The 98,389-nt window shown below is 60.6% G+C and carries 99 protein-coding genes, 1 tRNA gene, 5 pseudogenes and 1 riboswitch; of the genes and pseudogenes, 64 read left to right on the top strand and 41 right to left on the bottom strand.

Features of this window, described 5'->3' with window-relative positions:
* The first annotated feature begins 237 nt into the window (after positions 1-237).
* The 3 genes from M3P21_RS15335 (at position 238) to M3P21_RS15325 (ending at position 3,010) form a co-directional block, all read left to right on the top strand.
* On the top strand, positions 238-642 hold the full coding sequence (locus M3P21_RS15335) for a plasmid mobilization protein (protein ID WP_249711198.1): 405 nt from the start codon (positions 238-240) through the stop codon (positions 640-642).
* On the top strand, positions 639-1,928 hold the full coding sequence (locus M3P21_RS15330) for a carbohydrate kinase family protein (RefSeq protein ID WP_249711196.1): 1,290 nt from the start codon (positions 639-641) through the stop codon (positions 1,926-1,928). Before M3P21_RS15335 ends, M3P21_RS15330 begins: the two co-directional genes overlap by 4 nt.
* A gap of 332 nt (positions 1,929-2,260) precedes the next feature.
* Positions 2,261-3,010 carry a NotI family restriction endonuclease gene (locus M3P21_RS15325; protein WP_373320039.1) on the top strand — a complete coding sequence of 250 codons (750 nt, stop codon included), beginning with the start codon at positions 2,261-2,263 and terminating at the stop codon, positions 3,008-3,010.
* Between the two features lie 6 nt (positions 3,011-3,016).
* Here the strand turns inward: M3P21_RS15325 and M3P21_RS15320 are convergent, their stop codons facing one another.
* From M3P21_RS15320 to M3P21_RS22745, 3 genes are read right to left on the bottom strand one after another with little or no spacing between them, the layout of a single operon-like run.
* Positions 3,017-3,565, bottom strand: a complete 549-nt coding sequence (locus M3P21_RS15320) for a hypothetical protein (RefSeq protein ID WP_249711192.1) — start codon at positions 3,563-3,565, stop codon at positions 3,017-3,019.
* A gap of 4 nt (positions 3,566-3,569) precedes the next feature.
* The gene (locus tag M3P21_RS15315) at positions 3,570-4,700 is read right to left on the bottom strand and encodes a DNA cytosine methyltransferase (protein WP_249711190.1); all 1,131 of its coding nucleotides are present in this window, start codon (positions 4,698-4,700) and stop codon (positions 3,570-3,572) included.
* Positions 4,697-4,861 (bottom strand): ribbon-helix-helix protein, CopG family, encoded by a 165-nt coding sequence (locus M3P21_RS22745; protein ID WP_373320040.1) that lies wholly within the window; start codon positions 4,859-4,861, stop codon positions 4,697-4,699. The genes M3P21_RS15315 and M3P21_RS22745 overlap by 4 nt, the downstream gene beginning before the upstream one ends.
* A 308-nt stretch (positions 4,862-5,169) precedes the next feature.
* Between M3P21_RS22745 and M3P21_RS15310 the strand changes: the two genes are divergently transcribed.
* On the top strand, positions 5,170-7,377 hold the full coding sequence (locus M3P21_RS15310) for an AAA family ATPase (RefSeq protein ID WP_249711188.1): 2,208 nt from the start codon (positions 5,170-5,172) through the stop codon (positions 7,375-7,377).
* A gap of 388 nt (positions 7,378-7,765) precedes the next feature.
* Here the strand turns inward: M3P21_RS15310 and M3P21_RS15305 are convergent.
* Positions 7,766-7,841, bottom strand: a tRNA-Lys gene (locus M3P21_RS15305).
* Between the two features lie 218 nt (positions 7,842-8,059).
* On the opposite strand from M3P21_RS15305, the gene dapF reads away from it, so the two are divergent.
* Both dapF and mtaB read left to right on the top strand, forming a co-directional pair.
* Positions 8,060-8,893 carry a diaminopimelate epimerase gene (gene dapF / locus M3P21_RS15300; protein ID WP_373320038.1) on the top strand — a complete coding sequence of 278 codons (834 nt, stop codon included), beginning with the start codon at positions 8,060-8,062 and terminating at the stop codon, positions 8,891-8,893.
* Complete coding sequence (gene mtaB, locus M3P21_RS15295) at positions 8,890-10,143, top strand: tRNA (N(6)-L-threonylcarbamoyladenosine(37)-C(2))-methylthiotransferase MtaB (RefSeq protein ID WP_249711184.1); 1,254 nt, start codon at positions 8,890-8,892, stop codon at positions 10,141-10,143. The genes dapF and mtaB overlap by 4 nt, the downstream gene beginning before the upstream one ends.
* Positions 10,144-10,278: 135 nt before the next feature.
* On the opposite strand, the gene M3P21_RS15290 is transcribed toward mtaB, so the two are convergent.
* The 5 genes from M3P21_RS15290 to M3P21_RS15270 form a co-directional block, all read right to left on the bottom strand.
* A complete protein-coding gene (locus M3P21_RS15290; protein ID WP_249711181.1) occupies positions 10,279-11,094 on the bottom strand; it encodes a cytochrome c1 in 816 nt (271 codons plus the stop codon).
* A gap of 18 nt (positions 11,095-11,112) precedes the next feature.
* Entirely contained in the window at positions 11,113-12,459 is a 1,347-nt protein-coding gene (locus M3P21_RS15285; RefSeq protein WP_249711179.1) for a cytochrome b, read from the bottom strand.
* Between the two features lie 11 nt (positions 12,460-12,470).
* On the bottom strand, positions 12,471-13,031 hold the full coding sequence (gene petA / locus M3P21_RS15280) for a ubiquinol-cytochrome c reductase iron-sulfur subunit (RefSeq protein ID WP_249711177.1): 561 nt from the start codon (positions 13,029-13,031) through the stop codon (positions 12,471-12,473).
* Positions 13,032-13,227: 196 nt separating this feature from the next.
* Positions 13,228-13,842 (bottom strand): glutathione S-transferase, encoded by a 615-nt coding sequence (locus M3P21_RS15275; RefSeq protein ID WP_249711175.1) that lies wholly within the window; start codon positions 13,840-13,842, stop codon positions 13,228-13,230.
* Positions 13,843-13,921: 79 nt separating this feature from the next.
* Complete coding sequence (locus tag M3P21_RS15270) at positions 13,922-14,542, bottom strand: FMN-binding negative transcriptional regulator (RefSeq protein WP_249711173.1); 621 nt, start codon at positions 14,540-14,542, stop codon at positions 13,922-13,924.
* Positions 14,543-14,598: 56 nt separating this feature from the next.
* Positions 14,599-14,797, top strand: a riboswitch (FMN riboswitch).
* Between the two features lie 73 nt (positions 14,798-14,870).
* Between M3P21_RS15270 and M3P21_RS15265 the strand changes: the two genes are divergently transcribed.
* The 3 genes from M3P21_RS15265 to M3P21_RS15255 all read left to right on the top strand — a co-directional run bounded on the left by M3P21_RS15265 (position 14,871) and on the right by M3P21_RS15255 (position 17,130).
* Positions 14,871-15,311, top strand: coding sequence for a 6,7-dimethyl-8-ribityllumazine synthase (locus tag M3P21_RS15265; RefSeq protein WP_249711172.1), 441 nt, complete (start codon positions 14,871-14,873; stop codon positions 15,309-15,311).
* Positions 15,312-15,389: 78 nt separating this feature from the next.
* Complete coding sequence (gene aroC / locus M3P21_RS15260; protein WP_249711170.1) at positions 15,390-16,490, top strand: chorismate synthase; 1,101 nt, start codon at positions 15,390-15,392, stop codon at positions 16,488-16,490.
* Positions 16,474-17,130 (top strand): HD domain-containing protein, encoded by a 657-nt coding sequence (locus tag M3P21_RS15255; protein ID WP_249711169.1) that lies wholly within the window; start codon positions 16,474-16,476, stop codon positions 17,128-17,130. The genes aroC and M3P21_RS15255 overlap by 17 nt, the downstream gene beginning before the upstream one ends.
* On the opposite strand, the gene M3P21_RS15250 is transcribed toward M3P21_RS15255, so the two are convergent.
* Positions 17,127-18,458, bottom strand: coding sequence for a CoA transferase (locus M3P21_RS15250; protein ID WP_308445962.1), 1,332 nt, complete (start codon positions 18,456-18,458; stop codon positions 17,127-17,129). The two genes, M3P21_RS15255 and M3P21_RS15250, sit on opposite strands and share 4 nt — an antisense overlap.
* Positions 18,445-19,956: a malonate--CoA ligase gene (locus tag M3P21_RS15245; protein ID WP_249711167.1), complete on the bottom strand. Its 1,512-nt coding sequence runs from the start codon at positions 19,954-19,956 to the stop codon at positions 18,445-18,447. Before M3P21_RS15245 ends, M3P21_RS15250 begins: the two co-directional genes overlap by 14 nt.
* Before the next feature lie 97 nt (positions 19,957-20,053).
* Between M3P21_RS15245 and M3P21_RS15240 the strand changes: the two genes are divergently transcribed.
* From M3P21_RS15240 to M3P21_RS15230, 3 genes are read left to right on the top strand one after another with little or no spacing between them, the layout of a single operon-like run.
* Entirely contained in the window at positions 20,054-20,992 is a 939-nt protein-coding gene (locus M3P21_RS15240) for a DMT family transporter (RefSeq protein WP_249711165.1), read from the top strand.
* 58 nt (positions 20,993-21,050) lie between these two features.
* Complete coding sequence (cobO, locus tag M3P21_RS15235; protein ID WP_249711164.1) at positions 21,051-21,665, top strand: cob(I)yrinic acid a,c-diamide adenosyltransferase; 615 nt, start codon at positions 21,051-21,053, stop codon at positions 21,663-21,665.
* Positions 21,666-21,679: 14 nt separating this feature from the next.
* Complete coding sequence (locus M3P21_RS15230; protein WP_249711162.1) at positions 21,680-22,516, top strand: SDR family NAD(P)-dependent oxidoreductase; 837 nt, start codon at positions 21,680-21,682, stop codon at positions 22,514-22,516.
* A gap of 102 nt (positions 22,517-22,618) precedes the next feature.
* On the opposite strand, the gene M3P21_RS15225 is transcribed toward M3P21_RS15230, so the two are convergent.
* Entirely contained in the window at positions 22,619-23,485 is an 867-nt protein-coding gene (locus M3P21_RS15225) for a branched-chain amino acid aminotransferase (RefSeq protein ID WP_249711161.1), read from the bottom strand.
* 157 nt (positions 23,486-23,642) lie between these two features.
* Here M3P21_RS15225 and M3P21_RS15220 point away from each other — a divergent pair, with 157 nt between their 5' ends.
* The 6 genes from M3P21_RS15220 to dxs all read left to right on the top strand — a co-directional run bounded on the left by M3P21_RS15220 (position 23,643) and on the right by dxs (position 28,901).
* Positions 23,643-24,155, top strand: a complete 513-nt coding sequence (locus tag M3P21_RS15220; protein WP_249711159.1) for a MarR family winged helix-turn-helix transcriptional regulator — start codon at positions 23,643-23,645, stop codon at positions 24,153-24,155.
* Positions 24,152-24,853: a response regulator gene (locus tag M3P21_RS15215; protein WP_249711157.1), complete on the top strand. Its 702-nt coding sequence runs from the start codon at positions 24,152-24,154 to the stop codon at positions 24,851-24,853. Before M3P21_RS15220 ends, M3P21_RS15215 begins: the two co-directional genes overlap by 4 nt.
* 69 nt (positions 24,854-24,922) lie before the next feature.
* Positions 24,923-25,849, top strand: a complete 927-nt coding sequence (locus tag M3P21_RS15210; RefSeq protein ID WP_249711155.1) for a histone deacetylase family protein — start codon at positions 24,923-24,925, stop codon at positions 25,847-25,849.
* A complete protein-coding gene (locus M3P21_RS15205) occupies positions 25,846-26,088 on the top strand; it encodes an exodeoxyribonuclease VII small subunit (RefSeq protein WP_249711153.1) in 243 nt (80 codons plus the stop codon). The genes M3P21_RS15210 and M3P21_RS15205 overlap by 4 nt, the downstream gene beginning before the upstream one ends.
* Positions 26,088-26,954, top strand: a complete 867-nt coding sequence (locus tag M3P21_RS15200) for a polyprenyl synthetase family protein (RefSeq protein ID WP_249711151.1) — start codon at positions 26,088-26,090, stop codon at positions 26,952-26,954. The genes M3P21_RS15205 and M3P21_RS15200 overlap by 1 nt, the downstream gene beginning before the upstream one ends.
* Positions 26,955-26,972: 18 nt before the next feature.
* The gene (dxs, locus tag M3P21_RS15195) at positions 26,973-28,901 is read left to right on the top strand and encodes a 1-deoxy-D-xylulose-5-phosphate synthase (RefSeq protein ID WP_249711150.1); all 1,929 of its coding nucleotides are present in this window, start codon (positions 26,973-26,975) and stop codon (positions 28,899-28,901) included.
* Between the two features lie 195 nt (positions 28,902-29,096).
* Here the strand turns inward: dxs and M3P21_RS15190 are convergent.
* The 3 genes and pseudogenes from M3P21_RS15190 to M3P21_RS15185 all read right to left on the bottom strand — a co-directional run.
* Positions 29,097-29,406, bottom strand: a pseudogene (locus tag M3P21_RS15190) (IS5/IS1182 family transposase); the annotation flags it as partial.
* 67 nt (positions 29,407-29,473) lie between these two features.
* Entirely contained in the window at positions 29,474-29,878 is a 405-nt protein-coding gene (locus tag M3P21_RS22740; protein ID WP_373320035.1) for an IS110 family transposase, read from the bottom strand.
* 377 nt (positions 29,879-30,255) lie between these two features.
* Positions 30,256-31,431 (bottom strand): acetyl-CoA C-acyltransferase family protein, encoded by a 1,176-nt coding sequence (locus M3P21_RS15185; RefSeq protein WP_249711148.1) that lies wholly within the window; start codon positions 31,429-31,431, stop codon positions 30,256-30,258.
* A gap of 116 nt (positions 31,432-31,547) precedes the next feature.
* On the opposite strand from M3P21_RS15185, the gene M3P21_RS15180 reads away from it, so the two are divergent.
* The 3 genes from M3P21_RS15180 (at position 31,548) to tdh (ending at position 34,447) form a co-directional block, all read left to right on the top strand.
* A complete protein-coding gene (locus M3P21_RS15180) occupies positions 31,548-32,114 on the top strand; it encodes a helix-turn-helix domain-containing protein (protein WP_249711147.1) in 567 nt (188 codons plus the stop codon).
* A 99-nt stretch (positions 32,115-32,213) separates the two neighbouring features.
* The gene (locus M3P21_RS15175) at positions 32,214-33,398 is read left to right on the top strand and encodes a glycine C-acetyltransferase (RefSeq protein WP_249711146.1); all 1,185 of its coding nucleotides are present in this window, start codon (positions 32,214-32,216) and stop codon (positions 33,396-33,398) included.
* A gap of 14 nt (positions 33,399-33,412) precedes the next feature.
* Positions 33,413-34,447, top strand: a complete 1,035-nt coding sequence (tdh, locus tag M3P21_RS15170) for an L-threonine 3-dehydrogenase (protein WP_249711204.1) — start codon at positions 33,413-33,415, stop codon at positions 34,445-34,447.
* On the opposite strand, the gene M3P21_RS15165 is transcribed toward tdh, so the two are convergent.
* From M3P21_RS15165 to M3P21_RS15155, 3 genes are all read right to left on the bottom strand, one after another.
* Complete coding sequence (locus M3P21_RS15165) at positions 34,444-35,172, bottom strand: metallophosphoesterase family protein (RefSeq protein WP_249711145.1); 729 nt, start codon at positions 35,170-35,172, stop codon at positions 34,444-34,446. The genes tdh and M3P21_RS15165 overlap by 4 nt on opposite strands.
* Before the next feature lie 128 nt (positions 35,173-35,300).
* On the bottom strand, positions 35,301-36,896 hold the full coding sequence (serA, locus tag M3P21_RS15160; RefSeq protein WP_249711143.1) for a phosphoglycerate dehydrogenase: 1,596 nt from the start codon (positions 36,894-36,896) through the stop codon (positions 35,301-35,303).
* A 71-nt stretch (positions 36,897-36,967) separates the two neighbouring features.
* Positions 36,968-38,122, bottom strand: a complete 1,155-nt coding sequence (locus tag M3P21_RS15155; protein WP_249711140.1) for a phosphoserine transaminase — start codon at positions 38,120-38,122, stop codon at positions 36,968-36,970.
* Between the two features lie 159 nt (positions 38,123-38,281).
* Here M3P21_RS15155 and serB point away from each other — a divergent pair, with 159 nt between their 5' ends.
* Positions 38,282-39,157 carry a phosphoserine phosphatase SerB gene (gene serB / locus M3P21_RS15150; protein WP_249711138.1) on the top strand — a complete coding sequence of 292 codons (876 nt, stop codon included), beginning with the start codon at positions 38,282-38,284 and terminating at the stop codon, positions 39,155-39,157.
* Here the strand turns inward: serB and M3P21_RS15145 are convergent, their stop codons facing one another.
* Together M3P21_RS15145 and M3P21_RS15140 are read right to left on the bottom strand one after the other, a co-directional pair.
* On the bottom strand, positions 39,158-41,488 hold the full coding sequence (locus M3P21_RS15145; protein WP_249711136.1) for a caspase family protein: 2,331 nt from the start codon (positions 41,486-41,488) through the stop codon (positions 39,158-39,160). It abuts the gene before it with no gap.
* Between the two features lie 15 nt (positions 41,489-41,503).
* Positions 41,504-41,821, bottom strand: a complete 318-nt coding sequence (locus M3P21_RS15140) for a hypothetical protein (protein WP_249711134.1) — start codon at positions 41,819-41,821, stop codon at positions 41,504-41,506.
* A 170-nt stretch (positions 41,822-41,991) separates the two neighbouring features.
* Here M3P21_RS15140 and M3P21_RS15135 point away from each other — a divergent pair, with 170 nt between their 5' ends.
* The 3 genes from M3P21_RS15135 to M3P21_RS15125 are packed head-to-tail and all read left to right on the top strand — an operon-like array spanning position 41,992 to position 43,077.
* A complete protein-coding gene (locus tag M3P21_RS15135) occupies positions 41,992-42,315 on the top strand; it encodes an ArsR/SmtB family transcription factor (RefSeq protein WP_249711132.1) in 324 nt (107 codons plus the stop codon).
* Positions 42,312-42,740 (top strand): SRPBCC family protein, encoded by a 429-nt coding sequence (locus tag M3P21_RS15130; protein WP_249711130.1) that lies wholly within the window; start codon positions 42,312-42,314, stop codon positions 42,738-42,740. The genes M3P21_RS15135 and M3P21_RS15130 overlap by 4 nt, the downstream gene beginning before the upstream one ends.
* 22 nt (positions 42,741-42,762) lie before the next feature.
* Positions 42,763-43,077 (top strand): YciI family protein, encoded by a 315-nt coding sequence (locus M3P21_RS15125; RefSeq protein ID WP_249711129.1) that lies wholly within the window; start codon positions 42,763-42,765, stop codon positions 43,075-43,077.
* A gap of 24 nt (positions 43,078-43,101) precedes the next feature.
* On the opposite strand, the gene M3P21_RS15120 is transcribed toward M3P21_RS15125, so the two are convergent.
* The gene (locus M3P21_RS15120) at positions 43,102-44,097 is read right to left on the bottom strand and encodes an asparaginase (RefSeq protein WP_249711127.1); all 996 of its coding nucleotides are present in this window, start codon (positions 44,095-44,097) and stop codon (positions 43,102-43,104) included.
* Between the two features lie 174 nt (positions 44,098-44,271).
* Here M3P21_RS15120 and M3P21_RS15115 point away from each other — a divergent pair, with 174 nt between their 5' ends.
* The 4 genes from M3P21_RS15115 (at position 44,272) to M3P21_RS15100 (ending at position 46,955) form a co-directional block, all read left to right on the top strand.
* Positions 44,272-44,805: an invasion associated locus B family protein gene (locus M3P21_RS15115; RefSeq protein WP_249711125.1), complete on the top strand. Its 534-nt coding sequence runs from the start codon at positions 44,272-44,274 to the stop codon at positions 44,803-44,805.
* 146 nt (positions 44,806-44,951) lie between these two features.
* Positions 44,952-46,139, top strand: coding sequence for a dual-specificity RNA methyltransferase RlmN (rlmN, locus tag M3P21_RS15110; protein ID WP_249711123.1), 1,188 nt, complete (start codon positions 44,952-44,954; stop codon positions 46,137-46,139).
* A 90-nt stretch (positions 46,140-46,229) separates the two neighbouring features.
* Positions 46,230-46,619 (top strand): phage holin family protein, encoded by a 390-nt coding sequence (locus tag M3P21_RS15105; protein WP_249711121.1) that lies wholly within the window; start codon positions 46,230-46,232, stop codon positions 46,617-46,619.
* A 123-nt stretch (positions 46,620-46,742) separates the two neighbouring features.
* Positions 46,743-46,955 (top strand): hypothetical protein, encoded by a 213-nt coding sequence (locus tag M3P21_RS15100; protein WP_249711119.1) that lies wholly within the window; start codon positions 46,743-46,745, stop codon positions 46,953-46,955.
* 4 nt (positions 46,956-46,959) lie between these two features.
* Here the strand turns inward: M3P21_RS15100 and M3P21_RS15095 are convergent, their stop codons facing one another.
* From M3P21_RS15095 to hutI, 5 genes are all read right to left on the bottom strand, one after another.
* A complete protein-coding gene (locus M3P21_RS15095; RefSeq protein ID WP_249711118.1) occupies positions 46,960-47,247 on the bottom strand; it encodes a hypothetical protein in 288 nt (95 codons plus the stop codon).
* A gap of 115 nt (positions 47,248-47,362) precedes the next feature.
* Positions 47,363-49,042 (bottom strand): urocanate hydratase, encoded by a 1,680-nt coding sequence (hutU, locus tag M3P21_RS15090; protein ID WP_249711116.1) that lies wholly within the window; start codon positions 49,040-49,042, stop codon positions 47,363-47,365.
* Entirely contained in the window at positions 49,039-49,821 is a 783-nt protein-coding gene (hutG, locus tag M3P21_RS15085; protein ID WP_249711114.1) for an N-formylglutamate deformylase, read from the bottom strand. Before hutG ends, hutU begins: the two co-directional genes overlap by 4 nt.
* Positions 49,818-51,341, bottom strand: coding sequence for a histidine ammonia-lyase (gene hutH / locus M3P21_RS15080; protein ID WP_249711113.1), 1,524 nt, complete (start codon positions 51,339-51,341; stop codon positions 49,818-49,820). The genes hutG and hutH overlap by 4 nt, the downstream gene beginning before the upstream one ends.
* Entirely contained in the window at positions 51,338-52,504 is a 1,167-nt protein-coding gene (gene hutI, locus M3P21_RS15075; protein WP_249711202.1) for an imidazolonepropionase, read from the bottom strand. Before hutI ends, hutH begins: the two co-directional genes overlap by 4 nt.
* Before the next feature lie 119 nt (positions 52,505-52,623).
* Here hutI and M3P21_RS15070 point away from each other — a divergent pair, with 119 nt between their 5' ends.
* Together M3P21_RS15070 and hutC are read left to right on the top strand one after the other, a co-directional pair.
* Complete coding sequence (locus tag M3P21_RS15070; protein ID WP_249711111.1) at positions 52,624-53,988, top strand: formimidoylglutamate deiminase; 1,365 nt, start codon at positions 52,624-52,626, stop codon at positions 53,986-53,988.
* A gap of 79 nt (positions 53,989-54,067) precedes the next feature.
* Entirely contained in the window at positions 54,068-54,769 is a 702-nt protein-coding gene (gene hutC / locus M3P21_RS15065; protein ID WP_249711108.1) for a histidine utilization transcriptional repressor HutC, read from the top strand.
* A gap of 951 nt (positions 54,770-55,720) precedes the next feature.
* On the opposite strand, the gene M3P21_RS15060 is transcribed toward hutC, so the two are convergent.
* The 4 genes from M3P21_RS15060 to M3P21_RS15045 are packed head-to-tail and all read right to left on the bottom strand — an operon-like array spanning position 55,721 to position 61,990.
* On the bottom strand, positions 55,721-56,995 hold the full coding sequence (locus M3P21_RS15060) for a bifunctional folylpolyglutamate synthase/dihydrofolate synthase (protein WP_249711106.1): 1,275 nt from the start codon (positions 56,993-56,995) through the stop codon (positions 55,721-55,723).
* On the bottom strand, positions 56,992-57,927 hold the full coding sequence (gene accD / locus M3P21_RS15055; RefSeq protein WP_249711104.1) for an acetyl-CoA carboxylase, carboxyltransferase subunit beta: 936 nt from the start codon (positions 57,925-57,927) through the stop codon (positions 56,992-56,994). Before accD ends, M3P21_RS15060 begins: the two co-directional genes overlap by 4 nt.
* Before the next feature lie 60 nt (positions 57,928-57,987).
* On the bottom strand, positions 57,988-58,872 hold the full coding sequence (locus M3P21_RS15050; protein WP_249711103.1) for a CPBP family intramembrane glutamic endopeptidase: 885 nt from the start codon (positions 58,870-58,872) through the stop codon (positions 57,988-57,990).
* Positions 58,865-61,990, bottom strand: coding sequence for an ABC transporter transmembrane domain-containing protein (locus tag M3P21_RS15045; RefSeq protein WP_249711101.1), 3,126 nt, complete (start codon positions 61,988-61,990; stop codon positions 58,865-58,867). Before M3P21_RS15045 ends, M3P21_RS15050 begins: the two co-directional genes overlap by 8 nt.
* A 188-nt stretch (positions 61,991-62,178) precedes the next feature.
* Between M3P21_RS15045 and ilvD the strand changes: the two genes are divergently transcribed.
* The 4 genes from ilvD (at position 62,179) to M3P21_RS15025 (ending at position 65,739) form a co-directional block, all read left to right on the top strand.
* Positions 62,179-63,912 carry a dihydroxy-acid dehydratase gene (gene ilvD / locus M3P21_RS15040; RefSeq protein WP_249711099.1) on the top strand — a complete coding sequence of 578 codons (1,734 nt, stop codon included), beginning with the start codon at positions 62,179-62,181 and terminating at the stop codon, positions 63,910-63,912.
* Positions 63,893-64,486, top strand: coding sequence for a hypothetical protein (locus M3P21_RS15035; protein WP_249711097.1), 594 nt, complete (start codon positions 63,893-63,895; stop codon positions 64,484-64,486). The genes ilvD and M3P21_RS15035 overlap by 20 nt, the downstream gene beginning before the upstream one ends.
* A gap of 110 nt (positions 64,487-64,596) precedes the next feature.
* The gene (locus tag M3P21_RS15030; protein WP_249711095.1) at positions 64,597-65,358 is read left to right on the top strand and encodes a DUF6478 family protein; all 762 of its coding nucleotides are present in this window, start codon (positions 64,597-64,599) and stop codon (positions 65,356-65,358) included.
* A gap of 9 nt (positions 65,359-65,367) precedes the next feature.
* Positions 65,368-65,739 carry a hypothetical protein gene (locus M3P21_RS15025; RefSeq protein WP_249711093.1) on the top strand — a complete coding sequence of 124 codons (372 nt, stop codon included), beginning with the start codon at positions 65,368-65,370 and terminating at the stop codon, positions 65,737-65,739.
* 12 nt (positions 65,740-65,751) lie between these two features.
* Here M3P21_RS15025 and M3P21_RS15020 read toward each other — a convergent pair whose 3' ends face one another.
* Positions 65,752-66,474: an IclR family transcriptional regulator gene (locus tag M3P21_RS15020; protein WP_249711092.1), complete on the bottom strand. Its 723-nt coding sequence runs from the start codon at positions 66,472-66,474 to the stop codon at positions 65,752-65,754.
* A 58-nt stretch (positions 66,475-66,532) separates the two neighbouring features.
* Between M3P21_RS15020 and M3P21_RS15015 the strand changes: the two are divergent.
* The 3 genes and pseudogenes from M3P21_RS15015 to M3P21_RS15005 all read left to right on the top strand — a co-directional run.
* Positions 66,533-67,136: pseudogene (locus M3P21_RS15015) on the top strand (ABC transporter substrate-binding protein); the annotation flags it as partial.
* 130 nt (positions 67,137-67,266) lie between these two features.
* A complete protein-coding gene (locus M3P21_RS15010) occupies positions 67,267-68,073 on the top strand; it encodes an ATP-binding cassette domain-containing protein (RefSeq protein ID WP_249711090.1) in 807 nt (268 codons plus the stop codon).
* A complete protein-coding gene (locus M3P21_RS15005) occupies positions 68,070-69,338 on the top strand; it encodes an ABC transporter permease (RefSeq protein ID WP_249711088.1) in 1,269 nt (422 codons plus the stop codon). The genes M3P21_RS15010 and M3P21_RS15005 overlap by 4 nt, the downstream gene beginning before the upstream one ends.
* Before the next feature lie 83 nt (positions 69,339-69,421).
* Here M3P21_RS15005 and dalA read toward each other — a convergent pair whose 3' ends face one another.
* On the bottom strand, positions 69,422-69,913 hold the full coding sequence (gene dalA, locus M3P21_RS15000; RefSeq protein ID WP_249711087.1) for a divisome-associated lipoprotein DalA: 492 nt from the start codon (positions 69,911-69,913) through the stop codon (positions 69,422-69,424).
* A gap of 168 nt (positions 69,914-70,081) precedes the next feature.
* Between dalA and M3P21_RS14995 the strand changes: the two genes are divergently transcribed.
* Both M3P21_RS14995 and M3P21_RS14990 read left to right on the top strand, forming a co-directional pair.
* Entirely contained in the window at positions 70,082-70,681 is a 600-nt protein-coding gene (locus tag M3P21_RS14995) for a L,D-transpeptidase (RefSeq protein WP_249711085.1), read from the top strand.
* 139 nt (positions 70,682-70,820) lie between these two features.
* A complete protein-coding gene (locus M3P21_RS14990; RefSeq protein WP_249711082.1) occupies positions 70,821-71,003 on the top strand; it encodes a hypothetical protein in 183 nt (60 codons plus the stop codon).
* A 61-nt stretch (positions 71,004-71,064) separates the two neighbouring features.
* Here the strand turns inward: M3P21_RS14990 and hemH are convergent, their stop codons facing one another.
* Both hemH and M3P21_RS14980 read right to left on the bottom strand, forming a co-directional pair.
* The gene (gene hemH / locus M3P21_RS14985; protein WP_249711080.1) at positions 71,065-72,126 is read right to left on the bottom strand and encodes a ferrochelatase; all 1,062 of its coding nucleotides are present in this window, start codon (positions 72,124-72,126) and stop codon (positions 71,065-71,067) included.
* A 57-nt stretch (positions 72,127-72,183) separates the two neighbouring features.
* A complete protein-coding gene (locus M3P21_RS14980) occupies positions 72,184-73,014 on the bottom strand; it encodes a methyltransferase domain-containing protein (RefSeq protein ID WP_249711078.1) in 831 nt (276 codons plus the stop codon).
* A 16-nt stretch (positions 73,015-73,030) separates the two neighbouring features.
* On the opposite strand from M3P21_RS14980, the gene M3P21_RS14975 reads away from it, so the two are divergent.
* The 4 genes from M3P21_RS14975 to M3P21_RS14960 are packed head-to-tail and all read left to right on the top strand — an operon-like array spanning position 73,031 to position 75,337.
* The gene (locus M3P21_RS14975) at positions 73,031-73,759 is read left to right on the top strand and encodes a ComF family protein (RefSeq protein WP_249711076.1); all 729 of its coding nucleotides are present in this window, start codon (positions 73,031-73,033) and stop codon (positions 73,757-73,759) included.
* 37 nt (positions 73,760-73,796) lie between these two features.
* Complete coding sequence (gene grxC / locus M3P21_RS14970; RefSeq protein ID WP_249711074.1) at positions 73,797-74,054, top strand: glutaredoxin 3; 258 nt, start codon at positions 73,797-73,799, stop codon at positions 74,052-74,054.
* Positions 74,054-74,884 (top strand): carbon-nitrogen hydrolase family protein, encoded by an 831-nt coding sequence (locus M3P21_RS14965; RefSeq protein WP_249711072.1) that lies wholly within the window; start codon positions 74,054-74,056, stop codon positions 74,882-74,884. The genes grxC and M3P21_RS14965 overlap by 1 nt, the downstream gene beginning before the upstream one ends.
* Positions 74,885-74,896: 12 nt before the next feature.
* The gene (locus tag M3P21_RS14960) at positions 74,897-75,337 is read left to right on the top strand and encodes a MarR family winged helix-turn-helix transcriptional regulator (protein ID WP_249711070.1); all 441 of its coding nucleotides are present in this window, start codon (positions 74,897-74,899) and stop codon (positions 75,335-75,337) included.
* A gap of 2 nt (positions 75,338-75,339) precedes the next feature.
* Here M3P21_RS14960 and ubiG read toward each other — a convergent pair whose 3' ends face one another.
* The gene (gene ubiG / locus M3P21_RS14955) at positions 75,340-76,086 is read right to left on the bottom strand and encodes a bifunctional 2-polyprenyl-6-hydroxyphenol methylase/3-demethylubiquinol 3-O-methyltransferase UbiG (protein ID WP_249711068.1); all 747 of its coding nucleotides are present in this window, start codon (positions 76,084-76,086) and stop codon (positions 75,340-75,342) included.
* 49 nt (positions 76,087-76,135) lie between these two features.
* Between ubiG and pip the strand changes: the two genes are divergently transcribed.
* The 8 genes from pip (at position 76,136) to M3P21_RS14915 (ending at position 83,184) form a co-directional block, all read left to right on the top strand.
* Complete coding sequence (gene pip / locus M3P21_RS14950; protein ID WP_249711065.1) at positions 76,136-77,113, top strand: prolyl aminopeptidase; 978 nt, start codon at positions 76,136-76,138, stop codon at positions 77,111-77,113.
* Positions 77,110-77,949: an ABC transporter substrate-binding protein gene (locus M3P21_RS14945; protein ID WP_249711062.1), complete on the top strand. Its 840-nt coding sequence runs from the start codon at positions 77,110-77,112 to the stop codon at positions 77,947-77,949. The genes pip and M3P21_RS14945 overlap by 4 nt, the downstream gene beginning before the upstream one ends.
* Positions 77,950-78,142: 193 nt before the next feature.
* Positions 78,143-78,961 carry a TIM barrel protein gene (locus M3P21_RS14940; RefSeq protein WP_249711060.1) on the top strand — a complete coding sequence of 273 codons (819 nt, stop codon included), beginning with the start codon at positions 78,143-78,145 and terminating at the stop codon, positions 78,959-78,961.
* Between the two features lie 82 nt (positions 78,962-79,043).
* Entirely contained in the window at positions 79,044-79,988 is a 945-nt protein-coding gene (locus tag M3P21_RS14935; protein WP_249711058.1) for a sugar ABC transporter substrate-binding protein, read from the top strand.
* 93 nt (positions 79,989-80,081) lie between these two features.
* Entirely contained in the window at positions 80,082-81,167 is a 1,086-nt protein-coding gene (locus tag M3P21_RS14930) for an ABC transporter permease (protein WP_249711056.1), read from the top strand.
* A 36-nt stretch (positions 81,168-81,203) separates the two neighbouring features.
* Positions 81,204-81,983, top strand: a complete 780-nt coding sequence (locus tag M3P21_RS14925; protein WP_308445963.1) for an ATP-binding cassette domain-containing protein — start codon at positions 81,204-81,206, stop codon at positions 81,981-81,983.
* Positions 81,980-82,180, top strand: coding sequence for a hypothetical protein (locus M3P21_RS14920; RefSeq protein WP_249711050.1), 201 nt, complete (start codon positions 81,980-81,982; stop codon positions 82,178-82,180). The genes M3P21_RS14925 and M3P21_RS14920 overlap by 4 nt, the downstream gene beginning before the upstream one ends.
* A 5-nt stretch (positions 82,181-82,185) precedes the next feature.
* Entirely contained in the window at positions 82,186-83,184 is a 999-nt protein-coding gene (locus M3P21_RS14915; RefSeq protein WP_249711049.1) for a LacI family DNA-binding transcriptional regulator, read from the top strand.
* Here M3P21_RS14915 and fliP read toward each other — a convergent pair.
* The 4 genes from fliP to fliF are packed head-to-tail and all read right to left on the bottom strand — an operon-like array spanning position 83,181 to position 86,407.
* Complete coding sequence (fliP, locus tag M3P21_RS14910) at positions 83,181-83,918, bottom strand: flagellar type III secretion system pore protein FliP (protein ID WP_249711046.1); 738 nt, start codon at positions 83,916-83,918, stop codon at positions 83,181-83,183. The two genes, M3P21_RS14915 and fliP, sit on opposite strands and share 4 nt — an antisense overlap.
* Entirely contained in the window at positions 83,915-84,202 is a 288-nt protein-coding gene (locus M3P21_RS14905; RefSeq protein ID WP_249711044.1) for a FliM/FliN family flagellar motor switch protein, read from the bottom strand. Before M3P21_RS14905 ends, fliP begins: the two co-directional genes overlap by 4 nt.
* The gene (locus M3P21_RS14900; protein ID WP_249711042.1) at positions 84,195-84,794 is read right to left on the bottom strand and encodes a FliH/SctL family protein; all 600 of its coding nucleotides are present in this window, start codon (positions 84,792-84,794) and stop codon (positions 84,195-84,197) included. The genes M3P21_RS14905 and M3P21_RS14900 overlap by 8 nt, the downstream gene beginning before the upstream one ends.
* Positions 84,794-86,407, bottom strand: coding sequence for a flagellar basal-body MS-ring/collar protein FliF (fliF, locus tag M3P21_RS14895; RefSeq protein WP_249711040.1), 1,614 nt, complete (start codon positions 86,405-86,407; stop codon positions 84,794-84,796). Before fliF ends, M3P21_RS14900 begins: the two co-directional genes overlap by 1 nt.
* A gap of 119 nt (positions 86,408-86,526) precedes the next feature.
* Here fliF and M3P21_RS14890 point away from each other — a divergent pair, with 119 nt between their 5' ends.
* From M3P21_RS14890 to M3P21_RS14870, 5 genes are all read left to right on the top strand, one after another.
* A complete protein-coding gene (locus M3P21_RS14890) occupies positions 86,527-87,033 on the top strand; it encodes a flagellar basal body-associated FliL family protein (RefSeq protein WP_249711038.1) in 507 nt (168 codons plus the stop codon).
* Between the two features lie 9 nt (positions 87,034-87,042).
* Positions 87,043-87,447, top strand: a complete 405-nt coding sequence (locus tag M3P21_RS14885; protein WP_249711036.1) for a hypothetical protein — start codon at positions 87,043-87,045, stop codon at positions 87,445-87,447.
* 86 nt (positions 87,448-87,533) lie between these two features.
* A complete protein-coding gene (locus M3P21_RS14880) occupies positions 87,534-88,052 on the top strand; it encodes a MotE family protein (RefSeq protein WP_249711200.1) in 519 nt (172 codons plus the stop codon).
* A gap of 31 nt (positions 88,053-88,083) precedes the next feature.
* The gene (motA, locus tag M3P21_RS14875) at positions 88,084-88,953 is read left to right on the top strand and encodes a flagellar motor stator protein MotA (protein WP_249711034.1); all 870 of its coding nucleotides are present in this window, start codon (positions 88,084-88,086) and stop codon (positions 88,951-88,953) included.
* Complete coding sequence (locus tag M3P21_RS14870; RefSeq protein ID WP_249711032.1) at positions 88,950-91,103, top strand: hypothetical protein; 2,154 nt, start codon at positions 88,950-88,952, stop codon at positions 91,101-91,103. The genes motA and M3P21_RS14870 overlap by 4 nt, the downstream gene beginning before the upstream one ends.
* A gap of 2 nt (positions 91,104-91,105) precedes the next feature.
* Here the strand turns inward: M3P21_RS14870 and M3P21_RS14865 are convergent, their stop codons facing one another.
* The gene (locus M3P21_RS14865; protein WP_249711030.1) at positions 91,106-91,351 is read right to left on the bottom strand and encodes a hypothetical protein; all 246 of its coding nucleotides are present in this window, start codon (positions 91,349-91,351) and stop codon (positions 91,106-91,108) included.
* Here M3P21_RS14865 and M3P21_RS14860 point away from each other — a divergent pair.
* From M3P21_RS14860 to M3P21_RS14830, 7 genes and pseudogenes are all read left to right on the top strand, one after another.
* The gene (locus M3P21_RS14860; protein ID WP_249711027.1) at positions 91,350-91,895 is read left to right on the top strand and encodes a transglycosylase SLT domain-containing protein; all 546 of its coding nucleotides are present in this window, start codon (positions 91,350-91,352) and stop codon (positions 91,893-91,895) included. The genes M3P21_RS14865 and M3P21_RS14860 overlap by 2 nt on opposite strands.
* Before the next feature lie 10 nt (positions 91,896-91,905).
* Positions 91,906-93,993, top strand: coding sequence for a flagellar biosynthesis protein FlhA (gene flhA / locus M3P21_RS14855; RefSeq protein WP_249711024.1), 2,088 nt, complete (start codon positions 91,906-91,908; stop codon positions 93,991-93,993).
* Positions 93,993-94,760: a flagellar biosynthetic protein FliR gene (locus M3P21_RS14850; protein ID WP_249711021.1), complete on the top strand. Its 768-nt coding sequence runs from the start codon at positions 93,993-93,995 to the stop codon at positions 94,758-94,760. Before flhA ends, M3P21_RS14850 begins: the two co-directional genes overlap by 1 nt.
* Positions 94,757-95,845 (top strand): EscU/YscU/HrcU family type III secretion system export apparatus switch protein, encoded by a 1,089-nt coding sequence (locus M3P21_RS14845; RefSeq protein WP_249711018.1) that lies wholly within the window; start codon positions 94,757-94,759, stop codon positions 95,843-95,845. The genes M3P21_RS14850 and M3P21_RS14845 overlap by 4 nt, the downstream gene beginning before the upstream one ends.
* Positions 95,842-96,270 carry a hypothetical protein gene (locus M3P21_RS14840; RefSeq protein WP_249711016.1) on the top strand — a complete coding sequence of 143 codons (429 nt, stop codon included), beginning with the start codon at positions 95,842-95,844 and terminating at the stop codon, positions 96,268-96,270. Before M3P21_RS14845 ends, M3P21_RS14840 begins: the two co-directional genes overlap by 4 nt.
* Before the next feature lie 2 nt (positions 96,271-96,272).
* Positions 96,273-96,688, top strand: a pseudogene (tnpA, locus tag M3P21_RS14835) (IS200/IS605 family transposase).
* Between the two features lie 96 nt (positions 96,689-96,784).
* Positions 96,785-97,867: pseudogene (locus M3P21_RS14830) on the top strand (IS3 family transposase).
* A gap of 219 nt (positions 97,868-98,086) precedes the next feature.
* Here M3P21_RS14830 and M3P21_RS14825 read toward each other — a convergent pair.
* Positions 98,087-98,389: pseudogene (locus M3P21_RS14825) on the bottom strand (transposase); the annotation flags it as partial.

Here is a 98,389-nt window from a genome sequence, read left to right as displayed (position 1 = left end):
GGCCAAGCCGCCTTAGTTTATCAAATTTCGCCATTGACCCAGTTACCCCATTGGTCCCGCTATCTTACTGATGCATTTGCATTTTCAAGATTTCCGACAATTTAAAAATCAGTGCCCGTTTAAGAGGAAGCAAGTGAGATCGTTCTGGCCCAAAGGGCCATCCCGAACACTTGCAAAGGGGAGGCTACGCCATCCCCCTTGACCCCCTCAGCGCCCAGACAAAAAAGGATTTTTTTCATGGACCCAATTACACCTGAGACCCCAGTGGCCCCCGTTGCCCTGAAAACCAAAACGCTGAAAATTCACCTGACGCCTGCACAGGATGCGCGAGTGAAAACCATGGCGCACAAGCACGAGCTTTCTAAGTCCGAATTTGGACGACTTAGAATACTCGATGAGACTGATCACAGTTTGCCTGATGCCGGTAAACTCGAAGACATTGCACGCAAGCTGGCGGGCATCGCCAACAACATAAATCAAAACACCGCAGCAACGAACGCCGCCCAAAAATCGGGTACTCTCAACAGCAAGCAGTTCGCCGCAATGCACAAGGTTTTCACTGATGGCCTTGAGGCTTGGGCCGAGCCGCTGGCCGAGCTGAGAGCCGAGTTGCAAAAGTTCAAGAAGCCCGCCGCAAAATGATCATCAAAAGTAAAATGGTCTCGTCAGGGGGTGGCGTTCGAGCTGCGAGCTACCCCCTGAAACAGGGTGACAATGAACGAGTTGTCGTTCTTCAGGACAACGCTGATCAGCTCATTTTGGCTGATGAATTTGCCACGCTTAAAGGTCGCAAAAACGGCCTCATTCATTTCACCATCAATCCAGGCCAGGAACACATGAATCCCGATGATTGGGAAAGAGCCTTGGAGGCTTACAGGACTGAAAACGGATTCAATCCTAACGATCCTGAAACGCTTGTTTTTCATGAGAGCTACCGTTCTGACGGAACCTTGCAGCGACACCTGCACGGGGTACGAACCGCAGCCGACAGCGAGACAGGCAAAACCTACAAACGATTCCGAGACAAGCCCAAGGATGAGGCGGTTAGCCGGTTCATGGAATTGGAGCTAGGCCACAAGCTCATTTCTGGAAAATTCAACGATTTTGCCGCCATGAGAATGCGCGAAATGGGCCACCATGATTATGCTGATCAGATTGCAGCTCTGGACCCGCCAGAACCTGCCGCTTTCAACCACGACGAACACCAACAAGCTAAACGACAGAGTTTCGACTTGCCTGCCCTTCGGCAGCAGCTCAAAGCTCTGGCCGAGCTGCCACGCGATCAGCAGCCCCAGAAGCTGGCCGAACTGCTTGACCGTGACGGGCTTGAGTTGGCCGACGCCATCGAGGAAGGCCGAGGCCGTAGCCGGATCATGATCCAAACGCCCCAAGGCATGAAGGATCACAACGCGAACAGAACTTTAAAAATCAAAGCTGCCGAAGTTGCAGCTTTCATCGAGGCAGCAAAGGAGCATTTACATGACCTCAGATCCGACACCCCAGAACCAACATCAGATCTCGGAGCGGGATCTACTGATTCAGCTCGTCCAGAGCCAAAGCCAGATCATCCAGAACCAGACTCAAATAATCAGCGGTCAGGAACAGATGCACCAGACCAGCAGCGAGCTGGTGAAGCTCAACAAGGCACTTTTGGGAGTGCTGGGAGCAGTAGCGAAGATCGCTCAACAGAGCAGCTAGCCAACGCAGCGGCCGAGCTGGCGAAAGCTACGGCCAATCTCAAATCAGACACCCAGAAATTCGCCGCTAGCCGTGGCAATGATTTCACCGCCGCCGACCTCGATGCACCCCCAGATTTGTCCGATCCAAATCTGATGAAGAAACTGGCGGCAATGCTCAAGAAAAGCTTGGGCGGCGCAAAGCGCATCGCGGCTCAGGTTCTCACGCCAAATCAGGGAATGCCGGGATGACCTCAGGGCAGAGCGAATGAGCATACGCAGCTCAGCTTGTTGTAAGGAATTTAACTGAGGTGGTACGGAAAAGCATCAATTTTACCTGCAAATAAAGCCAGTTACAGTGGCTGATTAAAGATTGATACCTACGGCGCAACGTGTATCCATGACGCATGGCTCTCAAGATTACCGAATTCTTTGGCTTTGCGCCTCTCGACCCTGCCGCGCGAATTTACATAGATGAACGACTGTGTCCGTTCGTCGATGGCCCCTGCATTAAGCCCGAACACGGCGCTTGCTCGGCACAACCTTTGCAGCTGGGTGAGCCCGTAATGTGTTGCCCAAACCGAATGTACGGAGATGACTTTTTAGCACTGCGCGAACTGGCGCTGGAGACATTTGGCAATCAAAGCGTGATGATCCGCCCCAATGAAGCTCAGGATCGTATTCAGGGCCTGGGGAAACCTCTTTCAGGAAAAGAAGTTGTCATTTTTGGGCGCTATTGGGGAAAGGAGCTACCGTTGCCGCGACCAAAGGGCTCCGGGGCAAAAAAAGCAAGCACCTACTATGTGGACTGGGTATTAGCGAAATTAGCCGTCGACGGTTCGGTTGAGGAGATCATCGCAGTTGAAGTCCAGACAATCGACACAACAGGCAACTATCGAGATCAGGCTGAATGCTTCTTCGCAAATAAGCCCTATCTTGGCGGAACATCGAAGAGTCCTGACTACAGCGACGCTGGGATGAATTGGGAAAACGTCAACAAGCGTATTCTACCTCAGTTAATCTACAAGGGGCACGTGCTTCGTCGCGAGGATTTGTGTCGAAAGGGTCTTTTCTTTGTATGCCCTAAGCAAGTTTACGACCGCATTCGTGACCGCCTGGGTGGAACTTTGCACGACTATAAACCTGGGCAAGGGACGATAACCTTTCGAAGCTATGAATTGGATGAAAAAGGCGAAAGGGGCACGCAAAGACGTATGTCACTTCATGGACAGTTTACGACCACCGTGGATCAAGTTGCGCTTGCATTCACATCACCTATGAATTTGCCCGATGCCGATGTTTATGCCGATGCAATTAGGAAAGCCTTGGGGTAGATCAGTTTAGTATCCGATCACGCAAAGATCGAAGGGCATTTCAATTCGGGAATGGCCAAACAATGCTTCAGAAACCGCAATAGTATTGTCGTAGTCCCTGCTTATCGTTTCGCGGCCACCGGTTCTGTACTTGTAGTTCAAAGGTACCGCCAAAAAGAGGAAATCCATATCGACCATTACCAATGCTTGGATCAAATCTCTGTATATTGCGTTTCCCATCCAAGCACGGCCAGCTTCAACTTCCAGTCCTGACCTCCAGTCTGCATGCCAAGCGTCAACTTCGTATTGCAAGTCAGGAAGGGCGTTTTCGCCAAAGAAGACAGGTCTTTTAACTTTTTGATCGGCTCGTTTCCCTCTCTCTACGTCCCAACCTAGTTCCATTAGATCGTCTCTAAGGATCGACAATACCGCGTCGCTCGTCAGGCCCTTCTGAAGATCGATGGTGCCGATTTCCGAGTGGTGCTTCTCAAATACGCTCGTTACTGAGGCGACAAAGTCTCTTGGAGCTCTGGTGCGCGGAAAAGTAGAAAACCTGATCGGGGAAGCGAGCGACACATCACTAACCAGTTGCTATGTTCTCAACATTGCACCAGTCTTCAGCACTCCTCAGGGCTTCTCCGATTTTTCGCCCTAACATCGGTGGCACCGCATTCCCAACTTGAACGTACTGTTCCGTTCTGGGACCTTCAAAATGGAACCAGTCTGGGAACGACTGAATACGTGCTGCTTCGCGCACTGTAATGCTTCTCTCTTGCTCGGGATGGATGTAGGCGCCCCAATGCACATCGCACTTTGTCAGAATCGTGCAAGACAGTCCATTCCACTTCATGCGCCCATAGCGCTTTGTATGGTCGCTGCGCTTTGCACGTTTCATCCCAGCAGGTAAAAGCTCAAAAGGAATATCACGCCAGCTGCCACCTTGGGGAATATGTTTCATCCGTTCAATGTTTATTGCCCCAAGACGAGGAGCCGCATGATTGTGCACCGCATTGGACCCAGCACGCAGTTCTCGTTGATATTCAGACCGTGGCTCTGAACAATAAGTTGATACACCGCCATCTTCACCGTTCTCCAGGGCGGGAAGGTCTGAAAGAGCATCTTGAATCGTAGTAAAAGGTTGCAGACCATCGCCGTGCGTCTTTTTTGGCCATACAATCGGCATACCAATGCGGTTTCCAATAAACACCACTCTGCGCCGTTCTTGCGGAATTCCATAATCCTCTGCTCGCAAAATTTGCGCCTCAACGGCATAACCGAGCGATTTGATTCCAGCGAGCACAGCTTGAAAGGCTTCGCCCTCACCAGCTGACATAATGCCGGTAACATTCTCCATTACTAACCACTTGGGCATCAAACCTTCCACAATCCGCAGATATTCTCGGAAAAGGTGACTACGCTCGTCGTGCATGCCACGTTGATGGTTGTATACTGAATAGCCCTGACAAGGCGGGCCACCCGCCAAACAGTCCAGCTCGCCCTTTGCTAGCCCCGTAGCTTTCAAAAAGTCCTCGGCAGAGAGCTCGCGGATGGAGCCGTCCAAGAAGGAAGCTTCTCGGTGGGTTTTTGCAAATGTTTCTCCAGCGAATGTGTCGATGTCATTGCCAGCAAGGATAGAAAAACCGGCTTGGTTTAAGCCCTCTGAAAGACCTCCGGCACCACAAAACAGGTCAATAGCTGTTGGCTTGTTCATCTTTCGCCCTTCTGCGGTCTTGGCAACGGCAACCCCGGCTCATTTATTTTGTTTCGGTCTAAGTATTCGGACACTGCTTGCCGCACCACCCAAGACAACGACACATCGTTTGCTTCGGCGATCTGACTTAAGTGTTCATGGTCGCTTTCCTTAAACGACACTGTGACCCTAGACGTCTTTTGTACGGTAGCCAAGTAAATGTTCTCTTAATGTTCCTGCCCGTGTTTCTGCATCACAGTGCATCACTTTGATGCCGCTGTCATCAATTTTCTGCGTTTATTCACTTCGATAGATAAGCCCATAAAAGCGTGACGCCGGACGTCAGTTAGTTGGGAAGTTTCTTTGAGTGAGTAGTCGACCGGGGCAGAGAGTTTGGGCCCATGCGAAGGACGTGCTCTTGCCTTCGATGGAAAGACGGGGGCAAATGCAATACTCGTAATCTAGCCAGAAATTTCAACTGGAGAACACTGTGACCGACATACTTAAGCTGAACCTAAGATATTGTTATGGAATTGGAAAACTCGATACAGAACTAAAATTTAAGCACAAAGGTTTCGCCATTTATGCTCCAAACGGCGTTATGAAAACGTCTTTCGCGAAGACTATGGCGGATCTCTCAAACGGGAATGAACCTACGGACCTGCACTTTCCTGACCGCAAGCCCACCTGTGAAGTCACACTGAACGGCGATGTTCTCAAGAAAGAAGAAATTTTCGTTGTCAGGTCTTATGATGACAAATTTGCTTCAGATCAGGTTTCCACACTGTTGGCGAACGCCGAACTACGAGGAAAATACGAAGAAGTTCATCGATCAATTGGTGAAGCCAAGAAAGCCTTGGACAAAGCCCTCAAACGCAACGCTGGATTTGGCGACAGATCGCGAGAGAACCTTGACCCAATCGTTGAAGGCCTGTTTGGTGAAAGCTATTATGACGCTTTGCTTTCCATCGAAGACGAACTGAGCAATGCGCAACCATCAAGTCTTGCAGCGGCAGACTTTAAGATCTTGTACGACCCAAAGGTTCAACAATTTCTAGCCAACGAGGATGTGGCATCGGCAGTTGAGGGTTTCGCGCAAAAATACGATGAGATAACAGAGCAGTCTCCTTTTCTTAGGAGGAACTTTCAGTACCACAACGTGGCGCAAGTTCAGCAGCACCTGGAGTCGAACAATTTTTTCAACGCCGGACACAAAATCAGCTTGGCGGATGAAAACACCGATCAGATGGAAGAGGTTTCGTCCGATCAAACTCTCAAAGAGCGTATCGAAGAGGAAAAGCTTCGCATCCTAAATGACGACGAGGTGGCAAAGAAGTTTGACACGTTCAATGCCAAACTCAAGAACAAAGAGCTACAGAGCTTTCGTGATTATATTACTGAAAATAAACACCTTTTACCGTTTCTAGACGATCCGGAAGGCTTGAAGCGCGAGCTTTGGATTCAATATTTTCTGGCATCAATCGACGAATACAAAGCGCTCATTTCTGAGTATCGAACTGGCCAAGAGTCGTTGGCAGCGATCATCGCAGATGCAGAAAACAGTAGGGGCGATTGGGACGAAGTTGTTGCAGATTTCAACCGAAGATTCTTGTACCTTCCATTCGAGTTAGCCGTTGAGAACAAGGCTGATGCCATCCTAAAAGGCAGTGCTCCTTCCATCAGTTTCATAATCCGAGACGAAGGTCTTGAAAGACGCTACGCGCCTTCCGAAAAACGGGAACTGCTTCGAGCATTGAGCACGGGAGAAAGTCGAGCGCTCTACATATTGGATATTATGTACGAAGTCTTTGTTCGGTGGAAAAACCGCAGTAGAACGCTTTTTGTTTTCGATGATATCTCGGACTCTTTTGACTACAAAAACAAGTTTGCCATAGTCGACTTTCTGGAAGATGTCACAAAGCTAGAAGACACTAACTTCTTGGCAATAATCCTGACTCACAACTTCGACTTCTTGCGGACGGTCTCAAGCAGAAAGATCTGTCCGGCTCATCAGTGTAGGTTGGCCTTTCGCACCGCAGAAGGGATCAAGCTTGAGGCATTCAAACAATCCGACATCCAAAGCCCATTTCATAAGTGGCAAAATCGGTTAGGAGAGCCTCCAGTCTTGATCGCATACATTCCGTTCTTACGAAATGTCATCGAGTACACCTCCGGCGACAAGGACGCTGAAGGAAATGACAACGAAGACTACCTACATCTTACGAGGATGTTGCACTATAAAGACGAGACCGAAGCTCTTACCATACGTGACTACAAGACAGTTTTTGAAAGACATCTTGCCAATTGCGTTTTCCCTGAAGTGGCATTGGATCAAAGTATTATTGACCACATTTTTGCCACCGCAGACGCGTGCGTGAACGTAGATGAAGGCGTAAACCTTGAACACAAAATCGTATTGTCCATTGCGATTCGAGTTTGGTCAGAGCGCTTCATGATTGGGAAAATTCGAGGCAATGAGCCAGACTATGATGTTGCGCGGAAGCAAACCGGCGATCTATTCCAGGCCTTCAAAGAGCAATTTAACAATCAAGCCGAAGAAATTGGCATTCTTCGGCGCGTAAATCTAATCACGCCAGCAAATATCCACATTAACGCATTCATGTATGAGCCAATTCTGGACATGGGTATGGGAGAACTCGTCGCGCTGTATCAAGACGTCAAAGCGACTTTGCAGTAGAAATTCTTGTCTCACCCAAAAGACATCGAAGGAACCTTGGCCCTGCTCTTGGGCCAAGTACTCTCCTTAAAACATCACCAAACACCTTTCCGTCGTCGAAAAAATCTCAACAAATTGTCGTCCGAGGGAGCCTCTGAGTTTCGTAGAGTTGCCAAAACTCCATGTGGATCCTGTACAGAAGCGATACTAGTCCAATGGGCAACTAGTCTCGGGCTACTTTGGCTCCTGTCAAATTTGTCGGAGCATGAATGCCACATTGCGCGGAATCCATCGTCACGAGAAACCGTTCTCAAGAACCGGAAGAATCCGGACACAAGGCGGACACAGATAGACCTTGTGGCACCATCAATTATCGCACCACGGCAAGTCATTGTTTTTATTAAAAAAGTGGTGAGCCGTGCAGGATTCGAACCTGCGACCCACTGATTAAAAGTCAGTTGCTCTACCAACTGAGCTAACGGCCCACTCTTTGTATTGGGATAATCAAACCCCGCGCGACGTTTAGTCGTTTCACCCGTAAGGATCAAGACCGGTTTCGCCTCTCGTTCCGCCAGCAACCCGAAGGAACCACCGACCCGATAGGCGGCCTAATTATGAGGAGCTTACGGGGCGGTCAAGCCCTTTTTTGGGGAATCTTTGCCGAAGACTGGATTCACTAGCGCACCGGCGTTATATGCCCGCCATGACAGAAGAACACGATACCGGATTGCCCTTCATGAAGATGCACGGGCTGGGCAACGATTTTGTTGTTGTCGATGCACGTGCGCGGGAGGTGCCGGTATCGGCGCGGCTCGCACAGGCAGTGGCGCACCGCCATTTCGGTGTGGGGTTCGACCAACTCGCGGTCATCGAAGATGGCAAAGCGGATGCGCATCTGGTGTTCTACAACGCCGACGGCTCGACCTCGGCGGCCTGTGGCAATGCCACGCGCTGCATTGCGCGGCACTTGATGGATGAGAGCGGCAAGAGCGAGTTGCACCTGACAACCGATCGCGGCGATCTGTTGGCCCGCGACGCGGGCAGTGGGATGACATCGGTGAACATGGGCCAGCCGCAACTGGGTTGGGATGAGGTACCGCTAGCCGAAGAGGTGGACACGCTGGATCTGCCAATCGAGGGCGCCCCGGTTGCAACCGGCATGGGCAACCCGCATTGCACCTTCTTCGTCGAAGATGCAGAGGCGGTGCCGCTGGAGGTGTTCGGCGCGCGGTATGAGCATCACCCGCTCTATCCGCAGCGTACCAATGTGCAGGTGGCGCAGATCATCGGCACTGATCACATCCGCATGCGGGTCTGGGAACGCGGTGTGGGCATAACGCTGGCCTCAGGCTCTTCCTCCTGTGCGACCGCCGTGGCAGCGGCCCGGCGTGGGCTGACAGGGCGAGAGGTGCGCATCGATCTGGATGGCGGCACGCTGCACGTGGCCTGGCGTGAGGACGGCGTCTGGATGACCGGGTCAAGCATGCATGTCTTCTCAGGCGTTCTGACACCTGAATTTATGGAATCGCTGCGATGAGCGCGCCAAAATTCACCACACTGGGCTGCCGTCTGAACGCCTATGAGACCGAAGCGATGAAAGAGCTGTCGGCACAGGCCGGGATGCGCGACGCGGTGATCGTGAACACTTGCGCCGTGACCTCCGAAGCCGTCCGCAAGGCCCGGCAGGAAATCCGCCGCCTGCGGCGCGACAACCCCGATGCGCGCGTGATCGTCACCGGCTGCGCGGCCCAGACCGAGCCCGAAACCTTCGCCAAGATGGATGAGGTTGATGCGGTGATCGGCAACACCGAAAAGATGCAGCCCGCGACCTGGAAAGGGCTGGCCGCCGACTTCATCGGTGAAACCGAGACAGTGCAGGTCGATGACATCATGTCGGTGACCGAAACGGCGGGCCATCTGATCGACGGGTTCGGGACGCGGTCCCGTGCCTATGTGCAGGTTCAGAATGGCTGTGACCACCGCTGCACCTTCTGCATCATCCCCTATGGCCGCGGCAACTCACGCAGCGTCCCTGCGGGCGTGGTGGTGGACCAGATCAGACGGCTGGTGGACAAGGGTTATAACGAGGTTGTGCTGACCGGGGTCGACCTGACCTCCTGGGGGGCTGACCTGCCGGCAGAACCGAAATTGGGCGATCTGGTGATGCGGATTCTCAAGCTGGTACCGGATTTGCCGCGCCTGCGGATCAGCTCGATCGATTCCATCGAGGTGGATGAGAACCTGATGCAGGCCATCGCGATCGAGCCGCGCCTGATGCCGCATCTGCACCTGTCACTGCAACATGGCGACGATCTGATCCTGAAACGGATGAAGCGCCGCCACTTGCGTGATGACGCGATCCGGTTTGCAGAAGAGGCCCGCCGCCTGCGTCCCGAAATGACCTTTGGCGCCGACATCATCGCAGGCTTTCCCACCGAGACCGACGCGCATTTCGAGAACTCTCTGAAGCTGGTGGAAGAGTGCAATCTGACCTGGCTGCATGTCTTCCCCTATTCGCCCCGCCCCGGAACCCCCGCCGCGCGGATGCCGCAGGTGGATGGCCAGGTGATCAAACATCGCGCTGCCCGCCTGCGCGCCAGCGGCGCGTCACAGGTCGACAGCCACCTTCAGGCGCAGCTGGGCAAGACCCATCAGATCCTGATGGAAAACCCGCATATGGGCCGTACCGAGCAATTCACCGAGGTTGATTTCTCGACCCCGCAGCGCGAAGGCGTGATCGTCACCGCCGAGATCCTCGGTCAGAACGGCACCCGCCTGACCGCCTGATACGAACGCGCACTCATGTTGCGCTGATCTGCCCTTCATCTGGCCAAGAATTTCCGGCGGGGGCAGAGCCCCAAAAAGAAAACCCCCCACGTCGATGACGCGAGGGGTTTGGTAGATCTCATAGACCGAAAGGGATTAGTGCTTCTTGCCCTTATGCGGCGCCCAGAGGCGCTTGTTGGTGAGATAGAGCAGCGACGCCAGGATGGTCAGGAACAGCACGCCGACAAATCCGGCTTGCTTGCGGGCCATCATCTTGGGTTCGGCCGCCCACATCAGGAACGCGGCCACGTCCTCGGCCTCGTGATGCAGGTCGTTGGAGTGACCATCGGCGAATTCGACATCTTCACCGTAGAGCGGCGGTGCCATGGAAATCCAGCCGCCCGGGAAGGCGGTGTTCTCATAGAGAACCGAACCTGCTTCTTCTTTCTCTTCGCCGGTGTAGCCGATCAGCAAGGACGCGATGTATTCAGCGCCGCCAATACCTTTGAAGAGTTGGTTGATACCCAAACCATACGGCCCGTGGAACCCAGCGCGGGATTTGGCCATCAGGCTCAGATCCGGTGCGCCTGCTGTGTGGTTCGCCGGAAAATGATCGCTGGCGATCAAAGGCCGGAAAATGTCGTTTTCAGCGTCATAGAGATGACGGTTGGATTCTTCATCCAACACGGCAAATCCGGTCGCATAGGCGCGCACCTGATCCTCGGGCAGGCCCGGCCCACCCTCGTCGCCCAATGTGCGCAGCGGCACATATTGCAGCCCGTGGCAGGAGGCACAGACCTCGGTATAGACCTGAAGGCCGCGTTGCAGCTGGTTCTGGTCGTACTTGCCGAACGGGCCCTCGAACGAGAATGCGAAATCCTCGATATGCTGCTCTCCGCCACCCGCCGCGAAGGACGCGGCAGGGGCGAGTGCGAGGGCGAACGCGGCACCGATTGCTAGGTTCTTGAACATCTCAGTCGGTCCCTCTTCTTACTCGGCGGGCGTGGTTTCGGCGGCACCGGAACCATCAGCTTGCGTGCCGTAATGGGCGTTGAAGTCTTCTTCGATCGTCTCGGGCTGCGGCAGCGGTTTCTCGATCACACCCAGAATGGGCAGGATCACGAAGAAATAGCCGAACCAGTAGGCCGAAGCGATCAGCGAGAACGAGGCATAGGGCTCTTCCGCCGGCATCGCTCCCAGCCACATCAGGGCCATGAAGTCGACGATCAGCAGGTAGAACCACCATTTGAACATCGGTCGGTAGCGGCCCGAACGCACGGATGACGTGTCCAGCCAGGGCGCCAGCGCCATGGCCAGGATCGCTCCGAACATCGCGATCACGCCGAAGAACTTCGCATCCACGATGCCGCCGGTGATGAAGCTGGCGAACTGCACCACCCAGACTTCGCCGGTAAAGGCGCGCAGGATGGCGTAGAACGGCAGGAAGTACCATTCGGGCACGATGTGCGCGGGCGTCACCAGTGGGTTGGCCTCGATATAGTTGTCGGGATGGCCCAGGTAATTCGGCATGTAGCCCACGATCGCCCAGAAGATCACCATCACGATAGCCAGACCCACGAAGTCCTTGATCACGAAATAGGGCCAGAAGGGCAGCGTGTCTTTCTTCACTTCGTCTTTCGACGTGCGACGCACCTCGACACCGGTGGGGTTGTTGTTCCCGGTGGTGTGGAAGGCCCAGATATGCACCACGACCAGCGCGGCGATCACGAAGGGCAGCAGGTAATGCAGCGAGAAGAAGCGGTTCAGCGTGGCGTTGTCCACCGCCGGTCCGCCTAGCAACCAGGTCTGGATCGCGTCACCCACAAACGGGATCGCGCCAAACAACCCGGTGATCACGGTTGCGCCCCAAAACGACATCTGACCCCAGGGCAGAACATAGCCCATGAAAGCCGTGCCCATCATGCACAGATAGATGAGCATGCCGATGATCCAGGTGATCTCGCGCGGGGATTTGTAGGAGCCATAGAACAGGCCCCGGAAAATGTGGATGTAGACCGCCACAAAGAACAGCGAGGCACCGTTTGCGTGCAGGTAACGCAGCATATAGCCGCCATTCACGTTGCGCATGATGTGCTCGACGCTGGCAAAGGCCAGATCGACATTGGGCGTGTAGTGCATCACCAGAACGATGCCGGTGACGATCTGCAGCACCAGGCAGAAAGCCAGGACAATTCCCCAGATCCACCACCAGTTCAGGTTCTTCGGGGTGGGGATCATGAGCGTGTTATACAGAAGGCCAACAATCGGCAGGCGATCGTTCAGCCACTTTTCGCCGTTTGATTTCGGTTCGTAATGATCGTGCGGAATTCCGGACATGTCGCGTTTCCTTATCCCAGCTTGATGGTTGTTGGGTCGACGAATTCCGCGATCGGAACCGGCAGGTTTTCGGGCGCAGGGCCTTTGCGGATACGGCCCGACGTGTCGTAATGCGAGCCGTGGCAGGGGCAGAACCAGCCGTGGAAATCGCCCGCGCCGTCACCCAGAGGCACACAGCCCAGATGGGTACACACACCCATCATCACCAGCCATTCGCCCGCTTCATCCATCGAGCGGTTTTCGTCGGCGGCGTCCAGACCGGGCTTGTTGGCGTTGCGGTCGTTGTTGTCGGGCAGATCGGCCAGATCGACCGCGCGCGCCTCGTCGATCTCTTCGGGTGTGCGGCGGCGGATGAAAACCGGCTTGCCCAACCACTTGACGGTGATCTGCGTCCCTTCGGCGACGCCCGCCACGTCCACACGGATCGAGGACAGCGCCTGAACATCTGCGGACGGGTTCATCTGGTTCACCAGAGGCCAGACAGCGGCCCCCGTAACTACGACACCTGCGCCACCCGTGGCGTAATAGAGGAAATCTCTGCGGGTGCCTTCGTGGTCTTCTGCGTGGGACACGAGCCTTCTCCGATCTCAGCGCCCGCGAACGGGCAAACGTGCATATCCACCGCACGGAATGCAGTGACTTAACGCGGGTATCTATCGGGGAGAATTCGGTTCGTCCAGCGGTCATAGGCGCACAGGACGTTTCTTAGGTCGACATTTGGGAACAAAATTTCAACTGTGCGCGGAAAAACACGCAGAGCAGCGCCGATCAGATCATCCCCGGGGGCCGGGTGGCCTGCATGCTGGGGCGCGATTCGAAGGTGGAATACCACGCGGCCAGCGCTTCATTCCCGGTCCGCCAACCGCGCACCTCATGACGCAGGTCGAGATAGCCCAGCGCGCAGGTCACCGCGATCTGCCCCATGTCCAGCGGGCCGGACAGATGCGCCATCCAGCGCTGGTTCAGCGCGGCGCAGGCGCGCTCGATCTTGGACCATTGCGCGTCGGTCCAGCTGTCCCATTGCATGTCTTCGGGCCGCAGCCGGGATTCATAGGTCATCAGAAGCGCCGCATCGAGGATACCATCCGCCAGCGCCTCGAGTGTCAGAACCTCCCAGCGGCGCGTACCTTGCGGATAAAGCCCTGCCTGCGCCCGTGCATCGAGAAAGGCGCAGATCACCCGGCTGTCAAACAGCGTCGGCCCATCCGCACGTTCCAGAGCCGGAACCTTGGTCAACGGGTTCTTGCCCAGCAGAGGCTCGGCCGGTGACATGGGCGTTCCAGTTGCCGATGCGATCTCGACATCGGCCAATTGCCCGGTTTCATGCAGCAAAACCATGACCTTGCGCACATAGGGCGATGTCGGGCTGTGATAGAGTTTCATTCGGATCCTCCTGCGTTGTGACGAGCTTACAGGACAGGCGAGGAAACAAAAGCCGTCAGATCGCAGGGTCCGTGCAAGATCACTCCTTCGCGTCGCGCATCAGCGCGGACAGAGCCTGCGTCTCAGTCCCGAACCCATCTGTCGCGATCCGGTCGGACGCGCGCAGCCGCACCTCATCGGGTTTGTTCTGGTTCAGTTTCCATGTCCCGTCGATCATCTGCACCCGCATCCGGCAGGGCACGATCATCCGCATCATCCGGGCCAGCGCGTCAACGCTCATCTTTTCTGCCGTCCAGGGCGGTTTCGGCAGCAGCCGCGCCTCGCTGAAGGCCGATTGCCGGTCCAGCAGCGTGCGCAGTTCGGATTGCGGACGGGCTTCCAAAGTGCCGGTCAGATGCACGGCGACATAGTTCCATGTCGGCACCTGATCGGCGATTTCATACCAATCGGGAGAGACATAGCCATCCGGGCCAGATACCGCGAGCCGTGCCGCAACCGGGTCTTTCAGCAACCTCAGGATCGGGTTCGAGCGCACAAGGTGCAGGTCCGCAACGGCGCCGTCCTCGGATAACAGAAAAGGCACATGGCTCATCAGAGGCACTCCGTCCCCTGACACAGCCAGAATGCCAAAGCCCCGGTCGCGGGCGAAGCAGATGTTGCGGGCGGTTTCGACGCCGCGAAAGGCCGGGTTTGGGTGCATGGGCGCTCTCCTCAATCAGGGTCTTGCAGTGTGGGCTGCAACTTGGCAAGGTCTGCGGCGTTCTCAGGGCGGGGCGAAATTCCCCACCGGCGGTATGCGGGCATGGACCCGTGAGCCCGCGAGCGGCTTTGTCGCGTCCACGATCCGAAAAGTGGGAACCGGTTTTCGGGTAAATTGTGGAGCCGCAATAAAGCGTCAGCAGATCTGGTGAGACGCCAGGGCCGACGGTTACAGTCCGGATGAAAGAGAAACGTGCAGTACGCTGGTCATACGGCGTGGCTGCTCGTGATCGCCTTGGGTGACGTGTCTGTTACGAAAGGAGTTCACGATGACACACACCCGATATGCCTTTGTCAAAGCCAATTGGCATTCCGATATCGTCGACCGCGCGCTTGACGGGTTTCAGGGCCTGATCCCCGCAACGCAGATCGATGTCTATGATGTGCCCGGCGCGTTCGAGATGCCGCTGCTCGCCCGCGATCTGGCCCAGACCGGCCAATATGCCGCCATCGCCTGCGCCGCCTTTGTGGTGGATGGCGGGATCTATCGCCATGATTTCGTGGCGCAAGCCGTTGTCGACGGGTTGATGCGGGCCGGGATGGATAGCGGGGTGCCGGTGCTGTCGGTCTCGTTGACCCCGCATCACTATCAGGAAACCGATCACCATAACGCCATCTACCGCGCCCATTTCGTCGACAAGGGCCGCGAGGCGGCGCAAGCCGCGCTAGCGATTACCCAAGCCCGCGCAGCGCTCACTCAGGCGGCGTGATACCGCAGCGCCTCAGGGGGAATCCCCCTTGAGGCGCGCACGACACGCCGCTAAGCACGTCGCGCAAAGGAGCAGCTTATGTCGATGAACAGTTTTGGCCATCTCTTCCGCGTCTCGACCTGGGGCGAAAGCCACGGTCCGGCCCTGGGTGCCACCGTCGATGGCTGCCCGCCCGGCGTGCCAATAGACGAGGCGATGATCCAGCAGTGGCTGGACAAGCGCAAACCGGGCCAGAACAAGTTCACCACCCAGCGGCGCGAAGCGGATGAAGTGAAAATCCTGTCGGGCGTGTTCGAAGGCCAGACCACCGGCACCCCGGTGCAGCTGATGATCGAGAACACCGATCAGCGCTCGAAGGACTATGGCGACATCATGGACAAGTTCCGCCCGGGACACGCGGACATAACCTATTGGCAGAAATACGGCATCCGCGACTATCGCGGCGGCGGGCGCAGTTCCGCCCGCGAAACGGCGGCACGAGTGGCCGCAGGCGGATTGGCGCGTGAGGCGATCAAACAGCTTGCGCCGCATGTCCAGATCACCGGCTACATGGTGCAGATGGGCCCGCGCAAGATTGACCGGGACCGGTTTGACTGGGGCCAGATCGAACAAAATCCGTTCTGGACGCCCGATGCCACCGCCGCCGAGGATTGGGCAGTCTATCTGGACGAGTTGCGTAGGGACGGAAACTCGGTCGGCGCCGTTATCGAAGTGGTCGCCCGTGGCGTGCCACGCGGGCTGGGCGCACCGATTTATGCTAAGTTAGACACTGATCTGGCCGCCGCGATGATGTCGATCAACGCTGTCAAAGCCGTGGAAATCGGCGAGGGCATGGCCGCCGCCGAACTGACTGGCGAGGCCAATGCGGATGAGATCTTCATGGGTCCAGACGGCCCGGAATACAGCTCGAACCATGCGGGCGGCGTGCTGGGCGGCATCTCGACCGGGCAGGATGTTGTGGTGCGCTTTGCGGTCAAGCCGACCTCGTCGATCCTGACCACGCGCCGCACCATCACCCGCTCTGGCGAAGAGACCCAGATCATCACCAAAGGTCGCCACGACCCCTGCGTCGGCATTCGCGCGGTGCCGGTGGGCGAGGCGATGATGGCCTGCGTGATCCTGGATCATCTGCTGCTGCATCGCGGCCAGATCGGTGAGAACCGTGGCCATATCGGCTGACCTGCGCGCGCATCTGCGCGCGGTCACTGCCGAACGCATGGCGCAAGACCCGGCCCATGATGTGGCGCATCTGGATCGGGTATGGGCCAACGCTCAGGCCATCGACGACGGCAGCGCTGACCCGCGCATCTTGCTGGCCGCAAGCTATCTGCACGATCTGGTCAACCTGCCGAAGGACCATCCCGACCGGGCGCAGGCCTCGCGTATGTCTGCCAAGGCAGCGGAACCGATCCTGCGCGATTGTGGCTTCACCGCCGACCAGATCGCCGGAACGCGCCACGCGATTGAGGCCCACAGCTTTTCCGCAGGCATTCCGCCCGAGTCCCCCGAGGCCCGTATCCTGCGAGATGCCGACCGGCTGGATGCGCTGGGCGCTATTGGGATCGCGCGGGCCTTTTCCGTCGCCGGATCACTCCACCGGGCGCTTTACGAACCCGCCGACCCGTTCTGCAAGGATCGGGCCCCGGATGACAGCCAATTTGCACTCGACCATTGGCGCATCAAGCTCCTCGCTCTGCCAGATGACATGCTAACCACTGGCGGGCGTGCCTTGGCCGAGAAAAGAAAGGCTCTGATGCTGAGCTTTTTGCATGAACTCGCCGCTGAAATTGGCAGTGCAGTACCCGAAAACTGGGGCTAGCACCAAGCAGGTTCGGCACTGCCGAGGTCCGAGGCCGGACGGTCCCAGCGCATCGGCGCGCCCGCAACGCTGATCGCTGGGCGCAGCCGACTGGCCGGCCCCCATGGCGTGTGTTCGGTCTGGTCAGCGAAATCAGCCTGTCCCGACCCGGTCAGATCGGCGCCGCGCATCGGATCAAGCGAAGCCAGCAATTCAGCGGTGCGGGCGAGCGACAGATGCGCGGCTCCAACCTCGCTGTGTTCCAGCGCGTGCCGCAGGCTCGTGACTGCCGAGGCTGCCATCAGATACCCGGTCGCGTGATCCAGCGCCTGAACCGGCAGCGGATGCGGACGGTCGGATTTAGCCCAGCGCGCGCCCTTATCCGCTATCCCGCTGCTCATCTGCACCAGCGAATCGAACCCGCGCCGTCCGGCCCAGGGCCCGGTCCAGCCATAGGCATCCAGACAGACCTCGATCAGGTCAGGCGCGAGCGCCACACGCCGCGCGGGCGGCAGGATCGCGTCCAGCGCCCCGGGACGATAGCCATGCACAAGCACATCCGCCCTGGCGATCAGGGCTTCGAATCGTGACAGACCGTCAACGGATTTCAGGTCCAGCCGACTGCACCTTTTGCCCAGCGTCACATCCGGCACAACGCCGGGCTCTTGCCAGTCCGGCGGGTCCACGCGCAGCACGTTGGCACCGAATCCTGCCAGCGCCCGTGTTGCGATGGGACCGGCAAGCACCCGCGTGAGGTCGAGAACCCGCAACCCGGCCAATGGGCGGTCATTCGTGGGCTGCCAGTCGCGGCACTTCCCTGCGCGTCGCTCCCAGCACACCAGCGGTTCGGCGGCAACGGCCTTGCCCTGAGGATGCGCCACCCAATCGTCACGGCTGCGCATCGCGGCGGCAGCACCGCCTGCTGCCACGATCTCGGTTTCCAGAGTGTCCTTTGCCCATTCACGCACGGCCTCGGAAACCGCGTCTTTCTCGGGCTTGCATCCCAGAACCATTAGCGCCGCCGCCCGATGATGAGACGCGTTGGTGTGCAATCTGATCCAGCCATCCTGCGTCTGGTAGTCACCCGCTACCGGGTCCCAGAGCGGCGGGATAGACCAGCCCTGCGGCTGGATCGATCCTTGAAACCAGATCGAGGCCAGTCGCCGATCTACCGTCACCGCTGGCCTTGGTCCCAGACCAAGCACGGCGATCAGGTCCGCAACGGCCAAGCCCACGGCCCCCATCGACAGCACCGCCAATTCGCTGACAGCAAAACAAGACCGCCATGTCGCATCGCCGGAGACATCGAAGCCAAACGACCCGAAATCCGTTAGATCAGCCATTGTCATCGAACACGCCCTGATACTGTTCGCGCAGAGCTTTTTTCTGCACCTTGCCCATCGTGTTTCGCGGCAGGGCATCGGTGAGGATGACGCGCTTGGGTTGCTTGAACCTCGCCAGTCGGTCCGCCAGTGCAGATATGACAGCATCAGGCTCTAATTTTGGGTCTTCGCAGGCAACAACGGCAACAACTCCTTCCCCGAAATCGGGATGCGGGGCACCGATGACGGCGCTCTCCAGCACACCGGGCAGGTCGTCAATCAGGCTTTCCACCTCTTTGGGATAGACATTGAACCCACCCGTGATGATCAGGTCCTTTTCCCGGTCAACGATCGCGACATAGCCCTCCGCATCCATCCTGGCCAGATCGCCGGTGATGAACCAGCCGTCAGCGCGCAATTCTTCGGCGGTCTTTTCCGGCATCTGCCAATAGCCCTGGAACACGTTGGGGCCGCGCACCTCCAACACACCGATCTCTCTTGCGGGCACCGGCGCGCCGTCATTCATGATCCGCGCCTCAACCCCGGGCAGCGGGAAGCCGACCGTCCCGGCGCGGCGTTCGCCGTCATAGGGGTTCGAGGTGCTCATGTTGGTCTCGGTCATGCCATAGCGTTCCAGGATGCGATGGCCGGTGCGCGCTTCCCATTGTTCATGGGTATCGACCAGCAACGGCGCAGAGCCCGAGATAAAGAGCCGCATCTTTGCCGCCCGTTCTCGGGTCAGGCGCGGGTCTGCCAGCAGACGAGTGTAGAAGGTCGGCACGCCCATAAGGGCGGTCGCCTCGGGCATTGCATCGAGGATCGCGTCACCGTCGAAACCGGGCAGGAACACCACCTGCGCCCCGGCCAACAGGGCCACATTGGTGGCCACGAACAGCCCGTGGGTGTGAAAGATCGGCAGGGCGTGGATCAGCACATCCTCAGAGGTGAACCGCCAGTAATCACACAAAACCTCCGAGTTAGAGACGAGATTATCATGGCTCAGCATCGCCCCTTTGGACCGTCCGGTGGTGCCGGAGGTATAGAGGATCGCCGCCAGATCGTCGCTATCCCGAGGCACCGGCTCAAAGCCGTCCTGTTGGTTGGCACGGGCGCGCAATGTTCCCTGTCCTGCGGAATCCAAAGTCTCAACAGCCGCCGCCCCAGCGATGGAGCGGATCTCGGCCTGACGCGCGGGATCACAGACAATCAGCGCGGGGCTGGCGTCGTCAACAAAATAAGCGACCTCTGCCCCGGTATAGGCAGTGTTCAACGGCAGAAACACAGCGCCTGACATGACCGTGCCCAGATAAAGCTGGATCGCCTCAATCGTCTTGTCCACCTGCACCATGATCCGGTCACCGGGCTGAACCCCGAGCGCAACAAGCGCCGAGGCCATCCGCTCGGCCCCGGCAAAGAGCGCGCCGAAACTCACATTTTCGCCACCCGGAATAATCGCAAACACATCCCCTTCACGCCCCGTGCTTGCTGTGCGGAGGGCGGAAATCAGGTGGTTTTCAGCGCGCATGGCGGCCTCCTTTGGTGCTTCAGGCGCAGAGTGGCGGAAGCGGTCGGGAAAAATCAAGCAATTGATCTTTCCCACCCAAAGGCGCAGGTTCTGGCCTATGGCAACATCCTTAACATCGCATCGACCGCTGCTGGCGGTTGGTCTGAAAACCAGCGCGATCTTTCTGTTCACGCTACTGGCGGCGCTCATCAAGTCTCTGGACGGAGAGATTCCGACTGGTCAGGCGGTGTTCTTTCGGTCTTTCTGCGCGATCCCGGTGATTGTCGTCTGGCTGGTCCTGAAGGGCGAGCTGCGCCACGGGCTGATCGCCCGCAACCCGATGGGCCATTTCTGGCGCGGGGTGCTGGGTACGACAGCAATGGCTCTGACCTTTACCGGACTGGCGCTGATCCCGCTGCCTGAGGCAACCGCGATAGGATACGCCACGCCGATTTTCACCATCATCCTCGCCTCGATCATGCTGGGGGAACGGGTGCGGCTGATCCGGATTTCCGCTGTCGCCATCGGGCTGCTGGGCGTTCTGATCATGATCTGGCCGCGTCTGGGCACAGGCGGAGGCTTGCAGGATACTGCCACCATAGGCGCGTTGCTGATCCTGGCGGCGACCTGCGCACGGTCCTTCGTGCAGATCCACATCCGGCAATTGGTGGCCACCGACCATACGGCGGCGATTGCCTTCTACTTCTCGGTCACCGCCTCACTCCTGTCGCTGACCACCTGGTTCTTCGGCTGGGTCACGCCAACGCCCGAACAATTGGCCAAGCTGATTGCCGCCGGGGTCATCGGCGGGGTGGCGCAGATATTGGTGACCTCTTCTTATCGCTTTGGCCCGGCCTCGATGCTGGCGCCGATCGATTATGCCTCGATGCTGTTTGCGGTGCTGATCGGCTATGTCTGGTTCGGAGACTGGCCGACGCCGGTGATCCTGACAGGTGCCGCGCTGGTCATCGCGGGCAATGTCATTGTGGTCTGGCGCGAACATCAGCTGGGGCTGGAGCGCAGCAAGACCCGCGCCCTGCGCCTGCCGAAAAGCTGAGCTTTACCTTTCCGTCACGCGCAATAATGTGGGCCAATCGAAACCCCGAGGACAGATCATGACCGACGCCCCTGACCAAGACGCCAAGGCCCATAAGGAAAAGATGAATGAGGTGCAGGCCAAGCATCGCGCCAAGACCTCTGAACTGCAGGATCCGGAACGGGGTCTGGTGCTGGTGCATACGGGCAAGGGCAAGGGCAAATCCTCGTCCGCTTTCGGCGTGGTGGTGCGAGCGCTGGGCTGGGGTCAGAAAGTGGGTGTGGTGCAATTCATCAAGGGCAAGTGGAAAACCGGTGAGCGGCGGTTCTTCGAGGACCATGGCGGCGTCACCTGGCACACGATGGGCGAAGGGTTTACCTGGGACACGCAAGACCGCGACCGCGACATCGCCGCCGCCAAATCCGCCTTTGGCAAGGCCTGTGATCTGATGGCCAGCGGTGACTATGATCTGGTGGTTCTGGACGAGATCAATATCGCGCTGCGCTATGAATACCTGAGCGTCGAGGATGTGCTGGCGGGGCTGGAGGGGCGCGCGGACAAGACCGGCGTGATCCTGACCGGGCGCGACGCGCCGCCAGCGCTGTGCGATTATGCCGACCTGGTGACCGAAATGAGTGAGGTTAAGCACCCGTTTCAGGCCGGTATCAAAGCCCAGCGCGGCGTCGATTTCTGATCGTCGGAGGGGCTATGAGGTATCGCTGGAAACATGGCGCGCCGCGCTGCGCCTTTGTCACCGGGGCGGCAAGCGGGCTTGGCCTGATTGTCGCCAGAACGCTGATCGCTGAGGGCAGCTCGGTTGCCCTGTTCGACCTGCGTTTCTCGCAAGAACTTCGGGGGGATTTGCAAGCGGCAGGAAAGCCCGGTCAGAAGGTCGAATTCTACGAGTTTGATATCTCGGACCGGGGTGCGGTTCATACTGCAGTGGATGTGGCTGCCGCTGCGGTTGGTCCGCCCGATCTGGCTCTGAATGCGGCGGGCATCCTGCTGGCGGCTCCTTATGGGCAGATCGACGATGACGGCTTTCGCAAGGTGATCGAGGTCAACCTGCTGGGAACCCACTATTTCGCCAGCGCCGTGCTGAACCATATGCAGCGCGGCGGTCATCTGGCGCTGATCGCCTCGATGGCGGGCAAGATCGGCAACTACGCCTATGGCGCCTATTGCGCGTCAAAATTCGGCGTTACGGGGATCGCCGAGGTGCTCAGGGTCGAGATGATCGAGCGCGGCATCGACGTCACCGCCATCTGCCCGGCCGAGATCGAAACACCGATGGTTCTGACCGAACGCGAGACCATGCATCCCGTCACCCGCGAGCTCAAGGCCTTCCCCGGTGTGCTGCAGCCCGAGCCCGCCGCCGAGATGATGCTGCGCGGTATCGCGGCGCGCAAACCGGTGGTGGTGATGGGGCTGCGGCCCAAGCTGACTTTGGTGATGGCCAGCCTCTTTCCCGGCGCGGCCCGCTGGGTCACGCGCCAGTTGGTGACCGGCGCGCTGCGCAAGATGAAACGCTCCGGTGCGGGCTGATCAGAGCGTGTTGCATCGAACAGGATTCAAAACACGCTGCCTTTCGGCTTCGCCTCAAACGCGCGTTTTGAATGAACTGATGCTGATTGGATGCAACGCGCTTTAGGCGCGCACCAGCTGCTCGTAGGCTTCAGCGATATCGCGGGTCAACGCGCCAACCTCGAACTTGTAGGGTCCGATTTCACCCACCGGAGTGACCTCGGCGGCGGTGCCGGTCAGCCAGCATTGCTCAAAACCCGACATCTCTTCGGGCAGGATGTGCCGCTCATGCACCGGGATCTGGCGGTCCTTCAGCATCTGGATCACGGTCTGCCGCGTGATGCCGTTCAGGAAGCAGTCGGGCTTGGGCGTATGCACCTCGCCATCCTTGACGAAGAACACATTCGCGCCGGTGGCCTCGGCCACATAGCCGCGGTAATCCATGAACAGCGCGTCCGAGCAGCCCTTGGCCTCGGCCTTGTGTTTGGAGATGGTGCAGATCATGTAGAGCCCCGCCGCCTTGGCGTGGACCGGAATGGTTTCCGGGCTGGGGCGTTTCCATTCCGCGATGTCCAGTTTGGCGCCCTGCATCTTGGCATCGCCGTAATAGGCGCCCCAGGGCCAGACCGCGACGGCCATATGCACCGGGTTACGGGCTGAGGCCACACCCATATCCTCGCCCGACCCACGCCAGACCACGGCGCGTACATAGGCATCTTCCAGCCCGCTGGCCTTGAGCGCTTCGGCCTTCGCAGCCTCGATATCGTCGACAGACCATTCCATCGGCATGTCCAGCGCCAGCGCCGAGGCGATCAGGCGCTCGGAATGTTCGCGGCTCTTGAAGATTTTGCCGTTGTAGGCGCGCTCGCCCTCGAACACCGACGAGGCGTAATGCATCGCGTGTGACAGAATATGCACCTTTGCATCCCGCCAGTCGGTCAGTTCGCCATCCATCCAAATCACGCCGTCGCGATCATCATATCCCGCCATGGGGTGCCTCCCGAAAAGGACGAATTTTCAAAAAGTTGCGCAAATTATGACCGTTACGGACATAAAGTTGCGCCAAAACTGCGACTCGATACCGCTTTACTATTGGAATGTCAACAAGACTGACATAAACTGCGTGAAACCAACCGGGAGGCCTCTGATGTCGGAAGCGCGCAGCGCCCCTGTTTATGGCGGCGAAAGCCTGTTGTTCCTGACCGACGAGCAATTGCGGCAGGGGATCGAGGCGATGTTCTTTGCCTATCGCGGCTTTACCGCCGATCCCGACCGGATTCTGGCCGAAATGGCCTATGGCCGCGCCCATCACCGGGCGATCCATTTCATCAACCGGGCGCCGGGCACCACCGTGAACAACCTGCTCAGCATCCTCGGGGTCACGAAACAGTCGCTCAACCGGGTGCTGCGGACGCTGATCGCCGACGGTCTGGTGGAAAGCCGCGTCGGCACGGTGGACAAGCGCGAGCGGCATCTGTTCCTGACCGATGCGGGCCGCGCGCTTGAGACCAAATTGTCCGATGCGCAAAGGGCGCGGATGCGGACCGCTTTCAAGGATGCTGGCCCCGAGGCGGTTGCCGGGTTTAAACAGGTGCTTGAGGCAATGATGGATACAAGCATGCGACGCGCCTACCGAAACCTGAAGGACGGACCCACATGAGCGATCTGGACGCGCATCTGCTGATCGTTGATGATGATGAACGCATCCGCGATCTGCTCAAGAAATTCCTGATGCGCAACGGGTTTCTGGTCACCGCCGCCCGCGATGCCGCCCATGCACGACGGGTGCTGTCGGGGCTGGATTTCGACATGATCGTGCTGGATGTGATGATGCCGGGCGAGGATGGCGTCAGCCTGACCCGCAGCCTGCGCGAGACCCATACCACGCCGATCCTGCTGCTGACCGCGCGCGGTGAGACCGAACACCGCATCGCCGGGCTGGAAGCCGGGGCAGACGATTATCTGGCCAAACCGTTCGAGCCCAAGGAACTGCTGCTCAGGATCAGCGCGATCCTGCGGCGCATGCCCGACACCCCCGCCGAGGACACCGCGCCGAAGATCCTGCATCTGGGACCGATCCGCTATGATATCGAGCGCGGAGAGATGTGGCAGGGCGAGGATCTGGTGCGATTGACTGCGACCGAGAGCCAGTTGATGAAGATTTTCTCTGCGCAACCGGGCGAGGCCGTCAGCCGCACCAAACTGGTCGAGGATCTGGGCCGGGATCGTGGCCAGGCGCAGGAGCGTGCGGTGGATGTGCAGATCACTCGATTGCGGCGCAAGATCGAGCCTAACCCGAAGCAACCGCGCTATTTGCAGACCGTGCGCGGTGCGGGCTATATGCTGGCACCCGACTGAGATGTGCCGCTGCGCGGTGTTTTTTGCCTTCTGCGAGGATATTGTTGGCCAGATGAAGAACGGACCCCGATGAAGACTGCTCTGTTGACCCATGCCGATTGTCTTGCCCATGTAACGCCAACAGGACATCCCGAACGGGTGGCGCGGCTTGAACATATCCTGCATGCCCTGGAACCTCTGGCGCTGGAGCGGGTGACAGCACCCTTGGCAGCGGATGACGATCTGCTGCGGCTACATCCGGTCAGCTATGTCGATCAGATCCGGTCTCGGAGCCCTGCAGAGGGGTACGCGCAAATCGATGGCGATACCTTTATGTCGCCGGGTTCGCTGGAAGCAGCCTATCGCGCAGCTGGCGCAGCCCTGCGCGCGGTCGATCTGGTACTGACCGGTGAGGCTGGCAATGCCTTTTGCGCCATTCGCCCTCCGGGCCATCATGCCGAGCGTGATCTGGCCATGGGGTTCTGTTTCTTCGGCAACGCGGCGCTGGCGGCCAAACATGCGCTGGACCATCACGGTTTGTCGCGGGTCGCGGTGGTGGATTTCGACGTGCATCACGGCAATGGCACGCAGGAATTGCTACGCGATGAGCGTCGCGCGCTGGTGATATCTTCGCATCAGATGCCGCTCTGGCCGGGGTCGGGGCGTCGTGATGAAACCGGGTTTTTTGACACGCTCGTCAACATCCCGCTCAATGCCGGTGGCGGTGGCGCCGAAATGCGCGACGCCTATGAGCAACTCGCCTTTCCCCGGCTGCGGGACTTCAAGCCCGAGCTGATCATCATCTCGGCCGGATTCGACGCACATCAGGACGACCCGCTTGCCGGATTGAACTGGGCAACTGCCGATTTCGCCTGGCTGACGCGCGAGATATGCCTCCTTGCAGCCGAGCTTTGCGAGGGCCGTATCGTCTCGACTCTGGAAGGCGGATATGATCTGAACGCGCTGGCCGCCTCGACCAAGGCGCATGTGGAAGAACTGATAAAGGCAGCACAATGACCGACACGCCCGTGGACCAGATGAGCTTTGAGCAGGCGATGAAGGAACTGGAAGCCGTCGTGAGCCAGTTGGAGCGCGGCGATGTGGCGCTGGACCAGTCGATCACGCTTTATGAACGCGGCGCCTTGCTCAAGAAGCGCTGCGAGGATGAGTTGAAGCGTGCCGAGGAAAAGGTTGCCGCCATCACGTTGGATGGCGACGGCACACCAACAGGCACGAAACCCGTCGAAGGCATGTGATGTTCCGCGACCAGCTGAGGCAGGATGCGGCGCGGATCCAAGACCAGTTCGACCTGGTTCTTGCCGCCTATGACGATCTGCCTGTGACGCACGCCATGGGATATGCCACGCGCGGCGGCAAGCGGCTGCGCGGGTTTCTGGTGCTGGAAACCGCCCGCCTGTTCGAAGTCGATACGACCCGCGCGATCTGGCCTGCCACCGCGATCGAGGCTTTGCACGCCTATAGTCTGGTGCATGACGACCTGCCCTGCATGGATGATGACGATCTGCGGCGCGGCCAGCCGACGGTGCATGTCAAATGGGACGAGGCCACTGCCGTGCTGGCGGGTGACGCGCTGCAAACGCTGGCCTTCGATCTGGTGGCCCGCGTAGCCGTGGGAACGGCTGAGACGCGAATTTCCCTTGTACAGAGCCTGTCTGAGGCCAGTGGTGCAAACGGAATGGTGCTGGGTCAGGCGCTGGACATGGCGGCCGAGGCCGCGCCCGCGCCGCTGGATCTGGATCAGATCACCCGCCTGCAGGCGGGCAAAACCGGCGCGCTGATCGAATGGTCGGCCAGCGTGGGCGCGGTGCTGGCAGAGGCCGATCCTGCTCCGCTGCGCCAATATGCCCGGGCGCTTGGGCTTGCTTTTCAGATCGCCGACGACATCTTGGATGTTGAGGGGGATGCCGAAAAGGCTGGCAAACGGCTGAACAAGGACGATGCGGCGGGCAAAGCCACTTTTGTATCGCTGTTGGGTCTGGATCAGGCCAGATCACGCGCCGCAGAGTTGATCGAGCAGGCAAACGCTGCGTTGGAACCGTTTGGTTCACGTACCGAGACCTTGAAGCAGGCCGCGCGCTTCGTTATTGCCCGCGACAGCTAATCCGCGCTTGGAGGCGCCATGTCTGACCGTCCGAACACGCCCCTGCTGGATCTTGTGAACCGCCCTGCGGATCTCAAGCGGTTCAGTGATACGCAGTTGACACAGCTTGCCTCCGAGCTGCGGTCCGAAACCATCTCGGCGGTCTCGGTGACCGGCGGGCATCTGGGCGCAGGTCTGGGTGTGGTGGAATTGACCGTGGCGCTGCATGCGGTTTTTGACACGCCCCGCGACAAGATCATCTGGGATGTGGGCCACCAGTGTTACCCCCACAAGATCCTGACCGAACGCCGCGACCGTATTCGCACCCTGCGGATGAAGGACGGGCTGAGCGGGTTCACCAAGCGCAGCGAAAGCCCCTATGATCCGTTTGGCGCGGCCCATAGCTCGACCTCAATCAGCGCCGCTTTGGGCTTTGCCGTGGCCCGCGATCTGGGCGGAGTCACCCCCGAAGGGCTGGGCGACGCGATTGCCGTCATTGGCGACGGATCGATGTCTGCGGGCATGGCCTTTGAGGCGATGAACAACGCCGGTCATTTGAATAAGCGTCTGGTTGTCATTCTGAACGACAACGAAATGAGCATCGCGCCGCCGACCGGGGCGCTCTCGAGCTATCTCTCACGGCTTTATACCGAAGAGCCGTTTCAGGATCTGAAAGCCGCTGCAAAAGGCGCGGTGTCGCTATTGCCCGAACCCTTCCGCGAGGGGGCGAAACGCGCCAAGGACATGCTCAAGGGCATGGCGATGGGCGGCACCATGTTTGAAGAGCTGGGCTTTTCCTATATCGGCCCCATAGATGGCCACGACATGGACCAGTTGCTGCCAGTGCTGCGCACAGTCAAGGCGCGCGCCACCGGGCCAATCCTGATCCATGCGCTGACCAAGAAGGGCAAGGGTTACGCCCCCGCCGAGGCCGCCCGCGACAAGGGCCATGCCACCGCGAAATTCGACCTGGTCACCGGCGAGCAGAAAAAAGCGCCTTCCAATGCGCCCAGCTACACTTCGGTTTTTGGCAAGACATTGGTCGAAGAGGCCATGCGCGATGACAAGATCGTGGCCGTTACCGCTGCGATGCCTGATGGTACCGGGCTGAACCTCTTCGCCGAACGCTTCCCGTCGCGCTGTTTCGATGTGGGCATCGCCGAACAGCATGGCGTGACCTTCTCGGCGGCGCTGGCGGCGGGTGGGATGAAGCCGTTCTGCGCGATGTATTCCACTTTCCTGCAGCGTGGCTACGACCAGGTGGTGCATGATGTTGCGATCCAGCGCCTGCCGGTGCGTTTCGCCATCGACCGCGCTGGTCTGGTGGGGGCCGATGGTGCGACCCATGCGGGCAGCTTCGACATTGCCTACATGGCCAACCTGCCCGGCATGGTGGTGATGGCCGCCGCCGACGAGGCCGAGCTGGTGCATATGGTGGCCACAGCCGCCGCCCATGACGCAGGCCCTATCGCGTTCCGCTATCCACGTGGCGAGGGGAGTGGCGTTGACCTGCCCGAACGCGGCGAATTGCTTGAGATCGGCAAGGGCCGAATGATACAGCAAGGCGCACGCGTGGCGCTGCTCTCCTTCGGCACCCGCCTGTCAGAGGTGCAGAAAGCCGCCGAAGCGCTGGAGGCGCGCGGCATCCGCCCCACCATCGCCGACGCCCGCTTCGCCAAGCCGTTGGACCGGGAAATGATCCTTGACCTCGCCTCAGGTCATGAAGCGCTGATCACCATCGAAGAGGGCGCAGTGGGCGGGTTTGGCAGTCACGTGGCGCAACTGCTGGCCGAGGAGGCTGTGTTTGACAGCGGCCTCAAATACCGCTCGATGGTGCTGCCCGATACCTTTATCGATCAGTCCAGCCCGGCGGATATGTACAGCACCGCCGCCATGAATGCCGAACAGATCGAGGCCAAAGTTCTGGCAGTTTTGGGCGTCGCCACAATTGTTGAACAGCGGGCATGACAGCAACTGGTTGTATGATCCCCGGGATCAATGGTGCAGTTCATTTGTTGGGATTGCTTTGTTGAGCAATTCCTGTTGGAGGGTTCACTGTTTGAAACCAGCATTGTAGTTGGTGGGCACGAGCAGTTGGGACTCTACGAAGGCAATGTTGCACAAATCGGTTGATACCGGCAGTTCCGCTTTCCCCGGATGGGCTTATCCTGCGAGTTCTGTGACAGGTATGCCAAGTGTGGCGTAACGGTTGAGGATGGCGGCACGGATTTGGATTTCCGCGCCCTGCCGAGCAAAATCTCGCGCCATCAGCGATTGGCCCATCAGTTTCACACCGTGCATCTTGCTCTCGACGCGGCTTCTGCGGTGGTACCCACTCCATCCATTGCCCAGCAGGCGCATCCGCAGGATGCCGCCGAGAGGGGCCGACGTTACTTGTCGTGACTTCAACGGCCCGCACTCCCAGCGTTTGCTCGTCAATGCCTATGTGTATCTTTCGCCAAATGCGCCGCTTCTCTAATCGGGGGTTTGGGTCAAGCTCGTTTTCCTTCGTCGTTTGGGATCATTTCCGCTCATCCGGGTCACGCGTCTCGGGGATCGTTCAACCTCTTTGATGTGTGGATGTTCCAGCCCGTTTGTTCTGACCCGCTCATCTGAGCCAGATCATTGTGTCTTCTTCGTAAGCCTCGCAACTCAACCGTTGCCTGGTTCAATTTCTGCCACCGCCGCAAACCCTCCGATTGCACATCGAACAATGCCAGCATTCGGGCGTCTACGGCACCTGCTTTTGCAGATAGACTGAGATACTTCGCAAAGCTGCGTGTACGCGTCCGATGTGCGCGATGAACGGACGGGTTCAGTTCGACGCAGCAATGCAAAACATGGCGCTCATATCCGCCCGTCGCCTTACAGATTATGAAAGACGTTCCACCTTTCCTCCTGGCGCTGAGCAACCGTTTGATTGCCGAGACCATGTTCGGGATCATGGTTTGCCGATCAACTGGCTTGCTGTGGACAGTGAGGTTGGCTTTAGAGATTTCGAACGCAATGATGTTGGTGCGATTTATCTCGCTGATGTCACTGCTGATATCTTGGTCGTTATCCTTGATTATGCACGGCTGCGAAGGCCCTTCTACCGTTCGGCTGGCTGGGTTGATGTGACCGGAGGCAAGCCGATTTGCGACCCTAGATCAGGTCATTCCTCGGGGAGATCTGCCTGTCGTCAGCTTCCCGAATGGCCATCGGGGCAATCGACCGCCTTCATCATCTCAGAGAAAAACGGAGGCAATGTCTCACGCATAATCTTCGGTGGGATAGCGCATGGCGCGATGGGGGGCAGACAGCCCCCCTGCGGCGGTCCGGCTCAGAGCCGTTCGATGGCAATGGCAATGCCCTGACCGCCACCAATGCACATGGTGATCAGACCCTTGGACCCGCCGGTGCGTTCCAGCTCATAAAGCGCCTTCATGGTGATGATTGCACCGGTCGCACCCACCGGATGACCCAGAGCGATGGCCCCGCCATTTGGGTTCACCTTGGCCGCATCCAGCCCGAGTTCCTTGTTCACCGCCAGCGCCTGCGAGGCAAAGGCCTCGTTGCTTTCGATCACATCGAAATCATCCACCGACAGACCGGTCTTGGCCATCAGGTTCTGAACCGCCGGCACCGGGCCGATCCCCATCACCTCGGGGCGCACACCCGCATGGGCATAGCCCAGAATGCGTGCGCGTGGCTTCAGCCCGGCGCGTTCTGCGGCTTCGGCCCGCGCCAGCACCATCGCCGCCGCGCCGTCATTGATGCCCGAAGCGTTGCCCGCAGTGACCCGACCGTCCTTCTTGAACACCGCCCGCAGCCCGGCCAGCGCCTCAACAGTTGTTGCCTTGGGGTGTTCATCCACCTTGAAATCGACCATGTCACGGCGGACCTTGACCTGCACAGGCGCGATCTGGCTGTCGAACAAACCACCCTCAATCGCCGCCGCCGCGCGGATCTGGCTGGTCATTGCGAAACCGTCCATGTCCTCGCGGGTGATCTGGTGCTCATCCGCCACATTCTCGGCGGTCACGCCCATATGGCCGGTGCCGAACGGGCAGTTCAGCGCCCCCAGCATCATGTCGAGCGAGGCCACATCGCCCATCTTCTGACCCCAGCGGGTCGAAGGCGTGATATAGGGGCTGCGCGACATGCTCTCGGCGCCGCCTGCAACGGCGAACTCGGCATCGCCCAGCATCAGGGACTGGGTCGCCGACACAATGGCCTGCGCGCCGGACCCGCACAGCCGGTTCACGTTCATCGCAGGTGTGCCGTTCGGGATACCCGCCTGCATCGCGGCAACGCGGCTCAGATACATGTCGCGCGGCTCGGTGTTGATCACATGGCCGAAAACCACGCTACCAATCTGCCCGCCTTCGACGCCTGACCGTTCCAGCGCGGCCTCGGTCACAACGGTGGCCAGATCAATCGGCGCGGTCGAGGCCAGCGCCCCGCCAAAGGTGCCAATAGCGGTGCGCGCACCATCCAGAATTACGACATCGGTCATGTATCACTCCTCACGATTTTGCGCGGAGTATGCACTTGGCCCTGTGCAGTGTCCCATGGGACGTGGGGTCACATCTGCAATTGACAAACATCTCCGTGACGCGCAGAAAATCCGTCATGACGGAAAGCCCTGACGATATCCTGAACCGCCTGCCAGCCCGGCTGAAAGAGGCCCGCCGCGCGCAGGGTTTGTCGCTCGAGGCAGTGTCCAATCTCAGCGGTGTGTCCCGCTCGATGGTCAGCCAGATCGAGCGCGGCGAGAGCAGCCCGACCATCGCCATCCTGTGGAACCTGACCCGCGCTTTGCAGGTCGATTTCGCCGGACTGCTGGAGGATGGCGACAGTACCGACAAGATCGAGGTCCTGCGCCGGGACGAAGTGCCCAGCATCGACAATATGGGTCAGGGATGCCGCATTCGCATCCTGTCCCCGCCCGAAGAGGCGGGCGGGCATGAGGTCTATGACATCCGCTTCGAGGCAGAGGGTATCCTCAGCAGCCAGCCCCATATGCGCGGCGCGCAAGAACAGCTGACGGTGCTGGAAGGCACTGTGCGGGTCACCTCGGGCACGGCGGTCAGTGATCTGGAGGCCGGCGACACGGCGCGCTACGCCGCAGACGTACCGCATGCCATCGCGGCACGGGACGGTGCGGCGCGGGTTTTCCTGATCGTCAAGAATGCCTGATCGATTTCCGTCTTTACGGATTTTTTTCCAGTATCGTGAAATCCCCTATTTGGGAATCCCATCCGTTATGCTAGATGTGCGACTCAAATGGAGGTCGCCATGTCGCACGCATTTCTGTCGCAAATCTCTGACACGCTCGCTCAGATCGAGGCCGAGGGGCTCTATAAACGCGAGCGAATGATCACCTCGCCGCAAGGCGGCGAGATCACCGTGGGTGGACGGCAGGTCATCAACCTGTGCGCCAACAACTATCTGGGTCTGGCCGATCACCCCGATCTGATTGCCGCGGCTCGCGACGCAATGGAACCCAAGGGTTTTGGGATGGCCTCGGTCCGGTTTATCTGCGGCACGCAGGACATTCACCGGGAGCTGGAACACAGGCTGGCGACATTTCTGAAAAAGGATGATGCGATCCTGTTCGCGGCCTGCTTCGATGCCAATGGCGGGCTGTTTGAGCCCTTGTTAGGGCCTGAAGACGCCATCATCTCGGACAGTCTGAACCATGCCTCGATCATCGACGGGGTGCGGCTGTGCAAGGCCAAACGCTACCGCTATCTGAACAACGACATGAACGACCTCGAAGCCTGGCTGAAACAGGCGCGCGAGGACGGGGCACGCCATATCATGATCGCCACCGATGGCGTGTTCTCGATGGATGGCTACCTGGCCAACCTGCCGAAGATTCGCGAGTTGGCGGATAAATACGATGCCATCGTGATGGTCGATGACTGCCACGCCACCGGCTTCATGGGGCCGAACGGCGCGGGCACGCCGGATCATTTCGGTGTCGACGTGGACATCCTAACCGGGACGCTGGGCAAGGCATTGGGGGGGGCAATCGGCGGTTACATCGCCGGGCCGCAGCCAGTGATCGACCTGCTGCGGCAGCGGGCGCGGCCCTATCTGTTCTCGAACTCGCTGCCGCCGTCCATCGTCGCCGCCGGGCTGGAAGCGATCCGTCTTGTCGAAAAAGGCGCCGACCTGCGCGCGCGGCTTTTCGACAACGCCAACCACTGGCGTGCCGGGCTGGAGAAACTTGGCTTTGACCTGTTGCCGGGCGAGCATCCGATCATCCCGGTGATGCTGGGCGAAGCGCAGCTGGCGCAGGACATGGCGACGCGGCTGTTTGATGAGGGTGTTTATGTCTCGGGCTTCTTCTTTCCAGTGGTGCCGCGCGGCCAGGCGCGGATCAGAACCCAGATGAATGCGGCTCTGACAAGGGACGAACTGGACCGTGCGCTGGCAGCCTTTGGCAAGGTCGGCAAGGCTTTGGGGGTGATCTGATGCGACCCAACACGATGACGGCGCTGGAGAAGTCCAAGCCCGAGGAGGGCCTGTGGATGGTGCAGGCACCTGTGCCTGAAATTGGCCCGGACGAGGTACTGATCCGGGTGACCAAGACCGGCATCTGCGGCACCGATATCCATATCTGGAACTGGGATGACTGGGCTGCTTCGACCGTGCCGGTGCCGATGATCACTGGCCACGAGTTTGCGGGTGAAATCGTCGAGATTGGTAAGGATGTGACCGGGTTGGAGATCGGTCAGCGTTGCTCGGGCGAGGGGCATCTGATCGGAACCGAAAGCCGTCAGAGCCGGGCGGGCAAGTTCCACCTTGACCCCGGCACGCGCGGGATTGGCGTGAACGAACAGGGAGCTTTTGCGCAATATCTCAAGCTGCCCGCCTTCAATGTGGTGCCATTACCGGACGACGTTCCGGATGAAATCGGCGCCATTCTCGACCCGCTGGGCAATGCGGTGCACACCGCGCTCAGCTTTGATCTTCTGGGCGAGGATGTGTTGATCACCGGCGCAGGCCCCATCGGCATCATGGCGGCGGCGGTTGCCCGCCATGCGGGTGCGCGCAATGTGGTGATCACCGATATCAACCCTGACCGGTTGAATCTGGCCGAACATGTGGTGCCGACGGTGCGGGTGGTGGATGTCAGCCGCGAGGATCTGGGTGATGTCATCGCGGCTCTGGGTCTGAAGGAAGGGTTTGATGTGGGGCTAGAGATGTCGGGCTCGCAGGTGGCGCTGGACCAGATGGTCGAGGCACTGGTGATGGGCGGTAAGATCGCGTTGTTGGGCATTCCTCCGGGCAAGTCTCCGGTGGATTGGAGCCGGATCGTGTTCAAGGCGATCACCATCAAGGGTGTCTATGGCCGCGAGATGTTCGAAACCTGGTACAAGATGATTGCCATGCTGCAGAACGGTTTGGATGTGAGCCGGGTGATCACGCACCGGTTTGGTGTCGATGACTTTGCGCAGGGCTTTTCAGCGATGAAATCGGGGCAATCCGGCAAAGTCGTGCTGGATTGGAGCGGAGGTTAGGGCAAAAGCGGGACACGTCCGCGATTGGTTAAAACACTGCAATTCGAGCCTTCGAACACAGCCGTGGTAAGAGGCTGGCCATAACCGGCTCCGCTGTCCAGATTGATCCGGTTTCCGTAGTGGCTGGGAACATCGACCGGTGTGTGGCCATGCACGATCAGCTTTGGATGTGGCTCTAAACAGGCGTGAAAGCTTTGCCTGATCCAGACCAGATCGTTCTCACTCTGCTGGGTCAAAGGCACGCCGGGGCGGATGCCGGCGTGGACAAAGGCCAGATCGGGCGTTTCGAACATCGGTTGCAACCCGCGCAGGAAATCGACATGGGCCTGCGGTATGATCTCTTTTGCACTGGCATGCAAATCCGCAAGCCGGGTCCGCGCTTCGAAGGTCACGCCATAGCTTTGAAGCGTTTCAACGCCACCAAGCCGGTCGTGCAGCCAGTGATAGCCGACCAGCATATGCGGGTCGTGGCGCGGCACGTCTTCCATGAACCACGCAAACATGCGGTCGTGATTGCCCAGCAGCGTGATCCAGTTCCGCTGCGCCTGCTGCCCCTCGATCAGCAGATCAATCACCGCCCGGCTGTCAGGGCCGCGATCGACATAGTCGCCGAGAAAGACGACGCGGGCATCCGCGCCGCCATCGGCCTCGATCAGCGACAGGGCACGATGCAACTCATCCAACTGTCCGTGAATGTCGCCTATCGCATAAATCGGGTCCGTCATCCGCGCCTCCGTGGCTGTTGCCGAGTTTGTGCCGCGTCGCGGCGCGAAGGGAAAGTGTTTTGTCGTGCCTTCACTGTACAAAAAAGGCCGCCCCGGATGGGACGGCCGATCTGAATGCGTATGGCGCCTCAGGCTACGTCGAATTCCAGCGGCTTGATCTGCTTGAACAGCCCCGTCTCGGCCAGCTTCGCACGTGCCTCGGCGGGAACCGGTTCGTCGACATAGAGCAGCGCGATGGCCTCGCGCCCTGCACCGGCACGGCCCAGTGTAAAGTTTGCGATGTTCACGCCGCTGCCACCCATGGTCTGACCCAGCGCGCCGATGATGCCGGGGACATCCTCGTTGGTGGTATAGAGCATGTGCCGCCCGATCTCGGCGTCGATATTGATGCCTTTGATCTGGATGAAACGCGGCTTGCCGTCGCTGAACACCGTGCCGCCGATCGAACGCTCACGGGTATCCGTCACCACGGTCACCTTGATATAGCCCTCAAAAGCGCCGGATTTGTCCTGATTGGTTGTGCTGATCTGGATGCCACGCTCTTTTGCGGCCACGGGGGCCGAGACCATGTTCACCTCGGGGTTGAACTTTTTCATGATCCCGGCGACTGCGGCACAGTTCAGTGCGGCCAGATTCATCTCGGCGGCGACACCGTCATAGAGAATGTTGATCGCCTTGACCGGCTCGTCGGTCATTTGACCGACGAAGCTGCCCAGATGCCCGGCCAGCTTGATCCACGGGCCCATGACCTTGGCCTCTTCGGCGGTCACGCTGGGCATGTTCAACGCGTTTTCCACCGCGCCGGTCAGCAGATAGTTCGACATCTGCTCGGCCACCTGCAGGGCGACGTTTTCTTGCGCTTCGGTGGTGGCGGCGCCCAAATGCGGGGTGCAGACCACGTTGGGCAGATTGAACAGCGCGTTTTCCTTGGCCGGTTCCTCGGCAAAGACGTCAAAGGCGGCACCGGCCACATGGCCCGATTGCAGCATTTCAGCCAGCGCTTCCTCGTCGACCAACCCGCCACGGGCGCAGTTGATGATGCGGACGCCTTTCTTGGTCTTGGCAAGGTTTTCGCGGCTCAGGATGTTTGCGGTCTGCTCGGTAAAGGGCACATGCAGAGTGATGAAATCGGCGCGTTCCAGCAGCGCGTCCAGCTCGACCTTTTCGACGCCCATCTGGTCGGCCTTCTCCTGACCCAGGAAGGGATCATAGGCGATGACTTTCATTTTCAGCCCACGGGCGCGGTCGCAAACGATGCCACCGATATTGCCCGCACCGATCACGCCCAGGGTCTTGTTGGTCAGCTCGACCCCCATGAACTTGGACTTCTCCCATTTGCCCGCATGGGTCGAGGCGCTGGCCTCGGGGATTTGCCGCGCCACGGCGAACATCATCGCAATGGCGTGTTCAGCGGTGGTGATCATGTTGCCAAACGGCGTGTTCATCACGATCACGCCTTTTTTCGAGGCGGCATCCTTGTCGATATTGTCGGTGCCGATCCCGGCGCGGGCGATGACCTTGAGGTTGTCGGCATTGGCGAGGATCTTTTCGGTCACCTTGGTGGCCGAGCGGATGGCGAGGCCGTCATACTGGGTGATCATCTCGGCCAGCCGGTCCTTGTCCTTGCCCAGATCGGGTTCAAAATCCACATCGATGCCGCGATCGCGAAAGATCTGCACGGCGGTTTCGCTCAGCTTGTCGGAGACGAGTACTTTGGGGGCCATTTCTCTGGTCCTTGATAATATAGAAAGGGGGCGGGGCCGCGCGGGCCCCGTTCAAGCGCAGAAGGCGTGCGTCAGGCCGCCTCGGTCTGGGCGGCAAGCTCTGCATGATAGGCCCATTCGAGCCAAGGCAGCATCGCCTCGATATCCGAGGTTTCGACTGTACCGCCGCACCAGATGCGCAGGCCCGCAGGGGCGTCGCGATAAGCGCCGATATCCAGCGCGATATTCTCCGCCTCCAGCCGTTTGGCCACGGCCTTGGCAAAACCCGCGCCATCGGCGATTTTTGCGTCGGTGAACTTCAGGCAGACCGAGGTGTTGGAACGCGTCGCCGCATCCTCGGCCAGATTTTCGATCCAGTCGTTCTGGTTGCAAAATGCGTGCACCGCATCTGCATTGGCCTCGGCAAGGGCGATCAGACCCTTGAGGCCGCCAACCGAGCGCGCCCAGTCCAGCGCAAAGAGGTAATCCTCGACCGCCAGCATGGACGGCGTGTTGATGGTCGCGCCGGTGAAGATGCCGTCGATCAGCTTGCCGGCTTTGGTGAGGCGGAAAATCTTGGGCAGCGGCCATGCGGGCGTGTAGCTTTCCAGCCGTTCGACCGCGCGGGGGCTCAGGATCAACATGCCGTGGGCCGCTTCGCCGCCCAGCACCTTCTGCCAGCTGAACGTGGTCACATCCAGCTTGTCCCAGGGCAGATCCATCGCAAAAGCGGCGCTGGTGGCGTCGCAGATGGTCAGGCCCTGACGGTCATCCGCGATCCAGTCGCCATTGGGAACCTTCACGCCCGAGGTGGTGCCGTTCCAGGTGAAGACAACATCATTGGCGAAATCCACCGAGGCCAGATCGACGATCTTGCCATAGTCGGCGGTTTTGACTTCGGCCTCGACCTTGAGCTGCTTGACCACATCGGTCACCCAGCCCGCGCCAAAGCTTTCCCAGGCCAGCATCTCGACCTTGCGGTCACCCAACAGCGACCAGAGTGCCATTTCCATAGCACCGGTATCCGAGGCCGGAACGATGCCGATCTTGTAGTCAGCAGGGATGCCCAGGATCTCGCGCGTGCCTTCGATGGCGGCCTTCAGCTTGTCCTTGCCAATGGCGGCACGGTGCGAACGGCCCAAGGCGGCATCGGCGAGTTTCGTGAGATCGAATGTGGGGGGTTTGGCGCAGGGGCCAGAGGAAAAACGCGGATTTGCCGGCCGCGTTGCCGGTTGTGAAATAGCCATGATGCTACCCTTCCAGATAAGCGCCCCTCGTTGGGGAGGGGTGTCCCACGGACGGAACTACGGGGCGATCCGGGGTTTCACAAGAGCGAATTTGGCGTTAGAGCGCCGGTTCATGTGACAAACGCGACGCCGTCGCCGCCTATCGGAAACTTTGCACCCATGTATATCGCCACCCTGCTGACTGCTCCTGATACGCCAACGCTTGATCCGGCGCTGATCGAATCACTGCGCAATGCCTGGGGCGGGGGGGACGTGACCTGGCTCAGCCCCGATGAGGCGGCAGAGTTCCCGTTGCCCGCGATGCCCGACAATCGCTGGCAGGTCTGGGAAGATTTGCAGAAACTGGCGGTTGATCTGGTGGTGCAGCCCTCCGAAGGGCGCCGCAAAAGGATGCTGCTGGCCGATATGGACAGCACCATGATCCAGCAGGAATGCATCGATGAGCTGGCCGCCGAGGCCGGGTTCGGCGAACGGGTCAGCGCCATTACCGCTCGCGCGATGAATGGTGAGCTGGATTTCGAAGGCGCGCTGATCGAGCGTGTGGGCTTGTTGCGCGGGTTGGCGGAAACGGTGATCGACAAGGTTCTGGCCGAGCGGATCACCCTGATGCCGGGAGGCCGCGAGTTGCTGGCCACAATGCGGGCCAATGGCGGATATTGCGCGCTGGTCTCGGGCGGGTTCACTGCCTTCACAGCTTCGGTCGCGGCGCAGCTTGGGTTTGACGAGAACCGCGCCAACACGCTGCTGGTAGAAAACGGCGCGCTGACCGGCGATGTCGCCCGCCCGATTCTGGGCCGCGAAGCCAAGATTGAGGCACTGGAACAGATCAGCACACGGCTGGGGATTTTTGAAACGGATGTGCTGGCGGTGGGTGACGGTGCCAATGATCTGGGTATGCTGCAACGCGCCGGAACCGGCGTTGCGCTGCACGCCAAGCCGTCAGTCGCCGCGCAATGTGATGTACGGATCAATCACGGCGATCTGACAGCACTGCTGTATCTGCAAGGTTATGCGCGCAGCGAATTCAAGACCTGATCAGAACAGATCGAACCGCACCGGGTTCTGCGCCCAATAGACCTTGGCGGCAAGCAACAGCCGCTCGGTCGGGTCCTGGGTGGCGGCAAAGGGCACCGGCACACCGTTTGCCGCGCTCACCCGCTCCAATGCGGCCTGCGTGGACGGCCCGGCCTGACCATCGACACCCACTGGCTCGCCCAATTCGTTCAGCAATGTCTGCAACGCCCGGTCGATATCGCTGCGCGACAGCGTGTCCAGGTTCTGGCGCGCCAGAGCGGCGGGTTCCTCATTGGCCAGCAGCGAGGCCTTGGCCGCGCGTATCCCGGCTTCGGCCGCATTGACGCCCCGAGCACGGCCATTGAGGATAATGATCGCGCCGTTTGCGCCGCCCCAGGCATCCCCGCGTGCCAGCGCGATGTCATACCAGCCCAGCGCATCCTTGCCGGTCTTGCCCGGCACCTGATCGTTCAGGATCATCCGCGCGATGTTTGCAGGCGCAGTGGGGTGGCCGCCATTAGAGGCGCGCGTGAACCATTTCAGCGCTTTTTGCCAGTCGGCAGGGTTGCCGTCCAGACCACTCAGCGCGACAAAGCCCAGATTGTCGTAGCCATAGATGTCTTCGCGCTGTTCCGAGGCAGTCAGATAGCGCATGCCGCGTTCCGGCAGGTAGTGATCCGTGCCCTTGGCCAGAAAGTAATAGCCCAGTTCGTTCATCGAGAAGGTGTGGCCCAACTCGACCGCGCGCTCCATCAACTCGAACCCGCGCTGGCGTTCTTCGGCGGTCTCGCCATTGCGCATCAGGCGGCGGCCCAGCCGGTGCATGGCATAGGGGTCCTGTTCCTTGATCCCGTCTTCCATCAGGGCCAGTGCCCGGTCCGGCTCATAGGGGATCTTGGTCACGTCCCGGTCGATCCGCTTGGAATCGAGCAGCACCGCCAGACCGTATTTGGCCCGGATATGACCGGCCTCGGCCGCGGCCTCGAAATTCTCGTATGCCTTTTCAAGCTGCTTGGTGCTCTGTTGCAGCCGCCCAAGCTGATAGCGGAACCGGGCATTGTCGGGATCGGCCCGCACCGAGGCCTCGCAGGCGGCAAGCCCGCCCGTCAGATCAAGCTCGTTGGGCAGCCGGTAGACGCCCACACCGTTCAGATCCAGCGCAGCCCCCGCCGCCAGGTCACAGGGGTCGAAGGTCAGGTTCAACGCCACATCGACGCGCCTTGCGGTCCCGGCGCCTGAGGTGACCTCTACGCTGAAGCGGTCCGAGACTCTGGGGTCAATCAGATCCTCGGCCCTTATATCGGTGATATCCGGTGCGTAGCCAACGATCGGGCCAGAGGTGTCACCGTTCAAGACGATCGCGCCCTTCGCCGCAGCTTCGATCAACGCGGCAGAGGCAATGTCTGCGCCGATCAGATCCGAAATGGCATCGTCGAGCGGGACGAGCCGGTCGAACCGCGCATCCACGTTCAGCACCTCGGGCGGCGCATCGCCGGGTGCGGCGCTGGGCGCATCGGCCTGGGCCTGCGTCAGATAGAAAGGCCGCACCAGGGTCGAGCTTTCCCACGGTACCTGGACACCGCCGGTCTCGCTATGGACCTGCTCGCGGATCACCGGGAAAAGCTGCAGGATATTCTCGCCCGGCGACGCTCGGGCCGCTTTCAGCACGGCAGCGGTATAAGGGCTGTTGCCGCCTTCCGCCCCATCCAGTGCCAGTGCGCCGGGTGAGGTCGAATAGGCGATCAGAGAGTTTAACGGGGTGCGGAACACCTCGAATCCAGCGCGGGTCTCGAACAGGTTGGCGTCCAGATCGGCGGCCAGCCGGATGCTCTGGAACGGATTGTCGCGACAGGAATCCAGAATGGCCACATGGGCCGAGCCGCGCGCCGCCAATGTATCAATCACCCGGTCAAGCGTCATTGTCTCCATCGGCAGATCGTAGACGCTTTCGAATTTCGCATCGATGGGCAGAAGATAATTCCGCCGCCCGATCTGGATGCCATGCCCGGCATAATAGAACACAACATCCGCCCCCTGCGGGATGTTGAGCACCGCGTTTCGCAGAAGCTGTTCAAAGCCGCGCTTGTCCAGGTCGTAGCCATCAAAGACCTTGAACCGGAACTCGCGCAGCAGCGCGGCCATGTCATGTGCATCCTTGGCGGCATTGCCCAGATCGTCGACATTGTCATAGCTCTGGTTGCCGACCACGATGCCGATACGCGGCCCGCCGCCCGCCAGCCGCAGTGCGCGCGTTCCTTGCGCATGCACGGGTGGTATCAGATTCAGCCCCAATGTTCCGCTGACGCCCAGAGAGGCGATCAGACGCAGGAAGTCCCGTTTGCTGACAGGCATGGATACACTCCTTGATTAGCCGCCCCAGCCGCCGCCGCCTCCACCGCCGCCGCCGCCGCCTCCACCGCCGCCGCCTCCACCGCCGCCGCCTTCGCGGTTATCGCCAGGCAGCGGTTTGATTTTCGACTCTTCCGGCTCGGTTTCAGTCGTGACTGTGGTCGTGGACGCAGCGCGTGTTGCTTGCGGTGTCGTGGTTGTGGGTGCGGGTGCCGTCGTAACAGCCGGTTCGGGGGCTGTGGTTGTTGTCGTGGTGGTCTGCCCCGACCAGGGTGGCGTGCAGCCGGCCACAAGTACCGAAACTCCAAAAGCGACAGGGATCAGGGTCCTGACCATCACAAAATCTCCTAAAAAGTTATTCAAACGTGATCTGTAGAAGAACATTAACGGCTGGCGCTTTGCGCTGTCTATGAACTTTGCCACATTCCATACCGGTCAAAGGCCCGACCATCGCCGCCCCAATCATTAACATTTACGTTAATTAGCGCCTGTGTTAACAATCGCGCATGACGACTGTTATAAAAGCCTTCTCCGCCCTGTCCGATCAGACCCGTATGTCGATCGTCGAACAGCTCATGACCGAAGGAGAGCTTGCCGCCGGGGACTTGATCGAAGGGCGCGGCATGTCGGGCGCCGCCATTTCGCGGCATCTCAAGGTGCTGCGAGAGGCCGGGCTTGTCCGGCAGCGGGTGCAGGGCACCCATCGGCTCTATACCGTTGACGGGCATGGTCTGAGGGCCATTGCCGACTGGACGATTTCGAAACGCGCGTTCTGGGAGGCCAGCCTGGACCGGCTGGACGCCGCCATCACCCTGGAGGACCAAGCATGAGCGAGCTGCGGCTGGAACGCCACTATCCGATCAGTGCCGAGACGCTGTTCGCCTGGGTCAGTGATCCGGACAAGTTATTGAAATGGTGGGGTCCCGAGGGATTACATGTGCCCGAGCATGACCTGGATTTCACCCGCAAGGGGCCGTGGTATTCGGTCATGGTGAATGAAGAGGGGGAGCGCTTCAAGGTGTCGGGCCACGTCACCCATGTCGACCCGCCGAAATCGGTGGGCTTCACCTGGGGTTGGCATGATGACGCGGACGCGCGCGGGGCCGAAAGCCATGTGATCCTGACCGTCGAGGACACCGAGACCGGCGCGCGGCTGATCCTCGATCACCGCGATTTGAGCGATGCGGATATCGCCGCCAACCACGAAAAGGGCTGGACCTCGTCGCTGCGCAAGCTGGACGCACAGATTCAATAAGCACCAACCGGAGGGTTTCTTTATGCCGCAATTCATCTTTGCCTATCACGGCGGAACCCGCCCCGAAGACCCTGCCGAAGTCGAAAAGACCATGGCCGCCTGGGGCGCATGGTTCGAGAAAATGGGCCCTTCGCTGGAAATCCCCGGCGCGCCGGTTGGCATGTCAAAAACCGTCAGCGCCGCGGGTGTGGCCGATGATGGCGGGGCGAATCCGATCTCGGGCTACACCGTGGTCAAGGCTGATTCGATTGAAGCAGCCACCGAAATGGCCAAGGGCTGCCCGATGGTCGCGGACGGGTCAGGTTCCGTCGAGGTGGCGGAAATCATCGAGATGTAAGCCCGCCACCAGGCGCGTGACGGATCAGATGAATCCCTCGGCCGGATTGATGTGACCGCATTCGATGCCGCGTCGGCTGTGCAGAAGCGGGGTCATGAATTTGCGTGTCGCCGGGTGGTCGGGGTCGAGAACGCCCAGACTGACCAGGATCGCCGCGATGGCGCATTCGCTGGCCCGGGTCGTGCCATCCATGATCTTGAGCGCGACGCCCATACGCTTTTCCGGCAGGATCGCGACAAAGACCGCTTCGGCCCCGGTTTTGATCGCGGCCTTTCCACCGGCAGCGCGCATCAACTCGGTGCAGGCGCGGCGCTCGCCGGCAACCAATTCGGGGTGCCGCATCATCGCATTGGTCAGTTCGACCGCTGCCATGCTTTGGCGATCCGATCGGTCCGAGGCCGAGGCGAACCAGGCCATGGCCCGCGCAAGACCCGTCAGCGACGTGACGAAATTGGGGGCCGAGCAGCCGTCGATCCCATGCCCGGGGCTGGCTTCGCCGGTGACCTCTTCGAAGGCGGCCAGACAGGCCTGCTGCACCGGGTGATCCATCGCCACATAGTCGGGCCCAGCGCCCATATGCTGCGACAGAGTCAGAAACCCCGCATGTTTGCCGGAACAGTTGTTGTGCACCTGACAGGGCGTCTCATACGCGCGGATCAGCGCCTCGCGGGCGTCACGATCCTCGGGCACCTGCGGACCGCAGCGGAAGTCGTCCACGCCCAGCCCCAGGTGATCCAGCCACGCCCTGACCCGGTCGGTATGGATCGCCGCGCCCTTGTGTGAGGCACAGGCCAGCGCCAGATGTTGGGCGTCCAGCCCGTATTTTGCCGCCGCGCCCGATGTCAGCAGCGGCAGCGCCTGCACCATCTTGCAGGAGGATCGCGGAAAGATCACCGCATTGGGGTCGCCCCAACTGCGCACGATCTGCCCGCTGTCATCGCATATCACCGCATGGCCCAGATGCACGCTTTCCAGAAACGTGCTGCGCCAGACCTCGGCCATCGGTATCGGCTGCGTCATGAAAAACCTCTCGAAATTCTGCGCGATTTCCTGCCAATCGCTCTTTCTTCCATGGTAGAACATGCGATAATGTGACTATGTCGGCAAGCGTCGGCTGAGCGGTAAAGATGCGCCATCAAGGTGCGCGGGCACGTTCGTGATTTGAGGTTAGAGGCAGTCTGGGAGTCTGGACAGATGGGATTGAAACTGGCGCGTATCGTGGCAGGCATGTGTCTGGCCGGGCTGGCAAGCACCGCAATAGCGCAAACGTCGGAAAGCTCGAACCGGGTCGCGGTAAACACATCGTGGAGCGTGTTTGTCGAACAGGACCCGACCGAATGCTGGATCGTGTCCGCTCCGGAAGAGACGGTGAACACTCGCGGTGGCCGCGTCGTGGCCGTGCGCCGCAGCGATATCCTGCTGTTTGTTTTCTTTCGCCCAAAGGCGGGCGTAAAGGGTCAGGTGACCTTTACCGGGGGCTATCCCTTTGCACCGGGCTCGACGGTGAACCTGAGCGTCGGCGGGTCCGAGTTCGAACTTTTCACCGAAGGCGAATGGGCCTGGCCCGCAACCGCCGCTGACGATGCCAAGATCGTGACCGCGATGAAGCGCGGCGCGCAGGCGGTGCTGACCGCCCGTTCCGGGCGCGGCACCCAGACCAAGGACACGTTCTCGCTGCTGGGCTTTACTGCCGGTATCGAGGATGCCGACAAGCGCTGCACCGAGTAGCAAAACGGTCGATTGACCTATTTTCCTGACTGCTGAAACTGGCGCGGGCCTGTGTTCGGGTTTGTTCGGATCGACACGATTCCTTTTGATCTTGCCGCGCGTTCCTATATAGAGGCGCATCTTACGCACAAACCCCGAGTCTCGCCATGACCGCCAAAGCGCCGATCACCCAGGACGTGATGACCATTCCCCGCAAGCTGCCGGAGGGAAAGCTCAACCTTGTTGGCCTGACCCGCGACCAGCTGCGCGAGACGCTGATCGAACATGGCACACCGGAAAAGCAGGCCAAGATGCGGACCGGTCAGATCTGGCAGTGGATCTATCAATGGGGCGTACGTGATTTCGACGTGATGACCAACCTTGCCAAAGCCTATCGCGCGCAACTGGCCGAGAGCTTTGTCATCGAAACGCCCGAGGTGGTGACCCGACAGGTGTCCGAGGATGGCACCCGCAAATATCTGTGCCGCATCGCTGGCGGCCATGAGGTCGAGGTGGTCTATATCCCCGAAGAAGATCGCGGCACGCTGTGTATCTCCAGCCAGGTGGGCTGCACGCTGACCTGCTCCTTCTGCCATACCGGCACCCAGAAGCTGGTGCGCAACCTGACCGCCGCCGAGATTGTCGGTCAGGTGATGATGGCCCGCGACGATCTGGACGAATGGCCCACCCCCGGCGCGCCCAAGGACGAAACCCGCCTGCTTTCCAACATCGTTCTGATGGGCATGGGTGAGCCACTGTACAATTTCGACAACGTCCGCGACGCGATGAAGATCGCCATGGACCCCGAGGGGATTTCCCTGTCCCGCCGCCGCATTACGCTTTCGACCTCCGGCGTTGTGCCCGAGATTGCGCGCACGGCCGAGGAAATCGGCTGCCTGCTGGCGATTTCCTTCCACGCCACCACCGACGAGACCCGCGATGCGCTGGTCCCGATCAACAAGCGCTGGAACATCGAGGAACTGCTGCAAGCGCTGGCCGGCTATCCCAAAGTGTCGAACTCAGAACGGATCACCTTTGAATACGTGATGCTGGACGGGGTGAACGACAGCGATGCGGATGCCCATCGCCTGATCGACCATATCAAGCGCCACAACATCCCGGCCAAGATCAACCTGATCCCGTTCAACGAATGGCCCGGCGCGCCCTATAAGCGCAGCTCGAACAACCGCATCCGGGCGTTCGCCAATATCATCTATCAGGCAGGCTATGCCTCACCCATCCGCAAGACGCGGGGCGAGGACATCATGGCAGCTTGCGGCCAGTTGAAATCGGCCACCGAGCGGGCCCGCAAGTCGCGCAAACAGATCGAGGCCGAGGCCGGGTTGCGCCCCTGAGACCTTGCAACTATTTGGTGAACACCGCGCCGGAATGCGTTATCCCTGAACGTGAATTGACCCCAATTTGCGTTTCAAGGAACCATGCCCATGACCCGACGCCTTCTGCTTGCCGCCGCCATCCTGATCAGCAACGCGGTGGGGCTGTTGCTGGCCACATTGATTCTGGACGGGTTCTCGGTCGGGCCGCTGTCGCTGTTGATCGTCGTGGTGATCTTTACCGTCATTCAGGTCATCGCCGACCCGTTGATTACCAAAATCAGTGAAAAGAACCTGCCCGCGCTCAAGGGCGGCGTTGCTTTGGTGGTGATTTTCTTTGGCCTCATCATCACCAGCCTGATTGTCAGTGGCTTTCAGATCGGCGGTATCGCCAATCTGCTGGCGGCCACGCTGCTGGTCTGGCTCGGTTCGCTGATCGCCACCATCCTGATCCCGATTTTTGTGTTCAAGGAACTGCAGGCACCCACGAAGACCAAATAGGTTAATTGCGGCAATATCGGAAACGAACTGTCCCGGTTGCCCGCAAAACACCCTATTTCCGGTAAATTCCGGCCCAGATCAGCGGGCAGTGTCATCCTCGTTCAAAAAGGTAACGAGGTTGAGATGATGACTTTTGGCGAAGCCAACGGGGCTGTGATCGACGCAGCCATGCTGGACATGATCCAGCGGGAAAAAGAACAGGCGCTGAGCGCGCGGGAATGGGAATTCCGCCTGGCCGGGATGGGATATGCGATCAAAGCCATGCGCGGCAAGCAGGTGCTGACCAAACTGCCGCAGGGAACGGTAGTGGGTATTCTGCCCGAGAACCTGCACTGATCGGCTACACAGCCACCACCGCGGCACCGCTCAGGACATCAATATTGCGCCCGCCCACTGCGGGATCGGTATTGGCCCGCATATGGGTGACCATGTCGCGCACCCGGTTCCAGGTGCCCTCATCTGGATAGATCACGACAACCATGCCTTCGCTGTCGGAGGTGCGGACAAGATACCCGCCCACAGCCCCCATCGCCTTGAGCTGAGTCAGGTTGTCCCGCGCGCTTTTCTCCAGCGCGGCCTCGTCCTGCCCTTCTTCATAACGCCATGTCGAGACGGTCACATACGCCATCACACCCTCCCTTCGGTCTGTTGAGGGCCGAGTGTAGCACGATTCGATCCGGCGTTGTCCGGGGTGGGGTCGGCGAGGCCGGATCACAGCCCCAGACAACGGCAGGATCGACCGCTCAAAGGATGCCGGGCAGGTTCAACCCGTGATCGCGCGCGCAGTTTTTGGCGATGTCATAGCCCGCATCCGCGTGTCGCCAGACGCCCGATGCCGGGTCGTTCCACAACACCCGCTCCAGTCGCTTCGCGGCCTCTGGCGTGCCATCGGCGCAGATGACCACGCCCGCATGCTGGCTGAAGCCCATGCCAACCCCGCCGCCATGGTGCAGCGACACCCAGGTCGCGCCCGAGGCGGTGTTGATCAGCGCGTTCAACAGTGGCCAGTCGCTGACCGCGTCCGAGCCATCCAGCATCGCCTCGGTTTCGCGGTTGGGCGACGCGACCGAGCCGGAATCCAGATGATCGCGCCCGATCACCACCGGTGCCTTCAGCTCACCGCTGGCCACCATTTCGTTGAAGGCGAGCCCCGCCTTGTGCCGGTCGCCCAGCCCGATCCAGCAGATGCGCGCGGGCAGACCCTGAAACGCGATACGCTCCTGCGCCATGTCCAGCCAATTGTGCAGATGGGTGTTCTCGGGGAAGAGCTCCTTCATCTTGGCGTCGGTCTTGTAGATATCCCCGGGATCGCCCGACAGGGCGCACCAGCGGAACGGGCCGATGCCCTTGCAGAAGAGCGGGCGAATATAGGCGGGCACAAATCCGGGAAAGGCAAAGGCATTCTCCAGCCCCTCATTCTGCGCCACCTGCCGGATGTTGTTGCCATAATCCAGCGTCGGCACGCCTGCGTTCCAGAAATCGACCATCGCCTCTACATGTACGCGCATACTGGCGCAGGCGGCCTTTTCCACCGCTTTAGGGTCTGTTTCGCGCTTGTCGCGCCAATCCGCCAGCGACCAGCCCTGCGGCAGATAGCCGTTGATCGGGTCATGCGCACTGGTCTGGTCGGTGACGATGTCGGGGCGCATGCCACCGGCCTGCATGCGCGCATATATCTCAGGGAAAATATCGGCCGCATTGCCCAGCAACCCGACGGATTTCGCCTCGCCCGCTTTGGTCCAGCGATCAATCATCTCAAGCGCTTTGTCGAGCGTGTCGGCGCGCTCATCGACATATTTGGTGCGCAGGCGGAAATCGATCCGGTCCGGGTCGCATTCCACTGCGAGGCAGCAGGCCCCGGCAAAGACAGCAGCCAGCGGCTGCGCCCCGCCCATACCGCCCAGACCGCCGGTCAGGATCCATTTGCCGGTGAGGTCACCCTCGTAATGCTGCCGTCCGGCCTCGGCAAAGGTCTCATAGGTGCCCTGCACGATGCCTTGCGTACCGATATAAATCCATGAGCCAGCGGTCATCTGGCCGTACATCATCAGGCCTTTCTTATCGAGTTCATTGAAATGGTCCCATGTGGCCCAATGCGGCACTAAATTGGAGTTTGCGATCAAAACCCGAGGCGCGTCCGCATGGGTGCGGATCACCGCCACCGGCTTGCCCGACTGCACGATCAGGGTCTCTTCTGCCTCCAATTGTTTCAGACTGGCGCAAATGAGGTCGAAATCCTTCCATGTCCGCGCCGCACGCCCGATGCCGCCATAGACCACCAGCTCATGCGGGCTTTCGGCGACATCGGGGTGCAGGTTGTTCATCAGCATCCTCAGCGGCGCTTCGGTCTGCCAGCTTTTGGCATTCAGCTCAGGCCCGGTGGGGGGATAGATGTCGCGGATATTGTGGAGGGGGTCGGTCATGCGGGGCTCCAGTTCTTGAGCGTTGTGAGTATCTCGGTCAGGGGGCGGCGCAAGGCGTGCGCCTTGTCCGGTGCCCAAGTCCAGGGCGGGGTCTCTTCCATGTAGGTGGATTGCGCCAGTTCCATCTGGATCGCGTGCAGACCCTCTGTGGGCCGCCCGTAGTGGCGCGTGGTCCAGCCACCTTTGAAACGGCCATTGACCACGTGGCTGTAATCGGTCGCACCGGCGCAAATGTCCTGAACGCAGCGTTCCAGCCCCAGCGCGCAGGTGGTGCCGCTATTCGTACCGATATTGAAATCAGGCAAAATGCCGTCGAAAAGGAACGGGATATGCGAGCGGATCGAGTGGCAATCGTAGAGTATGGCAAAGCCATGCACAGCGCGCAGACGCTCCAGCTCTGCCGTCAGGGCGACGTGATAGGGCGCGTGGTAGGATTCGCGCCTGCGGGCGATTTCACCGGCGTCAGGCTCCATGCCCGGGCGGTAGATCGGCGAGCCGTCGAAATCGGTGAGAGGGCACAGGGTGGTGGTATTTTGCCCGGGATAGAGACTGATACCCGCCGGATCGCGGTTGACGTCGATCACATAGCGATGGATTGGCGTTCGCACCGTGGTGGTACCGGCGAGCAGCCCGTCATAGAGGCGGTCAATGTGCCAGTCGGTATCTGCCATTGCCTGCCCGGTGGCGTTCAGGCGGGACAGAACGTCGTCAGGTATCCGGGTCCCGGTATGGGGCAGGCCCAGCACCAGCGGGCTGTCACCGCGCACCACCTCGATCATGACGGCATCTCGAGCTGCGCCACCTGTTCGAGATCGCCGGATCGGACCATAGCCGCTGCCGCTTCGATATCAGGGGCGAGGTAGCGGTCCTGTTCCAACGCGGGCACGGAGCGCCGCAGATGCGCGATCACCGCCTGCAACTGTTGCGAGGTCACCAGCGGCGCGCGCGCCTCAACCCCCTGCGCGGCACAGAGCAGTTCGACCCCGAGGATCACTGACAGGTTCTGACCCATCCGCCCCAGTCGCAGCGCGCCGTGGGCGGCCATCGACACGTGATCCTCCTGATTGGCCGAGGTCGGGGTGGAATCCGTCACGCAGGGGTTGGCGAGATGCTTGTTCTCACTCATCAATGCCGCCGTGGTCACCTCGGCGATCATGAAGCCCGAATTCAACCCCGGTTCAGGGGTCAGGAAGGGTGGCAGATCGAAGCTGAGCGTCGGATCCACCATCAGTGCCACGCGGCGCTGGGCGATGGCGCCGATTTCGGCCAGGGCCAGCGCGATCTGATCGGCGGCAAAACCCACATATTCGGCATGGAAATTGCCGCCTGACACGATGCGCCCGGCCTCGACCAGCACCAACGGATTATCCGTGACAGCGTTGGCCTCGACCTCCAGCGTGCGGGCCGCCATGCGCAGCACGTCCAGCGCCGCGCCGACGACCTGGGGCTGGCAGCGGATGCAATAGGGGTCCTGTACGCGGGTGTCCCCTTCACGATGGCTTTCGCGGATCTCGGATCCCTCCATCAGCGCCCGCATTCCCCGTGCCACGTCGATCTGGCCCGCATGGCCGCGCAGCGCATGGATTTCGGGCACCAGCGGCGCGGTCGAGCCCATGATGGCATCTGTTGTCAGTGACGCGATCACCATCGAGGCGCGTGCCATCCGCAACCCGTCAAACAGGCCTGCCAAGGCGCAGGCGGTCGAGAACTGCGTGCCATTGATCAGACCCAGACCGGCCTTTGGGCCGAGAGTAACAGGCTCTAAATCGGCGCATTTCAGCGCCTCAATGGCGGGCATGCGCTGGCCGTCGTAGCAAGCCTCGCCCGCGCCGATCATCGCTGCGGCCATATGGGCCAGCGGCGCCAGATCCCCCGAAGCGCCGACCGAGCCTTGCGAGGGCACAACCGGAATCACATCACGCGCCAGCATTGCCTCGATCTGTTCGATTACCGCCCAGGATACGCCAGAAGCACCCCGGCCCAGCGACAGCAGCTTCAGCACCATCATCAGGCGTGTTTTATCTTGGGCCAGCGGCTCGCCCACGCCGCAGCAATGTGACAGGATCAGGTTGCGTTGCAAAAGGGCGGTGTCCTCGGGCGCGATCCGGGTCGAGGCCAGCTTGCCGAACCCGGTATTGACGCCATAGACCGCCTCTGATCCGGCTGCGGCCTGCGCCACCATGTCGGCGGCGGCGTCGATGGCTGGTCTGGCGGCCCGGTCCAGCTGCGCCGGGGTTCCATCTCGAAAAAGGGTTTCCAGCGTGTCGAGCGTGGTGGTGCCGGGTGTCAGAACAATCATGGGCGACCTGCGAGGATACGGGCGTGAAGCGGGTTGAAACCGATGCGATAGGACAGCTCTGCCGGTGTTTCGACATCCCAGACCGCCAGATCGGCGCGCAGGCCCGGCGCGATCCGGCCCCGATCCGGCAGCCCCAGCGCTTGCGCGGCATTGCATGTGACACCGGCCAGTGCCTCTTCGGGCGTCATGCGGAACAGGGTGCAGCCCATGTTCATGGTCAGCAGCAGTGAGGTCAGCGGCGATGATCCCGGATTGCAATCGCTGGCCAGCGCCATCGGAACGTGATGGGCGCGGAACGCCTCGATCGGCGGTTGCTGCACCTCACGCAGTGTATAGAACGCCCCCGGCAGGATCACCGCGACAGTGCCCGAAGCTGCCATTGCACGCGCATCCGCTTCGGTCGCATATTCCAGATGATCCGCCGACAGGGCGTTGTAGCGGGTTGCCAGTTGCGTGCCGCCCAGATGGGACAATTGCTCGGCATGCAGTTTGACCGGCAGGCCAAGCTCTGCCGCCACGCGGAACACCCGGTCGATCTGATCCGTGTCAAAGGCGATGTTTTCGCAGAACCCATCCACGGCATCCACCAGCCCTTCATCACCTGCGGCGCGCAGCGTCGGGATGCAGACCTCATCAATATAGGCGTCTTCGCGGGATTTGTACTCGGGTGGTGTCGCATGGGCGCCCAGAAAGCTGGTCTTGATCGTCACCGGGCGTACGCGTTGCAATGCACGGGCGGCGCGCAGCATGTTGAGCTCGGTCTCTCGATCCAGCCCATAGCCGGATTTGACCTCAACCGTGGTGACCCCTTCGGCGGTCAGCGCGTCCAGCCGGGGCAGAGCCTGTGCGATCAGCGTCTCCAGCGACGCCGTGCGCGTGTCACTGACGGTTGAGACGATTCCACCACCGGCGCGCGCGACCTCTTCGTAGCTGGCCCCGTTCAGGCGCATCTCGAACTCGCGGGCGCGATTGCCGCCGAAAACCAGATGGGTATGGCAATCGATCAATCCCGGCGTGACCAGCCGCCCACCCAGATCATCGCGGGGCCAGTCGCCAAAGTCGCCGGGCACCGCGCTTGCGGGTCCGACCCACGCGATCTGATCGCCCTCAATGGCGATCGCCGCCAGTTCGATCAGACCATAAGGGGCGTCGCCCGCACTCATCGTTGCGGCATGAAGGCCGGTCAGGATGCGCTTGTTGGTCACGGGAATCCTCTGTGGAAGCTTGCACGTTGTAAGGTATGCGGTTAAGAATGTTATGTCTAGTCATAATTGGAGGCCAAATGCAGGCGATATATGCGCAACGCGCCTTATTAGGCTCTGAATGGTGTCGGGATGTGCGCATCTGTGTTGAGGATATGCGCATCGTTACACTCGAGGTCGGTGCCGCACCCCAACCCGGTGATGCGCATGTCGATACGTTGCTGCCCGCGCTGGCGAACCTGCACTCGCACAGCTTCCAGCGTGCCATGGCCGGGATGACCGAGACACGCGCGGCGGATCGCGACAGTTTCTGGACCTGGCGCGAGATGATGTACCGGTTCGTCACCCATTTCACGCCCGAGCAGTATGAGGCTATCGCCGCGCTGGTCTTTCTGGAGATGCAGGAGGCAGGCTATGCCTCGGTCGGTGAGTTTCACTATGTCCATCACCAGCCCGATGGCACGCCCTATGACGCGGTCAGCGAGCTTAGCCAACGTGTCTTTGCCGCCGCTGCGCAGACCGGGATCGGGCTGACCCATTTGCCGGTGCTCTACAGCTATGGCGGGGCAGGGCAGGACGAACTGGGGCCGGGGCAGAGAAGGTTCGGCAATGATGTCGGCGCCTATCTCGACCTGGTGTCCCAGGCGCGAACGGCCTCTCGGGCGCTGCCTGCCGATACCTGCGTCGGCATCGCCCCGCACTCGCTGCGCGCAACCTGCCCCGAGGATCTGGCCAATCTGCTGGCCTCGCACGACGCTCAACCGATCCATATCCATATCGCGGAACAGCTCAAGGAGGTCGAAGATATCCGGCAATGGCTGGGGTCTAGACCGGTCGACTGGCTGCTGCAAAACGCACCCGTTGATGACCGGTGGTGCCTGATCCATGCCACCCACATGACCGAAGCAGAAACGATCGCGATGGCGCGCTCCGGCGCGGTTGCGGGCCTGTGTCCGGTGACCGAGGCCAATCTGGGCGACGGACCGTTCAATGGCCCGACATTCATGCAGGCAGGCGGGCGATTTGGCATCGGGTCGGATTCGAATGTCTGCATCTCGCTGACCGAAGAATTGCGGACACTGGAATACTCCCAGCGCCTGCGGGACCACAGCCGCAACGTGATGGTGCCGGGCGCAGGGTCGGTCGGGGCACATCTCTACCTGTCTGCGGCGGTGGGAGGCGCGCAGGCGCTGGGCCGCGACAGCGGTGAGATTGCGACCGGCAAGCTTGCTGATCTGGTGGCCGTTGACAGCACCGACCCGGCCCTGATGGCGCTGAGTGACGAACAGCTTCTGGATGGTTTGTGTTTTGCCGCCAAGGACCACGTTGTCACCGACCTCTGGTCCGCCGGGCGGCATCAGGTGCGGGGCGGGCGACATGTCGCGCGCGATGCGGTCCTCAGCAAGTACAGGGAAGCCATGACAACACTGATGGACAGGATCTGACCCATCGGCGCGGTTCGGCTCTTTCTTGTAAAACATAGGCATAATATCATTATGCCCGGATTTATGCGCAGGGGGCGAAATGGCTGATCGCAAAACCATCAGTTATCAGGACATACGCGACGAGGTTGTTGCACGCATCCAGAACAGGCGCTGGCCTCAAGGAACGGTTCTGCCGACCGAGCTTGAGCTGGCCGCCGAATTTGGCTGTGCGCGTGCAACCGTTAACCGCGCTCTGCGCGAACTGGCCGAGCGCGGCATCGTCGACCGGAAGCGCAAGAGCGGTACGCGGGTTGCTCTCAGCCCGACCAAACAGGCGAAGCTGGAAATAGCGGTCGTCCGCCAAACCGTCGAAGAGATGAACGCCGCCTATCGCTATTCGCTGGTCAGCCGGGACCTGATGGCCTGTCCGCCCTGGCTGCAGGCCAAGATCGGGCTGACCGACCCCGGGCAAGTCCTGCATCTGTGCTGTATGCACTTCGCTGACGACCGGCCTTTCCAGTTCGAGGAACGCTGGATCAATGTCCAGGCTGTTCCGCATGTGATCGAGGCTGACTTCCTTTCGGTGGGCCCCAACGAATGGCTGTTGGCCGAGGTTCCGTTCTCGGACGCGGAAGTGGCGTTTTCAGCGGTGCCCGCAAGCGCAAGCCTGAGCGAATTTCTTGCCGTCCCAACGGGCACGCCGCTGTTTCAGATGGAACGGACGACCTGGTTCCGGTCCGAGCCTGTGACCTTTGTGCGCATGACCTTTCATCAGGGCTATCAGATGCGCACGCGGTACTGACCGCGCTGTCCGATATGGGACCCGTGATGGAAATGGGCGGCATGCGCCTTCTGGTTTTGGTCAATACAGAAAATCTGCCGGTTCGATCCGCCGAGCGAATCGCCTGATACGGGTATTACTGAATTGCGGGGCATTTCGACTGTTTCTCAATGCCATTTGCGACGATAGACTTTGGATGGGCTCGTATCATCACGCTCGCCAGGGTGTTCGGGGAAATCGGCGCAAACCGCATTGTGCAAGGAGAATTCCCGCGTCACAGGGGCGGCGAAGCTTACTAAAGTCCAGTTTCGCGCCAAATTTTGCCAGCAACCTGCAATTGCGTAGGCGCATTTCCGCTCACCGTGTGATATGATACGGTCATCAATGTATTTGGACTTGCGACGCAGGTGATTCAGCGTCCAAAGGGACTTCAAGCTAGCGCTAAACGCGCAAAATGGGGCAGACATGTTCGAGGTAACGGAAAACACGCCGTCAATACGGCTCTCTTCGCACCTGCGTTGCGAAGGTGGCTGGCGCGTGACTTCCGGCCGATCGGCCCTAAATAAAGTGACGAAGGTTCGGGCATCTGCCAGTTACGGCGGATTTACCTGTGCAACGCGACGCAACAGGCATGACGCAGTCGCGACCGACGTTCAACTTGGCAGTGGCGCCAGCTTAGCTGGCGTTTCGCAAAGCAGTTCTGCAATTTTTGCAGGCAATGACATCAGAACGCTTCAAGGCGTCGGGGCACCGGATCTATCCCCCAGATCCCGCCCCATCAGTTTCCGGGATAATATTTCTGTTCCGGGTCACGCCTTGATGCTGCGGCAGGATCTGCCGGGCTTCTAGTCCGGTAATTCCCGCTGCGGGCCAGACACAGCAGCTACACCCGGTCTGGCCTACCCCGTCGGAGAGAACCCCCCTCCTCTCCGGCGGGGACCCCCAAATTCTCAGGAGAATCGAGAGAAGGGTTCAGCCGTTCTCGCGCAGGATATGACCCGCCAGATAGAGCGAACCGCATATCAGTACGCGGGCCTGGGGGTCGGTCCGTGTGATCGCTTGCAGCGCGGCGGCAGCACTATCTGCAGTACTCGCAGCCAGGCCAACCGATTGCGCGGCGGCAGCGGTCTCAGCGGCGGGCAGCGTGTTGGCCTCGCCCGGGATCGACACGGCGGTCAGGCTGTCGGCCTGCACCGCCAGCGGGCACAGGTAGCCAGTGACATCCTTGGTGTTGAGCATGCCGCAGATCATATGCGTGGGTCGTTTCGGAAGCCGTGCAAGCAGGTCGGACAGCGCATGGCCAGCGGCAGCATTGTGACCGCCATCAAGCCAGAGCTCGGCCTCGGGCGCGCTGTCAACCAGCGGGCCGGTCCTGAGGCGCTGCATGCGCGCTGGCCATTCGGCGCGAGTCACGGCAGCCTCATAGGCGGCGTCGCCCAGGTTCAGGTGACGCAGAACCGCCAGCGCCGCACCGGAATTCTGAACCTGATGCGCGCCCAGCAGAGTCGGCAGCGGCAGGTCACGCAGCCCGGTTTCGTCCTGATAGATCAACCGCTCGCGTTCTTCATATGCATGCCAGTGCTGACCATAGGCGAGCATCGGCGCGCCGAGTCGGGCAGCGGTGGCCTCGATAACCTCCATTGCCTCTTCAGGCTGCGGGCCGACGATGACCGGCACGCCGCGCTTGATGATCCCGGCCTTCTCGGTTGCGATCTTGGTGATCGTGTCGCCAAGGAACTGCTCATGATCGACCGAGATCGGCGTTATGACACAAAGCGCCGGATGGTCGATCACGTTGGTGGCGTCCAGCCGGCCGCCCAGACCCACTTCGAGCAGGGTGTAATCCGCCGGAACCCGCGAGAAAGCGAGCAGCCCGGCGATGGTCGTGATCTCGAAATAGGTGATCGAGGCGCCATCGTTGGCGGCGTAACATTCATCGAGAACCGCCGTCAGGTCGGGTTCGGAAATCAGTGTTCCGGCCAGGCGGATTCGTTCGTGAAACCGCGCCAGGTGCGGCGAGGTATAGGCATGGGCGCGCAGCCCGGCCCCTTCCAGCCCGGCGCGGATCATCGCAAGGGTTGAGCCCTTGCCATTGGTTCCTGCGATATGGATGACCGGCGGCAGCCTGTGCTGCGGGTTGTCCAGCGCGGCAAGCAGGTGCCAGACCCGGTCCAGCGTCAGGTCGATGATCTTGGGGTGCAGCGCCATCATCCTCTCAAGGATGATGTCGGATTGTGCCGCGTTCATTTCTTGGCCGGTGCCTTTTCAACGGGCGCTTTGGTGGCCTCCGCCTCTGGTTCGGGCGCAGGCAGATCGCCGCGCACCGCAGGCGGCTGGTTCATCAGCATCCGGGTGATGGTGATCAACTCATCGCGCATCTCGGTCCGTTTCGTCACCCGGTCCAGCATGCCGTGATCCAGCAGGTATTCGGCGCGCTGAAAGCCTTCGGGCAGCTTCTCGCGGATGGTCTGTTCGATCACGCGCGGCCCGGCAAAGCAGATCAGCGCGTTGGGTTCCGAGATATGCACATCGCCCAGCATCGCATAAGACGCGGTGACGCCGCCGGTGGTCGGATGGGTCAGAACCACGATATAGGGCAGGCCCGCCTCTTTCAGCATCTCGACCGCGACGGTGGTGCGGGGCATCTGCATCAGCGACAGGATGCCTTCCTGCATGCGCGCGCCGCCAGCGGCGGAAAACAGGATCAGCGGGCGCTTCAGCCTCACCGCCTCCTGCGCGGCAGCGATGATGGCATTGCCCACATACATCCCCATCGACCCGCCCATGAACGAGAAATCCTGGGCGGCGGCAATGATCGGCGTGCGGCCGATCTCTCCTCTGGCGACCAGCATCGCCTCTTTCTCGCCGGTGGCTTTCTGCGCCGCCTTCATACGGTCGGGATATTTCTTCTGATCGCGGAACTGCAGCGGATCGGCTTTGGGCTCGGGCACCGCCACGTCGGTAAAGACACCGCCATCAAACAGCGCGGTGAACCGCTCGCGTGGGGTGATCGCCATGTGGTGGTCGCAATTGGTGCAGACGTTCAGATTGTCGCTGAGCTCGCGATGGAACAGCATGGTTCCGCATTCTTTGCATTTATGCCAGAGGTTCTCGGGCATCTCCCGGCGCGAAAAGATCGAGTTGATCCGGGGCCGGACATAGTTGGTGATCCAGTTCATTCAGGAACCTCAGGTCGAACATGCACGCGCCCAGATAAGACGCCGTGCCCGAAATTGCAATCAGCGACGCAACCCAATGCGCGCCACAAGCCAGGCGCAGACCATCATGACCAGGTCCACAAGCAGCCACAAACGCAGCGCGCCGGTATCCGACATGTCGAACGGCGTGAGGTAAAGCGCCAGCCCGCTGAGCATGTCAGGGAAGCCCACGATCAGCAACGCCACGACATTGTTGGTGAAATGCAGCGCGATGGCGGGGCCCAGCGTACCCGCCCGCGCCGTGATATCGGCCATCAGCAACCCGAAGATCCCGGTCAACGCAACGACAAGCAGGGCATTCTCTCCCGCCTGTTCTGGTGAATAATGGCCGAAAGCGAACAGGATCGAGGGCAGCAGCATCCAGATCAGCGGGCTGCGGAACCGCGCGGCAAGGGATTGCTGCAGGTACCCGCGAAACAGGATTTCCTCGGCGCTGACCTGGATCAGCACCGCCAACAGCGACAGGGGAAGCAGGAACAGCCAGGCACCGAACGTCAGATTCGGCGTCAGCGGCGCGCCGAAGCTGTAAGGCGGCAACACAAAGACCGCCAGCATCATCAGAACCAACAGCCTGAACACCTGCCAGAACTGCCGGATCATCAGGCGCAGGTCTCCGGTCACGCTTTGCAGGCTGCGGCGCTGCAACTGGCGCACTGCCAGCGTGACGCCAAGCGTCATGAAGCCGAAGCTGGCGAGCAGCATCAGCAGCCCGGCTGCAGAATCGCCGGTGATGAAGGACATGGCAAGCTCATGCGATCCCGCCGCCAGCGCTCGCCAGACCACAGTGTAGCCGACAAACAGCGTCACCGACACGATCACCAACCCCAGCAGCATGCGCCAGAGCGCCTGCCGGGGGCGGCAGGGGGCCACGAGGGCCTCATGCGCGGCGTAGGGCGTGTCAATCATTGCGTGGGTCACCTGCATCTGTGCGCATCACGTCGGGCATGTTCCTAAGATCGGGATCATAACCGCTGTTTATGATGTCCTGAATACGCTCTCCGGCCCCCATCAGATAGCCCGAGACGGTTTCCAGCAATTGCACGGCCACCTCGGCATCGCTTTCGATCACCGCACGGAGTTCCTCGCCGCCGATCCTGAGAAACTTGCTGTCCTCCTGCGCCACCAGATTCATGCTCCGGGTCCGGCGCATGATGATCGACAGGTCGCCGATCAGGCGGCCGGGTTCGATCTCGCTTATGATGCGGGCGTCGTCCTCTTGGCCGGGCCAGCGCAGCAGGGCGCTGCCCTCGACACAGAGATAGGCGGCATCGGCCTGCTGCCCGGCGGCAAAGATCGTCTGCCCTGCCCCGACCTCGTACCATTGCGCCGAATAGGCCAGAAGCTTCTGGTTGCGGGCGTTCAGGTTGCCGAACAGGTCGGTTCCCGCGATGATGTTGAGCTTGCGGCTCAGATCCGCCGCACCGCTCTCGTCCAGACCGTCCATCTGAACCCCCGCCACACCGTCGATGCGACCGTTTTCGATTTCGATGAACAGGTCATAGGCCTCGGGGTGGGCAAAGCTGTCTTCCATGAAGATCATGATCGATTTCGGGAGCAATTCGCGCAGGCGTTGCCGGGTGCGCAACCGGCTCTGGGAATCGTGGCTGGCCAGCGCCTTGTCGAGGATCAGGATATCGGGGCGCTTGATGCCCGCCCGGGAAAAGGCGGTTCGTTCCTGGAACACGGTGGGCAGACTGTTGCCGCCCAATCCCGAAGGCAGGTCGTAGATGATTGCCGCCAGGCGGCGGCGCAGCCCGGCCTCGGTCAACACCTCGGCGACCACATCCTCGATCTCTTCGGCGCGCGCGCCCGCCATCTGCGACACCCGCCCGAACAGCGCGTTTTCGGCGACACTCAAACGGGGCAGGTAGCGGTCCTCGCGGATGGTCTCGAACATGCCATGCGAGGCCTCGGTCAGCCGGTCGGCATGGGCGCGGCGCATGGCGAGGATCTTGTCCTTGAACGCGTCCGAAAAGCTGGGGCCGATCTGTTCGGCGGTCAGCAGGAAGGGCACCGCCACCAGCAAGGCTTCTTCGTCGTCGCTCAGGGCCTGATCGCCATCCTCTTCGCGGCGCTCGGCAATGTCGAGCAATCGGCGGTAGATGTCCTCATCCAGCCCCAGACGCTGGAACAGCGGGTGGTCAATGCCATCGCGGCCAAAGGTCTGCCGCAGGTCGTCAATCACCGTGGTGGCGATCATCACGGCCTCGTCATCGAGACCAAGCTCTTCCATCATCGCGATGAATTCACCGTTTTTGACAAGCGCCTCGGCCTGCAGATCACCGGTCGGCTCGGCAAAGAGAAGGTTGCCGCTGATGGCCACCGACGGGTTGAACGTCTCGCGGTCGAAGCGGTTGACCAGATCCTCCAGCCCGCGTGCCGCGATGGCCTCGCGGACCTTGCCGCGCAGAGCCACGACATCGCGGGCAAGCACGCGATGCAGGTCCGGGTCGAGCCGGGACCGCAAGGTGCGGCGCAGCATGAATTCGTCGATCCCCATCGCCTCGACCAGCTGGAACCACCAGTCGCGGATGCCCTCGCCATCAGGCAGGCCGGCAAGGCTTGGATCAAGCCAGTTCTCATCCAGCGAATCGCCGCTATTGCCCGCGCGGAGCGCCTCTGCCTGCCGCCGGTCGGGTGGGCGCGGATGTTCATGGTCCGCATCATGTTGCGGTTTGGTCCGCAGCGGCATCAGCAGGTTGTCACCCAGCGTGCCGTCAAACAGATAGGGGCGCGAATGGGCGTATCCTACGCGCGCGGCAATCACCGACTGATGCAGCTCTTTCACATTATGCCCGGAGAGGAGGACATCCCCATGGGTCGGTAGCATCTCGCGGGTCAGCAGTTGCGCGATGGCGCTGCGTTCGGATTGCCGACTTGACCGGACCGCCACCCGCGCGCCGGGCGGGATGGTCATGTTGACGTCTTCGAGGATGGTGTTGCCGTCCTGATCGCGCACCGTCACGTTGCGCATCTCGATCGCGCCGGTCAGGTGGGGAATATCCGCCGGTTCGCCGTCGAACAGCTTGGACGGGATCATGTTGCGCGGGGCAAACCGCTCGGTCACGATCTCCCAGCGCAGTGACATGTCCTGCACCTGGTTGTAATAGGTCAGCAGCTCTTTCCACGGGCTGGACAGGTCCTTGTAGGCGGCAAGGGCTGCCACCAGCGCGCCCACCGTAATCTCTCCCTTGATCGCCAGATAGCCGCCCGCCGAGTAGAAGAGGAACGGCGTCATCTGAGTGATCAGATTGTTCAGGAACTTCATGAAGAATTTCTTCTGATAAATCCTGAACCGGATATCGAACAGCTTGCCCAGCCGGTTGGTGAAAATCGCCATTCGGTAGCGCCAGCCACCATTGGCGCGCAGGTCCGAGATACCGGCTGCGCTTTCGCCGATCTCTGATGACAGGCGGCGGACCTGCTGGATGCGGTCCTTGTTCAGCAGGTTGATCTGGCGCTGCAGCATCGGGATCAGCCAGGCCTGCAGCGGGATCAGCGCGATCGAGGCCAGCCCGAACCAGACGCTCTGCATGAACAGGAAGGTCACGATGGTCAGCATTTGCCCCAGCTGGAACACCGGCTGCGCCACCGCATCGCCCATCAACCCGCCCATCGGTTCGGCCTCGGAGGTGATCATCGAGACCAGCTCGCCCTGGCTGGTGGTGGCAAAATAGGGTCGCGGAAAGCGCATCATGCGGCTGATCAGCTGATAGCGCAGCCGCCGCAGCATCCGTTCCGACAACACGCCCTTCTTCGTGTTGATACGCATTTTCATGAAACCGCTGGCGATCACCGTGGCCAGAAACGCAAAACACAGCACCAGCAGATACTGCACTTGCGTCAGGTCGAATCCCCATAGATTGATCACACCCGTCGTAGCGCCAATGGCATCGTTGATGATGCGCTTGGGCAGTTCCAGCGAGGCATAGAGGAACGGGAACGAGATCACCGTCAGCATCAGCAGATAAAGCTGCTGCCGTTTCGAATGCTTCCAGATGAATGAAAACAGTGTGGGTTCCATCACCCGTCCCTTGTTTCAGGTAAAAACGTCCACGGCACGGCGCGGAAATCCCACTGTCACCGGATGACGGACGGTAAGCACTGGCCCGGTGGATTACAAGACGCGGGGATCAATGGATTTCCATGCCACTTGTGTCGCCCGCGGCAGGGGGCTATTGCCATCTGAACCATTCTTCCGGGAGTCCAGCCATGCTCAAGCGCAAGTTCGACAAGTCCAAATTGCCCAGCCGCCATGTGACCGAGGGGCCAGAGCGCGCGCCGCACCGGTCCTACCTTTATGCGATGGGTATCAGCGAGGACGAAATTCATCAGCCGCTGATCGGCGTCGCCACCTGCTGGAACGAGGCCGCGCCCTGCAACATCGCGCTCAGCCGTCAGGCGCAGGCGGTCAAGCTTGGCGTCAAGGCCGCCAGCGGCACCCCGCGCGAGTTCACCACCATCACCGTGACCGACGGCATCGCCATGGGGCACGAGGGCATGCGCTCGTCACTTGCCTCGCGCGAGGCGATTGCCGACACGGTCGAGCTGACCATGCGCGGCCATTGCTATGACGCCATCGTTGGTCTGGCGGGCTGCGACAAGTCGTTGCCGGGGATGATGATGGCGATGATCCGGCTGAACGTGCCGTCGGTCTTCATCTATGGTGGTTCGATCCTGCCGGGCCGTCTGGAAGGCAAGGATGTTACCGTTCAGGACGTGTTCGAGGCGGTCGGCCAGCATCAGGCGGGCAACATGACCACCTGCGAGCTGGAAAAGCTGGAACAGGTCGCCTGTCCCAGCGCCGGGGCCTGCGGCGGCCAGTTTACTGCCAACACCATGGCCTGCGTGTCCGAGGCGATCGGTCTGGCGCTGTTCAACTCGTCCGGTGCGCCAGCCCCCTACGAGAGCCGCGACCAATATGCCGAGGCCTCGGGTGAGGCGGTAATGAACCTGATCGAAAAGAACATCCGCGCCCGCGATATCGTGACGCTCAAGTCGCTGGAAAACGCCGCGCGGATCGTGGCCTGCACCGGCGGGTCGACCAATGCCGGTCTGCACCTGCCTGCCATGGCGCATGAGGCGGGGATCGATTTCTATCTGGAAGATGTCTGTGAAATCTTCCGCGACACGCCCTATTTCGTTGACCTCAAGCCCGGCGGGCAGTTCGTGGCCAAAGACCTCTATGAGGCGGGCGGTGTGCCAGCGGTGATGAAAGAGCTCAGCAAGGCCGGGTTGCTGCACGAGGATTGCATGACTGCCTCGGGTTATTCCATGGGCGAGGAACTGGAGAAGATCGACCGCGCCGCAGATGGGCGAGTCATCCATCCGGTGGAAACCCCGCTCTCGACCACGGGTGGTGTTGTTGGCCTGAAAGGCAATCTGGCCCCCGAAGGCGCCATCGTGAAGATCGCGGGCATGAGCGAGGAACAACTCAGCTTCACCGGCCCGGCGCGGGTGTTCGAATGTGAACAGGACGCCTTTGATGCGGTGCAGAAACGCGAATACGCGGAAGGCGACGTGTTCGTCATCCGCAACGAAGGCCCGTCAGGCGGTCCCGGCATGCGCGAGATGCTGGCGACCACGGCGGCGCTGTCCGGTCAGGGCATGGGCAAGAAGGTGGCGCTGATCACCGATGGTCGCTTCTCGGGCGCGACGCGCGGCTTCTGCGTCGGTCATGTCGGACCAGAGGCGGCTCATGGCGGCCCCATCGCCCTGCTGCAGAACGGCGACATGATCACGCTCAACGCCATGGAAGGCGCGATCACGGTCGACCTCAGCGACGATGAGCTTGCCGCGCGCAAGGCGGCATGGTCCGGCCCGCGCGAGACGATCTATGCCTCGGGCGCGCTGTGGAAATACGCGCAGCTTGTCGGCGAGACTTACAAGGGCGCGGTGACCCACCCCGGCGGCAAGGCTGAAAAGCATGAATACATGGACCTCTAAGGTCCGTATCGCCGCCCTCGCGCTGGCCCTGCTTGCCGGTTGCGACGAGCTTGCCGCACCGCAGCAGAATCAGGCGCTGCCCCGATCCGTCGTGTTGGCGGGCGGCGATATCGTGCTCCGCGCGCCGCGCGGCTATTGCGTCGAACAGCGCTCGATCGGGAATGGCAATAGCAACAGCTTTGCCCTGCTGGCCCGCTGCGAAGCGCTGGGCACAGGCGCGGGCAAGAATGCGCAGGGGCTGGCCCTGATCACGGTAACCACCCAAGCGCGCGCCGATGCCGTTCAGCCCGACGCCCAGGCCATCACCCGGTCTGCCGCCCCGGCGAAACCCTCGGCCACACGCAATTATGGCGGCATGCCGGTTATCCGCTTCGACGAGACAAGCCACCGGGTGCGTGGCGCCAGCAAGCAGGTCTGGCGCTCGGGGTTCGCGGCGAACGGCCATGTTGTTGCATTGGCGCTTTACGCCGAAGAAGGCAGCCCGATGCTGGGCGATCGCGGCGCGCGCCTGTTGTCGGAACTGGCCCGGCGGACCCGCGCGGCCAGCGCAAACGCCACGTCCGGTCCGGGCTGATCTGCCCTCAGCCCGGAAAAAAGCCATTGTGCGGACGTTAGTGGGTTTATCTGGCGGGCCTCCTTTCGCTAAACAGATGGGCAACACACGTCACCAACGGCGGACGGAAGATGAGCAGGGTTCTGGATCGGTTGTTCCAAATGCGCGCGCTGCGGCACTGGCGCCTGGTGGCGCAGCAATCGGACGATACCGATTTGCCCACCCTGCGCCAGCAGCGCGCTCAGGCACGTGAATTGCGTACTCAGCTTGACCGGCTGATCCATGCCGCCGACGGGCGGTTGGCGCTGCCCGCGATCGGGTCCTCGTTCTTTCCCAAGCCGCATGGCACCGACTGGTCCTGGCGGCCAGAGCTGTGGCGCGGACCATTGCCGGTGCCCGGGGTATCCTGGGCCCCGAACCGGACCGCACTGGGCGATGAGGTGACGCTGTTTCACGACTGCGTCCAATCCGAACTGACGCTCCGGCAATGCCGCAACCTGCGCGAGGCGGATCTGGCGCCTTACGGAATGCGCATGGATGTCCTGCAATTCGAAGGCTCGTTTCTGTCGCTGGTGGTGGATTTTCCACCCGAGGCGGCCGACGGCCTGTCGCGCGGGCATCTGATACGGGTCGATATCGAGATCACCTCGGAAAAACCGATCGAGATCTTCGCCCGTCTGAACATCCGCCACGGTCCCAATACCGAACAGATCGTGCGCGAACTGCCGCTGGGCGATGAGGATGTGATGGTGGAGTTCGACCTCGCCTATTCCCGTCTGAACGAAAAACGCATCGAGAAGATCTGGCTCGACCTGATCTTTGAGGCGCCCGATTTCAATCAGGTCGTTATCCGCGACCTGACCCTGTGCCGGGTCCGCCGCGCCGCATTGTAAGGGGACCGCATGAGCGAGCTGACACTCACCAAATTCCGGCTGCGCAACGGCGTTTGGGAAGGCCGTCTGACCGGCGCGACAACGGAACACCCCCCCGAGATCGGGGTGACGCATCAAGACGAGCCGGTCGAAACCGTCGAACTGACCGAGGCAGATGGCGAGGGTTGGGACCTGCGGATCACCATACCACGGCAGGCGATTGCCGACGGGGTTCAGAGCTTTGTGATCTTCGACCGTACCACGGGTGTCAAACTTGGTGATTTCGCGCTGATCGCAGGCGAGGCTGCGTCGGACACTCTGCACGCCGAGGTCGATCTGTTGCGCGCTGAGCTGGACATGCTGAAGCGGGCGTTTCGGCGTCACTGTATCGAGACCATGTAGACGCTGACAGGGTCAGGTGGGGACAGCGCCGCCGATCCGGTTCGATACCCCGCGCGCCACCTCCTGCAGGCGTGGTGCATGGGCGACGAAACTGTCAGGGTCGAAACTGGCCGTAAGCGTCCACAGCGACAGGCAGGCGGCCACTTTGTTCTGATCGTTCCAGATCGGGATCGACATGCCCATGACCTGAAGAAATTCCTCACGGATCGCGGTGGCGTAGCCCGCTTCACGCACTTTCGGCAGCTCAGCGGCAAGCGCTTCGGTTGAGGTATGGGTGTACTCGGTGTATTTTTCCAGCGACGCAGACTGGATATAGGCCTGCCACTGCGCCTCTGACATATGTGCCAGAAGCACCTTGCCCGCCGCCGTACAATGCAGCGGCGCGCGGTCTCCGGCGTGGGGAGCATAACGCACGGCGTCGAAATTCGACGTTCTGAGATACAGGATCTCGTGGTGATCCAGCACGATCAGCGCCGTATTCATATTTGTTTCTTCACTGAGCGCCGTTATCGGAACCGCCGCCACCTGCTGCAGATCCGAGCGATTCCAGGCGGCGCGGGCCCAGCGATGGAGCCGCTGCCCGGTCTTGTAGGTGCGGCTTTCCTTGTCATATTCGACCAGCTCTTCGTTTTGCAGGACGGCCAGAATCCGATGGCACGAGCATTTGACGAACTGGGTGGCGTTGACAATTTCGAAAAAGACCATCGGATGGCGGGCCCGTGTCAGTACATCCATGATGGTGGCACATTTGGTGACGATCAAGCTTTCGGCGGCTCTGCCCATCCGGTCCCGCTTTGACACCGGCACGGCAATGAGCGCGGCAATGGCGTCGGGTGACGTGCAGATCTCGGTCAAACAGGGCGTGCCGCCTTATGTGGTTGCCGCAAGCGCGGGTCAGGACATCCAGATCGTGGAGTTGGCAGTCAGCTATTCCGAGAATGATAACTGCGTTGTTGCGGCCGCGCATGAGATCGACAAGGAAACCGCCGGTGAACTGGCGGGCAAGAAAGTTGCCGTACCGCTGGGCACGGCGGCGCATTATGGTTTCCTGAGCCAGATGGCGCATTTCGGTGTTCCGCTGGACAGTCTTGACGTTGTGGATATGGCGCCCGCCGAGGGTGCGGCCGCCCTGTCGCAGGGCTCGGTCGATATGGCATGTGGCTGGGGCGGGGCCCTGCGCCGGATGAGAGAAAGCGGACACCCAGGCAACCATCGCGACCTTCACCTTTCCCAGTGTCGAAGACCAACTGGGTGACAAGTGGCTTGGCGGCGGTGCGCAGGACTTCATGAAAGGCGTGGCAGATGTCTTTGTGACGTCGGGCAGCATTGGCAGCGCGCTCGACTCGTATGAGGGCACCGTGAACGCCGGGCCTTTGACGACGGCAAACGGCATGTGAGCACCAGCCGAGAGCGGCGGTTCCCCGTCGCTCTCGGGCATTGCGTCCGTAAGCGGTTCAGGTGAACCGCCGAGACGCCCTCTGGGGATAGGTCAAAACCCTCAAATCATGCAGAAGGGAAAGGCGGAGCATGTCCGGACTTTCAATTGAAAAGATCTCGATGCGGTTTGACCTGCCGAACGGTGGCTCCGTTCAGGCGCTCAAGGACGTGTCGCTGCATCTCAATGAAGGCGAGTTGATGAGCGTGCCGGGGCCGTCGGGTTGCGGCAAGACAACGCTGCTGAACATCGTCGCCGGTTTTCTGGCCCCGACCGAAGGTCAGATCGTGATGAACGGGCACACGGTCACCGGGCCGGATGCCGAAAGGGGCATGGTGTTCCAGCAAGGCGCATTGTTCGAATGGATGAGCGTGCGCGACAATGTCAGCTTTGGTCCCCGCATGAAGGGGCAGCGCGAGGCGGACTATCGCGGCGAGGTCGATCACCTGCTTGAGGTTGTCGGCCTGCAGGAGTTCAAGGAAAAGGCAATTTACGAGTTGTCGGGCGGCATGCAGCAGCGCGTGGCGCTGGCGCGCTGTCTGGCCAATGATCCCGATGTCATCCTGATGGATGAACCGCTGGGCGCGCTGGATGCGCTGACCCGCGAAAAGATGCAGTCGCTGGTGCTCAAGCTCTGGAAAGAGACCGGCAAGACCATCATCTTGATCACCCACTCGGTGGAAGAGGCGCTGCTGCTGGGTGAGCGATTGCTGGTGATGGCGCCGCGTCCGGGGCGCATCCACAAGGAATACCAGCTGCACTTCGCGGATATGGGCGTGGATCAGGACCTGCGCGAGGTCAAGAAACACCCGGAATTTGCAAAGAACCGCGAAGAAATCCTGGGCATGATCTGGGATATGGAAGAAGAAATCATGGGACGGACGGAGGCGGCACAATGATCCCCATTCTCATATATGTCGCAATGTTCGTCGCTGCCTACTTCGTGGTGAAGCTGGTCACGGCGGGCACGCAGCGCCAGGATTTCACCTCGTTGAAAACGGTGACTTTCGGGGACGAAAGCGCGGTTGTGTCCGATCGCAAGGCCTCGATCATCTCGATCATCGCCATTATTGTGCTGTGGGGCGCGTTTACCGGATCGGTGTTGTTGCCGGGCTTCCTGCATGCGCCGGGGCCGTTCACGGGCGACGGCACCTTCACCTATACGGTCGAAACCGCTGACGGCCAGCGCGACGATGCCACGGTGACACTTCTGGTCCATCCGTCCGGTGAACCTGCCGATGCGCCCGAAGTGGCGCCCGGCGAGGGGTTTGCCAAGGATGACAGTGTGGCCATCGCCGCCTATCGCAGCAAACTGGCCCGGCTCGACCAGAATGACGAGATCGGGCGCGACGAGGGGGCCAGGATCGTTGCAGTGAACGGCCAGCCCATCGCGCCGGGTGGCGAGGTTGCGACCGATTTCGGTCGCGTGGTGATGTCGCAGCGCGGTACGCTGAACATCGACCCGGACAAGGGTTGGCAGATGGAGCCGATCTGGCTGCCCGCCCCCGAGAACGTCTTTACCCGTATGGGTGAGATCGCCAGCGAGGGCTTCCGCAACTTTACCCTGTGGGAACACCTGGGCTATTCGCTGATGCGGGTTGTCGTGGGTTTTGCGCTGGGCGCGCTGGTTGGCATTCCGCTGGGCTATGCGATGGGCCTGTCCAATTGGTTCCGGGGCTGGTTCGACCCGATCGTCGAATTCATGCGCCCGGTGCCCCCACTGGCGTTGATCCCGCTGGTGATCATCTGGGCCGGGATCGGTGAGGGCGGCAAGATCATCTTGCTGTTCCTTGCTGCGCTCTGGATCATGGCCATTGCCGCCCGTTCGGGCGTGTCCGGCGTCAATATCTCGAAGGTGCATGCCGCCTATTCGCTGGGTGCGTCGAAAGCCCAGTTGATGCGCTATGTCATCATCCCGAACTCGTTGCCTGAAATCTTTACCGGCGCGCGGGTTGCGATGGGAGTGTGCTGGGGCACGGTCGTGGCCGCCGAACTGGTCGCCGCCGAAAAGGGCGCGGGCATGATGATCATGGTCGCCTCGAAGTTTCAGAACACCGATATCGTGATCATGGGCATCATCCTGATCGGTGTCATCGGTTTTGGCATCGACATGCTGATGCGCTGGGCGGAACGTGTACTGGTGCCGTGGAAGGGCAAAAGCTGATCCAACGACACCCGCCGCCGCTATGGGTCACGGCGGCGGGCATCAGGTTGTTGCGTTATGGCATCGCAGCGCTGGCAGGCTGATCAGCCACCCATCTCCAGCGTCCACCAGATCTTGCCATTGTTTTCCTGAAACCACGAAAACCCCATGTTGCGGGCCTGCGTGTCCATGATGACCGAGCGGGTGCCCGGCTGTCCCATCCAGGCCGACAGGGTTTCCAGTTCGGTCTCATAGGATTCCGAGATCGCCTCGCCCAGGAACGGGCCATAAAATCCGGCCCGCTGCGCGCGATCCAGGGGTGACGATCCGTCCGAGCCGAAATGCCAGGGTCGGTTTTGAACCGACATGTCCCGCGAATGGGTCGCGGCGGCGGCGTTGAGCTGCGCATTCAGCTGTACCGTCGACAATCCGGCGGCAGAGCGCAGGGAATTGACCGAATCAAGCATCCGGAACTGGACTTTCGATTCGTCACCCCTGATTCGGTACACCTTGCCGGAACCGTTATTCTCATATGAGGGCGTGCAGGCCGCCAAAGCCCCAAGCACCAACCCGACAAGCAAAACTAGACGCAACATACTGTCACCTTGAGCCGTTTCTTTACCGGCAGATACAGCGCGCCGCGCAAAGGTGCAAATGCGCGTGTGCAACACACCGCCCAAGAGATGCGGATTGATTTGCGACTGCGGCTTTCCGGCAATATCATGCCGGGCAAGTTCATTTGTTCTGAATTGAGGTCCAAGGCTATGAAGCGGAAGTGCATTACACCCCAGACACGGCGCGGCTTTCTTGTCGGCGCGGCATCGGTTCTGGCGACGCCGGCGGTTGCGCAATACATCCCGGGCGATCCCCTGCGGCCCGCCCCGGAAGAGGAAGCGGCGGTTGATCGCAACATCTCAAGCTTTCGCGCGCTGAGCTGGCAGCCTTATTTCTCGAATACCAGAAACGGGGCGATTCTGGTGGATACCCAGTCGCGCGCGCTGCACTACTGGTCCGACGATCAGGCCACCTACAAGCTTTATCCGTCTTCCGTGCCGTTGACCGAGGATATGACCCGGCGCGGGCGTACAAGCGTGATCCGCAAGGTTGAGGGACCCACCTGGGCGCCAACGCCGTCGATGAAGAAGCGCAACCCGGAATGGCCCGATTTCATTCCAGCAGGGCCGGACAACCCGCTGGGCACCCATGCGCTTTATCTTGGCTGGAAATACTACCGTATCCACGGCACTCACGATACGCGCAAAATCGGTCGTCGGTCGTCCAATGGCTGTATCGGGCTTTATAACGAACACATCGCCGAGCTTTTCGCGATGACCAACGTGGGCACGCAAGTGTTGCTTATTTGACGACATTTGGCGGCTCAAAGGCGGAGAATGGGCAACAACCATTTGCAATCCCAGCTTATAGTTGCTTAGAAAACCCCACGAGGTAAGTCTTGGCAGTGCGGTTTGGAAATACCGAATCGCACGCATTCTGGAGGTTAATATGAAGAAACTCGTTCTCGCCGCTGCTCTGACTGCTGCAGCTTCGACCGCATTTGCCGGTAACCTGGAAGAGCCCGTTGTTGAGCCGCCGGTCATCGTTGAAGAGACCCAAGGTTCGTCGGGTGGCATCTGGCTGCCGCTGATCCTGCTGGTCGTTGCGGGCGCGGCTATCGCAGCAAGCTAAGCTGACGATAAGAAACCTGGAAAAGGCGGTGGCATTTGCCCCGCCTTTTTCTTTTGCGCAACTACTCCAGCCAGCCTTTCAGATTGTCCCCGACCACTTTTGACAGGGCCGCGATATGGGCGGCATCATCATTGAGACAGGGAATGTAGGTAAAAGCCTCGCCTCCGGCCTCTTCAAAGCTCTCCTTGATCTCTTCGTTGATCTCTTCCAGCGTCTCGATGCAATCGGCCGAAAAGGCGGGGGCGCAGACGGCGATCTTCTTTTTGCCCTGCCGCGCCAACTCGGCCACGTGATCCACGGTATAGGGTTTCAGCCACTCTTCAGGCCCGAACCGGGACTGAAAGGTCGAGACGATATCGGTGTCCTGCCAGCCCAGACGCTCCTTAAGCAGGCGCGTGGTTTTCACACATTGGCAGTGATACGGGTCACCCTGCTGCAAGTAGCGCTCTGGCATCCCGTGATAGGAACACACGAGGATATCGGGCCGGTCGTCGAGCTTGGCATAGGCCGTTTCGATCGACTGGGCGAGCGCGTCGATATAAGCTGGTTCGTCAAAATAGGCGGGAACCGTCCGGCTTGAGGGTTGCCAGGTCTCGTCCATCAGCGCGCGAAAGAACTGATCGTTTGCGGTGGCCGATGTGGCCCCGGCGTAATGCGGATAGAGCGGGAAGAACAGGATGCGGTCGCATCCGGCCTCGACCATTGCGCGGACTTTCGATTTGGTCGACGGATTTCCATAGCGCATGCAGAAATCGACCATCACCCGGTTGCCATAGCGCGCGTGCAGCGCCTCGGACATCTTGGCGGTCTGGTCCTTGGTGATCGTCATCAGCGGGCTTTCGCCACGGTCATGGTTCCAGATCGACTTATACGCCGCGCCCGAGGTGAAGGGCCGTTTCGTCAGGATGATCAATTGCAGCAGCGGCTGCCATTTCCACGCCGGGTAATCGATCACCCGCTGATCCGAGAGGAACTCGTTCAGATAGCGCCGCATCGGCCAATAGGTGTAGTTGTCAGGCGTCCCCAGATTGGCCAGCAGGATGCCCACCTTGCCTATGCGGATCGGCGGATGATCTGCCGGGGCGTGTTGCGGGCGGGCAGCGGGCTGAGTGGCGTCTAGCATCTGAGGCGTCCTGACTTTCGAAGGTTGTCTTTGCAGATAAATGGAATGTTGCTGGCGTCAATCGGGCAGTTTTGTCTCACCCGTGCCCAGCGCCTCGGCCAGCCGTGTGGTGGCAGAGCCGGGGCGCAGCGGTTTCGGCTGGCTGTCGTCGGGTGCCCAGCCGGTCAGGCACATGACCTCGAATGTGGCGGGTAGTCTCTGGTCGGGCTGGGCGAAATGGTCGGAATAGAGCCTGTTTGCCTTCTCAAACAAAGAACGTCGGGTGAAATGGCGGTCGCGGGCAGACAGGATATTGGTCTCACCCATGGCGCGCAGATCCTGCATCAGATGCGGCAGATCGCGATAGGCTGCGGTCAGGGCGAAGCTATCCGCCACCGGCAGCGCAAGCCCGGCACGCTGCAGCAGTGCACCGAGGTCACGAATCTCGGCCATAGGCGCGATGCGCGGGCTGAGCCCGCCGCGCGCCTCGATCTCGGCCTGGGCAAGGGTTGCGCGCAGTTCATGCAGGGTCTGGCCGCCCAGGCAGACGCACAGGAACAGCCCGTCGGGTTTGAGTGCGCGGCGGCATTGGATGATCTGACCGACCGGATCATTGGCCTGATGCAGGGTCATCGCATGGATCACCAGATCGCTTGCCCCCATCGGCAGGTCCAGAACCTCGTCATCTTCGATGATCCGCGCCTGCGGAAAGGTGGCCTGCCAGATCGCGGGAAAGGGCGTCACGATGTCGATATCCGTAAACACTCTCTTAACCAGCGACAGGCGATCCTGCACCTCGTCCAGCGCCGCCTCGTGCAGAAACAGCGCATCGGCGCGCGCCCGCTGGCGGCGGTGGCGCAGGGCAGAGCGGTCGAACAGGACCGGAGTATCGGAGAGTGGCAGTCTCATGGCGCGCAGATAACCCATGTGGGCAGGAATTCAAACCGCGGTCGAGATGATCTATCCGCCCCGTTGCGTCAGCTGCGGAGAGCTGGTGACCAGCGATTTTGGGCTTTGTGGTCCGTGTTGGCGCGATACGCCGCTGATCACCGGCACCATCTGCGAAAGCTGCGGGTTGCCGCTGCCCGGCGAGGTGGATGGCCATCGCATTGAATGCGACGACTGCATGCAGATGTCGCGCCCCTGGCAGGACGGGCGCGCCGCACTGACCTATACGGGCCGGGCGCGCAAGATGATCCTGGCGTTAAAACACGGCGACCGGCCCGATCTGGCCCGACCTGCGGCGAGGTGGATGGTGCAGGCTGCCGGGCGGATACTGCAGCCGGACCGGCTGGTGATCCCGGTACCGCTGCACTGGTCACGCCTGCTCAGGCGGCGGTACAATCAATCCGCGCTGCTGGCCACGCATGTAGCGGGCCTGAAAGACCTGCCGACCTGCCCGGATATGTTGCTGCGCACCCGCGCCACCCCGAAACTGGATGGCAAGACACGTGAAGAGCGCGCCGCGTTGTTGACAGACGCCATTCGCGTGAACCCCAGCCATGCAGCGGGCCTCGCGGGGCGCGACGTGGTGTTGGTGGATGATGTGATGACTTCGGGCGCGACCCTGACCGCCTGCACAGAGGCCTGCCTGAGCGCCGGTGCAAATCATATTTTCGTGCTGACACTGGCGCGCGTTGCCAAGGATGCCTAGTTCCCCGTAGATTGCCGCGACATCAAGGGAACAGGATATGAAACCGGTTGAAATCTACACGTCGCCGCTCTGCGGTTTTTGCCACGCCGCCAAGCGGCTGCTGACCCAGAAGGGCGCGCGTTTCGACGAAATCGATGTGCTGCGGGACCCCGCGCGCAAACCTGAGATGATCAAGCGCGCAGGTGGCGGACGTACGGTGCCGCAGATTTTCATCGGTGACATCCATGTCGGCGGCTGTGACGAGTTGTATGCCCTTGACCGTGCGGGCAAGCTCGACAGCTTGCTTGCCGCCTGATGCGCACCGCGCTGCTGCAGATCACGTCCTCGGATGACCCCGCCGCCAATCTCGGCATGGTCCGCGAACGGCTGGCTGACGCGGCGCGGCAGGGGGCGGAGTTCATCCTGACGCCTGAGGTTACCAATTGCCTGTCGACCAGCACCACCCATCAACGGGCGGTTCTGCGCACCGATGAGGATGACCCCACGCTGGCTGCCCTGCGCCAGCAGGCCGCCGACCTGGGGGTCTGGCTGCTGATCGGCTCGCTCGCGCTCAAGACACGTGACGCGGATGGCCGCTTTGCCAACCGGTCCGTCCTGATCGACCCGGATGGGGCGGTCGTGGCGCGTTATGACAAGATCCACATGTTCGACGTGCAGGTTTCCGAGACCGAGACATACCGCGAATCGGCGACATACCGACCCGGCACACGCGCGGTCGTGGCTGATATGCCGTTCGGCAAGCTGGGGTTGAGTATCTGCTACGACCTGCGCTTTCCCCACCTCTATGCTGCATTGGCGCAGGCCGGGGCACAGGTCCTGACCGTTCCGTCGGCGTTCTCGCCCGTCACGGGCCCCGCGCATTGGCAATCGCTGCTGCGCGCCCGCGCGATCGAGACCGGCTGCTATGTTCTGGCGCCCGCCCAGACCGGGACGCATCCGACCAGCCGGGGCAGGCAGCGAACAACCCATGGCCACAGCCTGGCGGTTTCACCCTGGGGAGAGGTGCTGATCGACGCAGGCACCGATCCAGGCATTCACATTTTCGATCTGGATGTTAGTTCTGTGGCAGAGGCGCGCCTGAAAGTGCCCTCACTCACCCATTTGCGCCATTTCGATGGCCCCTGACCCAGATCCGGAATGACTGACGATACAAACTCTCTTGCGGCTTCGCTGTTCAGCGAAATTCTCACGGCGGACCAGTTGCTGCGCAACCGGCTCAGCCGGGTGTTGCCCAAAGGGATGGAAATCTCGCATTTCTCGCTGCTCAACCACCTGGTTTTCGTGGGGGACGAGCGCACGCCCGCTCAATTGGCCAGCACCTTTCACGTGACCCGGGGCGCCATCACCAACACGCTGGCCAAGCTGGAATGGGCCGGATACGTGCATATCCGTCCCGATTGGGACGATGCGCGGCGCAAGATGGTGGCGATCAGCCCCTCGGGCCGGCGCGCGCGGGATCAGGCGATCTCGTCCATTACGCCGCTCATCAACGCCTTTGTCGACGATCTGGGCGCCGAGCGGGTGCGCAACGTTCTGCCGGTGCTGCGCGATCTGCGGTTGAAGCTGGAAAACGATTAGGCTCAGCCGGGTTTGACGCTGGCGGTCACGTAGTTGACGCTCAGATCACTTGCCGAGACCGACCAGGACCAGAGCAGCGGGTTGAACACGAAACCCTTGCGGTCCACCGGGTCCAGACCGGCCTGCCGCAGCAGGTCGAACAATTCGCCCGGAGTGATGAATTTGGACCATTCATGGGTGCCGCGCGGCAGCCAGCGCATCACCACCTCGGCCCCGAAAATCGCCATCGCATAGGATTTCGGATTGCGGTTGAGCGTCGAGCAAATTTGCAGCCCACCGGGCCGCAACAGTCGCTGGGTCGCGGTCAGATAGCTCAGCGGGTCGGCCACATGCTCGACCACCTCCATGTTCAGAACCACATCGAACTGTTCACCGGCATCAGCCAGCGCCTCGGCGGTGGTGTGGCGGTAATCGATGCTCAGCCCAGCTTGCTCGGCATGCACTTGTGCGACGGGGATGTTGCCTTCGGCGGCATCGGCACCGACCACATCCGCCCCCAACCGCGCCATCGGTTCACTGAGCAAGCCGCCGCCACAACCGATATCAAGCAGGCGCAGCCCGGCAAAAGGGGTCGAATCAGTCAGGTCGCGGTCGAATTCGGCAGCGATCTGTCCGGTGATATAGTCCAGTCGGCAGGGGTTGAGCATGTGCAGAGGCTTGAATTTCCCCGCAGGATCCCACCATTCCGCTGCCATCGCCTCGAATTTGGCAATTTCTGCCGGGTCAACGGTGGATTGATAGACTTGCATTCCCGTCTCCGTATGCTCTTTTACCGCTTGAGCACTATATAGGGCGGTAATGGACAAGTATCCCGACCAAAAGCGCGCAGTTCAGTATCTTTATCCGCCGATCGACCCGTTTGATCAGCGAATGATAGATGTGGGCCAGGGTCACCGTATCTATGTGGAACAATGCGGAAATCCCGATGGCAAACCGGTTGTGGTGCTGCATGGCGGACCGGGCGGCGGGTGCAGCCCAGCGATGCGGCGCTATTTCGACCCGGCTGTATACCGGGTGATTCTGTTCGACCAGCGCGGCTGTGGCCGCTCGCGCCCGCATGCGTCCGTCCAGGATAATACGACCGCGCATCTGGTGGCGGATATCGAAGTGATTCGCCGTCAGCTTGAGATCGACAGCTGGGCCGTTTTTGGTGGCAGCTGGGGCGCGACGCTGGCGCTGATCTATGCGCAGACGCATCCGGATCGGGTCGCGCATCTGATCCTGCGCGGCGTGTTCCTGATGACGCGGGCCGAACTGGACTGGTTCTATGGCGGCGGCGCGGGAAAATTCTGGCCCGAACCCTGGGCGCGGTTCTCGGCGCTGATCCCCGAGGATGAGCGCGGCGACATGATCGCAGCCTATCACCGTCGCCTGTTTTCCGGCAACCTGCAGGAAGAGACCCGCTATGGCCGCGCCTGGTCGGCCTGGGAAAACGCGCTGGCCTCGATCCATTCAAACGGTTCGACCGGAGAAAGCCCCGGCGATTACGCGCGCGCCTTTGCCCGGCTGGAAAACCACTATTTCATGAATGAGGGGTTTCTTGAGCAAGACGGGCAGATCCTGGCCAATATGGACCGGATCGCACATATTCCGGGCCACATCGTGCAGGGTCGTTATGACATGATCTGCCCGCCTGTGTCGGCCTGGAAGCTGAGCGAGCGCTGGCCCAATTGCCAGCTAAAGATGGTGCGCAACGCGGGCCATGCCCTGTCGGAACCGGGGATCAGCGCTGAACTGGTTCGCATCATGGACCGTATCGCGGAGCAGGAGGAATGACGCGTCTGGATCGCCGTGCACTTTTTGCCTCTGGTGCCGCTGCGGCCCTGCTGGCGGCGACCGGATTGTCGGCTCAGGCCGGACCCCGCACGGGCGGTGCCCTGCGTATTGCGGTTCCGCGCGAGGGCGATGCGCTGGGCGTGATCGCGCGGCGTGCGGTTTCCGAAACGCTGACAGAGATCGGCCCGGACGGCGCCTTGCGCGCGGAACTGGCAACCGCATGGGAAAGCGACGCCGAGGCCCGCATCTGGACCTTTGATCTGAAACCCGGCGTGCGGTTTCACAACGGTGCGCCGCTGCGGGCCACGGACGTGATCGCCGCGCTCGCGCATCTGCCGCATCTGGCCTCGGCGCATCCGGTCAGCGAAACCCGCCTGCGGCTGGAGATGGCACGGGCCGTGCCGGACCTGCCCTTGCTGCTGGCCGGTGACAGCTACCTGATCGCGCCCGACGGACATTCGGACCTATCGCTGGCCAGTGCGGTCGGGACGAGTTGCTATCGTGTGACCTCGGCGCGCGAGGACCGGCATTTCCGCGCCACCCGTGTTGCCGACCACCACCGTCAGGGCCATGCAGGCTGGGCCGATGTGGTCGAGATCATCGTAATCCCCGATCCCGCGGTGCGCGCCGAAGCCTTGTGCGACGGTTTTGTCGGCATCACGGTGCTGCCCCTGGCCGAGGCGATCAGGGCACGTGGCGACTATCGCTGCCATCCTTCCGTTGATAACATGCAGATCGCCTTCACATCCCAGATAACTCCTCCCGCCGCGATCAGTCAGAGCGCCACGCTCGGGGATCTGCGCATCGCCGAGCGGTGGTGGCTGGCCCAGAGCTGAGCAGGCGACACCCGCTCATTTGCGCTTGCTAGGCCCCTGAAGCAGGCAAAACCCCGCGATTTCCGTGGAATTTCCCGTATTTATCCACACGGAATGTGATATTTTCTTGTGTTTCGGGAATTTTCTGCAACCGGTTGCAAAAATGATTATTGCCGCTACAGTAAATGGCGCCGGAGGGAGGAGTCGGTCAGCGATGATGCAATTTGGCCTGAACCATATGACTGCGCCGCGCCTGAATGCGCGGGACCTGCTGGCTATGGCTGCGGGTCTGGGCTGCGTCGGTGTCGAGTTCCGCAACGATCTGGATGGCCCGTTGTTTCAGGGTGAAGCCCCCGAGGATATCGGCGCCGCTGCCCGCGCGGCCAACCTGCGCATCCTGGCGCTGGCCGAGGTCAAGGCGTTCAACGTTGAACCAGCAGCTCAGCTGACAGATACCCTGGCCCTGATGCAGACCGCCGTGGCCTGTGGTGCCGAAGGCATCGCGCTGATCCCGTTTGTGGCGGATGCGCAATCCCCGCGTGCAGACCAGCGCCACACCTTGCGCGCGGCGCTGGAGGTGCTGCTGCCACCGCTCGAGGATCACGGGTTGATCGGGCTGATCGAACCGCTGGGATTTGCCAACAGCACGCTGCGCTTCAAGGCGGATGTCGTGTCGGTTCTGGATGACATGAACCGGCCTGCCTGCCTCGGGCTCGTGCATGACACGTTCCACCATCATCTGGCGGGCGAGGATACCGTCCATGCCGATGTGACCGCGCTGGTGCATGTCTCGGGCGTTACGGACCCGGCTCCGACAGCGGATCAGATGACCGACGCGCATCGTGTCCTCGTCGATGCGGGTGACCGTCTGGGCAATCTCGACCAACTGCAAACGCTGCGCGCGGCGGGCTATGACGGCGCGGTCTCGTTCGAGGCGTTTGCCCCGGAAATTCACCAAATGACCCGGCCCGCGGATGCGCTGGCCCGCTCAAAAGAGTTCATCACATCACATCTGGCCCGGTGGGCGGCTTGATGGGTGTGGTGGTCACATCGCCTCGAATTGAGGTCCCGGTATCAACGAATTGTGCGCCGGGCACGATCCCAGGGAGAAACTCATGAAAAAAGTACTATTAGCCACCGGCCTCGCCGCTCTGATGAGCACATCCGCGATGGCCGAGACCATCGGGGCCAGCATCGCGCGGTTTGACGACAACTTCCTGACCGTCATGCGCAACGGTATGACCGAACACGCGGCGTCGCTGGATGGTGTGGACCTGCAGGTCGAGGATGCCACTGACGACGTGGCCAAGCAACTGGACCAGATCAACAACTTCATCGCTTCCGGCGTTGACGCGATCATCGTGAATGCGGTCGATACTTCGGCGACGCAGGCGATGACCCAAGCCGCTGAATCCGCCGGTGTGCCGCTGGTCTATGTCAACCGCGAGCCTGCCAACGTCGACACATTGCCTGAAAATCAGGCTTTCGTTGCGTCCAACGAGATCGAATCCGGTACGCTGGAATCCTTCCAGGTCTGTCGCAACCTGCGCGCGGCGGGCAAAGCTGGCGGGGCCAAAGGCTATGTGTTGATGGGGCAGCTGTCCAATCAGGCAGCCGTGCAGCGGACCAAGGACATACATGACGTGGTTGGCATGGACATGTGCAGCTTCATGGAAATCATCGACGAGCAGACCGCCGAATGGTCGCGCGACAAGGCGCAGGATCTCATGACCAACTGGCTGTCCTCGGGCGAGGATTTTGATTTTGTCATCGCCAACAACGACGAAATGGCAATCGGGGCGATCCAGGCGATGAAGGCCTCGGGCATCGACATGGCTGACGTACAGGTCGGCGGTGTGGACGCCACCCAGGACGCGCTGGTTGCGATGCAGGCCGGTGATCTGGACGTGACCGTGTTCCAGGACGCGCATGGTCAGGGTGCAGGCTCGGTTGATGCCGCTCTGGCGCTCGCCCGTGGCGAGGACCTGGATCAGAAAGTCTATATTCCGTTCAAGCTGGTGACACCGGACAACGTCGCCGACTTCCTGGCGCGGAACTGATCCGACTGCCCAAGACCGGACAGAGCGGCGCGTGGCCGCTCTGTCCTGACACGACCCAACCGCAGCATCACTGATTCAATCGGGGAGCACCAGATGGCTGAAGAATCCCACGGCGTAGGTGGACTGAAGTACGACAAGTCCAAACGGTCCTGGCCGGGCGAAGTGAATATTCTCTTCGCTCTGATCATTATCATCCTCATCTTCGAGGCGCTTGGTCAGCTGCTTCCGTATATGCGCGGTCAAAGCATGCTGTTTGATTTCAACACCAACCGCGACGGCACCATCCTGAACATCGCCCGGATCAAGATCATCATCCTGCAGGTGTCGATTATCGGGATCATCGCGCTGGGGGTCACGCAGGTGATCATCTCGGGCGGGATCGACCTGTCCTCGGGGCCGCTTGTGGGTGCAACGGCGATGATCGTGATGTCCTTCGCGCAGACCGAACTGGTCAACGGCCAACTGAACCCCAAGGCGGTGTTCGGAGCCTGGGCCTTTGACCTGCCAGTGCTCATACCCGTGATCGTGGGGTTATGTTTCGGCGCGTTCATAGGGATCATAAACGGCTCGCTGATCGCGTTCACCGGCATTCCGCCCTTCATCGCCACGCTGGGCATGTTCCTGATCTGCCGCGGTATCGCGCAGTGGTGGACCCGCGGTCAGCCCGTGTCCTTCCCCACCGAAAGCTATGCCTGGCTTGGGTCCGGCATGATGCCGGTGGTATGGTTCCTGCTGCTGGCGTTTCTGTTCCACATCGTGTTGAAATTCACCGTCTATGGCAAACACACCTATGCCATCGGCTCGAACGAGGCTGCGGCGCGGATGTCCGGCATCAATGTGCGTCGCCACAAGGTCATGGTTTACATGATCGCAAGCATGCTGGCCGCCTTTGCCGCGATCATCCTCAGCTCCAAGAACCTGACCGCGCAGACCGGCATGGGCCAGTTCTATGAACTGTTCGCGATTGCCATGGCGGTGATCGGCGGGGTCAGCCTGACCGGCGGGCGTGGCTCGATCATCGGGACCGTTCTGGGGGCCATGGTGTTCGGCGTGATCCAGTCCGGTTTTACCTATATCAAGCTCGATGCGTTTTATCAGCTGATGGCCATGGGAGCGATCATCATCAGCGCCGTGGTTCTTGACCAATGGCGCCAGAAAAGCGCCACGGCCAAGGCATAGGAGGAGGAACTGATGAGTGAAGTAAAGCTCCACGACATGGGTGACATCATCCTTGAAACGCGTGGCCTGACCAAACACTACGGTGGTGTGCACGCTCTGGAAGACGCCAATTTCATCCTCAAGAAGGGCGAACATGTGGCGATCATGGGCGACAACGGGGCGGGCAAATCCACCTTTGTCCGCCAGATCACCGGGGTCGAACAGCGCACGCGCGGCACCGTCATCTTCGACGGTCACGAAGTCGATTTCAAAGGCCCGCTCGAGGCCCGCGAAGCCGGCATCGAAACCGTGTTCCAGACACTGGCCCTGGCCGACCATCTGGACGTGCCTGACAACCTGTTCCTGGGTCGCGAAAAGACCATGTGGAACTGGCTGGGCCCGTTCCGGCGGCTGGATTACAAATCGATGCGTGCCGATACGATGGCCGCGCTGGAAAAGACCGGCGTCAAAATCCCCAACATCCGCAACACCATCCAGAACATGTCGGGTGGTCAGCGCCAATGTGTGGCGATCGCGCGCACGGCCAGTTTCCATTCCAAGCTGACGATCATGGACGAACCGACCGCAGCACTTGGCGTTCAGGAGACCGCGCAGGTGGAAAACATCGTCCGCACCCTCAAGAAAGCGGGCGAGCCGTTGATCCTGGTCAGCCACAACATGCGGCAGGTCTTTGATCTGGTGGACCGGATCATCGTGTTCCGCCGGGGCCGTATCTGCGCCAATCTCGACATCAAGAACGAGAGCTTCACCGGCGAAGACGTGGTCAGCTACATCACCGGCGCCAAGACCGGCGCAGAATATGAAGGAGTGGCATGAGCGCGCATTTGGACCCCGAGGATACGCTCTCTGAGCCGACCTGGATCCGGGTTCCGGCGAAAGCTCTGGTGACCGGATGGGGCCTGTTCGGCCTGGCGCAATCCGCGCTTTTCTGGAGCATCGCTTACCCGGCGGTTTCGACTATCTGTGCCTTGCGCCAAACCTCACCCGACGATGAAGAAACGCCCGAAGGTTAGGGACCATGGCCGTCACGCTCAAAGATGTTGCGGAACTTGCGGGCGTGTCGCGCTCGGCAGTGTCGCGCACCTTTACCGAGGGTGCCTCGGTGTCCGCCAAGACCCGCAACAGGGTGATGAAGGCCGCGTCGGATCTGGGCTTTAGCCCAAACGCGTTGGCTTCATCCCTGACCACGGGCCGGACCAAGATGATCGGCCTGGTCTCGAACAACTTCCACAACCCGATCTTTCTCGAAGTCTTTGACCTGTTCACGCGCGGCTTGCAGGACCGGGGGCTGCGGCCATTGCTGGTCAACCTGACCGATGAAACCGACCCCGAGGCTTCGGTGCGCATGCTGCGCCAATATTCGGTCGATGGCGTGATCGTGGCCTCTTCGACGCTGCCGCCCGGTTTTGCCACCGCTTTTCGCGAGGCCGGCCTGCCGGTGGTGCATTCCTTTGGCCGCCATACCAGAGCACCTTCTGTGGACATTCTGGGGATCGACAATATCGCTGCCGGGCAGCTTGCGGCGCGAACCCTGATCGCGCGGGGATATACCGAGATCGGGTTTCTTGGCGGTCCTGCGGAGGCGACATCGACCATCGACCGCGAGAAGGGGTTCCTGCAAGAGATCGAGGCACACTCGGGCGTGTCTGTCACTTCCAGCTTTGCCGAGAACTATTCCTTTGATGCGGGGCTCGACGGTATGCGGGGCTTGCTGGCAGGGGATTTGGCCCAGGCCTATTTCTGTGGCGACGACGTGCTGTCCATCGGCGCGTTGGCCGCGCTGCAGGGCGCGGGGCTGCGGGTGCCCGAGGACATCGGTTTGCTGGGTCTGAACGACATGAAAATGGCCGCCTGGGCCAACATCAACCTGACCACGATCCACAACCCCTTCCCCGAGATCATCGCCGCTTCGATAGAGCTTGTCGCAACCCTTGCCGAAGGCGGCACGCCACTGCCCGAGGCCCGGCTTTTCGATTGCCATGTTGTCGAACGCGGCACATTGCGACCCGTGCCCTAAGACGCGTAGCTGCGGACCAGCGCCGCGGCGATCAGCGACCAGCCATCGGCCACAACAAAGAAGGCCAGCTTGAAAGGCAGCGCGACCGAGGCCGGGGGCACCATCATCATCCCCATCGACATCAGCACAGCCGCCACCACCAGATCGATAATCAGAAACGGCATGAAAACCAGAAAGCCGATCTGAAAGGCACGGGCAATCTCGGACAGCATGAAAGAGGGGATCAGGACCGACAACGAAGCCTCGGGAGTCGGCGCATCTCCGACCTCTCCGGGTCTGAGGGCGGCCAGCGTCTGAAATGTATCGGGGTCGATCCGCGCCGCCATGAAACCGCGGAACGGGTCGATGGCGCGTTGCAGGGCAGGCTCAACCTCGATCTGTTCGTCGATCAGGGGTTGGATGCCGTATTGCCAGGCGTCGGTGAACACCGGCTCCATCACAAAATAGGTCAGAAACAGGGCCAGGCTGACGATCAGCATATTGGGCGGCGATTGCTGCAGCCCGATGCCCTGCCGCAGGATCGCCAGTACGGTGACCAAAAATGGAAAACAGGTGATCATGATCGCGAGACCCGGTGCGATGCTGAGCACCGTGATCAGCAGGATCAGCTGGATCGTGCGCCCCGAGACCGACCCGCCCTCGCCCAGCGAGACCGAGATTTCCTGCGCCGCCGCCGGGCCTGCCATCAGAGTCCCGAACAGAAGGGTCAGCGCCAGTAGGTTGCGTGCTGTCATTCCTTGCCATCCGGGACGGTGACGATCTCGATCAGCCTGACTGCCAGCCGCCCGTCCTGATCGCCCTCCAGCTCTTCGAGTTGGCCGCGCGCGACCAGTTGGTCGCCGACAAACAGTTCCACCGGGTCTTCGACCCGTTTGTCGAGAGTCAGAATGGCGTTCTCGCCCAGCCCGATCAGGTCGCGTACCAACGGGCGCGCGCGCCCGACTGACACCGTGATCTCGACCGGGACCGAGGTGAACGGCCCGGCGAAGTCGGGTTTGGTGCTTTGTGTGTCATCCATGTTTCGTCTCCGTCTTTGCATGATGCAGAAAGGCTTCTGTTGCTTCGGAAATGGCGTCCAGCAGGGCGGTGCAGTCCAGCTCACGCTCGTCCCCGCCAATACTCAGGCTGGCTTGGCCCGGGGGCAGCGACGCGTCTTCGATCATCTCGACCGGAAATGAGAACTCGGCCTCCAACGCGGGCGCAAGCGCCTCGGCTGCGCCACTCGGGACGGTTATTATCGCGGGCCGTCCAGCCTGATCGCGCGCCATTTCCGTCAATTGCGCGACGATGCGGTGGACAAAGCTGCGCTCGACGGTATCGGGCAGGACGGTGTCCATCAGGCTTTGGAACATCGGTTCCAGCGACGCCACCATCTGTTGCAACGCCTCCTGATAGGTGAAGCCAAGGTCCTGTAACGACTGAATCAAATCGGCGGAAATGCGTCTCTGTTCAGAGGTTTGCGCGGCATCCGCGTCCTCCAGACCGGCAGCGTATCCCTGTTCGAACGCGTCGCGGCGAAGGTCCTCAAGCTGCTGCTGCGTCAGCAATTGCGGCGTCCCTTCAGGAGACGGGTTCTGGTCGAAATCCTCGAGCAGATGAGCGATGGACATCAGGCGTTCCCCCGGCTTTCCTCCAGCCAGCTGCGCAGGATCTCGACCGATTCATCCTGACGGTCGCCCACCAGCTCGCGCAAGCGATCGACCGGTTTGTCGGCCTGAGTGGGCAAGGTCGAAGCCGCGTGACCCTGTGCCGGTGCAAGCGCGGCCTGGGCCGTTCCCGTGGGCGCGTCTGCGGTATGGACCTCTCCGGTCAGTGCGGGCAGATCGGCGGTGCCCGGCGCGCCCGGATCGGGGCTCAGCGCCAGTTGCGGTGGCGGCAAGGCGGCACTGCTGGTCAGGATCGGGCGAATGACAAAGGCACCAAGCCCCAGCAGCACCATGGACAGGAACGCCATCTGGATCAGTGGCATCGTCCTTAACCCCAGGCCTTGCAGGAAGGAGGGCGCGACCGCTTCGGTCCCCTCGGGAGCAGGGACCGGCAGCTGCATCGACTTGATCGTGATGACGTCGCCACGTTCAGCGTCGAAACCCACGGCTGAGGCCACAAGTTCACGCATCGCCTCAAGCTCATCCTCGGGCCGCGGCGCGCTGCTGGGTACCCCGTCAGCGCCGGTGGCAGCGGCTTCATTGACCAGAACTGCCACGCTGAGCCGCTTGATTGCCCCGGGCAGCCGCAGGATTTCGGTTTCGGTCTCGGACACTTCGTAATTCACCCGCTCTCGTGTGGAATTGGCCAGCGACTTGGACGAATCTTCGCCGTTGGCATCCCCGTCCGGCAGGTTCGAGGCAACGGTCACGTCATTCGATTGATTCGAAGCCGAGTCCGAGCGCTCTTCAAGGTCAGTGCTGATGGCGACACGCCCGTTTGGGTCAAAGCGTCGTTCGCGCACCGATTCCTGTTCGGTCACCGTATCAACGCTGACCTCGACCACCGCGTTGCCGCGCCCAACGCGCGCCTCGATCAGCCGCAACACGCGTTCGCGCAACCGGTCGGCACGGGCGTCAGAGGCGTCGGACTGCGAGGCAGTCTCGGCCTCTCCGATCAACCCGCCCGCCGCGTCGATCACTGCGACATCGTCCACATTCAGTCCGTTGACCGCAGAGGCAACAAGGTAGCGAATCGCATCCGCCTGACCGGGCTGGACCTGGCCGTTTGCCGAGGTGATGAACACTGATGCCGTCGTCTTGGCATCGCGCCGGAACGGCTCGCCCATATTGTTGGCGATATGTACACGCGCCTGTGCGACATGCGGCCCAGCGACAATGGTGCGGGCCAGTTCGCCCTCTTTGGCGCGCCAATACGCGGCGTCGAACATGCGCGACGTGGTGCCGAATCCGTTCAGCGAATCAAGCAGTTCATACCCACGCCCGCCAGTGGCAGGCAGGCCCTCGCTGGCCAGCGTCAGGCGCAGCTGGTCGCGCTTGTCAGACGGCACATAGATCGCGCCTGCCTTGACCTCATAAGGCACGCCCTCTTGTTCAAGGGTCTGCACCACCTCGCCCGCCGCACTGGTTTCAAGATCGGCATAAAGCAGCGCCATTGACGGCGTTGTGCTGATTCGGACCAGCCCGAAAATGGTGACGGCCATAGCGACAATGGCCGCAATCGCCAATATTTGCTTTCGTTTGTCGAGACCCGCCCAGACGCTTCCGATCTGCTGCACTCTATCCTCCGTTTGCCGACATCCTGTCTGGCTCGTTCACCGTTATTGCGGGTGGCGCTTAACATTCGGTTAGTCCCTGAGCGGGTATGGATTGTTGCGAACAATTCGGGAACTGACCTATGACCGACGCAACCGCAGAAGACGCCGAAGAGCCGCCGAAGTCTGGAAAGATGGGACTTGTGCTGGCCGTCCTGCTGGCTGTTGCCGGCGCGGGCGCTGGTTTTTTCCTGGCGAGCTCGGGGAAGGTTCCGTTGCTCGGTGGTAAGAACCCGGAACAGGCCCATGTCGAAAAATCGGAAGGCGCGTCAAAAGGTTATGCGGACGTGAAGGTCGCATTTGTCGACCTGCCCCCGGTTCTCATTTCGCTCGAAAGCAAGCGCGGCACGCGCCATTTGCGGTTTCACGCACAGGTCGAGGTTGAAACCAAGTACCAGACCGACGTCGAAGCGATCATTCCGCGAATCGTCAACGTGATGAACAGCTATCTCAGGGCGCTTTCGCTTGCCGAACTGCAGGACCCCTTGGCTTTGCCGCGGCTGCGCGCACAGCTGCTGCGGCGTCTGTCGATTGTCAGTGGAGAAGGGCGGGTCCGGGACCTGCTCGTCATGGAATTCATCTTGAACTAGGAGGGACAGTTGCAGGTATTTGCCGATATTCTACTGGCCGCCGGTGCATTTGGTGCAGGGTTTTATTGTTTCGTTTTGTCGCGACGGCTGAAACGGTTCAGCGATCTTGAAAAGGGGGTCGGGGGCGCGGTCGCGGTCCTGTCCGCGCAGGTCGAGGATCTGACCAGAACCGTCGATGCGGCCCGTGCCGCTGCCGGAAGCTCCGGTGCCGAGCTGCAGGAGCTGACCCGCAAATCCGAATCGGTCGCGCATCGGCTGGAGCTTTTGATCGCGTCTTTTCAGGACGTCGCACCGGCCGAAGAGGCGCCGGTTCAGCCCTCCGCATCGCCGCCCCCGGCGAAGGGCAACAAGGCACCTGCGCCGGGCCTTATGTTTCAGCGCAGCGCGCAGGGTATCGATGAGGTCGCACCGTGACGACCTTCGTTAAACCACGGCTCGAACCCCGCCGCACCCGTGTCGGGACGTTGTTTCTCATCACGCTGTTCCTGCTCGGCTCAGCAATGGTGCGAATCGGCCTGCATGCAGGCCCGGCTATCGCGCGCGAGACCGCCACAGAAGAGTCAGGCACAGATGGGCACATTTCCAGGGCTGCTCCGACGCTTGCGACGGAGGCCCAACTGCAACCGGTGCTTGCCGCATTTGAAGAGCGTGAAATTCGAATCGCGCGACGCGAAACCCAGCTTGAGGATCGGCTCAAAGCATTGGAAATCGCAGAGCGCGCGATCGAGGCAAGGTTGGTCGAGCTCGCCGCAGCCGAAGAAGCGTTGCGCCAGACCCTGGCACTGGCTGACGGCGCCGCCGAAGGTGATCTGGGCATTCTGACCGAGGTGTACGAGAATATGAAACCGAAAGAGACCGCAGCGCTATTCGAGGAAATGGATCCCGCCTTTGCGGCTGGTTTTCTGGCCCGGATGACGCCCGAATCAGCGGCTAAGGTTATGTCCGGGCTCAGCCCGACGGCGGCCTATACGATCAGCGTGGTCCTCGCCAGCCGCAACACATCCGTTCCCAAGCAATGACCCGCAAGATGTACAAGATCGGAGATTTCGCATGATTGGTATTCTTGGGATCGTCATCATATTCGCGATGGTTTTTGGCGGGTATCTTGCCGCGGGCGGCAAGATGACCATCATCCTCAAATCGCTCCCGTTCGAGATGATGATGATCGGCGGTGCCGCGATCGGCGCCTTTCTGATCAGCAATGACAAGGGCGGCATCAAACACACGCTGCAGGACCTCGGTAAGGTGTTCAAGGGCGTCAAATGGAAGCCCGAGGATTATCGTGAGCTGCTCTGCCTGCTGTTTGCCCTGATCCGGATCGCAAAGCAGAGCCCGGTCGATCTTGAGCAACATATAGAAGACCCGCAATCATCAGCGCTGTTCTCGAAATACCCAAAAATTCAGGCCGACAAAGAGGCGGTCGCGCTTATCTGCGACACGCTCCGCTCAGCTTCGATGAACTATGACGATCCGCATCAAGTCGAGGAAGTCCTGGAAAAACGCATGGAGGCCAACCTGCACCACGCATTGCATTCAAGCCATGCCCTGCAGACGATGGCCGATGGCCTGCCCGCCCTTGGCATTGTTGCCGCCGTGTTGGGCGTGATCAAGACCATGGGTTCGATCGATCAGCCGCCCGAAGTTCTGGGCAAGCTGATCGGCGGCGCGCTTGTCGGGACGTTTCTGGGTGTTTTTCTGGCCTACGGCCTGGTTGGACCCTTTGCCGCAAAGGTCAAAGCGGTGGTCGAAGAAGACAGCCATTTCTATCAGCTGATCCGCGAGGTTCTGGTGGCAAATCTGCACAACCATGCGGCTAGCATCTGTATCGAAGTTGGCCGCCAGAACACACCTGCGCATTACCGGCCGGACTTTGCCGACCTTGAGGAGGCACTCAAATCGATAAAGCAGGAGGCGGCATGATCCGGGCTTTCGCATGCGGTCTGGCTGTTTTCTTCTTGGTTGGTGGCGCGCTGGCCGAACCGCTGGTGGTGAGATCCGGCGACCACGGCAGCTTCACGCGTCTGACGGTTGGTCTACCGAAAGGCGCGGAATGGGACCTTGTGCAAATCGGTGACGAGGCCCGATTAAAGTTGGATGGGTCTCCTTTCCTCTTCGATATCAGCAAGGTCTATTCGCGAATCGGACGAGACCGACTGAAACAGCTCTCCCAAACCGCACCGGGCAAGCCGCTGATCCTTGGGTTGAACTGCGAATGTGTCGTTAACGCCTTTGAAGAGGGCGGCGCTCTATTGGTGCTCGATATCCGGGCCGGGCGGCCATCAGAAGCAAAACAGGTCGATCTGCCGGTTGTGTTCGACCCTCCTGCCAAGGCCGAGATCAACGCGCACTTGCCGCCTCCGTTGAGATTGGCAGACGCCCCCCCCAAAGCATCTGCCGCGCCTGTTGTTGCGCTGGAGGGTGCCGCGATCCAGTCGCAGGTGGAGCGTGCGATCGCGCAAGGGCTTCTTGCACCGACCGCCGATCACCGTGTGCAACAAGGTCCAGATCGCTTGCAAGATCTGCAAAGATCGCTGAATGAACGGGCGGTCAATATCCGGGCCACCACGGTCATAGACCGTGATCTGGATGGCATCCTTGATGGCATCTCGGAAGAGCTTCGGCGAACCGCATGCATGAACGATGACCGGTTGGATATCGACAACTGGGGTGACGCTTCAACCCATGCAAATCTCGGTGAAATGCATCTGCGGATTTACGGTGAATTCGACCGGCTTGATTACGATGCGACGTGGCGGCTTGCCAAAGCACAGCTCTATCTCGGCTTCGGAGCGGAAGCCGCCGCAACCCTTGAACTGGGCCCCAGCAGCGCAAAACTGGTCCCCGAATTGCTCGCCATCGCCGTCTTGATCGATGAGCGATCATCGACAACTCCGATCGTTGTGGCGGGTCAGCAAGCCTGCGATGGGTTGGTGGCGTTTTGGGCCCTGTTGGCCGACAGGAACCTGTCTGAGGACGCGAATATCGAGGCCATGTTGAATGGTTTCTTCGCGCTTCCCGCACATTTGCGCAGCCATCTCGGCCCCCGCGCAGCAACTTATCTGGTCGAGGCCGGGATGACCGACATGGCGCAGATATTGTTGCGGCGCGCGGTGCCCGGTCCGGACGACAGCGGGGTCGCGGCTCGGATGGTGAGGGCGAAACTGTCTGAGGTATCGGGAAATGCTAAACAGGAAATGGAACAGCTTGAAGAGGTAATCAGCGACCGCTCGGATCCGCCCGAGGCCCCTGCGGCACTGGTGGAACTGATTGAAACGGCCTGGGAAAATCGCCTTGGAATCGACCCTGAAAATGTGACGCTTGCTGCCGCTTTCGCGCAGGAATATCAGGGTTCCGCCGAAGGTAAACAATTGCAACAAACACATGCTCTGGCGCTCGCTCTGAGTGGCAATTTCGACGAGGCTTTCGCGCATCCGGCGATACGGTATACAACAGACCCGGCCGCGACGGATTTGCGGCGCAAGTCTCTGACGTTGCTGGTGGAAAATGCAGGAGATATTGCGTTCTTGGTTCATGCGACCGATCAGTCCGCAGAGCAAATCTCGGCGCTTGAGACACCGTTGCGCATTGCGCTGGCGCGTCGATTGCAACGCTTGGGATTCCCAGAACAGGCGATAAAATACCTGGATCTACCTAAATCGGCAGGGGTTCCGATGACGGCAAAGCTTCTGCGGGCGCAGTCTGCGCTGCAAACCGGGCTGCCGCGCCGCGCCTTGCTTGAACTGTCAAACGCCGAGGGGGAAGATGCCCAGCGCCTTCGGGCGGAAGCGCTTGCCAAAAGCAATGAACTTGCCTCTGCCGCCGCGCTTTATCAGGTTTTGGGCGAGGAGGAGGCGGCCGCACGCTCTCTTTGGATCAGCGAAGAATGGGCCGCAATCCCCGAAGGGTCCAGCCCCAGATATCAGCAGGCGGGGCAACTTGCGACTGGCTTGCCGCTAGAGCCTGCACCAGGGGAAGCTCCTTCGTTGGCTGCCGCGCAATCAGCGGCCGAATCCGCCCGCGACACCCGAAGTCGGATCGAAAGCCTTCTGTCAGTTATCGAACGCCCCTGACATCACAATGCATGAACCGGGTTACGATTTATCAATCCCCCCGCAATAGCGTGGCAGAACAGAATGTTCATACGGCTCCACAGAATGTCCAATGCCCTAAAACCAGTCGCCACCGGCCTTTTGCTGGTATTTTTTTTCGGGATGATTGCGACCCCGGTGATGGCCTTGCGCCCAGGGCAATCTGCGGCGGCCTGCGACAGGGCGGCGATTAACGCGGCGCAGAGGTATGGCGTGCCCGAAACTGTCATGCTCGCGATCACCCGGGTCGAAACGGGGCGGCACAAGAACGGGGCTCTGAACCCGTGGCCCTGGGCGATTAATATTGCCGGAAAAGGGTACTGGTTCCCGTCGCGGCATGAGGCCCAGAGCTTTGTGTTCAAGCATTTCATGGATGGCGCGCGCAATTTCGACGTTGGCTGTTTCCAGATCAATTACCGCTGGCACGGCAACAAGTTCCGCTCGATTGAGGAAATGTTTGACCCGCAGAAGAACGCTGACCATGCGGCCCGCTTCCTGTTGGATCTGCACAAGGAATTTCGCGACTGGACTGCCGCCGCCGGCGCCTATCATTCGAGGACACAATGGCGGGCCCAACAATATGCCGCGAAATTCAAGGATGTTGCCGCCCGACTGCCCAACACTCCGGGAGCGGAACACCGAATTGACCCGGTACGACGAGCGACCAGCCTTGGAACGACTGCGATGCCGCTGACAAGTGGCGCATCAACGCAACTCGGTTCGCTTGTGCCTACGGGCGTTGGGACCGGCACGTCCTTTCTTGCGCTGAACTGAGGTCTCCGTCATGCCGAAAATCAACAGCAGCGCCCTGTTCAGCCCGACGGTCTTGCTGGCGCTTTCGCTCATGGCGGTCATCGTCATGATGATACTGCCAATGCCTGCCTGGATCCTGGACATCGGTTTGGCGGCATCCTTTGCGCTCGCGATCCTGATCTTCACCATCACGCTGTTCATCGAACGGCCGCTGGATTTTTCGTCCTTCCCGACCATCCTGCTGGCCTCTCTCATGCTGCGCCTGTCGCTCAACGTGTCCTCGACCAAACTGATCATCGGTGAAGGGCACACCGGCACCGCAGCGGCGGGGGGCGTGATCGAGGGGTTTGCCCATTTCGTGATGGGTGGCAGCATCTTTCTTGGTCTTGTTGTGTTTGGCGTTCTGCTGATCGTCAATTTCATGGTGATCACGAAAGGCGCCGCGCGCATGGCCGAGGTTGGTGCGCGATTCGCGCTGGACGGCATGCCCGGAAAGCAGTTGGCGATCGACAGTGACATGTCTGCAGGCGCGATAGACCATACCGAGGCCAAAGAGCGGCGCGAACGGGAGCAGCAGGAGACCACGTTTTTTGGATCGCTGGATGGCGCGTCGAAATTCGTCAAGGGTGATGCCGTCGCGGGTCTGTTGATCACGCTGCTCAATCTGGTCATGGGCTTGATCATGGGCGTTGTCGTGCATGACATGCCCGTCGGATCAGCGTTTGAAAGCTATGCGATCCTGACGGTCGGGGATGGGCTTGTGTCGCAGATTCCGGCGGTGATCATCTCCATCGCGTCAGCCCTCCTGCTGGCACGCGGTGGCACCCACGGCGCGACCGATACCGCGCTTTTTGCCCAGATGAGCCGCCACCCCGCAGCCCTGGCAACGGTGGCCCTGCTGATGGTGCTGTTCGCATTGGTTCCGGGTCTGCCGTTTCTGCCGTTCATTCTGGGTGGTGCGGTACTGGGTTTTGCCGCGCGCACAATGCATCTGCGGGCGGCACTCGCATCCGAACAGGCCGCGACCGAAGAAGAGGTGCAACAGGATGCGCCGCGCATGTCGCTTGGCGATATTCTGGATCTTGACGACGTACATCTGGAATTTGCGCCCGATCTTGTCGCGATGGTGCTGGATCCGGGCACCGGATTGGATGCACGGATCGCCAATATGCGCAACCACGTCGCCTCGGTCTACGGGCTGATTCTGCCTGACATCCGGTTGACCGACAAAGCCGAACTGCCTGCAGGCACCTACATCATCAAGGTTCAGGGCGTCGAACAGGTCCGCGGGGTACTGCATCCCGATCTGGTACTGGCACTGGTGCCTGACGGGGCCGATGCGCTGCCCGGCGGATCCGATGTAGCCGAGCCGGTCTATGGTGCGCCAGCCCGCTGGATTGCGCCCAAGGATCAGGACGCGGCGGCGGTGGCCGGGGCGACGCTTGTCACCCCGCCTGAAATTCTCGCCACCCATCTGCTGGAGGTGATCAAGCAGAATTTCGCGCGGCTGCTCACCCTGAAATCCCTGCGTCGCCTGCTGTCCGAGATGACGCAACTCAGCGATGCCACCCGTGCCGAGGCGAACCGCAAGATGCTCGACGAACTGATCCCCGACAAGGTGCCGATCGATTGTCTGCACTCGGTCCTGCGCCTGCTGCTGGAAGAGCGGGTCTCGATCAGGAACATGCCACTGATCCTGGAAACGATTGCCGAGGCACGGGTGTCGACAACGCAGCCGGAAAATATCTGCGAAGCTGTTCGCCAGCGGCTTGGGTTCCAGTTGGTGGCGGAAATGAAACGCGAGGATGGGACGATCCCACTGGTTCAGCTTGCCCCCGAATGGGAGGATACCTTTTCCAGCTATCAGCTTGACGGGGTGCCGTCCGGCCATGACATCGCGCTGCCGCCTGATCTTTTCAGCCGCCTCGGCGAGGGGGTTTCGGAACAGTTTGACCAAAGCTCGCGGCAGGGCGTGTTCCCGGCCCTGGTGACCTCGACCCGACGGAGGAGGTTTCTGCACACGATCATGCGCGCACGTGGGTTGGCGAACCCGGTTCTGTCCTTCGAGGAAATCGGGCTTGAGGCGCGACCGTCGCTGGTCGGCGTCGTTGCGGCCTGATGGAGGCTGCGGTCCTTCTCGCAGACCGGCTGGGCGCGGATGCCCTTCACTTGCTGATGGTGTTTCTGCGCGTGGGCGCTGCGGTCTCACTGTTTCCCGCGTTTGGAGAAAGATCGCTGCCAGCACGCGTTAAACTGACGATCGCGCTGGTTTTCACGCTGATCGTGGCGCCAGCGACTCCCGGCCTGGGCGTCCTCAACTTTTTGCAAATTCTAAGCATTGGCGGTGCCGAGATCCTGACCGGCCTTGTGTTTGGACTTGCGCTGAGATTGCTGGTTCTGGCGCTGCAAACTGCCGGATCCATCGCCGCGCAAGCGACCTCGCTGTCGCAAATTTTGGGCGGCATGGCGGCAGAGCCGATGCCCGCGATGGGTCATGTGCTGGTCTTGTCCGGGATCACCCTGGCCGTCGTGCTTGGCCTGCATGTCCGGGTGGCGGAATACCTGATCCAATCCTATGCGCTCTTGCCGATCGGAAGTGTCATCGCTGCGCAGGATCTGACCAGTTGGGGAATTGGCCAGGTGGCGCGCATGTTCGCGCTTGCGCTATCGCTGGCCAGCCCCTTCGTGATCGCATCGCTGGTCTACAACCTCGCTCTCGGGGCCATCAATCGCGCCATGCCGCAACTGATGGTGGCTTTTGTCGGTGCGCCGTTCATTACCTTCGGCGGGTTGTTTCTGCTGTTCGCAGGCGCGCCCCTGATGCTGGCTTTGTGGCACGACGCCTTACTGCAAACCCTTTCCGATCCGCTGGGGACTTTGCCATGAGCGGCCCCGAGGATGGTGAGGACAAGTCATTCGAGCCAACGCCGCGCAAACTGCAAAAAGCGCGCGAGAAAGGCGAGATCGCCCGATCCGCCGACTTGAATATCGCGGCGGTGTATGGCGGTTTCATTCTGACGCTCTTTCTGTTCGGCGCGACGATGATCAATCAGGCCGGAACCGCGATGAGCGTTCTGCTCGGGCAATCTGATCAGTTGTCCGAACTGATCTTCGACGGCCCGGCTCAGGCTCCCATCGGGGGGTTGCTGCGGACAGTGTCCCTCGCGATCCTACCGTTGTTTCTGCTACCCGCCGTGGCCGTGTTGATGTCGGTTGTGGCGCAGCAGGCTTTTGTGGTGGCTCCGAGCAAGCTCAAACCAAAATTGTCGAAAATTTCACTAATTTCAAACGCTAAGAACAAGTACGGGCGTAGTGGATTGTTCGAATTTGGAAAGAGTTTCATCAAGCTTGTGACTTATGGCCTGTGCCTGGCGCTGTTTTTGAAAGCGGATCTGAATGCCATTCTGACTTCGGGGGCGGCCGGTGCGCGTCCGTCTGTGGTTCTGATGATGTCGACGGTCCTGCGGTTTCTGACGATCGTGTTTGTGATCGCGTTGGCGATCGGGTCCATCGACTTTCTGTGGCAGCGCGCCGAGCATCTGCGCAAGAACCGCATGACCAGAAAGGAATTCACCGACGAGATGAAGGAATCGGATGGCGATCCGCATATGAAGAACAGCCGCCGCCAGCGGGGCCAGGAAATTGCGATGAACCAGATGGTCCGCGAGGTGCCGGAGGCGGATGTGGTGATCGTGAACCCCACTCATTTCGCCGTGGCGCTAAAATGGTCGCGCATGCCGGGCTCCGCACCGGTCTGCGTCGCGAAGGGTGTAGACGAAATCGCGGCGGTCATTCGCGAAACCGCGATCTCCTCCGGCGTGCCCATCCACTCTGACCCGCCGACCGCGCGCAGCCTTCATGCCAGCGTCGAGATCGGACAAGAGATCGACGCCGACCACTATGCCGCTGTCGCGGCCGCGATTCGCTTTGCGGAAGACATGCGCAAGAAAGTCAGGGGGCAGGTGCGGTGAAGATCGGGAAACTCGACACATTGGTCCGCGCCAGCGAAGCAAGATACCTGATCGAATATGAAAAGATCAGATCGCTGGTTGAGCGCGAAGCGGCCATCGGTCAGCGCCTTGCCGAACTGGCTGCGCATAGCCGCCGTGCCTCTCAGACCGATGCTGGTTATGCCCAGAGCGGTGCCCATGCCCGTTGGGAAAGCTGGGCGGGACAGATGGCGACGGTCCTGAATACCGAATTGGCGCAGATCCGCGCCCAGCGGCAAAGGTTGGATACCGAAATGCGCAGGGCCTTCGCTCGCCATACGGCTCTCAAGTCCCTGAACAAGTCGGACATGGCACGTCGGAAGCAGGACCGGGACGCGGTGAAACGCACCCAATTGGAACAGCTGGTGGTGATTTGTTCGCTGCAGGATCGATGGGCATCGGGTTAAGTGTGCAGTATGACACGGGCAAACATTGCGTTTTCTCTCATAGCTACCACATCGTCTGGTCGACCAAGTACCGCTACAAGGTGCTGACGGGGCATTGCGCTTGCGGGTACGCGACATCTTCGGTCAGGCCTGCTGCGAGAACGAAGTCGACATCTTGCGCGGGGTGGTGTCGAGCTATCACGGCCACATGTTCGTGTCAGTGCGGCCGAAGATCGCCATCTCAGATATGATGCGCAAGACGTAGGGCCCTTCGTCCCGCAAGGTGCAACGGGAGTTTCTCGCGATCCGCAGGCGCTATTGGGGGCGCCGGTTCTGGGGCAGGGGCTATTTCTCCATCACCAACGGCGCCATCACCGAAGACATCCTCTTCCAATACCTCAAAAACCACATCGCCGATCCTACCGACGCCAGTCGGTAGTGGTTCAGTCCCAGAATCTGGTGGATCGGATTGAGGATGTGAGCTTCCCCCACTGAAATGGTCCGCCGCTTTGTTCAGGAAAACGGATAATTCTCGATGGGAACCAAGCGACACAAGCCCGAGGAAATTGTCACTAAGCTATGGCAGGTTGAGGTTCTTGTCGGGCAAGGAATGGCGCAGGCGGATGAAATCCGAGAGGTTTGCATAACAGAGCAGACTTATTACCGCTGGCGAAAGCAATATGGCGCTATTGGAACCGGCCAACTCAGGGAGCTCAAACGTTTTCAGAAAGAGAATGAGCGGTTTAGAAAGGCCGTGTCTGATCTGACCTCGGACAAGTTGATTATGGCGGAGGCCGCAAAGGGAAACTTCTGAGCCCCGCACCTCGCCACACTTGCATTGACCATGTTCGCGGTCAGTGCAGGTTCTCAGAGTATCGTGCTTGCCGCGTGTTGAAGCGGCATCAATCCACGCACCGAAAATTGCCGAGTGGGCGAGCCGACGAAGACAGATTGGTCGCGGATATGATCGAGTTGGTGCGCCAATACGGTCGCCATGGCTGTCGCCGGATCGAGCAATACTGAGAGAAGCAGGCTGGCAAGTGAACGTCAAGCGTGTGGAAAGACTGCGGCGACGGGAGGAGCTGAAAGTGCCAATGAAACACTAAAAGAAGGGGCGTCTCTGGTATAATGACGGATCATGCGCGCGCCTGTGGCCAGAGCGTCGCAACCATGTCTGGAACCATGATTTCGTTCACCATCGGACGGATGACGGAAAGGCGTTTCGCACCTTGAACATCCTTTATGAACACAGCCGGGTGTGCCTGGCTATCAAAGTGAAGCGGAAGCTGAACTCAGGCGATGTTATTGATGTCCTAAGCGACCAGTAATGCTGCGCGGGGCGCCGTCGTTTATTCGGTCTGACAATGGCTCTGAGTTCGTAGCTCAGGTAGAACAAGACTGGATAATATCAGTCGGTGCGAAGACGGCATACATCGAACCAGGATCACCTTGGGAAAATGGATACTGCGAAATCTTCTATAGCTTGCGCGAAGTACAAATCCTGATCGAAGAATGGAGGAAACACTATAGCACCAAACGACCGCATAGTGCTCTGGGATATCACCCGCCTGCGCCGGAAACCGTCGTCCCGATGGACCAAAAGCCGGTCATGCGCTAACAGTGTGACCGAACCACTCAGGTGGCGCTGATAAGATAGATTGATTGGACTCTGAAGTCCGGATTTTGCAGATGTCTTTGTAAGGTGTGAAACCAGGGAGCGCCTTGAGTCGGCGAGCGAAATTGTTAGCATCAAGGAAGCCGGCCAGATGCGTTGGACGCTGGCAGGGAATAGATCGTATTTCGGTTTCGGGACTGCTCAGCGAATTGGAGGCGGTGGGGGCAGCTTCACGTCAAGAGGATTCTGACGACGGCACAAGGTGCTAAAGTTCGGTACCGCCCGGTCCAACCCAATCAACCGTAGCAGGCTTTCACCGAACCCGGTTTCCTGCCAAAGCGGCATCCCGAACAACATCTTTAAGGTCAGACAAGTCGGGGCCGATAATTCGCAGAATTGCTGCTGCCGACCGCGTTTGCCAGTCGGCGGTGGTGCCCAGACCATCTCGGGATAAAACCAGATCGAAAGCGATCCGCGCTGCTTCAAGCCGTCAGTACATGACGACCAGTTCGTGGTCTCGTAATT

Origin of the sequence: Ruegeria spongiae, from assembly GCF_023502395.1 — a bacterium.
Classification (GTDB): Bacteria; Pseudomonadota; Alphaproteobacteria; order Rhodobacterales; family Rhodobacteraceae; genus Ruegeria_C; species Ruegeria_C spongiae.
The sequence above is the reverse complement of the archived record's forward strand: the minus strand, read 5'-3'. Positions and strand labels throughout refer to the sequence as shown.

Bases quoted from the DNA above. Each gene is read 5' to 3' on its own strand.
- M3P21_RS15335 (WP_249711198.1), top strand. From the start codon at position 238: ATGGACCCAATTACACCTGAGACCCCAGTGGCCCCCGTTGCCCTGAAA.
- M3P21_RS15330 (WP_249711196.1), top strand. From the start codon at position 639: ATGATCATCAAAAGTAAAATGGTCTCGTCAGGGGGTGGCGTTCGAGCT.
- M3P21_RS15325 (WP_373320039.1), top strand. From the start codon at position 2,261: ATGTACGGAGATGACTTTTTAGCACTGCGCGAACTGGCGCTGGAGACA.
- M3P21_RS15315 (WP_249711190.1), bottom strand. From the start codon at position 4,700: ATGAACAAGCCAACAGCTATTGACCTGTTTTGTGGTGCCGGAGGTCTT.
- dapF (WP_373320038.1), top strand. From the start codon at position 8,060: ATGACAGAAGAACACGATACCGGATTGCCCTTCATGAAGATGCACGGG.
- mtaB (WP_249711184.1), top strand. From the start codon at position 8,890: ATGAGCGCGCCAAAATTCACCACACTGGGCTGCCGTCTGAACGCCTAT.
- M3P21_RS15290 (WP_249711181.1), bottom strand. From the start codon at position 11,094: ATGTTCAAGAACCTAGCAATCGGTGCCGCGTTCGCCCTCGCACTCGCC.
- M3P21_RS15285 (WP_249711179.1), bottom strand. From the start codon at position 12,459: ATGTCCGGAATTCCGCACGATCATTACGAACCGAAATCAAACGGCGAA.
- M3P21_RS15275 (WP_249711175.1), bottom strand. From the start codon at position 13,842: ATGAAACTCTATCACAGCCCGACATCGCCCTATGTGCGCAAGGTCATG.
- M3P21_RS15270 (WP_249711173.1), bottom strand. From the start codon at position 14,542: ATGCACCCAAACCCGGCCTTTCGCGGCGTCGAAACCGCCCGCAACATC.
- M3P21_RS15265 (WP_249711172.1), top strand. From the start codon at position 14,871: ATGACACACACCCGATATGCCTTTGTCAAAGCCAATTGGCATTCCGAT.
- aroC (WP_249711170.1), top strand. From the start codon at position 15,390: ATGTCGATGAACAGTTTTGGCCATCTCTTCCGCGTCTCGACCTGGGGC.
- M3P21_RS15250 (WP_308445962.1), bottom strand. From the start codon at position 18,458: ATGACAATGGCTGATCTAACGGATTTCGGGTCGTTTGGCTTCGATGTC.
- M3P21_RS15245 (WP_249711167.1), bottom strand. From the start codon at position 19,956: ATGCGCGCTGAAAACCACCTGATTTCCGCCCTCCGCACAGCAAGCACG.
- M3P21_RS15240 (WP_249711165.1), top strand. From the start codon at position 20,054: ATGGCAACATCCTTAACATCGCATCGACCGCTGCTGGCGGTTGGTCTG.
- cobO (WP_249711164.1), top strand. From the start codon at position 21,051: ATGACCGACGCCCCTGACCAAGACGCCAAGGCCCATAAGGAAAAGATG.
- M3P21_RS15230 (WP_249711162.1), top strand. From the start codon at position 21,680: ATGAGGTATCGCTGGAAACATGGCGCGCCGCGCTGCGCCTTTGTCACC.
- M3P21_RS15225 (WP_249711161.1), bottom strand. From the start codon at position 23,485: ATGGCGGGATATGATGATCGCGACGGCGTGATTTGGATGGATGGCGAA.
- M3P21_RS15220 (WP_249711159.1), top strand. From the start codon at position 23,643: ATGTCGGAAGCGCGCAGCGCCCCTGTTTATGGCGGCGAAAGCCTGTTG.
- M3P21_RS15215 (WP_249711157.1), top strand. From the start codon at position 24,152: ATGAGCGATCTGGACGCGCATCTGCTGATCGTTGATGATGATGAACGC.
- M3P21_RS15210 (WP_249711155.1), top strand. From the start codon at position 24,923: ATGAAGACTGCTCTGTTGACCCATGCCGATTGTCTTGCCCATGTAACG.
- M3P21_RS15205 (WP_249711153.1), top strand. From the start codon at position 25,846: ATGACCGACACGCCCGTGGACCAGATGAGCTTTGAGCAGGCGATGAAG.
- M3P21_RS15200 (WP_249711151.1), top strand. From the start codon at position 26,088: ATGTTCCGCGACCAGCTGAGGCAGGATGCGGCGCGGATCCAAGACCAG.
- dxs (WP_249711150.1), top strand. From the start codon at position 26,973: ATGTCTGACCGTCCGAACACGCCCCTGCTGGATCTTGTGAACCGCCCT.
- M3P21_RS22740 (WP_373320035.1), bottom strand. From the start codon at position 29,878: ATGATCCCGAACATGGTCTCGGCAATCAAACGGTTGCTCAGCGCCAGG.
- M3P21_RS15185 (WP_249711148.1), bottom strand. From the start codon at position 31,431: ATGACCGATGTCGTAATTCTGGATGGTGCGCGCACCGCTATTGGCACC.
- M3P21_RS15180 (WP_249711147.1), top strand. From the start codon at position 31,548: ATGACGGAAAGCCCTGACGATATCCTGAACCGCCTGCCAGCCCGGCTG.
- M3P21_RS15175 (WP_249711146.1), top strand. From the start codon at position 32,214: ATGTCGCACGCATTTCTGTCGCAAATCTCTGACACGCTCGCTCAGATC.
- tdh (WP_249711204.1), top strand. From the start codon at position 33,413: ATGACGGCGCTGGAGAAGTCCAAGCCCGAGGAGGGCCTGTGGATGGTG.
- M3P21_RS15165 (WP_249711145.1), bottom strand. From the start codon at position 35,172: ATGACGGACCCGATTTATGCGATAGGCGACATTCACGGACAGTTGGAT.
- serA (WP_249711143.1), bottom strand. From the start codon at position 36,896: ATGGCCCCCAAAGTACTCGTCTCCGACAAGCTGAGCGAAACCGCCGTG.
- M3P21_RS15155 (WP_249711140.1), bottom strand. From the start codon at position 38,122: ATGGCTATTTCACAACCGGCAACGCGGCCGGCAAATCCGCGTTTTTCC.
- serB (WP_249711138.1), top strand. From the start codon at position 38,282: ATGTATATCGCCACCCTGCTGACTGCTCCTGATACGCCAACGCTTGAT.
- M3P21_RS15145 (WP_249711136.1), bottom strand. From the start codon at position 41,488: ATGCCTGTCAGCAAACGGGACTTCCTGCGTCTGATCGCCTCTCTGGGC.
- M3P21_RS15140 (WP_249711134.1), bottom strand. From the start codon at position 41,821: ATGGTCAGGACCCTGATCCCTGTCGCTTTTGGAGTTTCGGTACTTGTG.
- M3P21_RS15135 (WP_249711132.1), top strand. From the start codon at position 41,992: ATGACGACTGTTATAAAAGCCTTCTCCGCCCTGTCCGATCAGACCCGT.
- M3P21_RS15130 (WP_249711130.1), top strand. From the start codon at position 42,312: ATGAGCGAGCTGCGGCTGGAACGCCACTATCCGATCAGTGCCGAGACG.
- M3P21_RS15125 (WP_249711129.1), top strand. From the start codon at position 42,763: ATGCCGCAATTCATCTTTGCCTATCACGGCGGAACCCGCCCCGAAGAC.
- M3P21_RS15120 (WP_249711127.1), bottom strand. From the start codon at position 44,097: ATGACGCAGCCGATACCGATGGCCGAGGTCTGGCGCAGCACGTTTCTG.
- M3P21_RS15115 (WP_249711125.1), top strand. From the start codon at position 44,272: ATGGGATTGAAACTGGCGCGTATCGTGGCAGGCATGTGTCTGGCCGGG.
- rlmN (WP_249711123.1), top strand. From the start codon at position 44,952: ATGACCGCCAAAGCGCCGATCACCCAGGACGTGATGACCATTCCCCGC.
- M3P21_RS15105 (WP_249711121.1), top strand. From the start codon at position 46,230: ATGACCCGACGCCTTCTGCTTGCCGCCGCCATCCTGATCAGCAACGCG.
- M3P21_RS15100 (WP_249711119.1), top strand. From the start codon at position 46,743: ATGATGACTTTTGGCGAAGCCAACGGGGCTGTGATCGACGCAGCCATG.
- M3P21_RS15095 (WP_249711118.1), bottom strand. From the start codon at position 47,247: ATGGCGTATGTGACCGTCTCGACATGGCGTTATGAAGAAGGGCAGGAC.
- hutU (WP_249711116.1), bottom strand. From the start codon at position 49,042: ATGACCGACCCCCTCCACAATATCCGCGACATCTATCCCCCCACCGGG.
- hutG (WP_249711114.1), bottom strand. From the start codon at position 49,821: ATGATCGAGGTGGTGCGCGGTGACAGCCCGCTGGTGCTGGGCCTGCCC.
- hutH (WP_249711113.1), bottom strand. From the start codon at position 51,341: ATGATTGTTCTGACACCCGGCACCACCACGCTCGACACGCTGGAAACC.
- hutI (WP_249711202.1), bottom strand. From the start codon at position 52,504: ATGAGTGCGGGCGACGCCCCTTATGGTCTGATCGAACTGGCGGCGATC.
- M3P21_RS15070 (WP_249711111.1), top strand. From the start codon at position 52,624: ATGCAGGCGATATATGCGCAACGCGCCTTATTAGGCTCTGAATGGTGT.
- hutC (WP_249711108.1), top strand. From the start codon at position 54,068: ATGGCTGATCGCAAAACCATCAGTTATCAGGACATACGCGACGAGGTT.
- M3P21_RS15060 (WP_249711106.1), bottom strand. From the start codon at position 56,995: ATGAACGCGGCACAATCCGACATCATCCTTGAGAGGATGATGGCGCTG.
- accD (WP_249711104.1), bottom strand. From the start codon at position 57,927: ATGAACTGGATCACCAACTATGTCCGGCCCCGGATCAACTCGATCTTT.
- M3P21_RS15050 (WP_249711103.1), bottom strand. From the start codon at position 58,872: ATGATTGACACGCCCTACGCCGCGCATGAGGCCCTCGTGGCCCCCTGC.
- M3P21_RS15045 (WP_249711101.1), bottom strand. From the start codon at position 61,990: ATGGAACCCACACTGTTTTCATTCATCTGGAAGCATTCGAAACGGCAG.
- ilvD (WP_249711099.1), top strand. From the start codon at position 62,179: ATGCTCAAGCGCAAGTTCGACAAGTCCAAATTGCCCAGCCGCCATGTG.
- M3P21_RS15035 (WP_249711097.1), top strand. From the start codon at position 63,893: ATGAATACATGGACCTCTAAGGTCCGTATCGCCGCCCTCGCGCTGGCC.
- M3P21_RS15030 (WP_249711095.1), top strand. From the start codon at position 64,597: ATGAGCAGGGTTCTGGATCGGTTGTTCCAAATGCGCGCGCTGCGGCAC.
- M3P21_RS15025 (WP_249711093.1), top strand. From the start codon at position 65,368: ATGAGCGAGCTGACACTCACCAAATTCCGGCTGCGCAACGGCGTTTGG.
- M3P21_RS15020 (WP_249711092.1), bottom strand. From the start codon at position 66,474: ATGGATGTACTGACACGGGCCCGCCATCCGATGGTCTTTTTCGAAATT.
- M3P21_RS15010 (WP_249711090.1), top strand. From the start codon at position 67,267: ATGTCCGGACTTTCAATTGAAAAGATCTCGATGCGGTTTGACCTGCCG.
- M3P21_RS15005 (WP_249711088.1), top strand. From the start codon at position 68,070: ATGATCCCCATTCTCATATATGTCGCAATGTTCGTCGCTGCCTACTTC.
- dalA (WP_249711087.1), bottom strand. From the start codon at position 69,913: ATGTTGCGTCTAGTTTTGCTTGTCGGGTTGGTGCTTGGGGCTTTGGCG.
- M3P21_RS14995 (WP_249711085.1), top strand. From the start codon at position 70,082: ATGAAGCGGAAGTGCATTACACCCCAGACACGGCGCGGCTTTCTTGTC.
- M3P21_RS14990 (WP_249711082.1), top strand. From the start codon at position 70,821: ATGAAGAAACTCGTTCTCGCCGCTGCTCTGACTGCTGCAGCTTCGACC.
- hemH (WP_249711080.1), bottom strand. From the start codon at position 72,126: ATGCTAGACGCCACTCAGCCCGCTGCCCGCCCGCAACACGCCCCGGCA.
- M3P21_RS14980 (WP_249711078.1), bottom strand. From the start codon at position 73,014: ATGAGACTGCCACTCTCCGATACTCCGGTCCTGTTCGACCGCTCTGCC.
- M3P21_RS14975 (WP_249711076.1), top strand. From the start codon at position 73,031: ATGTGGGCAGGAATTCAAACCGCGGTCGAGATGATCTATCCGCCCCGT.
- grxC (WP_249711074.1), top strand. From the start codon at position 73,797: ATGAAACCGGTTGAAATCTACACGTCGCCGCTCTGCGGTTTTTGCCAC.
- M3P21_RS14965 (WP_249711072.1), top strand. From the start codon at position 74,054: ATGCGCACCGCGCTGCTGCAGATCACGTCCTCGGATGACCCCGCCGCC.
- M3P21_RS14960 (WP_249711070.1), top strand. From the start codon at position 74,897: ATGACTGACGATACAAACTCTCTTGCGGCTTCGCTGTTCAGCGAAATT.
- ubiG (WP_249711068.1), bottom strand. From the start codon at position 76,086: ATGCAAGTCTATCAATCCACCGTTGACCCGGCAGAAATTGCCAAATTC.
- pip (WP_249711065.1), top strand. From the start codon at position 76,136: ATGGACAAGTATCCCGACCAAAAGCGCGCAGTTCAGTATCTTTATCCG.
- M3P21_RS14945 (WP_249711062.1), top strand. From the start codon at position 77,110: ATGACGCGTCTGGATCGCCGTGCACTTTTTGCCTCTGGTGCCGCTGCG.
- M3P21_RS14940 (WP_249711060.1), top strand. From the start codon at position 78,143: ATGATGCAATTTGGCCTGAACCATATGACTGCGCCGCGCCTGAATGCG.
- M3P21_RS14935 (WP_249711058.1), top strand. From the start codon at position 79,044: ATGAAAAAAGTACTATTAGCCACCGGCCTCGCCGCTCTGATGAGCACA.
- M3P21_RS14930 (WP_249711056.1), top strand. From the start codon at position 80,082: ATGGCTGAAGAATCCCACGGCGTAGGTGGACTGAAGTACGACAAGTCC.
- M3P21_RS14925 (WP_308445963.1), top strand. From the start codon at position 81,204: ATGGGTGACATCATCCTTGAAACGCGTGGCCTGACCAAACACTACGGT.
- M3P21_RS14920 (WP_249711050.1), top strand. From the start codon at position 81,980: ATGAGCGCGCATTTGGACCCCGAGGATACGCTCTCTGAGCCGACCTGG.
- M3P21_RS14915 (WP_249711049.1), top strand. From the start codon at position 82,186: ATGGCCGTCACGCTCAAAGATGTTGCGGAACTTGCGGGCGTGTCGCGC.
- fliP (WP_249711046.1), bottom strand. From the start codon at position 83,918: ATGACAGCACGCAACCTACTGGCGCTGACCCTTCTGTTCGGGACTCTG.
- M3P21_RS14905 (WP_249711044.1), bottom strand. From the start codon at position 84,202: ATGGATGACACACAAAGCACCAAACCCGACTTCGCCGGGCCGTTCACC.
- M3P21_RS14900 (WP_249711042.1), bottom strand. From the start codon at position 84,794: ATGTCCATCGCTCATCTGCTCGAGGATTTCGACCAGAACCCGTCTCCT.
- M3P21_RS14890 (WP_249711038.1), top strand. From the start codon at position 86,527: ATGACCGACGCAACCGCAGAAGACGCCGAAGAGCCGCCGAAGTCTGGA.
- M3P21_RS14880 (WP_249711200.1), top strand. From the start codon at position 87,534: ATGGTGCGAATCGGCCTGCATGCAGGCCCGGCTATCGCGCGCGAGACC.
- motA (WP_249711034.1), top strand. From the start codon at position 88,084: ATGATTGGTATTCTTGGGATCGTCATCATATTCGCGATGGTTTTTGGC.
- M3P21_RS14870 (WP_249711032.1), top strand. From the start codon at position 88,950: ATGATCCGGGCTTTCGCATGCGGTCTGGCTGTTTTCTTCTTGGTTGGT.
- M3P21_RS14860 (WP_249711027.1), top strand. From the start codon at position 91,350: ATGCTCGCGATCACCCGGGTCGAAACGGGGCGGCACAAGAACGGGGCT.
- M3P21_RS14865 (WP_249711030.1), bottom strand. From the start codon at position 91,351: ATGACAGTTTCGGGCACGCCATACCTCTGCGCCGCGTTAATCGCCGCC.
- flhA (WP_249711024.1), top strand. From the start codon at position 91,906: ATGCCGAAAATCAACAGCAGCGCCCTGTTCAGCCCGACGGTCTTGCTG.
- M3P21_RS14850 (WP_249711021.1), top strand. From the start codon at position 93,993: ATGGAGGCTGCGGTCCTTCTCGCAGACCGGCTGGGCGCGGATGCCCTT.
- M3P21_RS14845 (WP_249711018.1), top strand. From the start codon at position 94,757: ATGAGCGGCCCCGAGGATGGTGAGGACAAGTCATTCGAGCCAACGCCG.